The following is a 115,343-nucleotide window of genomic DNA, read 5'->3' on the forward strand; positions in this document are numbered from 1 at the left end:
TCGTGGACCAGGTCCTCCTTCAGCTTCCCCACCTCGCTCCGGAGGGCACCTCATGAGCGGCACCCGCACCGGCGTCCCCAATCCGCCGGCCCCGCCGCACCCCTGATCTGAACGGTTGATTTCAACGTGACTGAACTTCGCCCTCTCGGCTCGTCCGACCTCCTTGTTTCCCCCCTCTGCCTGGGTGGCAACGTCTTCGGCTGGACCGCCGACAAAACCCAGTCGTTCGCGGTCCTCGACGCCTACGTCGCCGCCGGCGGCAACTTCGTCGACACCGCCGACTCATACATGAATTATTTTCCCGGAAACGAGCCGGGACAGTCGGAGAGCATCATCGGCGAGTGGCTCGCTACCCGCCGCAACCGCGACGACGTGGTCGTCGCAACCAAGGTCGGCGATCACCCGGAGTTCATGGGCCTTGCGCCCGCCAACATCAAGGCCGCTGCCGACGAGTCCCTTCGGCGACTGCGTACCGACCACATAGATCTTTACTACATCCATTTCGACCGGGACGAGTCCATCCCCGTAGACGAGATCATCACCGCTCTCGACGATCTCGTGAAGGCCGGCAAGGTGCGTGCCGTCGCGGCTTCCAACATCAGCCCGGAACGGCTCTCTGCATCAATAGCCTTCTCCGATCGCGCAGGCCTCGCCCGCTACGTGGCCTTGCAGCCGCAGTACAACCTCGTCTCGCGCGACACCTACGAGGGTGCGCGGCGGGACGTCGTGCAGGACGAAGGCCTGGCCTGCGTTCCGTACTTCGCGCTCGCCTCCGGCTTCCTCACCGGCAAGTACCGTCCCGGGAAGAGCATCGAGAGCGTGCGCAACGTGCCCGGACTGGCCGGTGGCTACGCGGACACTGAACGCGGCGTGGGGGTGCTTGACGCGTTGGACCAGATCGCGTCGGCGCGGGGGGTGGAGGTGGCGACTGTGGCGTTGGCCTGGCTCGCGCAGCAGCCGACCGTGACCTCGCTGATCGCCTCCGCACGCACCGTCGAGCAGTTGCCGGCGCTCTTCGCGGCGCAGGACCTGCATCTGTCGGACACCGAGCTGCAGACCTTGACGACAGTCTCGTCCTGACGGCGACCCGGTTCCGGTCTCGGTCGACGAGAACAGCACCCCTGTCCGGGTATCGCCGGCTGCTGAGCCACCGGGTAGGTCGGTGCCGACCGGTGCCGGCCCCGCCCTACCCCTGATCTGAACGAGGACGATGCAGCTCACCCTTGCCCTGCCCTGGTGGGCCCGGCTCCTGCGCCGCGCCCGGACCACCTCGTCCCCGGGGCCCGGCGCACCGCACACCGGCCGGCGATTCGGGCGCCCGCGTCCGGTGGCCGGCCGGGATGACGAGGAAGATGCCCCCACACTCGCCGACCTGTACCGCACGCGCCGGCTCGACATGGTCCGCCTGGCGGTCTTCCTGGTGGACGACCTGCACACCGCCGAGGACGTAGTCCAGGACGCCTTCGCCGCCGTCTGCCGTCGGCACGGCGAACGCCTGGACGACCTCCAGGACGCGCACGCATACCTCCACACTGCGGTGGTCAACGCCGCCCGCTCGGTGTTGCGCCGCCGGCGCACCGCACGCGCGTACACCCCACCCCACCAGGGTCCGGGGGCACCGGTCGACGAAATGCTCCTGCTGGCCGAGGAACACCAGCAGGTCTTCGGAGCGCTGGCCCAGCTCACCGCCCGCCAGCGCGAGGTCCTGATCCTGCGCTACTGGTCCGACCTCAGCGAGGCGCAGATCGCCGAGACCCTCGGCATCTCCCGCGGCACCGTCAAGTCCACCGCAAGCCGTGCGCTCACCACCCTGGAAAGACTCTTGGAGGTGGACCGATGAACACTCCGGCACCGATGGAGGAACGGCTGCGCGCCGCGTTCGAAGCGCGCGGGGAGCTCATCAGCGCCCACGACCTCTCACCCGCCCGCCCGCCTGCCGGAAGGAGCTGGGGCATCCGCCGGATCCGCCGGATGCTGACCATCGCCACCGCCATCACGGCCACCGCCGCGGCCGCGGCCGCCCTCGCCCTCCTGCTGTCCTCCACCACTCCGCACCGCCCCCACCCGGCACCACCCGCACAGCACTCCAGCACCACCCCCTCTCCCCCCACTACGATCCCGCCCCCGGTGCCCTCTGCGGTCCCGTCGGGGTCCGAGGTCCGTTGACCTGAGAGGTGAATGTTCTCGCATCAGTCACGCTGCGTAGCGACTCTTGTGTGGGCAACCACGGCTACCAGCCCATAGCGTTCTTGATCTTCCTGCCATTGGGCTCCTCATGGCCATCGACGCAGCCGTTCGTAACGGCGGTACTCGTGCCAGAGGTCGCCCGGAGCATGGCTGGGTCCAGGCTGGGTCCAGGAGCTGTACCCAGGATCACGAAGTCTCCCGGGTTCGCCCGTTCGCGCAACCGATCGCTGATGACGGCCTCCGCTTCCGCAGGCAGAGAGCGTGAGCGCACGAAGTCGCGGGCCCATTCCTTCGGACCCGCGCTGCGCTGTCCGCTGTTCAGCCGATGCCCGTCATCCGGCGTCCGGCCACTCCTCGGGAGGGCGGGGTGGCTCGGGCGCATTCAGCCGCTCGGCTTGCCGCGCGTTCTCCCCTCGCAGACTCGTCAACCACGGCCACAGGTCCGGCAGGGCTTGCTCGGGACAGGCCAGACGATGTTCGATGCGGCACCGCTGGAACGGATCGGGAGGGCAGACGCCGTACACCGCCACCCGTCCGTCGGACGTCTCGATCCACCGGTACTCCGCCGGCACCACGTGGGCGAGCGGAGTCATGTCCGGCTCCAACAGCACCCAGTCGTGTTCGATCGTCGCCACCCGTTCCTGTGGCAGACCGCAATACGGGCACAGCAGCCGTGCCCCGCCCAGCCTGCGCGTCGACTTCTTCGCAGCCCCCATACAGCGAGTGTCAGCACTCTGCCCGTCCATGCGTAGAGGGCGAACCGGACGGAACTCCCGGGGCGCCCGTGCATCAGCGAGACAGAAATCGACGCGACAGGTGCATCCAGCAACCAGCGGCTTAACAAGTGCGGCCAGTACACGACGAAGCCCGCAACCCGTAAAGGCTGGGGGCCGTTCGCCGAGCGGTGCGACTCATTCGTACTCGCTCAAGAGGTCTTCGATCGTCCGGTCGGCGATCTCTTGGTGCCCGAACGCCCGTCAGGACCGGCCCCCGCCCGGTCGATCACCGGGCCGCCGCCCAGCCGGTCAGCCGGCGACTGCCGTTCGCTGTTCTTCCCTGTACGCGCGGGCCGCGGCCATCAGTCCGTCGAGCGCGTCCCTGGTGCGCACGAGGTCGGCGATGCGCTCGGAGAGCCGTTCGCGCTCCTGCGCCATCCTCTCCAGCGCGGCGTCGGAATGGTCCTCGTTGGGGGCGTCGACGCAGGGCAGTAGTTCGGCGATGGTGCGGCTGGACAGGCCGGCGGCGTAGAGCCGCTGGATGAACGCGACCCGCTCGATCTCGGTGTCCGTGTAATGCCGCTGCCCACTGGTGCTTCGACTGCTGCTGAGCAGCCCCTGTTGCTCGTAGTACCGCAGGGAACGGACGCTGACTCCGGCCCGTATCGCGAGCTCTCCGATGCGCACGCCGCCTCCAGGGTGTGACCTGTGCCATACGACTTGCCTCTGACATCAATGTCAGGTTTTAGCGTAGCCGGTGTCCCCGAGATACGGGCGACGGGCGAAGGAGGCCCCACGTGACAACGCTTTTCGGCACCTACCGGCTCGGTGATCTGACGCTGCCCAACCGGGTGGTGATGGCCCCGATGACCCGTGTACGGGCCGCGGCCGGGGGCCTGGCGACGCCGTCCATGGCGACGTATTACGCCCAGCGCGCGACGGCCGGGCTGATCGTGACCGAGGGAGTGCAGCCGAGCCTGCTCGGGCAGTCCAACCCCGGTACCCCGGGACTGCACACGGACGAGCAGGTGGCCGCGTGGCGCCCCGTGACGGCCGCCGTGCACACCAATGGCGGCCGGATCTTCGCGCAGCTCATGCACGGCGGACGGGTCTCGCACCCCGAGACCACCGGTACGCAGCCCGTCGGGCCCTCGGCCCTGGCCGCCACCGGCGATGTGTTCACCCCCACAGGTCCCCAGCCCGCGCCGGTGCCGCGTGCCCTGGACACCGGCGAAGTGGCCGGGCAGGCCCAGTCGTACGCCCAGGCCGCCCGCCGCGCCGTCGACGCCGGTTTCGACGGCGTGGAACTGCACGGCGCCAACGGCTACTTGATCTCGCAGTTCCTCTCGTCCAACGCCAACCGGCGCACCGACCGCTACGGGGGTTCCGTGGCCAATCGGATCCGGTTCGCCGTCGAGGCGGTGTCCGCGACCGTCGACGCCATCGGCGGTGCCAGGACCGGCATCCGCCTCTCCCCGGGCGGGACGTTCTGGGGGGTCGAGGAGACCGATGTCGCCGAGCTCTACGCCGCGTTGCTGGCCGAGCTGTCCCGCCTCGACCTCGGCTACATCCACCTCGAAGCCACCACCGACACAGAGGTGCTCGTCGGCCTGCGCCGTGCGTGGCCGGGCGCCCTCATCATGAATCCGGTGCTTCCCATGGGGGCGAAGCAGACCGGCCGCGACGACGCCGACCGCTGGCTCGGGCTCGGCGCCGATCTCATCAGCTTCGGCCGTGCCTTCATCGCCAACCCCGATCTGGTCGAGCGACTGCGCAACGGACTCCCGATCGCTCCCGTCGACGACGCCACGTACTACCAGGGCGGTGACCAGGGCTATCTGACCTACCCGGCCTATCAGTACGCGGCCTGACGCCGAGCCGTCGCGGCCCGGCTGACGCCCATCCGTCGTGCCCGGCGTTGTGACCCGGAAGGGAATTGCACCGCACGCCCGCTGCGCCGTTGCGGCCTCTCGTGTGGATTTCGCTGGGCTCGCGTGCGCCGACGGCCAGATCCACCCGCAAGGCCCTATGGGCTGTTCCCCGCTGCCAAGCGGTGCTGGTGGACACGTAGATGCATGGTCGCGAGATCCATGAGTGGAGTGTCGACGGACAATGCGGCGGCCCGCCGGATCAGATCGCCGAAGACATGCTCGACCTCTGTCGAACGGCCCACCGCCACGTCCCGGTAGAAGGACGGCGCGAAGGGCGAACCGGGCTGTGTGACGGTGTTCTGGATGACGGCGTGCTGTTTCTCGGCGAGCGGGAATCCCGCGGCGGCGGCCACGGCGCCCGTCTCGGCGAGAACGGCCCGCGCGAAATCCGTACCACCGGGTACGGAGACGATGTCCCCGACGGTGCCGCGCATGAGGCAGGTGATCGCACCCGCGGTCGCGATGAAAACCCACTTGCCCCACATCTCGGCGAGAATGTTGTTGACGGCCGTGACCTCGAAGCCCGCGCCACTGAGCAGTTCCAGAGCCCGGTCCGCGCGCAATTCGCCGCCGCCGCTCAGCTCGCCGATTGTCAGCGTCGCGCCGGGAGCGAGTACGGCGATGTCGCCCTGGGCGTCCACGGACGTGGCCAGCAGGGCGACCCCGCCCAGCACCGACTCCTCGCCGAATCGGGCGCTGAGCTGATCAAGGTGCCCGATGCCATTCAGGACCGGCAGTACCGAAGTGGACGCGCCCACGGCCGGGGCGATGTCGTCCATGGCCCGGGCCAGTGCCGTCGCCTTCACGGACAGCAGGATCACATCGTAGGAATCGCGGAGTTCGCCCGCCGTGACCAGCCGCGGAGTGATGCGGTCGTCCTCTCCTGAGCCTTTGATCCGCAGCCCTCGTTCCCGGAGGACGGCGGCCCGCCCGGGACGCACCAGGAAGGTGACGTCCCTGCCCGCGCGGACCAGCCTGGCGCCGAAGTACCCACCCGTGGCGCCGGCACCCACCACCAGAAGTCTCATCGGGGCCTCCCGTCGCGTCTGCCGGTCGCGTCCGCCCACCCCGCGATACGCCGCGCTCCGGCCTCACGGCATTGAGCGGTTTGGCCGCGGTCCGTCGTGTTTTACGAACCGGGACGGTGTTTCCCGGAGCCGTGCCGGCGCTGTACCCAAAAGTACGCTCTCCGCCTTTCGCCGCAAACGCGGCGCCGGAGCGGGCGTTCACCGAGCGCGCTACCGGATTTCCGTGGCGGCGGCCGTCCGAGCCCTGGCTTGCGGATTGAAAGTCACGGTTCTAGCGTGGACAGCGAGAAGGGCACCTATCGGAAAGCGAACAATGAACCTCCGGCGGCGACTGCCCGTCCGGACGACTGATGGAGCGCCGCCCGGAGGATGTCCTGGAAAGGGATGAGCGCTATGACGGTGACACCGTCGACCGCTGTTCAGGCTACCGATCACGCCATGACCCGGCTGAGGATTGTCATCGACTCTCCTTTTGAAGAGTTCCGTTCCCGCTTCGAGCGCGCCGTGCCGCCACTCGACATCAAGCGCGTCACCGGACTGGTCGAGCGCCGGGCGACCTGGGAGGAGATGAAATCGGCGATCGCGGCGAACGCGCCACACACGTTTATGATCTACGCCGCCGTCGATGTGAAACCGTTGATGGCGCCGGCCGGTCATGAGCGGCCCTATGTGGAATACCTCATGGGCAACCATGTGATAGCGGAACGGATGTTCCGCCACGACCCCGCCGTCCTGCTCTACGCGCCCCTGCGAGTCGCGCTGTACGAGGACGCCGACGCGCACACGGTCTTCGCCCTTGACCAGCCGAGCACGGTATTCGCCGGATTCGGCGACCCGGCCGTCCTGGACGTCGGACTGGAACTCGACAGGGAACTCGACGCGTTGATGGTCCATCTCGGCGTCGGCCCGGTGACGCGGCGATAGGGCGTCCCGCACCGATTCGGCAAGGCGCCGGGCGCCGCCCGGATCCCCCTGCCGCGGAGAGTGGGTCGGGGCGCGAGGACGGACGCGGCGCGCGGCGGCCGGCCGTACACCCGGGCCCGCGGTCCCCGCCGGACGGGCCGGTCCGTCCGGCGGGGCGTTGCTCGCCCGCCCAGAAAACGGACGTTGCGGCAGGTCTTGACAGAACCGGTGACGGATTAAAGCCTATGGCAACGTTGTCAGACACGCTGTGTCGGGCCGCCTGCCCCCTGGGCTCACCACTGGGCTCACCCTGGAATGGACTAGCTGCACATGCCGAATCAGTCGCCTCACCTCTCCCGCCGATCGGTTGTCGGGACCGGCTCAACCCTGCTCGCGGGCTTCGGTCTCGGGGTCGTGCTTCCCGCGAACAGCTATGCGACGGAGCAGGCCGCCCCGGGAGGCACCGCCTCGCGCGGCGAACTCGCCGCCTACCGCCCGGTCTCGGTGTCCTCCACCGACTACGCGCCCACGCCGGGTGAGTTCGTGGTCGACAAGGTCAACTCCGTCGGAGTGCGGGGGACCGGATGGCGCGCCGCCGACGGCGACCCGCAGTGGATATCCGTCGACCTCCAGGCGGACTGCGACGTGGACTCCGTCCGGCTGACCTTCGAGGCCACCGCCGACGACCCGGTGTTCGTGCCCTCCACCGGCGGCAATCCGCGTGACAGCACGACCGGCCAGGAGGTCCTGTCGAGCTGCGCGGTGGACTTCGTCATCGAGACGTCCCGGGACCACCGCTCGTGGACGGCCGTCTACCGGACCACCTCCGGCACCGGCGGCGTGATGGAGATCAAGCTCGCCAAGCCCGTGGTCGCGCGCTGGGTGCGGATGACGGTGCGCAAGCGCTCCAACGCCAACCCGCTGGGTCTGAACGGCTTCGAGGTGTACGGCAAGGACAGGGGCCACCGGCCCGCGGCCACCGGCTGGACCGACTGGGGGACCCACCAGCACAAGGCCCCCGAACTCAAGGTCGCGGCCGACGGCACGGTGCCGCTGGAGTCGGGCTGGACCCTGACCATGGACGACTGGGCCGGCGGTGAGGGCGCGGAGCTGTCCCGGCCGGCGGTGGACGACAGCCGCTGGCTGCCCGCGACCGTCCCCGGCACGGTCCTGACCTCGCTGGTCGACCAGGGCCATCTGCCCGATCCGGTGGCCGGTTTCAACAATCTCCACATCCCCGAGGCGCTGTCCCGCCACTCCTGGTGGTACCGGCGCGGCTTCCGGCTGCCGCGCGGGCTGCGCACCGGCTCCGGGCGCCATGTCTGGCTGGAGTTCGACGGTGTCAACCACAAGGCCGACATCTGGCTCAACGGCCACCAGGTGGGTGGCCTGACCTACCCCTTCGCCCGCTCCGCCCACGATGTGACGGAGCTGCTGACGGCCGGCGGCGAGCAGGCGCTGGCGGTCCGGATCACGCCCATGCCCCTGCCGGGCAGCCCCGGTGACAAGGGGCCGGCCGGTCTGGCCTTCGTGGACGCCGGCGCCACCATGATGAACCGCAACTCGCCGACGTATCTGGCCTCTTCCGGCTGGGACTGGATGCCCGCCGTGCGCGACCGGGTCTCCGGGATCTGGAACCATGTACGGCTGCGCTCGACCGGGCACGCCGTGATCGGCGACCCCCGGGTGGACACCAAGCTCCCCGGCCTGCCCGACACGAGCAGCGCCGAGGTGACGATCGTGGTCCCGGTGCGCAACGCCGACTCCGCGAGCAGGCGGGTGACCGTCTCCGCCGCGTTCGACGACGTCAAGGTCTCTCAGACCGTCACGGTGCCCGCCGGTGAGACCGTCGACGTGACCTTCGCGCCCGCCTCCTACGGACGGCTGCGGCTGCGCAACCCGAAGCTGTGGTGGCCCAACGGCTACGGCAAGCCGGAGCTGCACGATCTGACCCTGACCGCCTCGGTCGGCGGCGAGGAGAGCGACCGGCGCACCACCCGCTTCGGGATCCGCCAGTTCGGTTACGAATACGAGGTGAAGCTGCCCTTCGGCGCGGGCACGGACGCGTACACGCAGTCGGTGCCGCTGGGCGCCCAGAAGGCGCGGTACGTACGGGTCAACTGCCTCACCCGCGCCACGAGCTGGGGTTCCTCGCTCTGGAGCCTCTCGGTCTTCGACAGCGCCGCGCCGGACACCGACCTGGCCCTGCACAGGACGGCGACCGCGCGGTCCGTGGACGACCCGGCGAACCCGGCCTCCCATGTCACCGACGGCGACGCGAACACCCGCTGGTCCTCGGCCTTCGAGGACGACCAGTGGATCCAGGTCGACCTGGGCTCCGCCGTCTCGTTCGACCGCGTCGACCTGACGTGGGAGCAGGCGTACGCGAAGACCTATGTCGTGCAGGTCTCCGCCGACGGTGACACCTGGACCGATGTGAAGTCGGTGGACAACTCGGCGGTGCCGCTGCCCTTCCAGGGCGGCGACGCGAGCCTGCAGAACGTGGACTTCACCGCCACGAGCGGCCGCTATGTCCGGATCAACGGCGGTGCGCGGGCGACGAGCTGGGGTACCTCGCTCTGGAGCCTCTCGGTGATCGACAGCGCCTCGCCCGGCACCGACCTGGCCCTGCGCAAGACGGTCAGGGCCTCGTCCGACGACGGTTCGAACCCGGCCGCCAACGCCACCGATGGCAACCCCGGCACCCGCTGGTCCTCCGCCTACGAGGACAACCAGTGGATCCAGGTCGATCTGGGCGCCTCGGTCTCCTTCGACCGGGTCGTCATCGTGTGGGAGCAGGCCTACCCGAAGACCTATGTGATCCAGGTCTCCGACGACGGCGACACCTGGACCGATGTGACATCGGTGGACAACACCTCGGATCCGCTGAAGATCGTGGTCAATGGCGTCCGGGTGTTCTGCCGCGGCGGCAACTGGGGCTGGGACGAGCTGCTGCGCCGGATGCCCGCCGCCCGGATGGACGCGGCCGTGCGGATGCACCGCGACATGAACTTCACGATGATCCGGAACTGGGTCGGCTCCGTCAACCGCGAGGAGTTCTACGCCAGTTGTGACGAACACGGCCTGCTGGTGTGGAACGACTTCCCCAACGCGTGGGCGATGGACCCGCCGGACCACCAGGCGTTTGTCGACCTGGCGCGGGACACCGTCCGGCGTTATCGCATCCACCCCAGTGTGGTCGTCTGGTGCGGCGCCAACGAGGGCAATCCGCCCGAGCCGATCAACAGCGGTATGCGGGACGCGGTCCAGGCGGAGGCGCCGGGGCTGTTCTACCAGAACAACTCCGCGGGCGGCATTGTCACCGGCGGCGGCCCGTACGGCTGGGTGGAGCCGGAGCGTTACTTCTCGCCGTCCACCTACGGCAGCGGCAGCTTCGGCTTCCACACCGAGATCGGTATGCCCGTGGTGTCCACGGCGGAAAGCGTGCGCAATCTCGTCGGTGACGAGCCGGAGTGGCCGATCGGCGGCGCGTGGTACTACCACGACTGGAGCACCCGGGGGAATCAGGCGCCGCAGAACTACCAGGCCGCCATCGAGACCCGCCTCGGCACGGCCGAGGACCTGGACGACTTCGCGCGCAAGGCGCAGCTCGTGAACTACGAGAACACGCGGGCGATGTTCGAGGCGTGGAACGCCCATCTGTGGAAGGACGCCAGCGGCCTGATGCTGTGGATGTCCCACCCGGCGTGGCACAGCACGGTGTGGCAGACCTACGACTACGACTTCGACGTCAACGGCACCTACTACGGCGCGCGCAAGGCGTGCGAGCCCTTCCATGTCCAGGCGGATCCGGAGAGCTGGCAGGTCGTCGCGGTCAATCACACGCCGCAGGGCCTGAAGGACGCCACCGTCACGGCGCGCCTCCTCGATCTGAACGGACGGCAGCTCGGCGCCGCCCGCCACACGAAGGTGGACGTGGCGTCGTCCACCACCGCGCGGGCTTTCGACGTCGGCTGGACCGACGGCCTGCCGGACTTCCATCTGCTGCGGCTGAGTCTGGAGGACGGCCGGGGCGAGGTCCTGTCGGAGAACACGTACTGGCGCTACCGCGACCCGGCCGACATGAAGGCGCTCAACAAGGTCAAGTCGGTGAAGGTCTCCGCCGACATCGGCCGGGTCACCCGGTCGGGCGAGCGTCGCGGGATGACGGCGACGGTCCACAACCGCGGCTCGGCGGTCGCCGCGATGGTGCGGCTGTCGCTGCTGGACGCGAAGGACGGCCGGCGGGTGCTGCCCACGCTGTACGGCGACAACTACCTGTGGCTGCTGCCCGGTGAGTCGCGGACCGTCACCCTCTCCTGGCCCGCCGAGGCGCTTGCCTCGGGCCGGCCCGCGCTGAGGGTGGAGGGCTACAACGCCGCACGGACGGTGACCAAGGCGTAGGTACGCTCCGGACGCGGCGCCGGGCGTCTCCCGGACCACTGGCCCAGTGGTCCGGGAGACACCCGGCGGGCGTTTCCGGCCGGCCCCGGCGGGCCCCTTCAGGGGGTGGCCGCCACCTGCCAGGCGTCGCCGCCGATCGGATAGTCGTACGCGGGCCGGCCCGTGTCGGCGCTCGTACGGAACGGGCTGCCGTGGTCGTCGACGCGTACGGTGCCGTGGCGCGAGCCGCTCGACCAGTCCAGCTCCAGATACCAGCGCACGTCCTGGGTGCTGGTGACGGCCTTGATGTAGAAGACCTCGGGATCCGACTCGCTCACCTTGTACGGGAAGTCCCGCTGGCCCGCCTTGGGGTCCGCGGTGGGCCGGCCGGCGTCGAGGTCGATGCCGAAGGACTTCGTGCCGACGCCGCCGCCGCAGCCGACACCCATGGCGTAGTCGTTCCAGGCGAGCGGCGCACCGGTGCTCCGTACCCGTACGTGCAGCGCTTCGAGGACGACGGTGTCCTCGGCCGTGCCCTGGACGGTCAGCGCGAGCAGTTGCGCTCCGGAGGCGACCGCGCCCATCGCGCTCGCCCAGCCCGTGGCGTCCTGCGCGAGCGGTGGCGGTGGCACCTCTGCCGGTTCCTTGTTCACCAGATAATGCTGGCTGCAGGGGCCTTCCCAGGCGTTGGCGCGGGCGTTGACGGTCAGCAGCGGCCCGGTGGCACGGCCGGTGTCACCGGCCGTGCCGGCGCCGGACGCGGCGGCCCCGGGTCCGCCGGTCGGGGAGGGCGAGTGGGTCGGACGGGGGCTGCTCGTCCGGGAGGCGGTGGCGGACGGTGACGGGCCGGCGGAGCCGGAGGCGGCCGGGGGCCGCTCCCGCGGTGACTCCATCGCCCGGTCCCCGGCGGACAGTTCCCTGCCCGCGCCGGTCTTCTGCCCGGAGGCGATGTTCGCGACGACCGTCCCGCCGATGACCACCAGGGCGACGGCGGCGGCGGTGAGCAGAACGCGCCGCCGAGAGGTGCGTGCCGGTCCCCGTACGGCCCCGGCGGCCTCCCCGTCCCGGGCGGGGCCGGGAGCCGGGGGCGGGACGGGAGCGGTGTCATGCGCCGGGTGCGGGACGGGGGCGGCGTTGTGCGCCGGGTCCGGTTCCGCTCCGTCCCCGGCGGCGGACTCGGGGCCGTCCGGGGGGCCGGGCTCCCCGGCGGCCTCGGGGACCGGCTTGGACGGCTCCGTCTTCCGTGCGGCCACCCGTACCGCGTCGGCCAGCACCCACTGCCCGTGCAGCTCGACCAGCTCGGAGGGTGTCGCCCGGCAGAGCCGGGCCAGCCGCTCCACCGGGGCGTAGTCCACCGGCACCGCGTCCCCGTTGCAGTACCGGTGAAGGGTCGAGGTGCTCATGTGCAGCCGCTTCGCGAGCACTCCGTAGCTGAGTCCGGAGCGCTCCTTCAGCTCGCGCAGCGACTCCGCGAACGCCGCCGTCTCCTTGGCTCCGGACATCGCCGCGCCACCCCCGCATCACTTCCGACCCTTCAGAAGAAGGGCTCTTTCCACACGTCAGAGCCGGTGCGATGGTGCCGGCGGCCCGTGCGGGCCGACAGCGCCGGCGCCCGGGACGGAGCACCGCACAAGCTGTGGTCATCCAAGCATGATGCCCCCGGCGGGCGCTCAAGAGGCCCGCTCCCGCGAGCCGTTCCGGCCCCGCACGGACGGGGGCCGGGAGCCGGTTCGGCCGGCCCCGGCCCCCTGACGCCCCTCCGGCCGTGCGGTCAGCCGACGGTGTTGGTCGCCCAGACCGGCCTGCCGTCCTTGTTGTACAGGACGAGATTCCCGTCGTCCTGGACGGTGACATAGACGGCCTTGAGCCAGTTTCCGGTGGCCCACAGCGGCTCGTGCTTCGCGTTGTAGAGGACGAAGTTCCCGTCCGGCTGGAGATAGAGGCAGTGCCCGCCACGGCCGAGCGCGCCCGGAGCGGCCCAGGTGGCCTTGCCGTCCCGGTAGAGGACGAGATTGCCGTCGTACTGGACACGCAGCGCGGTCCGGTCGTTGTGCGAGGTCCACGCCTGGCCCTGGCAGAGTTTCGCGCCCGTCTCGAAGGCGGCGTCCTTGGTGTAGCGCGAGGCGATGGACTCCGCCTTGGCCGGCTTCTTCTTCGGGGCCTTGGCCTTGGGCTTCGGCTCCGACTTCGACGGCTTCGGGGACGGGGAGACCGGCGGCGGAACGTTCACGGCCGCCTTGCGCACCGTGTCGGCCGACTTCGAGGGCGGGGGCGAGGACTTGGAGGGCGAGGGGCTCTGCGGGACATAGGCACCGGGCGCGTTCGGCACGTCGTCGCCGAGCACGGTGTCGGCGGCCGGACCGACCCCGGCGGCGGACTTGGGCTGATCCGGTCCCGATCCCATCAACAGGAGCGGTACGGCGACGAGTACGGCGCCTGCCATGGCGGCGCCCGCGAGCAGCGGCCGGTTCGGCCGGCCGGGCTGCGCGAGGGCGTCCGCCTCCGGCGGGACACCTCCGGAGGCGGCTGCCGCGTTGCCGCTCGGGGTGGCCGGTGTGGCGCCGGTGGTCGCCGGAGTGGCCGCCTCCGCGCTCCGGTCGGCCCCCTGGGCCGCGCCGGACCGGGCGGGCGTGGCGGCGGCCCGGTCCGGGGTGCTGGTGGTGTGTGCGGTGGACGGGGCGGGCGCGGCGGAGGCGGTGGAGGCTGCGGTGGGCGCCGTGGCCGCCGCGCCGGTGGCCGGGCCCGGCTCGGACGGCCGCGTTCCGCCGCCGGTCCCGCTCCGGGCGGCGGCCTCGCCGGCCGCGGTCCCGCCGGGCGTCCGGCGTGCGCCGGACGGCTCTGAGGCGCCGGCCGCGGCTGTCCCCTCCTGCCGTGAGATCTCGCCGGGCCCTTGCTGCTCGGTCATTGAACTTCTCCTTCGGACAGCCGATTTACCGGAACGCGGGGCACCGGTCTGGCCTTTGTGACGCCGAGTCAATCACTGATGTTCCGCGAGGAACACTCCCCTCCGGACAGCGCCCCCGGTCCACGGGCCCGGCGGTGTCAGCCGATGGCCGGATGATGACCAAGAGGCAACTTCTGTACGAATCATGGCGCCTGGTGTTCGTTTGGTTCCCGGCTGTCACGACCGTCTCACTAGGTTGCACCTGCTGCTCTGCGGGCCGTACCTGCGGCCCTACCGGGACGAGTGGCAGGGGTGGAGACCGTGGTTTCGGGTGAGGAGAGCGGGAGATTACGGAGCGCCGGAGGCGTCCGTTGTCAGACCGGCATCGACGCCGACGGCCGTTACGGCTGGCGCATCGTCGCACAGAACGGACGGGTGGTCGCCGTGTCGGCCGTGACGTTCGGCTCGTACGAACAGTGCCGCGGGGCCTTCGCCGAACTGTGCCGCCGCCACGCCGTCCTGAGCGGTGGTGTGCAGCACGCGGTGGAGGGCAATGGATGGATGTGGGCCGTCCGGGACGAGGACGGCCGCCGCATGATCGTGTCCGCCCGTTCGTACGAGCGTTACTCGACGTGCCGCGCGTCCTATGTCCGGTTCTGCGAGTTGCTGCGCGGCTTCGGTGAGAGCGGAGAGGTGCCGTGGAGCGGGGGCTGAGGCGCCGGAGCCCGCCGCGCGGCGGTGATGTCTCGGCAGGATTCCCACGACACGCACACACCTTCGTCACCGGAAGTTGCCCCTAGGGGGGCCCTCGTTCAGACAGCGGTGCGCGCATGTCAACCGGCGCCACCGAGCGTCGAGTTGTGCTGAGACGAACCAGGGAACCAGCGGCGCCGGGCGCGGCCTCCGGCGGATTCGCCGCCGACGGCCCGCCGACCGGGGACACGCCGCGCGGGCTGTACGCCGACCCCGGGCTGCCCGACCGGGTCTTCCGCTCGGTCGCCCGCGGCGGCGGCGGGCTGGTGCTCGCGGTGATGCTGCTGGTCGGCGGCTTCCTGCTGTACCGGGCATGGCCCGCGCTCGACCGGGCCGGCTGGTCCTTCCTGACCACCGAGACCTGGGAGCCGGACGCCGGACGCTTCGGCATCGCGGCGGTGCTCGTCGGTACGGTGCTGATCGCGCTGGTGGCCATCGTGGTGGCGGTGCCGCTCGCGGTCGGCGGTGCGCTCTACATCTCCGAGTACGCGCGGCCGGGCCTCCGGGGCACACTGATCGGCGTCGTCGACCTGATGGCGGCCGTGCCGAGCGTGGTCTACGGACTGTGGGGACTGTTCTTCTTCGAGGGCGCGGTACTGCCCACCGCCCGCTGGATCTCCACCTATCTGGGCTGGTTCCCGCCCTTCGGGGTGGTCGGCGCCGACCCGCGTGACCCGCTGGCCACCGAGACCGTCTACACCTCCTCGACCTTTATCGCGGGTGTGGTGGTGGCCCTGATGGTCGCGCCGATCATCTGCTCGGTGATGCGCGAGGTCTTCACCCAGGCACCGGCGGGCGAGCGCGAGGGTGCCTACGCGCTCGGCGCCACCCGCTGGGGCATGATCCGCAGCGTCGTCCTGCCGTTCGGCAAGGGCGGCATGATCGGCGGCACCATGCTCGGCCTCGGCCGCGCCCTGGGGGAGACCATCGCGGTCTACCTGATCATCTCGCCGGTCTTCCAGATCCAGTGGCACGTGCTGCAGAGCGGCACCAGCTCCGTCTCGTCCCTGATCGCGCTGCGGTACGGCGAGGCCAGCCCGTTCGGCATGTCCGCGCTGATGGCCGCCGGTCTCGCGCTCTTTGTGATGACCCTGATCGTCAACTTCGCCGCCTCGTCGATCGTCGCGCGCAGCCGTTCCGGCGCCGCCTCGGAGACCTAGCCGCCCCGGAGACCTAGCCGCCCCGGAGCCACAGCCGCCCCGGAGCCACAGCAGCCCGAAGAGACAGCCGCCCCGAAGACACCGCCGCCGCCAGGACCCCACGCCTCCTCCGGGGCGCGACCGCCGAGCGTGAGCCGCGCGGCCGTCAGTGCCGCGCCCGCCGAACACCCGCCGTACGCAGTGAACCGTAAGGGGACCCGCCCGCATGACCCTCGCACCCGGGACGCCACCGCCCGTCACGACGTCTCCGCGCACCGTGCTGCCCGGGGCCCTGCCGCGGTCACCGGAGCCCGTGGCGGAGCGGCGGCGTGCCCTGGCGCGCGGCCGTGCCTCGGACACCTTCGCACTGCTGGGCGCCGGGGCCTCGGCGGTCGGCGTGGCCGCGCTGCTCTTCGGCCGGCTGCTGCCGTGGAACGGCGTGATCGGCTTTCTGCTGGTCGCCTACACGCTTTTCCTCGGGCTGTACGCCCTCCTGGTCTCCTTCGACGAGGACGGTCCGACCGTACGGGACCGGCTCGCCGGGGTCGTGGTGCGCAGCCTGGGCCTGGTCATGGTCGTCGCGCTGGCCTTCGTGATCGTCTACACGCTGTGGGAGGGCCGCGCGGCGCTGCCCCATCTGAACTTCTTCACCGAGGACATGACGCTCGCCGGCCCGCTCGACCCGCTGAGCGCCGGCGGCATCCTGCACGCCGTCGTCGGCACGCTGGAGCAGATCGCCATCGCGCTCGCCCTGACCGTGCCCGCCGGGCTGGTCTGCGCGGTCTTCCTCAATGAGGTGCCGGGCCGGTTCGCGCGCTTCGTCCGCACCGTCGTCGAGGCGATGACGGCCCTGCCGTCCATCGTGGCGGGGCTGTTCATCTACGCGACGGCGATCCTCGCGCTGGGCACCGGCAAGTCGGGCTTCGCGGCCTCGCTCGCGCTGGCCGTGATGATGCTGCCCATCATCATCAGGGCGTCCGACGTGGTGATCCGGCTGGTGCCCGGCTCCCTGCGCGAGGCGTCGTACGCGCTCGGCACCTCGCGCTGGCGCACCGCCTGGCATGTCGTCCTGCCCACCGCGCGCTCCGGTCTGACCACCTCGGTGATCCTCGGCACCGCCCGGGGCGTCGGCGAGACCTCGCCGGTGCTGCTCACCGCGGGATTCAGCGCGGAGATGAACGCCGATCCGTTCAGCGGCGCGCAGGTGTCCCTGCCGCTCGCCGCCTTCGAGTTCGTCAAGTCGCCCGAGCCCGCCATGATCGCCCGCGGTTTCGGTACGGCGGCGGCGCTGATGGCCCTGGTGCTGATGCTGTTCGTCCTCGCCCGTGTCATCGGCGGCCGGGCGCCGGGCCGGCTGACGCGGCGCCAGACCCACCGGCGTGTGCTCGCCTCGCGCCGGGACGCGGAGCGCTTCGCCGCCCGTGCCCGCACCTCCTCCGTACCGTCCGCCACGTCCCTCAGGAGTTCCCCGTGAGACCCGCGACCATCTCCCGTCCGGCCCTGGGGCTGGCCGCGCTGTTGTGCGCGCTGCTGGCCATCGGACCGCTGCCGGCCTGGGCGGCGACCTATCCCAAGATCAACGGAGCGGGCTCCACCTGGAGTTCCAACGCACTGGACCAGTGGCGCCGCAATGTCGCGTCCAACTTCGGTATGACGGTCAACTTCGCGGCGACCGGATCGTCCAACGGCCGTGAGCAGTTCAGGAACGGTTCGGTCGACTTCGGCGTCTCGGAGATCCCGTACGGCCTCAAGGAGGGCGGCGTCACCGACGCCCCGCCGAAGCGCGGCTTCGCCTATATGCCGATCGTGGCCGGCGGCACGGCCTTCATGTACAACCTGAAGATCGGTGGCAAGAAGGTCACCAACCTCCGGCTGTCCGGTGATGTGCTCGCCAAGATCTTCACTTCGAAGATCACCATGTGGAACGCCCCGGAGATCAGGGCGGACAACCCCGGTCTGACCCTGCCCGCCCGCCGGGTCGTGCCGGTCGTACGCTCCGACGGCTCCGGTACGACGGCGCAGTTCACCACGTGGATGGCCAAGGAGCACGCGGCCACCTGGAACGCCTACTGCGCCCGCGCCGGGCGCACCACGCCGTGCGGCCTCACCTCGTACTTTCCGGTGGTGCCCGGCACCTCGACGATCGCCAAGTCCGGTTCGCTCGGTGTCTCGGGCTATGTGAAGCAGAGCCAGGCCGAGGGCGCCATCACCTATGTCGAGTACTCGTACGCCATCTCGACGGGATTTCCCGTCGCCAAGATGCTGAACAGCCAGGGCTATTACGTGGAGCCCACCGCCTCCAGCGTCGCCGTGGGGCTGCTCGAAGCCCGGATCAACCCGGACAAGGGCTCGGCCAACTATCTGACGCAGATCCTGGACAACGTCTACCGCTCCCGCGACAGCAGGTCCTATCCGCTGTCCAGCTACAGCTACATGATCCTGCCCACCTCGCTGGACGGCGAGCAGAACCCGATGACCGAGGCCAAGGGCCTCTCGCTGGGCACCTTCGCCAACTACTTCCTCTGCGACGGCCAGCAGATCGCCGAGGAACTGGGCTACTCACCGCTGCCGAAGAACCTCGTCCAGGCCGGCTTCGAGCAGGTCCGCCGTATCCCGGGCGCGCCCACGGACAAGATCAACATCAATAGCTGCCGCAACCCCACCTTCTCGTCGGACGGGGCCAACACCCTCGCCAAAAACGCGCCGTTCCCCAAGGCGTGCGACAAGAAGGGCGCGTCGCAGTGCTCGGACGGCACGGCGGGTGCGAAGAGCCAGCAGACCCCGGTGAAGCCGGGTGCGCGGGGCGGCGATGGCTCCGGCAGCGGCGGTACGGGCCCGGGTCGCTCCGGCTCCGGCGGGGCCACCGGCGGTACGCCCGGCGCCACGGGGGGCAACGGCGGCGCCACGGGAGGTGCGGACGGCACCCCGGCGCCTGCTTCCGGCGGGGCCCAGGGCGGGGTGACCGACCCGGACACCGGTGAGCTGATCAGCGCGGACTCCGGTGGCGGCGACTCCTCCGTCGTCGCCAATCCGGTGACGCTCGCCTCCCGGGAGGCGACGGGTCTGCGCGGTGTGCTGATGGCGCTGTCCGCGCTGCTGCTGCTCGGCGTGGTCGTCGGCCCGCCGCTCGCCGCTCGCGGTCTGGCCGCGCGGGACCGCCGCAACGGAGGCTCGGCATGAACAGCCGCGGACGAGCCGTCCTGCCCCACCCCTCGCGGCGCACCAGGGCCGGTCTCGGTGCACTCCTCGCCGCGCTGCTGCTGGCGCTCGTACCGCTGCCCTCCGGCGCGGACCGGGCGCAGGCGGCGCAGGCGGAGGACTCCGCGCTGACGCTGAGCGGCACGAAGGGCCCGTACGACGACTTCTCGGACCTCCGGGTGACCGTCCATCAGACGAAGAACCTGCGGGCCCAGGGTGTCGCGCTGACCTGGACCGGACGGGAGAGCGACCCGAACGGCCCCAAGTACCAGAACTCCGTCCAGATCATGCAGTGCTGGGGGGACGACCCGGCGGGACCCGACCGGGAACAGTGCGAGTTCGGCGGGAACAACGCGGGCAGCCACTGGCTCAGCAAGCGTTCGCTGCCGGCCGGCACGGACCCGCTGGAGACGGAGTACGCGGGCGGCGACGGCACCCCGTTCGTGCCCTTCCGGCCGGTGGAGGGCGAACCGACGGACTCGTCGACCGACTCGACCTACTTCAGCACCAACGACACCAATGCCCAGCCGTGGCTGCGCACCGGGGCCGACGGCTCCGGTGAGGCGGTCTTCGAGGTGAAGAGCGCGATCGAGGCGCCCTATCTGGGCTGCGGCGCCCTGGACGCGGCGAGCGGTCAGCAGCCCCGGCGCTGCTGGCTGGTCGTCGTCCCGCGCGGCACACACGACCCGGACGGCACGGTCAACCCGAGCGACGGCCTGATCACGTCCCCGCTGAGCCAGTCCAACTGGAACCAGCGGCTGGTCTTCCCGCTGGACTTCGGCCCGGTGGGCAACACCTGTCCGGCGGACAAGGCCGAGCGCCGTGTCATCGGCTCCGAGCTGCTGACCGAGGCCATCACCTCCTGGCAGGCGAGTCTGTGCGCCGGGGCCGACGCCCGGTTCACCTTCAGCCAGGCCGCCGAGGACTACGCCCGCAGGCTGGTCGGGAACCCGACGGCGACCTCGCCGGGGCTGGGCATCACCGTCGCGCCGGCGGAGGGCGCCACGCCGGTGGTGCACGCCCCGGTGGCCGTCAGCGGACTGGCGGTCGGCTTCTTCTGGGAGGACGAGGACGCCGGGCAGGTGCGCGACCTCAAGCTCAGTCCGCGCCTGCTCGCCAAACTGCTCACCGGGTCGTACCCCTACGACGTGCGGCACATCAGCTTTCAGAATCCTGTCCCGGACCATCTCAAGGACAATGCGCGATCCATTGTCGTCGACCCGGAATTCCGGCAGCTCAATCCCTTCTTCGAACGCCCTGCGCAGCCCCAGCTCTATCCGGGCGGAATTCTTGTGCAGGCCGGGAATTCGGATGCCAACGCCATGGTCTGGCGCTATCTCCAGTCGGATCCCGAGGCTCTTGAATTCCTCCGGGGAAAGCCGGACCCCTGGGGCATGAAAGTCAATCCCTTCTACCAGGGTCTGGGTCTTGACACGGACAGCCCGCTCGATTTCCCCAAGGCCGACACCACGGAGACCGAGCTGGCGCTGAACGACAACGGGACCGTACGGAAGATCCCCTACGGCCAACTGGAGAAGTCCCCGTACTCGAACGACATGCACGACGCCGCGCGGCGGGTCAGGCGCGGCTCCACCGGCGCGACGTTCCAGGCGGCGCTCGACAGCTCTCCGCAGGGCATCAAACTCGTGGCCGAGGAGAACATCCCGGGCTCCCGCCGGGCGTATGGCATCGTCGACGCGGCCTCCGCCGCCCGCTACCGGCTCGACCTCGCCGCGCTGCCCAACGCCGACGGCGAGTACGTCGAGCCGACCGCCGACGCCATGCTCAAGGCCGTCGCGCGGATGCCCGACTCCACCGTGGCCGGTGTGAAGACGCCGGATCCGCGCACGGCGAAGAACGGCGCGTACCCGCTGACGGCGGTCGCCTACGCCGTCGCACCGCTGGATCAGCCGACCGCGGCCCGTGAGGACTACGCGCGGCTGATCCGGTACGCCGCCGGGGCCGGCCAGACCCAGGGCCTGGCGCCCGGGGAGCTGCCGCCGGGCTACGCGCCCATGCCCAAGGACCTGCGGGACCGGGCGCTCATCGCCGCGGACCGGCTGGTGCGCGGCCCGGCCGGCGATGCCGCCGGGACGCCGCCGGCGGGGGCCGCGCCGGGGGGCGCCGGCGGACCGGCAGGGGGTCCCGGCGCGGGTGACGGCGCGGCCGGCGGGCCGGGCGGGGCCGGGGCCGGGGGGGCGTCGGCGGACGCCGGCCCCGGAGCCCCGGACGCCGCCGCCACGCCGTCCCCGGGCGCGGGCGGCCCCGGCGCGGAGCGGAGCGGTCTCGCCTCCGGCGGACTGACCCCGCGCGAAGCGCTGGGCATCGTCCGCTGGGTGCTGCTCGGTGTGCTGATCGCCGGCGCGGCGGCGGCGCTGGCCGGGCCCGTACTGCTGCGGCTCTCCGCGCGCAGGGCGACGGCGGGCGGTTCCCCGTGAGCTGAGAGGGCGCGCCGGCTGATTCCCGGAAGGCCGGCATCCTTCCGGGAATCAGGCACAGCCATATGTGAATTCTCTAGGTGTGACCTAGGAAATGACCTCGTAACCTTTTCATCCGGCGGAGTTGGTGGTCGCGGACGGGGGATGTGCGGAAATGTTCGAGGTGTCGGCCGACGGGTCGGCAGAACGAAATCCGGATTCTTCTTGACCGTCCATTCCTCGAAATCCGTATTCACGGAGGAGAACAGAAGTGAACGTCAAGTCCCGTGTTCGCCTGGGCGCCGTCGCCGGTGTCGCCGCTCTCGGTGTGGGCCTCCTGGCCCCCGTGGCCTCCGCCGACCCGGCGACCGGCGAGTACCGCCAGCTCGCCGGCGTGGGTTCCGACACCACGCAGGACGTCGGCAACGGTCTCGGCTCGGCCATCACCGACCCCGACGGCACCCCGGACAACCAGCTCATCGCCTCGTACAACGCGACGGGCACCGCCACCATCAAGACCCGCGCCGCCGGCTGCACGATCAACCGTCCCAACGGCTCCTCGGCCGGAATCGACGCCCTGCGCGCGGACATCCCGAACGCGGTCAGGTGTCTCGACTTCGCCCGCTCCTCCCGGGGCCCGGCGGACACCACGACCAACAAGCTCACCTGGATTCCGTTCGCCAAGGACGCGGTGAGCGTCGCCGTCCGTTCGGACAGCGGCCTCAACAACAACCTCAACCTCACCACGGCGGAGCTCCACGACATCTACACCTGCGTCAAGACCACGCACAACAGCGTCGCCCTGACCCCGCTGCTGCCCCAGTCGGGCTCCGGCACCCGGACCTTCTTCCTGGAGAAGATCGGTGTCACCGAGGCCCAGGTCGGCGCCTGCGTCGACGGCACCGTCCAGGAGCACGACGGCACCGCGCTGAACAGCGCCGGTGACATCGCGCCGTACTCCGTCGCCCAGTACATCGCCCAGACCGGCCGCGTGGTGCCGGACCGGCACGGCGTGACGGTGCTCGGCCGGGTGAACGGCGTGGCGCCGCGCAACGCCAACGGCTCGCTCAACACCGCCTTCCCGTACGCCCGTGACGTCTACCACGTCGTGGAGACGGCCAGGCTGTCGGACGCCACCATCCGGTCCGCGTTCGTCAACGTGACCACGGGCGGCACCACCACGGTCTCCCAGGTCTGCGCCCAGACCGCCGTGATCTCCGCCTACGGCTTCGGCACCCTCGGCGCCGCCTGCGGCACCACCGCCCTGACCGGCGAGCGCTGATCAGCACCCTTTCCGCCACCGCGTCACGGCCGGGCACCCACCAGGTGCCCGGCCCCCGGCGCTTCCCGCCGACGTGTATCCGTCCAGCACGTCCAGCACCACACGACCGACAGCCACGCCAAGACCGGTACCCGTACCGGGCACCGACACCCATACCCATACCGACACCGACACCGACACCGATACCGACCCCGGCACGCCGCGTCCGACACCGGCGCCCCGTGCCCGACACCCCGTGGGGGAACCGACCATGAAACGCCTCGCGCGAGCGAGAACACTCCCGGCGCTGCTGATGTGCTGCGCCCTGCTCATGACCGCCGCCGCAGCCGTGCTCGGCGTCGCGGCCACCGCGAGCGCGGCCGGCCGGCTCGGCGATCTGACGCTCAGTCAGACCTCCGGCAGCATCCATGACAACCCGCTGGTCCCGCATCTCTCCACGGACGCGGCCTGTCCCGAGGGCCAGGGCGAACAGGTCAGCCTCACGGTGCTGAAGCCGGACGACGGCACTCCCGCAAAGCTCGGCGACGCGTCCGAGGGCGGATACGACACCGGGCCCGTCGAGGCCGACATGGCCGAGACCATCTTCCTCTTCACCTTCGCCACCGCGCTGTCCAACTGGTACGGCGAAGGCCCCTACGACGGTACGTACGAGCTGCGGCTGGAGTGCGTGAGCATTCTCGACCCGAACAAGCCCGAGGCGTTCTTCGGTACGAACATCGAGGTCACCGGCGACACCTGGGCGCTCGCCGAGGCGCAGAGCACCAGTGTGGAGCTGACGGCCTCCCCGGAGGACCACCCGGTCCGGGGCAGCGAGGTGACCTTCACGGCGCGGGTGAGCCCCGCCACCGCGGCCGGTGAGATCACGCTGACCTCGGAGCGCGTCAGCGGTGAGCCGGTCGCGCTCGGCACCAAGGCGGCCGAGGACGGCACCGCGGTGTTCACGACGACGGAGCTGCCCGCGGGCGTGCAGAACATCACCGCCCAGTTCACCCCCGCCGACCCGGACGCCTACGCCGCCTCGGTCGCCGCGCTCAACGGCTACACCGTCGACGACGACGCCGGGAGCCCGCCGCCCACCTCCCCGCCGCCCTCCGGGTCCGAGCCGCCCACCGAGCCCGCCGACCTCGATGTCGCCGACGCCGAGGGCAACCCGCTGGGCGCCAACCCGGACCTGGCGGCGGGCCAGCGGGTGACGATCACCGCCCGTGGCTTCGGCGCGGACGCGGCGGTGAAGGTCTCCCTCTCCGACAGCGAGGCCGCGCTCCCGGACGCCGCGGCGAACGCGGACGGAACCGTCGAGGGCTACGCCTTCACCGTCCCGGACACGCTCGCGGACGGCGACCATGTGCTGACGCTCACCGAGGACACCGAGAACGGGCACAGCGTCGCCTTCGCCTTCACCACGGGCGGCGCGGCGGACCCGGGCCCGGACCCGAGCGAGACCGCGGGCACGGACGGCGGTACGTCGGCCGACGGCGGTACGACGGCCGGGAGCACGGGCGGCGAGGGCGGCGCGGGCACCTCCGGCGGCGCCGGCAGCGGCGGCGGCGGTTCGCTCGCCTCGACCGGCACGGGGGTCGCCGCGATCGGTCTCGGCTCCCTCGCGCTGACCCTCGTGGGAGCCGCCTTGGTGATCAGCGCCCGCCGCGGGGGACTGCTGACGTTCACGGCGCCGGGCACCGCCGGTCCCGCCGGTCCGGCCGGTGACTGACACCGGCGCAGCCGCCTGAGGCTCCCGGGGGCGGGCGTGACGCCGCCCCCGGGCCGCCGCGTTCCGTACGCCCGTGCCCGTGCCCGTACCACCGGCCCCGTGCCCGTACCACCGCCAGGACCTGTCCGTCCGTACCTTCGCAGCGAGGAGCGCAGTCACCGTGACCGTTATGACCCCGCCGCCCGCGGTTCCCGCACCGCCGGCCGCGTACGGCGGGCGCGCCGGGGACTCCGGCCCCGCCCGGCCGCCCGCCGGCCGGGGCGGGCCGGCGCTGACGGGCGCGGCACTGTGTGTGCTCGCCGCCGTCCTGCTCGGCTTCGCCGTGAGCCTCACCGTCGTCGGGCATCTCCAGCACGCGCGAGACCAGCAGGTCGGATACGACGACCTGCGTGGGCAACTGGCCGAGGGCACCGCTCCGGTGGGCCAGCGCGGCAACGACGGAAAGCCGCTGCCGCTGGGCGCGCCCGTCGCGCTGCTCGACATCCCGGCCCTCGGGGTGCACGAGGTCGTCGGTGAGGGCACCACCTCGGGCGTCCTGATGTCGGGCCCCGGCCACCGCCGGGACACGCCGCTGCCGGGGCAGGCCGGAACGGCCGTGATCATGGGCAGGCAGTGGGGGTACGGAGGTCCCTTCGGCCGGCTGGACACCCTGGCCCGGGGCGCCACGATCGAGGTGATGACCGGGCAGGGCAGGGCCCGCTACCGGGTCAGCGGCGTCCGCAGGGCGGGCGACGCGCTGCCCGCGCCCAGCGGTGGCTCCGGCGGGGGCCGGCTCACCCTGATCACCGCCACCGGCGCCCCGTACACACCCGCCGGGGTGCTGCGCGTCGACGCCGAACTGACCTCGCCCGTGCAGCCCGGCCCGCCGCGCGAACGGCGCAACGGCTGGATCGGCCCGGCCGAGGAAGCGCTCCACGGCGACAGCGGCGCCTGGCCGGCCGTCTTCCTGTGGACCCTCGGCCTGTTCCTCGCCGCCCTGGCCGCCGCCTGGACCCAGCGCGTCTGGGGCCGCTGGCAGACCTGGCTCTGTGCCGTGCCCGTCCTGACGGCGCTGGGCCTGGCCGTCTCCGGGGCCGTCACCCGTCTCCTGCCCAACCTGCTCTGAGAGAAAGGCAGTCGCCCCGTCATGACCGTCACACCGACCGACCCCGCGGACACCCTGGTGCGGCCCGCGGTGAGCCGCGCCACCGCCGCCACGCTGGAGGCCGACCGGATCTCCGCGTGGTTCGGCGATCACAAGGTGCTCGACCAGGTCTCGCTGACCATGCCCGCGCGCGAGGTCACCGCGCTCATCGGCCCCTCGGGCTGCGGCAAGTCGACCTTTCTGCGGATCCTCAACCGCATGCACGAACTGATTCCGTCCGCCGCGCTCGCCGGACGCGTCGTGCTCGACGGAGGAGACATCTACGACCGGGGGCGGCGCATCACGCACGCCCGCCGGCAGATCGGCATGGTCTTCCAGAAGCCCAACCCGTTCCCCGCCATGTCCCTGTACGACAACGTCCTGGCGGGCCTGAAGCTCAACGGCATCAAGGCGGGCCGGGACGGCAAGGACCAGCTCGTCGAGGAGTGCCTCACCAAGGCCGGGCTGTGGCGCGAGGTCAAGGACCGGCTGCGGCAGCCGGGCGGCGCGCTCTCCGGCGGCCAGCAGCAGCGGCTGTGCATCGCGCGGTCACTGGCCGTACGGCCCCGGGTGCTGCTGATGGACGAGCCGTGTTCGGCGCTCGACCCGACGTCGACGCGGCGCATCGAGGAGACCATCGCCGAACTCAAGTCGGAGATCACGATCGTCATCGTCACGCACAACATGCAGCAGGCCGCCCGGGTCTCCGACTCCTGTGCCTTCTTCCTGGCGGAGCAGGGCACACCGGGCGTGATCGTCGAACACGGTGACACGCACGCGATGTTCAACTCGCCGCAGGACGCGAGGACCTCCGACTACGTCAACGGCCGCTTCGGCTGAGCCCGCGCGCCCCGGATCGCACGGCGGACCCGGGGCCGGTCCGCCCGCCGCACGGCCACCAGAGGCTCGATCATGGCGCCTCGATTATGGTGCAAAGAGGTCATGGTGGACAATTCCCCAGACCCTTGTGATTGCCCAGCTCCTCGCGACGGGAGAGGTGAGGCCGGTGGCGGTGTCATGGGACGGGACCGGGCTGCCGCCGGCCGCGCGGCAGCGCGTCGCCGAGGCACGGCGCAGCGGGACCTGGTCGTCCGCGCTGTCGACCGGGGCGTTCGCCTCGATCCGCTCGGTGGGCTTCGAACCGGTCGGCCAGGCCATGGGCTCGGCCGTCTATCACGTGGGGCGCGCCGGCCGGAACTGGGGTTATTACGACTGCCTCTACCTCGGCGCCGGATTCGCGCTGGCGGGCGCTCCAGGACCGGTCGCGCTCTCCGGGGCGGACGCGCCGTCCAAGGCCCTCGTCGAGGTGCTCGACGAGGCCCGTGGCGCCGCTCTCGGCCGGCTGGCGGCGGAGTGCGCCGCCCTGGGCGGCGACGGAGTGGTGGCGGCGGAGCTCACCATGGCGCCGTTTCCCTCCCAGCCCAATTGCCTGGAGTTCAAGGTCATCGGTACGGCGGTGCGGGCGCACGGAGACGTCCGGTCACCGCACCCCTTCACCTGCCATCTGGACGGCCAGGGCTTCGCCAAGCTGGTGTCGGCGGGCTGGGTGCCGGTGGAGCTGCTGGTCGGTATGTCGATCGGGGTCCGCCATGACGACTTCGGGACCCGTTCGCAGGCGCTCACCTGGTACAACACGGAGGTCGGCGCATGGAGCGAGCTGGTCGGCCAGGTACGGGCCGACGCCCGTCATCAGATGGAGCTCCAGGCGCTGCGCCGGGGCGGCGACGGCATCATCCTGGCCAGTGGTGATCTGCGGATCGTGCGGCAGTCCTGCGTCCGGGCCTCCCGGATGGGCTCGGAGGCCGAGGACCACCTGGCCGAGGCGACGATGGTCGGCACCACCGTGGCCCGCTTCCAGGCAGGGGCCGGGCGCCCACCGACGCTCGCCGTGCTGCCGCTGGGCCGTCGCGGTGAGCGGCTGAGCCGTCGGCTCGCGGCGATGGAGTCCAGTCCGTACGGGGACCCGGCGGAGCGCCGCAGGCTCGCCGGGGAGCTGGCCGAACTGGGCGATCAGGGGTGAGCCGCCCCGGCGGTACGGGATCCCGGGGCCGCTCCGACGTCAACGCACGCGGTACCGACAGTGAGGACAAGCAGATGCGCGGGAGCGGAGAGGACGAGGCGACCGGCGCCCCGGTCGGCGGCGGCTTGGCCGGCGGCGGTCCGGCCGGCGGCCCGAGCGGCCGGGGAGTGCCCGCCGACGCCATGCGGCGGCTGGCGGAGCTGGAGCCGGGCAGAGCCGGTTCGATCTTCACCAGCGATCTGTCGGTGAATGAGTTCCTGCTGGTCAGGGAGGCGGGCTTCCGGCCCATCGGCCTGGTGCTGGGCAGCTCGATCTACCACGTCGGCATCCAGCTCGGCCGCTGGAACAAGAATCAGGAGCTGGAGACGCTCAGCCAGGCCATGTACCACGCCCGTGAGCTGGCGATGACCCGTATGGAGGCCGAGGCGGCACAGCTCGGCGCGGACGGCATCGTGGGGGTCCGGCTGAGCGTGGAGGCGCGCGAGTTCGGCAATGACATCGCCGAGTTCATCGCCATCGGCACGGCGGTGAAGGGCGACCGTCCGGCACCCGCCGGGACGGCCTGGCGCAACAACAAGGGGCAGCCCTTCACCTCGGACCTGTCGGGCCAGGACTTCTGGACGCTGATCCGGGCCGGTTACGCGCCGCTCGGCATGGTCATGGGCACCTGCGTCTACCACATCGCGCACCAGCGGATGGGGGCCGCGTTCTCGAACTTCGGCAAGAACGTCGAGATCGAACAGTTCACCCAGGCCCTCTACGACGCCCGGGAGCTGGCCATGGCCCGGATGCAGGCCGAGGCCGAGGAACTGGAGGCCGAGGGGGTCGTCGGCGTCCAGCTCAACGCGCACAACCACCGCTGGGGCGGCCACACCACGGAGTTCTTCTCGATCGGCACGGCGGTCCGCCCGCTGCGCCAGGACCACGAGATCGAACGTCCGACGATGGTGCTCAGCCTCGACGGCTGACGGCTGACGGCTGGAGCGGCGCCCGGGACAGACGGTGTACGGAGAGGTCAGGAGGCCCGATGAGCGACCGTGGTGAGGCGCCGTCCGGCGACGGGCCGGGGCGGGACGGCGAGACCGGGTCGATCGACGAACTGGCGGCGGCGCTGCGCAGGGACGCGGCGGACCTGGAGGTGTACGCCCAGGTGCTGACCGGTTCGCTGGCCGAAGCGCTGCCGCCCGGCTCGGTCGTACTGGAGCGCAGGCGCGGTATGGCCGACCGGCTCGCGGGCCGTGGCGGCCGGGTGGAGCGGGTCGAGATCACGCTGGACGACCAGCGGCTGATCCTTGTCCTGGCGCACGGGCATCCGGCGGGCGAGATCGCCAAGGTGGTGCGCGGTGTCGTGCTGTCCAGCACACCGGTCCCGCTGGACGAGTGGACACGCAGACTGGCGGCGGCGGTGGCGCTCAGGGCGCGCTCGGACGCGCGGGCGCGGGCGGCCCTGGAGCGGCTGATCCTGGGCGGCTGACGGCTGACGGCGGGCGGCGTACGCCGCGGCCGGGCCCCGGGCGGGACCCGGCCGTGACGGTGTGTCCGGCGTGCGCCAGGGGGCGCGGTGGGCGGCGCGGACGCCCCGTCCGGCCTCCTTCCCCGCACGCCCTACGCGGGCGGGGCCATGAAGTCCCTGGGCTGGAGCGCCCGGTCGACAATGCGGGTGTCGCCGATCGACCCGTAGAAGCTCTGGCCGAACTGCTCGGCGAACTGCGTACCGCCGATGACGAACGGCTTGCCCAGCGTGGCGATGCCGGTCGCCCGCTGCGAGGGGTTACGGGCGATCTTCGACCCGTCGACATACATGATCGTGCGGCGGCCGTCGTTGACCACGGCTATGTGGGTCCAGCGGCCCACCGGCAGCGCGTGGCTCCAGGACGTCGGGTCGGCGTCCTGGACGTGCGGGTAGAGCACGAACTGGAGGAAGCGCTCGGGGGTGACATTGAGGCTGCAGGTGGGTTCCTCCGTCGACCAGCCGGTGGTCTTGCCCGCGTCGCCGTTCTGGCCCTCCCAGCTCAGGATGCCCATCCAGTCGTGGTTGCCCTCGAACGGCTCGGGGAGCCTGATGAACGTCTCGATGGTGAAGCCCGAGGTGAACTTCATGCTGTTGAGCGGCGCGCGGTCACCGGTGGTGAGGATCGCGCCGCGGTCCGGCTCCTTGCCGCCGCCGAAGCGCAGGCTGGCGTGCGCCGGCTGCCCGGTGTGGTGATCGTCCGACCAGGTCAGCGCCTCGGCCGAACTGTCGTGCAGGAGCTGCACCCTGAGGTCGTTGCCGTGCCCGGACAGGTCCCGCGCCACGGTCCCCGCCGCCACGGCGGAACCGGGCTTCCCGGCGCTTTTCAGACCGGAGGAGTCGAAGCGCCAGTAGGCGACCGTGCCGCGCGGCATGACCCGGGAGGCCGGACGCGGCTTCGGCGGGACGACCGGAGCGAAGCCGTCGAAACGCTCGGCGAAGTCGATGTCCAGGCTGAACCGGTCCACCGGGCCGGTCAGTTCGATGGTCTCCGCCTCCAGCGGCGTCCGCTTCTCCGGGTCGCGGGCGAGGAACCACGGCGAGAATGTCTCGACGTCGACGGTGTCACGGGCCAGGTCGAAGGAGTACAGCCGGACCATGCCGGCCCCGCCGTAGTAGCGGTCCTGGTAGTTGGTGATGTGCACATGCACGTCGTGACCGGCGTCGTTGGTGAGCACGGTGCGGCCGGGCGGCCAGTAGTGCCCGCCCAGCGCCAGGAAGATCTGGTCGTTGCCCCGGATGAGGCGGTCCCAGAGCACCTGCCCGTTGCCGGAGAGCTGCGCCCTGCCGTCGCCGCTGTCCGCCGAGGCGATGTCGTGGGTGGTGAGAACGGCCGGGAGGGTGCGGTGGGCGTCGAGCACGCCCTGGGCCCAGGTGAGCCCCTTCTCGGAGGCCCGCCAGTCCAGTGCGAGTACCAGCCACTCGCGTCCGGCCGCGCGCAGCACGTGGTAGCTGTTGTAGCCGTCGGGGGAGGAGCCGCCGAAGGTCGGCATGGAGGCGAAGCGCCGGGGGCCGAACTCCCTGAGATAGGCGGAGTCCCCGCGCTGGTCGTCGGCGCCCGCGATGTCGTGATTGCCCGCGAGGACGCTGTAGGGCACCTTGCCGTGGATGGTGCGGAAGGTGTCCGCCGCCAGGGCGATCTCCTCCTCCGTGCCGTGCTCGGTGACATCGCCCAGGTGCGTCATGAAGGCGATGTTCGCCTTCTCCCGCTCGGAGACCAGATAGGTGAAGGTCTCCTTCAGTGGCGCCGGGTCCGCGCTGTCCGCGTCGAAGAGGTACTGGGTGTCGGGAAGCACCGCGAGCGCGAAGCGCGGGCTCTCCTCGTCGAACCTGTGGCTGCCCGATCCCGGCTTCGACGCCGTCGAGGCCCATGCCCGCTGACCGCTCAGCCCCGTGACGGCCGCCCCCGCCACGGGTGCGGCGATGGCCGCCTGCAACAACGCGCGCCTGCCCGGACCGGGATTACTGGTCTCGCTCATACGATCTCCATGCAAATGGCCACTTGTGTGACGGTGTGGATCATCCGGGGCATGGACAACCGGCACGCGACGCGCGCCTTAACGACGAGCGCCGGGTGCCGGGCGAGTGCGGAACGCCGAGGGAGCGGGCCGGACGGACGCGACGGACACCCTGGACGGGGGACCGGGGGCGGCGGGCGTCAACGGCCCCCGCCGCGAGGGCCGTTGAGGAGATCACCCGGCCGTGAGGGGCCGTCCGGGCGGCTACGCGGCGGGATCCGGGCGGGACATGCGCAGGGCGAGTTCCCGCAGCAGGTCCGCCGAGGAGATGTCGGTACGCCCCGCGTCATGGACATCGGCCAGTTCGGCGAAGACAAAGCTGAAGGCGCCGATCAACTGCATGATCGCGGGCAGCGCGGCCTCCGTCACCGAGTGCGCCGCTTCGAGCGGAGTCGCGTCCCCCGCCACCTGGAACGACGGGAAGACCTCGGCCAGCAGCGATCCGATCTGGCCCTCGCCCAGCCCGCTCCCGGCGTCCAGGTCCTGTCCCGCGGTGCGGATCCGCTCCGCCGAGTGCGTGAGAATTCCGATGGCCCTGAGGACGACTTCGCTCTGTTCCATGCCGAGAGCGTAGGTGCTCCGCCCACGGCGATCGCCGGCACGGACGAGCCGCGGGAGGGTCCCCGTTATGTTTTTCGCGGTCCTGCGATGGGGCCGCCGGCCTTCGGGCCCGGTATGACTGTGTCCCCCTGTCGAGGGCATGACCTGGGGGGTGGTGTCACCGGGCCCGGGAGGTGCCGTCGGAGACGCTGATGAGAGGTCCGGCCACCGTCCGGTCCGGCGCAATGCCGGACAGCTCGCGGGCGGCAGGTCTGCATAACGTGGATGCGCGCGACACCACTGCCGAGGCCGGCACGTTCAACTCCCCTGGGAAGGGCGCGATGTTCGACACCGAAGACATGGGCGTTTTCCTCGGCCTGGACGTCGGCAAGAGTGCTCATCACGGGCACGGGCTGACTCCGGCCGGGAAGAAGGTCTTCGACAAGCGGCTGCCCAACAGCGAGCCGAAACTGCGGGCCGTGTTCGACAAACTGGCCGCGAAGTTCGGTACGGTCCTGGTGATCGTGGACCAGCCCGCTCACATCGATCCACGGCGAACACGCCCCACGGGGCGGAAACCGGCAGCTCAAACGCGCCATGCCTCTCCGCCTTCGCCTGCATGAACGCCGACCCCGCCTCCCGCACCTATTACGACCGCCGGCGAGGCCGCGGAAAGACCCCCACCCAAGCCCTCCTCCGCCTCGCCCGCCAGCGCATCAGCGTCCTGTTCGCGATGCTCCGTGACGGAACCTTCTACGAACCCCGCATCCCCGAAGCAGCCGCCGCATGACCCTCGGCCTTACCTGTGGTCGCGGTGGGAAGCCCACTCCTCCGAAGGACAACCCCCCATGAGTTCGCCGCAGGGTATCGAAGTCCCTGACGCCCTGGTCGCGTCGTACACGAGGAACGGTCGTCAAGAGGGACGGACCTGGATCGCCCGGCTGCCCGCGCTGGTGGCGGAGCTGCTCGACCGATGGGAACTGGAGCGCGACGGCGGCATCGGGTCCGGCGAGGCCTCACTGGTGGTGCCGGTGCGCCGCACGGACGACACCCGCGCCGCGCTCAAACTCCAGATGCCCCGGGAGGAGACAACCGCCGCGCTGATCGGGCTGCGGGCGTGGAACGGCGACGGCATCGTGCGGCTGCTCGACCACGACCCGGAGAGCGGCGCCGTGCTGCTGGAACGCCTGGACGGCTCACGCACCCTGGCTTTCGTCGAGGACGACGACGTGGCCATGAGCACCTTGGCCGGACTTATGGCCCGGCTGCACTCCGTCCCGGCGCCCGAGGGCCTGCGCGGCCTCGGTGACGTCGCGCGCGACATGCTGGCGTCCGTGCCTGCGGCGGTCGCCGCCCTGCCGGACCCCGAGGACCAGCGGCGGCTGCACGGCTGGGCGTCGGCAGTCACCGAGCTGGTCGGCGAGCCCGGCGACCGGATGCTGCACTGGGACCTGCACTACGACAACGTGCTCGCCGCCGAGCGCGAGCCGTGGCTGGCCATCGACCCCGAACCTCTCGTCGGCGATCCGGGCTTCGACCTGTGGCCGGCGTTGGACACAGGCTGGGAGAAGCTCCACGCCACCGGGGACGCTCCCCGGGTGGTGCGGCGCCGCTTCGACCTGCTGACCGAGGCGCTCGGACTGGACCGCCGGCGCGCGGCCGGCTGGACCCTGGCCCGGCTGCTGCAGAACACGCTGTGGGACATCGAGGACGGACGGACCACCGTCGACCCCTTCCAGACCGCCGTGGCCGAAGCGCTGCCCCGCCACTGAACACTTCACCACCGAGCGCGACAGGCCCCCACATCGCCCCAAACCCAACATAGGCGCCTTGACGAAGACATAGAGGCACCCCCCGGTCAGGCTGAGCCGGGACGTACTGGACCGGATCGACAAGATCGTCCCGCCGGGCGCCAATCTGTCGGGCCGGGACGCCGGACACACCCCGCCGTCCCTCACCGATCCGGCACCGCGCCGCCGCCCGTACTGCATCGGCAGGCCCGAGACCGGCAGGCCCGAGACCTGCCGAGGGCGCCCGCCGGTACGGGCCGCCCCGGGCTCCGTGCCCGGGGCCGCCCACGCCGCCGGAAGTCGTCAAAACCCGGACGCGGCGGCGGGATCCGACCTACTCTCAAGGGGTGCCGGGCGCGTCCGGCCGGGTGCTCGTTGTAGATGACAACAGAGTGATCCGGCAGCTGATCAGGGTCAATCTCGAACTGGAGGGTTTCGAGGTCGTGACCGCGGCCGATGGTGCCGAATGCCTGGACGTGGTGCACGAGGTCCGGCCCGATGTGGTCACCCTCGACGTGGTGATGCCCCGGCTGGACGGGCCGCGCACCGCCGAGCGGCTGCGCGCCGACCCCAGGACCAGCCGGCTGCCGATCGCGATCATCAGCGCCTGTACCCAGTACGAGGCCGAGTCCGGCCTCGCCCCCGCCGTGGACGCCTTTCTCGCCAAGCCCTTCGAGCCCTCGGAGCTGGTCCGGCTGGTCCGGAGGCTGGCGCACCGGGACGGCCCGCCCCCGGTGGACGGCAGGAGCGGTGCCGGACGAGCCGGCCGCGCCTGGGGCTGACCGCATCGCGAAACCGGTTCGCGGAGAGCCCCCCTTCCTCCCCTACGCTTGCCCCGTGACCCCCGCGGAGCTGTCCCGTACCGTGCTGCACGCCGTGTGCCGCGCGGTCGACGACGCTGCCCTGCCGGGCCCGGTGCCCGAGCGCGTCGTCGTCGAGCGGCCCCGCCCCGGCGGCCTCGGCGACTACGCCACCAATGTCGCGCTGCGGCTGGCCGGTCCCGCCGGACGCCCGCCGCGCGAGGTCGCGGAGATCCTGCGCGTCCGCATCCCGCTCGCTCCGGCCGCCGCGACGGGCGGTATCACCGGTGTCGACATCACCGGACCCGGCTTCCTGAATTTCACCCTGGCGCGGGACAGCCGCGCCGAACTGGTCCGCGCGGTCCTCCTGGCCGGTACGCGCCACGGCCACGGCGACGCGCTCGCCGGTACGGCGGCGGCCTTCGCGCCCGCCGCCGAGACCCGGGCCGCCGTCTGGACCGAGACCGTCGTCCGGCTGCTGCGCACCCAGGGCGCCGAGGCGGCCGTCGTCCCGGGCGCCCCCGAGGTCCTCCGGGTCGTCCCCGCGCCGGCCGGTGACGGCATCTTCACCGCGCTCGGCCCCGACGCCGCCCGCTGGGCACTGCTGCGGCCCGCCGCACACGACCGGCCGGCCGCCGGCGCCGGCCTGCTCGTCCAGCGCGAGAGCAACCCTCTCTTCCGGGTGCGGTACGCGTACGCCAGGACCCGTGCCCTGGCCCGCAACGCGGCCCGGCTCGGGATCGTCCCCGCGTACAGTGGTCCGTCCGGTGAGCCGGACCCCCTGTCCGGCGATGAGGTCTCCGTCCTGCTGACCGCGCTCGGTGACCACCCCGCCGTCCTGGAGGCGGCCGCCCGGCTGCGCGCGCCCGACCGGCTCGCCCGCCACCTCGAACACACCGCGGAGGCGTTCCTGCGCCTCCAGCGGGCCGGCAGCCCGCTGCCGCTCGGCGACGAGAAACCCTCGGCCGCCCACAGCTCCCGGCTGGCGCTCGCCGAAGCCGCCGGGGCCGTGCTGGCCGGTGGCCTGTCCCTGCTCGGCATCGATGCCCCCGAACACCTCTGAAAGAGCCACGAGATGAGCCGTTCCGCCCACCCCGCAGGCCCCCGCCACGCGGATGTCCTCCCCGAAGGCCACTACACGGCCCCCGCCGCGGACCTCAACGCGCTGGACGAGAAGGTCTGGTCCCGCACGGTCCGCCGGAACGAGGACGGGGTCGCGACCGTCGCGGGGATCGAGGTGACCCGGCTGGCCGAGGAGTTCGGCACACCGGCGTACTTCCTCGACGAGGCCGACTTCCGCGCCCGCTGCCGCGCCTGGGCCGACGCCTTCGGCGACAACGCGGACGTGTTCTACGCGGGCAAGGCGTTCCTCTCCCGGGCCGTCGTCCGCTGGCTGCGGGAGGAGGGGCTCAACCTGGACGTGTGTTCCGGCGGCGAGCTCGCCACCGCGCTGGCCGGGGGGATGCCGGCGGAGCGCATCGCCTTCCACGGGAACAACAAGTCCACCGAGGAGATCGAACGGGCGGTCTCCGCCGGTGTCGGACGTATCGTCCTCGACTCCTTCCAGGAGATCGTGCGGGTCGCGCACATCGCGGAGCGCCTCGGCAGGCGCCAGCCCGTGCAGATCAGGGTCACCGTCGGCGTCGAGGCCCACACCCACGAGTTCATCGCCACGGCGCACGAGGACCAGAAGTTCGGTATCGCGCTCGCCGGCGGGCAGGCCGCCGAGGCCGTGCGCAGGGCCCTCACGCTCGACGGGATCGAGCTGATCGGAATCCACTCGCACATCGGCTCGCAGATCTTCGACATGGCCGGTTTCGAGGTCTCGGCCCGCCGTGTCGTGGGGCTGCTCGCGGAGGTCCGCGACGAACACGGCGTGGAGCTGCCGGAGATCGACCTCGGCGGTGGCCTGGGGATCGCGTACACCTCGGAGGACGACCCGAGCGAACCGCACGACATCGCCAAGGCCCTCACCGACATCGTCACTCGTGAGTGTGAGTCGGCGGGCCTCCGCACCCCCCGTATCTCCGTCGAGCCCGGGCGCGCCATCGTGGGGCCCACGGCCTTCACGCTGTACGAGGTCGGCACCATCAAGCCGCTCGACGGGCTGCGCACCTATGTCAGTGTGGACGGTGGCATGTCCGACAACATCCGTACGGCCCTGTACGACGCCGAGTACAGCGTGGCGCTCGTCTCGCGCCGCTCCGACGCCGAGCCGATGCTGACGCGCGTCGTCGGCAAGCACTGCGAGAGCGGCGACATCGTCGTGCGCGACGCGTTCCTGCCCGCCGACCTGGCGCCCGGCGATCTGATCGCCGTACCCGCCACCGGCGCGTACTGCCGCTCGATGGCGAGCAACTACAACCACGCGCTCCGTCCGCCCGTCGTCGCGGTGAAGGACGGCGGGGCGCGGGTCATCGTCCGGCGCGAGACGGAGGAAGATCTGCTGCGTCTGGACATCGGCTGACGACATCGGCTGGTCAATACCGGCTGATGAAATAAATGTCTCGCAATCTGGACGGTGGGCCGAAACTCCCGTCCAGTGAGTGAGACTGGTTCGCATTCATGCTTTAACGGCTGTGTGGGATGAAAGGCGTGGGTCGGATGATGCGTACGCGTCCGCTCAAGGTGGCGCTGCTGGGCTGTGGCGTGGTGGGCTCAGAGGTGGCGCGCATCATGACGACGCACGCCGACGACCTCGCCGCGCGGATCGGCGCCCCGGTGGAGCTCGCCGGAGTCGCCGTCCGGCGCCCCTCCAAGGTGCGCGCGGGCATAGACCCCGCCCTGATCACCACCGACGCCACCGCCCTGGTCAAACGCGGTGACATAGACGTGGTCGTCGAGGTCATCGGCGGTATCGAGCCCGCCCGTACCCTCATCACCACCGCCTTCGAGCACGGCGCCTCCGTTGTCTCCGCCAACAAGGCGCTGCTCGCCGAGGACGGCGCGACCCTCTACGAGGCCGCCGCCCAGCACGGCAGGGACCTCTACTTCGAGGCCGCCGTCGCCGGCGCGATCCCGCTGATCCGCCCGCTGCGCGAGTCGCTGGCCGGTGACACCGTCAACCGGGTCCTCGGCATCGTCAACGGCACGACCAACTTCATCCTCGACCGGATGGACAGCGCCGGATCGGGCTACTCGGAGGCGCTCGACGAGGCCACCGCCCTCGGCTACGCGGAAGCGGACCCGACCGCGGACGTCGAGGGATTCGACGCCGCCGCCAAGGCCGCGATCCTCGCCGGGATCGCCTTCCACACCCGGGTACGCCTGGACGACGTGCACCGTGAGGGCATCACGGAGGTCACCAGCGCCGATCTCGCCTCCGCCAGGGGCATGGGCTGTACGGTCAAACTGCTGGCCATCTGCGAGCGCGCCGCCGACGGCAGGTCCGTCACCGCGCGCGTCCACCCGGCGATGATCCCGCTCAGCCATCCGCTGGCCTCCGTGCGCGGCGCGTACAACGCGGTCTTCGTGGAGGCCGAGGCGGCCGGCGAGCTGATGTTCTACGGCCCCGGGGCGGGCGGGGCGCCCACCGCCTCCGCCGTCCTCGGTGACCTGGTCGCCGTCTGCCGCAACAAGCTCAACGAGGCGACGGGCCCGGGTGAGTCCGCGTACACCCAGCTTCCCGTGAGCCCGATGGGCGACGTGGTGACGCGCTATCACATCAGCCTCGACGTCGCCGACAAACCGGGCGTGCTCGCCCAGGTCGCGACCGTCTTCGCCGAACACGGCGTATCCATCGACACGGTCCGCCAGAAGGGCAAGGACGGCGAGGCGTCCCTCGTTGTCGTCACCCACCGCGCGCCCGACGCCGCCCTCTCCGGGACCGTCGAGGCGCTGCGCAAGCTCGACACCGTGCGCGGTGTCGCCAGCATCATGCGTGTTGAAGGGGAGTAAGGGCCCATGACCAGCAATGGCACCCACCAGTGGCGCGGCATCATCGAGGAGTACCGGGACCGCCTCCCGGTGACGGACACCACGGAGGTTGTCACGCTCCGTGAGGGCGGTACGCCGCTCGTGCCCGCGCAGGTGCTGTCCGAGCGCACCGGGTGTGAGGTACATCTCAAGGTCGAGGGCGCCAACCCGACCGGCTCGTTCAAGGACCGCGGGATGACCATGGCCATCACCCGGGCCAAGGCGGAGGGCGCCCAGGCGGTCATCTGCGCCTCCACCGGCAACACCTCGGCCTCGGCGGCCGCCTACGCGGTACGGGCCGGGATGGTCTGCGCCGTACTGGTGCCGCAGGGCAAGATCGCTCTCGGCAAGATGGGCCAGGCCCTGGTCCACGGCGCGCGCATCCTCCAGGTCGACGGCAACTTCGACGACTGCCTGACACTGGCCCGCTCGCTGTCCGACAACTACCCGGTGGCCCTGGTCAATTCGGTCAATCCGGTCAGGATCGAGGGCCAGAAGACCGCCGCCTTCGAAATCGTGGACGCCCTGGGCGACGCACCGGACATTCATGTGCTGCCCGTGGGAAACGCCGGCAACATCACGGCCTACTGGAAGGGCTACACCCAGTACGCCGCCGACGGACCGGCCGGCCGCACCCCGCGCATGTGGGGCTTCCAGGCGTCCGGCTCCGCGCCCATCGTGCGCGGTGAGGTCGTCAAGGACCCGCACACCGTCGCCTCCGCGATCCGGATCGGCAACCCGGCGTCGTGGCAGTACGCGCTGGCCGCCCGGGACGAGTCCGGCGGCTTCATCGACGAGGTGACGGACCGGCAGATCCTGTCCGCCTACCGCCTGTTGGCGTCGCAGGAGGGCGTTTTCGTCGAGCCCGCCTCGGCGGCCTCCGTCGCCGGCCTGCTCAAGGCCGCCGAGGAGGGCAAGGTCGATCCCGGCCAGCGCATCGTGTGCACGGTCACCGGGAACGGCCTCAAGGACCCGGACTGGGCCGTCGCCGGAGCGCCTCAGCCCGTCACCGTCCCCGTCGACGCGGTCGTGGCCGCGCAGCGGCTCGGCCTGGCCTGACGCGTCCCGCCCCTCCCGGGCCCGGAGACGGGTCCGGAAGGGGCGGCCGGGCCCGCTCGCGCGCGGATGTCCGGGCCCGCTCACACGCGGATAAAGGACGCCAAGACCGACATGGCGCACAGTGGCCTCGCGACACGCATCGTGCGCCTCCTGTGCGCCCTATGTCGCCACAGAACCTTCCTTCGATAGGCTGTAGCCAACCCGCCCCGCCGCACCCGTCGCGGTGTTGCCGCCCTCGTGGCCCCCGGGTGTTCCGCACGTCCTCGAACATCTCGCATTCATCACATCTCGCAGGCACAAGGAGAGTCGTCAGAGCGATGGCCGGTCCCGCGTTCCGCGCCGCCGCCGTACGGGTGCGCACCCCCGCCACCAGCGCCAATCTCGGTCCTGGCTTCGACGCCTTCGGCCTGTCGCTGGGGCTCTACGACGACGTGGTCGTCCGCGTCGCCGACTCCGGCCTGCACGTCGACATCGCGGGTGAGGGCGCGGAGTCGCTTCCCCGTGACGAAAGTCATCTGCTCGTACGTTCCCTGCGCACGGCGTTCGACCTGCTCGGCGGCCAGCCGCGCGGCCTTGAGGTCGTCTGCGCCAACCGCATTCCGCACGGCCGCGGTCTCGGCTCCTCCTCGGCGGCCATCTGCGCCGGAATCGTCGCCGCGCGCGCCGTGACCATAGGCGGAGACGCCAGGCTCGACGACGCGGCCATGCTGGAGCTGGCCACCGAGATCGAGGGCCACCCGGACAATGTCGCCGCCTGCCTGCTCGGCGGCTTCACACTGGCCTGGCTGGACGGCGGAGCGGCGCGCGCCATCAGGATGGAGCCGGCCGAGTCCGTCGTTCCGGTGGTTTTCGTCCCCGGCAGCCCCGTGCTCACGGAGACCGCCCGCGGACTGCTGCCGCGTACCGTCCCCCATGTGGACGCGGCCGTCAACGCCGGCCGTGCCGCCCTGCTCGTGGAGGCGCTGACCAGGCGCCCCGAGCTGCTGCTCGCGGCCACCGAGGACCGGCTCCACCAGGACTACCGGACCCCGGCGATGCCGCAGAGCATCGCCCTGGTCAACCGACTGCGCGCGGACGGCGTCCCCGCGGTCATCTCCGGTGCGGGGCCCACGGTGCTCGCACTGGCCGAGGACGGTGCGGCCGACAAGGTCGCACGACTGGCGGGCGAGGGATGGGCGGCCAACAGGCTCGCCCTCGACGCCGCGGGTGCGAGTGTTCTGCCGCTCGGCTCGTAGTGACAGGAGATTGCCGGTGCGTGAGAGGGGGAATGTTTGTTGGAGCCGGTAGTGTTAACCTCAAGTCTGCAACCGACGTCTTTGTGGCGCGGTGCTTCGTGTCCCGATTCGGGGCCAACTTCTTCCGGGAGCCTCCCCAACTGCCTGAGCAGCCTGCCTGAGCAGTTTTGAGCACGCACCGGAACCGGCACGACACCCCCCGTTTTTCCCAGCGGTGGGCCGAGCAGGGGGATCTCGGGCCGGACCCATTGCACGTATGCATGTTTCTCCGCCATATCCGGCGGGACCACCGCCCCGGCACGGTCCACAAGATGGGACCGCCGTCGGACAGCACAACCGGTCGCCGAGCCAGAAGGCCGACGTCCGCTCCAGGGAAGGACCCTTCGTGAGCGACACCACCGATCTGATGGGCGTGACTGCCGACAACAGTGTCGACGCCACCGCGCCCGCCGCAGGTGCTGCCACCGGCACCACCGCACGGCGCCGCCGCTCCGGCACCGGCCTTGACGGCATGGTCCTGGCCGAGCTCCAGCAGGTCGCGTCCGGCCTCGGCATCAGGGGCACCGCACGGATGCGCAAGAGCCAGTTGATCGAGGTCATCAAGGAGACGCAGGCAGGGGCCTCGTCCGCGCCCAAGGGCGCCGCGGCCGACGGCGTCGAGACCAAGCCGAAGCGCCGCGCGACCTCCAAGGCCCGTACGGGTGACACGGTCGCCGCCGCGGAGAAGGCCGACAGGGCCGAGCAGGCCGTGGCCTCGCAGCAGATCGAGATCCCCGGCCAGCCGGCCAGCGACGACCAGCCGGTGGGCGAGCGCCGCCGTCGCAGGGCCACCGCGCAGGCGGGCAGCCCGGAGACCCAGACGGACACCAGGACCGAGGCCCCGGCCGACGTCAAGGTCGAGGCCCAGCCCGACAGCAGGGCCGAGGCCGCCGTCTCCGCGTCCGGCGCGGGCTCCGCCCAGACCGACACCGACGGACGGCGCGGCGAGCGCCAGGACCGCGGCCAGCGCGGTGACCGTGACCGCGGTGACCGCCGCGACCGGCAGCGCGACCGCCGCGGCAAGAGCGACGAGCAGCAGGGCGGCCAGGGCGGCCAGCCGCAGGGCGGCGGCCAGCGCCAGCAGCGTGACAACCGCGGTGGCGGCGCCCAGAGCGCCCCCCAGAACACCGGCCCCCAGGACGACTTCGACGACGAGGCGGGCGGCCGGCGCGGCCGTCGCGGACGCTACCGCGACCGCCGCGGGCGCCGTGGCCGCGACGAGTTCGGTCCCGGCGAGCCGCAGGTCGCCGACGACGATGTGCTGATCCCCGTCGCGGGCATCCTCGACATCCTCGACAACTACGCGTTCATCAGGACCTCCGGCTACCTGCCGGGCCCGAACGACGTGTACGTCTCGCTCGCCCAGGTCCGCAAGAACGGCCTGCGCAAGGGCGACCACGTCACCGGCGCCGTGCGCCAGCCCAAGGAGGGCGAGCGCCGCGAGAAGTTCAACGCGCTGGTCCGCCTCGACTCCGTCAACGGCATGGCGCCCGAAACGGGCCGCGGCCGCCCGGAGTTCCAGAAGCTGACCCCGCTGTACCCGCAGGACCGGCTCCGGCTGGAGACCGACCCGGGTGTGCTGACGACGCGGATCATCGACCTCGTCGCACCGATCGGCAAGGGCCAGCGCGGTCTGATCGTGGCCCCGCCGAAGACCGGTAAGACCATGATCCTCCAGGCCATCGCCAACGCGATCACGGTCAACAGCCCCGAGTGCCACCTGATGGTCGTCCTCGTCGACGAGCGGCCCGAAGAGGTCACCGACATGCAGCGCTCGGTCAAGGGCGAGGTCATCTCCTCGACCTTCGACCGTCCCGCCGAGGACCACACCACCGTCGCCGAACTGGCCATCGAGCGCGCCAAGCGCCTGGTCGAGCTGGGTCACGACGTGGTCGTCCTGCTGGACTCCATCACCCGTCTGGGCCGCGCGTACAACCTCGCGGCGCCCGCCTCGGGACGCATCCTGTCCGGTGGTGTCGACTCGACCGCGCTCTACCCGCCGAAGCGCTTCTTCGGTGCCGCGCGCAACATCGAGGACGGCGGTTCGCTGACCATCCTGGCCACCGCGCTGGTCGAGACCGGCTCGCGCATGGACGAGGTGATCTTCGAGGAGTTCAAGGGCACCGGCAACATGGAGCTCAAGCTCGACCGGAAGCTCTCGGACAAGCGCATCTTCCCGGCGGTGGACGTGGACGCGTCCAGCACCCGTAAGGAAGAGATCCTGCTCGGCAGCGACGAGCTCGCCGTCGTCTGGAAGCTGCGCCGGGTGCTGCACGCGCTCGACCAGCAGCAGGCGATCGAGCTGCTGCTGGACAAGATGAAGCAGACGAAGTCGAACGCCGAGTTCCTGCTGCAGATCCAGAAGACCACCCCCGGCCCCGGCAACGGCAACGACTGACCCGGGCCGCCGTCTTCCGGGATCCGCCCCGTCGCTCCGGCGACGGGGCGGATTTCTGTGTCCGGCCGGGCTCCCCGGGCGCCCGCGCCGCCCGCTCCCAGCGCGGAACGCGGCGCTCTGTGAAACGCTTCTTGGGTCTTTACCGCCGATGCCGGCGTGCGTCACACCGACACCGGCGGCCGGGCGGAACGGCCTGATCGCCACGGAAGGAGGCAGTGGGACCGGTACCACGGACAGAGGGAGACCATGTCGGACCGGAGCAGCAGCCGAATACCCGGCCGGGGCGGACGCCCCGAGGCGCCCCGCAAGCGCCGTCGCGCGATGAGCGTGGCCGCCTGGTCCACCGCCGCCGTGATCCTCGTCGGCGGATCCGGACTCGGGTATGTGTACGCGAGGCTCAACGGCAACATCATGGGCATCGACATCAACGGGCGGCTCGGCGGCGACCGCCCCGCCGACATCGACAACGGCTCCGAGGACATCCTGGTCCTCGGCTCGGACTCCCGGGCCGGAGCGAACCGCGAGTACGGCCGCGCCAGCGGTGCCCGCTCGGACACGGCCATGATCATCCATGTCTACAAGGGCCACAAAAAGGCCAGTATCGTCTCGATACCGCGCGACACCCTGATCGACCGCCCCGCCTGCACCGACCGCAAGGGCAGGCCCGTCCCCGCCGAGCCGTTCGCGATGTTCAACTCGGCGTACGAGGTCGGCGGCCCCGTCTGCGCGGTGAAGACCGTCGAGAAGATGTCCGGCGTGCGCATGGACCACTATCTGGAGGTCGACTTCACCGGCTTCAAGAAACTGGTCGACGAACTCGGCGGCGTCAAGATCACCACCACCCGGCCCATCGACGACAGCAAGAGCCATCTGCGGCTGCCCGCCGGCACCCACACCCTCGACGGGGAGCAGGCCCTCGGCCTGGTCAGGACCCGCAAGAGCCTCGGCGACGGCAGCGACCTGGGCCGTATCGAACTCCAGCAGGCCTTTGTCAAAGCGCTGATCACGCAGGTCAGGAGCGTCGACCTGTACACCAGTCCCAAGAAGCTGTACGACCTCGCCGACACCGCCACCCGCGCGATCACCACGGACTCCGAGCTGGACTCCGTCAACAAACTGGTCGGATTCGCCGACGGCCTCAAGCACCTCACCGGCCGCGACGTCACGATGATCACGCTCCCGGTGCGCTACGACCCCGCCGACCCGAACAGGGTGCTGCCCATCCCGTCCGGCACCCGGCAGGTCTGGACGGCCCTGCGCCAGGACAGGCCGATACCCCCCTCCGCCACCAAGGACTCCGCGGCCGGCAAGGAGGACACCCATATCGTCAAGGGCGGCTGAGGGGCGCACGGAATACTTCCGCCCGCACCCCGGTTTTGGGAGATACGGCCGGTCCTGGCAGACTGGTACGTCGGCCCCGGTTCACGTACGAGCAATCCGCGCGTACGACCCGGCGCCCTCCCGAAACTAGGAGCCACCTTGAAGCGCGACATCCACCCCGCGTACGTCGAGACCCAGGTCAGCTGCACCTGCGGTGCGTCGTTCACCACCCGGAGCACCATCGAGAGCGGCACCATCCGTGCCGACCTCTGCTCCGAGTGCCACCCGTTCTACACGGGCAAGCAGAAGATCCTCGACACCGGTGGCCGTGTGGCCCGCTTCGAGGCCCGCTTCGGCAAGGGCGCCGCCTCCGCCAAGAAGTAGCGAGCAGTCCGCGCCGGTCCTCGGTGCCCCTCCCCGGGGCGTCGAGACCGGCGCTTTGGCGTCCCGAAGCACCTTCGCAACAACCCAGGAGCCACCGATGTTCGAGGCGGTCGAGGAACTGATCGGCGAGCATGCCGATCTGGAGAAGAAGCTCGCCGACCCGTCGGTCCACGCGGACCAGGCGAACGCGCGCAAGCTCAACAAGCGATACGCCGAGCTGACCCCGATCGTCGGCACGTACCGCTCCTGGAAGCAGACCGGCGACGACATCGGGACCGCGCGCGAGTTCGCCGCCGACGACCCGGACTTCGCCGCCGAGGTCAAGGTGCTGGAGAAGCAGCGCGAGGACCTCACCGAGAAGCTGCGCCTGCTGCTCGTACCGCGCGACCCCAGCGACGACAAGGACGTCATCCTGGAGGTCAAGGCGGGCGCGGGCGGCGACGAGTCCGCGCTGTTCGCCGGGGACCTGCTGCGCATGTATCTGCGCTACGCGGAGCGCGTCGGCTGGAAGACCGAGATCATCGACGCCACCGAGTCCGAGCTGGGCGGCTACAAGGACGTCCAGGTCGCGGTGAAGACCAAGGGCGGCAACGGCGCCACGGAGCCGGGACAGGGCGTCTGGGCGCGGCTCAAGTACGAGGGCGGAGTGCACCGCGTGCAGCGGGTGCCCGCCACCGAGTCGCAGGGCCGTATCCACACCTCCGCCGCCGGAGTCCTGGTGACGCCCGAGGCGGAGGAGATCGAGGTCGAGATCAACCCCAACGACCTGCGCATCGACGTCTACCGCTCCTCGGGACCCGGTGGCCAGTCCGTCAACACGACCGACTCCGCCGTCCGCATCACCCACCTGCCGACCGGTGTCGTCGCCTCCTGCCAGAACGAGAAGAGCCAGCTCCAGAACAAGGAGCAGGCCATGCGTATCCTGCGCTCGCGGCTGCTCGCGGCAGCCCAGGAGGAGGCGGAGCGGGAAGCCGCCGACGCCCGGCGCAGCCAGGTCCGCACCGTCGACAGGTCCGAGAAGATCCGGACGTACAACTTCCCGGAAAACCGGATCTCGGACCACCGCGTCGGTTTCAAGGCGTACAACTTGGACCAGGTCCTCGACGGCGATCTGGACGCCGTCATCCAGGCCTGCGTCGACGCCGATTCCGCGGCGAAGCTCGCCGCCGCCCAGTAACCACTCTCGCAGTCCGGAGGAACCAGCGTGCAGCCACTTTCTGGGGGCCACAGCGACCCTCAGCGGCTCCGCCGCGGGCCCGTCCCCCGCAGCCTGCTGCTCGCCGAGGTGGCCCAGGCCACCCAGCGGCTCGCCGACGCGGGCGTGCCCTCACCGCGCTTCGACGCGGAGGAGCTCGCCGCCTATGTGCACGGCGTCAAGCGGGGAGAGCTGCACAACGTCAAGGACGCCGACTTCGACGCCCGCTACTGGGAGGCCGTGGCCCGGCGCGAGGCCCGCGAGCCGCTCCAGCACATCACCGGACGTGCCTTCTTCCGCTATCTGGAACTCCAGGTCGGCCCGGGAGTCTTCGTACCGCGTCCGGAGACCGAGTCGGTCGTCGGCTGGGCCATAGACGCCGTGCGCGCCATGGACGTCGTCGAACCGCTCATCGTGGACCTGTGCTCCGGCTCCGGCGCCATCGCCCTCGCCATGGCCCAGGAGGTGCCGCGCTCCCGCGTGCACGCCGTGGAGCTGTCCGAGGACGCCCTCACCTGGACGCGGAAGAACGCCGACGGGTCCCGGGTCACCGTGCACCGCGGCGACGCCCTGACGGCCCTTCCCGAGCTCAACGGCCAGGCCGACCTGGTCATCTCCAACCCGCCGTACATCCCGCTGACCGAATGGGAGTACGTCGCCCCCGAGGCCCGTGACCACGATCCGGAGATGGCTCTCTTCTCCGGCGAGGACGGCCTCGACACCATCCGCGGCATCGAACGCACAGCGCACCGGCTGCTGCGCCCCGGCGGCCTGGTCGTCGTCGAGCACGCGGACACCCAGGGCGGGCAGGTGCCCTGGATCTTCAGCGAGGAGTCCGGCTGGGTGGACGCCGCCGACCACCCCGACCTCAACAAGCGCCCGCGCTTCGCGACGGCCCGCAAGGCCACCCTGTGACCGCCCCCGCCGTCCCCTCCGCCCCGGCAGCCCGCACCGCCGCCGAGGCGACCACCGCCCCGGCGGCGAACCACGTACAAGAAATCTGGAGGGCCGGCTGATGGCACGGCGATACGACTGCAACGACGCGACCGATCGTTCGACGGGTCTGCGTGAGGCCGCGTCGGCCGTACGCCGTGGTGAGCTGGTCGTGCTGCCCACCGACACCGTCTACGGGATCGGCGCCGACGCCTTCACCTCCGAGGCCGTCGCCGACCTGCTGGAGGCCAAGGGCCGCGGACGCAATATGCCCACCCCTGTCCTGATCGGCTCCCCGAACACCCTGCACGGCCTTGTCACCGACTTCTCCGAGCAGGCCTGGGAACTCGTCGACGCCTTCTGGCCCGGCGCCCTCACCCTGGTCGCCAGGCACCAGCCGTCCCTCCAGTGGGACCTCGGCGACACCCGGGGCACCGTCGCCATCCGTATGCCGCTGCACCCCGTCGCCATCGAGCTGCTCACCGAGGTCGGCCCGATGGCCGTCTCCAGCGCCAACCTCACGGGACACCCGGCCCCCGAGGACTGCGACGCCGCCCAGGAAATGCTCGGGGACTCCGTCTCCGTCTACCTCGACGGCGGGCCCACGCCCGGCATCGTGCCCTCCTCGATCGTCGACGTCACCGGCAAGGTCCCGGTACTGCTGCGGGCCGGCGCCCTCGACGCGGAGGAGCTCCGCAAGGTCGTACCCGACCTCGAGGTGGCCAATTGACCGCCCCTGAGGGGCGTGGCATAGCGGAGACCGCACACACCGGCCAAACGTTCCGCATCCTCCACGTCAGTACCGGCAATGTCTGCCGCTCGCCCATCACCGAGCGGCTCACCCGGCATGCCCTGACCGTCCGCCTCGGCGAGCGGCTCACCGACGGCCTGATCGTGGAGAGCGCGGGCACCTGGGGCCACGAAGGCGCGGCCATGGAGGCGAACGCGGCAGCCGTACTCGCCGACTTCGGCGCCGACGCGTCCGGCTTCGTCGGCCGCGAACTGCTCGACGAACACGTCATCCGCGCCGACCTGGTGCTCACCGCGACCCGCGACCACCGTGCCCAGGTGATCTCCATGGGCCACTCGGCGGGCCTGCGCACCTTCACCCTCAAGGAGTTCACCCGGCTGGTACGGGCCATAGACCCGGCGACCCTGCCGGACCCGCTGGACGAGGGCGTGGTCGAACGCGCCCGCGCCCTGGTCCGGGCCGCCGCGGCACTGCGCGGCTGGCTGCTGGCCCCGACCGCCGAGGCGGACGAGGTCTACGACCCGTACGGCGCCCCCATCACGTTCTTCCGCTCGGTGGGCGACGAGATCCACCAGGCGCTGGACCCGGTGGTGACGGCCCTCACCGGCGTAAGCACATAATTTTTTGGGGTTTGGTATTACCCCTTTTTTTTGGGCTCGGTTCGCCTCCGGGCGCTTTGTGCCACGGTCGACCGTGCTCGATTCGCTCGTTCCTCGCGAACCTCCGCGCGCTCTCCCTTACGACAGCGGCGCGCCCTTCGGCTCACGCACCCCTTTTTTCGGGGGCTCGGTTCGCCTCCGGGCGCTTTGTGCCACTGTCGACGGTCGACCGTGCTCGATTCGCTCGTTCCTCGCGAACCTCCGCGCGCTCTCCCTTACGACAGCGGCGCGCCCTTCGGCTCACTCGCCGGCGGTCGGCAGGGGCCGGAGGTCACCGTCAGGGGGGGCGGCGGGGGCGTCTGGCACTCGACCGCGCCCCCGCGCGCTCCGCGCGCCGCTTGGCTCTCCGACCTACATTGGATGACAAGACACCCGCTTCCCAGGCCCGGAGACAGCGATGCCGGTCGTCACCGAAACCTCAGCCGCGCCCTACGCACTGGAGCCCGACGCCCTGCTCCGGCAGGATCCCGAGATGGCCGAGGTCATCCTCGGTGAGGTGCGCCGGCAGTCCGACAGCCTTCAGCTCATCGCCGCGGAGAACTTCAACTCGCCCGCCGTCCTCGCCGCCCTCGGCTCCCCCCTGGCCAACAAGTACGCCGAGGGCTACCCCGGCGGCCGTCACCACGGCGGCTGCGAGCTGGTCGACGCCGCCGAGCGGATCGCCGTCGACCGGGCGAAGGCTCTGTTCGGCGCCGAGCACGCCAATGTGCAGCCGCACTCCGGCTCCTCCGCCGTGCTCGCCGCGTACGCCGCGCTGCTGCGGCCCGGTGACACGGTGCTCGCCATGGGCCTGCCGTACGGCGGCCATCTCACCCATGGCGCGCGGGTCAACTTCTCCGGGCGCTGGTTCGACTTCGTCGGCTACGGCGTCGACGAGGCGACCGGCCTGATCGACTACGCGCAGGTGCGGAGCCTGGCCCGCACGCACCGGCCCAAGGCCATCGTCTGCGGCTCGATCTCGTATCCCCGGCACATCGACTACGGCGCGTTCCGGGAGATCGCCGACGAGACCGGCGCCTATCTGATCGCCGACGCCGCCCACCCGATCGGCCTGGTCGCCGGGGGAGCGGCGCCCAATCCGGTGCCGTACGCGGACGTGGTGTGTGCGACAACACACAAGGTGCTGCGCGGGCCCCGCGGCGGGATGATCCTCTGCGGCGCCGAGTACGCCGAGCGCGTCGACCGCGCGGTGTTCCCGTTCACCCAGGGCGGCGCGCAGATGAACGCCGTCGCCGCCAAGGCCGTGGCCTTCGGCGAGGCGGCCGGGCCGGACTTCACCGCGTACGCGCACCAGGTCGTCTCCAACGCGCGGATGCTCGCCGAGGCGCTGGCCGCGGAGGGCTGTCTGATCACCACGGACGGTACGGACACCCATCTGATCACCGCCGATCCCTCGCCGCTCGGTGTGGACGCCAGGACGGCTCGTGGCCGGCTCGCGGCGGCGGGCATCGTGCTGGACACCTGTGGGCTGCCGTACGCCGGCGCGCGGGGAGTGCGTCTCGGCACGGCCGCCGTGACCACTCAGGGCATGGGAGAGGCGCAAATGGCGAGGATCGCGACGCTGATGACCTCGGCGCTGCACGAGGGCGGCAGAAAGGCTCCTGCGGTCCGCGGCGAGGTGCGGGAGCTGGTGGAGCGTTTTCCGCCGTATGGGACGCTTTCCTGACTGAGACGCACGGCGGCGGGAATCCGTGCAACCATCTCGCTCGTCCCTCTGTCCTGGCTCATATGGCGACTCGGTATCCAACGGTGGGTCCGGCGCGGGCTAGTGTGTGGGGCTGAGATGGCCAGCGATTCCTGTGGGGCAGCCCGTGCGTGATTACCTGCTGACGCTCTGTGTGACGGCGGCGGTGACCTATCTGCTGACCGGCCCGGTGCGGAAGTTCGCCATCGCGACCGGAGCGATGCCGGAGATCCGTGCTCGCGATGTTCACCGCGAGCCCACGCCGAGGCTCGGCGGCATCGCCATGTTCTTCGGGCTGTGCGCGGGACTGCTCGTCGCCGACAACCTCCAGAACCTCAACGGGGTCTTCGAGCTGTCGAACGAGCCGCGCGCGCTGCTCTCCGGCGCCGCCCTGATCTGGCTGATCGGTGTGCTGGACGACAAGTTCGAGATCGACGCGCTGATCAAGCTCGGCGCCCAGATGATCGCCGCCGGTGTGATGGTGATGCAGGGTCTGACGATCCTGTGGATCCCGGTCCCCGGTGTCGGTACGGTCTCACTGACCTCCTGGCAGGGCACCCTGCTCACGGTCGCGCTGGTGGTGATCACCATCAACGCGGTCAACTTCGTGGACGGTCTGGACGGCCTCGCGGCCGGCATGGTCTGCATCGCCGCCGCGGCGTTCTTCCTCTACACGTACCGGATCTGGTACGGGTACGGCATCGAGGCCGCCGCCCCGGCCACGCTCTTCGCCGCGATCCTGATGGGTATGTGCGTGGGTTTCCTGCCGCACAACATGCACCCCGCGCGGATCTTCATGGGCGACTCGGGATCGATGCTGATCGGCCTGGTGCTCGCCACGGCCGCGATCTCGGTGACGGGCCAGGTCGACCCCGACGCCCTGAAGATCTTCGAGGGCTCCACCCGCAAGGCCACGCACGCGGCGCTGCCCGTGTTCATCCCGCTGCTGCTGCCGCTGACGATCATCGCGATCCCGGTGGCGGACCTGGTGCTCGCGATCGTGCGCAGGACCTGGAACGGCCAGTCGCCGTTCGCCGCCGACCGCGGCCATCTCCACCACCGCTTGATGGAGATCGGGCATTCGCACAGCAGGTCCGTCCTGATCATGTATTTCTGGTCGGCGCTGATCGCGTTCGGTGTGGTCGCGTACTCGGTGCACTCGGCGTCGATGTGGATCGTGCTGATCGTCGTCGGACTCAGCGCCGTCGGGCTGGTGCTTCTGCTGCTGCCGCGCTTCACCCCGCGGATTCCGCGCTGGGCCGAGTCGTTCGTGCCGCCGCGCTACCGGCGTCGCAGGCAGTCGCGGGGCGCTTACGGAGAGGCCGCGTCCGCACAGACCGATGAGTCACACGAGCCCCAGCAGCCCCAGGGGGTTCCCGTTGAGCGCACGCCTGTTCCCGCCGGCGTCAACGGGGCGACGGCGCTCGGCGCTCGTTCGCGTTTTCCCGACCGCCGGAAGGCCGGTTCGAGGAACTGATTGTCAGAGCAATCCACTCATTGAGGCCCAATACCAGACACGAGTTAGTGTTGTCTTGCACACGCGCGCGGGGTAACCCTCACGTGTGACAGTCAGCACACCCCCATGGTAAAGACCTCATCAAATAGTTTGTGATACTGTTCACGAGACCCGGCGACAGAGCCGAAGGACCGTAGTGCGACGGTTCGTTGGCCCGAGAAACCTTCTCTCGGACCGGGCCTACGCTCGTCCATGACGACACCATCTGCCCCACCCAGTCAGCGGAGCTGCCGCCATGCCGTCCAACGACGTCCGGAACCTCCTTCACGCCGCCGTGCCCACTGCTGCCGCCGGCGCGATCGCCGCCGTGGTCAGCGGTGTGGTCGCGGGCGGCAAGGGAGCTCTGGGAGCCGCCGTCGGTGCGCTGGTGGTCATGCTCTTCATGGGCATCGGGTTCGTGGTGCTCCAGCGAACGGCGCGATCGCTCCCGCAGTTGTTCCAGGCGATGGGGCTGATGCTCTACACCGCCCAGCTGTTGCTGCTCTTCATTTTCGTGGCCCTGTTCAAGGACACCACGCTGTTCCATCCGAAAGCCTTCGCCATCACGCTCGTTGCGGCGACCCTCGTCTGGATCGCCGCTCAGACGCGCGCTCATATGAAGGCCAAGATCCTCTACGTCGAACCCGAGTCCTCGAAGGCCGGTACGGCCGAGAAGACGGGGTCTTCGACGTGAGGAGTAGGGCCGGGATAAGTAGGCGTTCGAGATCCTGCTATCGTCCGGTGCCAACTGCGGCATTGCGGACGCGGGCATCCGAGCTGACGCCTGTCCTCACGCGAGGCTCAACGCCCGGCCGCCGTCCCCACATCCGTCACACCAGTCCAGTGCCGAACCGCGGCCGTGCGCCGCGCCGACACAACGAGGTTGCCGTACCTATGCGCCATGCTGAAGGAGCCCGCGGTGAGTGCTGACCCGACGCAGGTGCTCGCCTTCGAGACCGACTGTCACATCTTCGACGGGTGTGGCTTCCCGGCACCCGGCCTGCACTCGTTCCTGTTCGAGCCGTTGTTGGGCAATCCGGACAGCAACGTGTATTTCAACAAGCCGATGCTGCTGGCCCTGCTTGGCTCGATCATCGTCGTGGGCTTCTTCTGGGCCGCTTTCCGGAAGCCGAAGGTGGTCCCGGGCAAGCTCCAGACGGTCGCCGAGTTCGGCTACGACTTCGTCCGGCGCGGCATCGTCTACGAGACGATCGGCAAGCGCGAGGGCGAGAAGTATGTCCCGCTGGTGGTCTCGCTGTTCTTCTTCGTCTGGATGATGAACCTCTGGTCGATCGTCCCGGTCGCCCAGTTCCCGGTGACGTCGATCATCGCGTACCCGGCGGTACTGGCGGCGATCGTCTATGTGCTCTGGGTCAGCCTGACCTTCAAGCGGCACGGCTTCGTCGGTGCCTTCAAGAACTTCACCGGTTACGACAAGACGCTGGGCCCCGTCCTGCCGCTGGCCATGACGATCGAGTTCTTCTCGAACCTCGTCGTCCGGCCCTTCACCCACGCGGTGCGACTCTTCGCGAACATGTTCGCGGGCCACACACTGCTGCTGCTGTTCACGCTGGCGAGCTGGTACCTGCTGAACGGCATCGGAATCGCGTACGCCGGTGTTTCGTTTGTGATGGTCATCGTGATGACCGCCTTCGAGCTCTTCATCCAGGCCCTTCAGGCGTATGTGTTCGTACTCCTGACCTGCACCTTCATCCAGGGCGCGCTCGCCGAGCACCACTGATCGCTCCCCGCTCCAGACCCCCAAGTCGTCCGGTGGCCAACCCCCACCGGTCCGTGAAAGAGAAGGAAGTTCCGGCATGTCCGCTGTCTCGAACCTCGCCGCTGTCACCGGTGACCTCAAGGCTCTCGGCTCCATCGGCTACGGTCTCGCCGCGATCGGTCCCGGCGTCGGCGTCGGCATCATCTTCGGTAACGGCACCCAGGCCCTGGCCCGGCAGCCCGAGGCCGCCGGTCTGATCCGCGCCAACCAGATCCTCGGTTTCGCCTTCTGTGAGGCGCTCGCCCTCATCGGTCTGGTCATGCCGTTCGTCTACGGCTCGTGATCACACGCCCAGCTCACTAGACGAAAGGCACTGATGTGAACCCCATGGTTCAGCTCGCGGCGGAGGCGGAGTTGGAAAACCCGCTCATCCCGCCGATCCCCGAGCTTGTCATCGGCCTGCTCGCCTTCGTCATCGTCTTCGGCTTCCTTGCCAAGAAGCTCCTCCCGAACATCAACAAGGTTCTGGACGAGCGTCGCGAGGCCATCGAGGGCGGTATCGAGAAGGCCGACGCCGCCAAGACCGAGGCCGAGAGCGTCCTTGAGCAGTACAAGGCCCAGCTCGCCGAGGCCCGTCACGAGGCCGCCCGGCTCCGCCAGGAGGCGACCGAGCAGGGCACCGCGATCATCCAGGAGATGAAGGCGGAAGGCCAGCGGCAGCGCGAAGAGATCATCGCCGCCGGTCACGCGCAGATCGAGGCGGACCGCAAGGCCGCGGCGAGCGCGCTGCGCAGGGACGTGGGCAAGCTCGCCACCGACCTGGCCGGCAAGCTGGTCGGTGAGTCCCTTGAGGACCACGCCCGCCAGAGCCGCACCGTCGACCGCTTCCTCGACGAGCTTGAGGACGGCGCTTCGAAGGCCGAGGCCACGCGATGAACGGTGCGAGCCGCGAGGCACTGGCCGCCGCGCGTGAGCGTCTCGACGCGCTGACCGACAGTCCCTCGGTCGACGCGGCGAAGCTCGCCGACGAGCTGGCCGCCGTGACCGCGCTGCTCCACCGTGAGGTGTCGTTGCGCCGGGTCCTGACCGACCCGGCGCAGCCCGGCGAGGCCAAGGCCGGCCTGGCCCGGCGGCTGCTGAGCGGCCAGGTGGGCGAGGCTGCCGCGGACCTGGTGTCCGGCATGGTGCGGTCCCGCTGGTCCCAGCCGCGCGACCTGGTCGACTCGGTGGAGGAGCTGTCCGCCCTCGCCGAGCTGACCGCCGCGCAGCAGTCCGGCGCGCTCGACAACGTCGAGGACGAGCTGTTCCGGTTCGGCCGGATCGTCGAGTCCAGCACCGAGCTGCGGGCCGCGCTGACGGACCGGTCGGCTACGGTCACCGCCAAGACGGCCCTGGTGCAGAGCCTGCTCGGCGGCCGGGCCAATCCGGCCACGGAACGCCTTGTAGCACGTCTTGTGACACAGCCCCGGGGACGTAGCCTGGAAGCGGGTCTGGGGACCCTGTCCCGGCTCGCCGCGGCGCGCAGGGACCGCATGGTCGCCGTCGTGACCTCGGCGGTGCCGCTCACCGACGGACAGAAGCAGCGCCTCGGCGCCGCGCTGGCGAAGCTGTACGGCCGCCCCATGCATCTGAACCTGGACGTGGACCCCGAGGTCCTCGGCGGGATCTCGGTGCGGGTCGGCGACGAGGTCATCAACGGCACGGTCGCGGCCCGCCTCGAAGAGGCGGAACGGCGGCTCGCCGGCTGACGGCCGGCGACAGAACAGAGCAAGAACAGCGGCCCGGTTGGGCCGTGCAGAAACTGCAGAAGATTCCTGGGGTCGCCCCCAGACCCCCAAAGAAACTTCGGGCCCAACAAGGAGAGCAGGGAACCCAGATGGCGGAGCTCACGATCCGGCCGGAGGAGATCCGGGACGCGCTGGAGAACTTTGTCCAGTCGTACAAGCCGGACGCGGCCTCGCGCGAGGAGGTCGGTACGGTCAGCGTGGCCGGCGACGGTATCGCCAAGATCGAGGGTCTGCCCTCGGCCATGGCGAACGAGCTGCTGAAGTTCGAGGACGGCACCCTCGGTCTCGCCCTCAACCTCGAGGAGCGCGAGATCGGTTCGATCATCCTCGGCGAGTTCAGCGGTATCGAGGAGGGGCAGTCGGTCACCCGTACCGGCGAGGTCCTCTCCGTCGCGGTTGGCGAGGGCTACCTGGGTCGCGTGGTCGACCCGCTCGGCAACCCGATCGACGGCCTCGGTGAGATCGAGACCGAAGGACGCCGTGCCCTGGAACTCCAGGCCCCCGGTGTCATGATCCGTAAGTCGGTCCACGAGCCGATGCAGACCGGCTACAAGGCTGTCGACGCCATGGTGCCGATCGGCCGCGGCCAGCGTCAGCTGATCATCGGCGACCGTCAGACCGGCAAGACCGCTCTGGCCGTCGACACGATCATCAACCAGCGTGACAACTGGCGCACGGGCGACACCAACAAGCAGGTCCGCTGCATCTACGTCGCCATCGGTCAGAAGGGCTCCACCATCGCGTCCGTGCGCGGTGCGCTGGAGGAGGCGGGTGCGCTCGAGTACACGACGATCGTCGCCGCTCCCGCGTCCGACCCGGCCGGCTTCAAGTACCTGGCGCCGTACACCGGCTCGGCCATCGGCCAGCACTGGATGTACCAGGGCAAGCACGTCCTGATCATCTTCGACGACCTCTCGAAGCAGGCCGACGCCTACCGCGCCGTGTCCCTGCTGCTGCGCCGTCCGCCGGGCCGTGAGGCCTACCCGGGCGACGTCTTCTACCTGCACTCGCGTCTCCTGGAGCGCTGCGCCAAGCTCTCCGACGACCTGGGCGCCGGTTCGATGACGGGTCTCCCGATCGTCGAGACGAAGGCCAACGACGTGTCGGCGTTCATCCCGACCAACGTCATCTCCATCACCGACGGCCAGTGCTTCCTGGAGTCCGACCTGTTCAACGCCGGCCAGCGTCCGGCTCTGAACGTCGGTATCTCGGTCTCCCGAGTCGGTGGCTCCGCCCAGCACAAGGCCATGCGGCAGGTCTCGGGCCGGCTCCGGGTGGACCTCGCCCAGTACCGCGAGCTGGAGGCGTTCGCCTCCTTCGGCTCCGACCTGGACGCGGCCTCCAAGGCATCCCTGGAGCGCGGCAAGCGCATGGTCGAGCTGCTGAAGCAGCCGCAGTACTCGCCGTACCCGGTGGAGGAGCAGGTCGTCTCCATCTGGGCCGGCACCACCGGCAAGATGGACGACGTCCCGGTCGCCGACATCCGCCGCTTCGAGACCGAGCTGCTGGAGTACCTGCGCCGCGAGCGCAAGGAACTCCTCACCAGCATCGCCGAGGGCGGCAAGATGTCCGACGACACGGTGCAGGCCATCGGTGATTCCATCGCGGCCTTCAAGCAGCAGTTCGAGACCTCGGACGGCAAGCTCCTGGGCGACGACACGCCGGCCGCCAACGTCTCCAAGTGACGACGGAAGGGACCTGACTCATGGGAGCCCAGCTCCGGGTCTACAAGCGTCGCATCCGATCCGTCACCGCGACCAAGAAGATCACCAAGGCGATGGAGATGATCGCCGCCTCGCGCATCGTCAAGGCGCAGCGCCAGGTGGCGGCCTCCACGCCGTACGCGACCGAGCTGACCCGCGCGGTCACCGCGGTGGCGACGGGATCGACGACCAAGCACCCGCTGACCACCGAGGCGGAGTCCCCGGTCCGCGCCGCGGTTCTGCTCATCACGAGCGACCGCGGTCTGGCCGGCGGCTACTCCTCCAACGCCATCAAGGCGGCGGACCAGCTCACCGAGCGGCTCCGCGGTGAGGGCAAGGAGGTCGACTCGTACATCGTCGGCCGCAAGGGTGTCTCCTACTACGGCTTCCGCGAGCGCAAGATCGCGGAGTCGTGGACCGGCTTCACCGACAACCCGACGTACGCGGACGCCAAGAAGGTCGCGGCGCCGCTGATCGAGGCCGTCCAGCAGGACACGGCCGAGGGCGGCGTGGACGAGCTCCACATCGTCTTCACCGAGTTCGTCTCGATGCTGACGCAGACGCCGGTCCAGAACCGGCTGCTGCCGCTCAGCCTTGAGCAGGCGGCCGAGGAGTCCGGCACGAAGGGCGAGATCCTTCCGCTGTTCGACTTCGAGCCGTCGGCGGAGGACGTCCTCGACGCCCTGCTGCCGCGGTACGTCGAGAGCCGTATCTACAACGCGCTGTTGCAGGCCGCCGCCTCCAAGCACGCCGCCACCAGGCGCGCGATGAAGTCGGCGACCGACAACGCCGGGGAGCTCATCAAGAGCCTCTCCCGGCTTGCCAACGCGGCCCGCCAGGCCGAAATTACCCAGGAAATCAGCGAGATCGTCGGAGGCGCCAGCGCCCTGGCCGACGCGACCGCGGGGAGTGAAAAATAATGACGACCACAGTTGAGGCGGCCACCCCGGGAAGCACGGCCACGGGCCGTGTCGCCCGGGTCATCGGCCCGGTCGTCGACGTGGAGTTCCCCGTCGACGCGATGCCGGACATCTACAACGCGCTGCACGTCGAGGTCTCCGACCCGGCCGAGGCGGGCAAGAAGAAGACGCTGACCCTGGAGGTCGCCCAGCACCTGGGTGACGGTGTGGTCCGCGCGATCTCGATGCAGCCCACCGACGGTCTGGTCCGCCAGGCCCCGGTGACCAACACGGGCAACGGAATCACCGTTCCCGTCGGCGACGTCACCAAGGGCAAGGTCTTCAACACGCTCGGTCAGATCCTGAACGAGCCGGAGGCCGAGTCGCAGATCACTGAGCGCTGGCCGATCCACCGCAAGGCTCCGGCCTTCGACCAGCTCGAGTCCAAGACCGAGATGTTCGAGACCGGCCTGAAGGTCGTCGACCTGCTGACCCCGTACGTCAAGGGCGGCAAGATCGGTCTGTTCGGTGGTGCGGGCGTCGGCAAGACCGTCCTCATCCAGGAAATGATCATGCGTGTGGCGAACCTGCACGATGGTGTTTCCGTGTTCGCCGGTGTCGGTGAGCGCACCCGTGAGGGCAACGACCTCATCGACGAGATGACCGAGTCGGGCGTCCTGGACAAGACCGCGCTGGTCTTCGGTCAGATGGACGAGCCGCCGGGCACCCGTCTGCGGGTCGCGCTGTCGGCCCTGACCATGGCGGAGTACTTCCGCGATGTGCAGAAGCAGGACGTGCTGCTCTTCATCGACAACATCTTCCGCTTCACCCAGGCCGGTTCCGAGGTCTCCACGCTGCTCGGCCGTATGCCGTCCGCGGTGGGTTACCAGCCGACCCTGGCGGACGAGATGGGTGTGCTCCAGGAGCGCATCACCTCGACCCGCGGTCACTCGATCACCTCGATGCAGGCGATCTACGTGCCGGCCGACGACCTGACCGACCCGGCCCCGGCCACGACCTTCGCGCACCTCGACGCGACGACCGTGCTGTCGCGTCCGATCTCGGAGAAGGGCATCTACCCGGCGGTGGACCCGCTGGACTCGACGTCCCGCATCCTGGACCCGCGGTACATCTCGCAGGACCACTACGACGCGGCCAGCCGCGTCAAGGGAATCCTCCAGAAGTACAAGGACCTCCAGGACATCATCGCGATCCTCGGTATCGACGAGCTGGGCGAGGAGGACAAGCTCGTTGTCCACCGTGCCCGTCGTGTCGAGCGCTTCCTGTCGCAGAACACCCACGCCGCCAAGCAGTTCACCGGTGTGGACGGTTCGGACGTGCCGCTCGACGAGTCGATCACCGCGTTCAACGCGATCTGTGACGGGGAGTACGACCACTTCCCGGAGCAGGCGTTCTTCATGTGCGGTGGCATTGAGGACCTCAAGGCCAACGCCAAGGAGCTCGGCGTCTCCTGAACCGGTCCGGTTCATGGAGGGGGGCGGGTTTGTCCCGCCCCCCTCCGACGCTCTCATCGACACCCCATAGAATTAAGCCCAACACCCGGCTGAACGGCCGGGTGGTGACCCGAGGAGCCACCCTTGGCTGCTGAGCTGCATGTCGAGCTGGTCGCCGCCGACCGTAGTGTCTGGTCCGGCGAGGCCACCCTGGTCGTCGCGCGCACCGCGTCCGGCGACATCGGCGTCATGCCCGGTCACCAGCCGCTGCTCGGTGTGCTGGAGTCGGGCCCGGTGACCATTCGTACGAGTGATGGTGAAACGGTCGTGGCCGCTGTGCACGGCGGTTTCATCTCGTTCGCCGACAACAAGCTTTCGCTGCTGGCGGAGATCGCCGAGCTGGCGGATGAGATCGACGCCCAGCGCGCGGAGCGTGCGCTGGAACGTGCGCGGTCGGGTGACGACGCCGCCGCCGAGCGGCGCGCCGACGTCCGTATGCGTGCGGTGGCGGTGCGCTAGCGCATCGCCCAAAGGTGTGATGGCTGTGTGCCCGGCTTGACGGCCGGGGCCCGGGGTTTGTCCCCCGGGAAGGGCACAGCACCCTCAGCCGCGGCCCTGGCTGGACTCTCCAGACCGGGTCGCGGCTGAGGCAATGCGGGTGCGGTTCCTGTTCCGGTACTGGATGAGGCGAGGAGGTCGGTGTTGATGATCCTCGCTCTGCTCGTGTGCGGACTGGTCGTCGTACTGGTTGCGGTGGGGCTCTTCGTCTTCGGTCTGCGCCGGCGGCTGATCCAGCGTTCCGGCGGGACGTTCGACTGCAGTCTGCGCTGGAACGTGCCGGAGGAGACCGATCTCTCGGGCAAGGGCTGGGTGTACGGCGTCGCCCGCTACAACAGCGACCGGATCAACTGGTTCCGGGTCTTCTCCTACGCCCCGCGCCCGCGCCGCACCCTGGAGCGATCCGCCATCGAGGTGTTGTCGCGTCGCGCGCCCCAGGGCGAGGAGGAGCTGGCGCTGCTCTCCGACGCGGTCATTCTCGGCTGCGCGCACCGCGGCATCCGCCTTGAGCTGGCGATGAGCGACGACGCGCTGACCGGCTTTCTCGCCTGGCTGGAGGCGGCCCCGCCCGGACAGCGCGTCAATGTGGCCTGAGCGGCGGGCAGGACGGCCCGCGCGGTAAACATGATGAAGGGGGCGGCGCTCGGGCGCCGCCCCCTTCACCTGTCTCTTCACCTGTCTCTCCGGCCGGTTCCCGACCGGGTCTCCCGGCCGGCCGTGCCGGTGCCTACGCGCGCCTGACGGTTACGCGAGCCCGCTGTTGATCGCGGTCACCAGTTCGCCGTTGGCGGTGTCACCGGTGAAGTCCCAGAAGAAGGCGCCTCCCAGGCCCTGCTGCTTCGCCCAGCTCATCTTGCCCGCGATGGTGGCCGGGGTGTCGTAGCTCCACCAGTTGGTGCCGCAGTGGGCGTACGCCGTACCGGCGACCGTGCCGGTGGCCGGGCAGGTGTTCTTGAGGACCTTGTAGTCCTCGATGCCCGCCTCGTAGGTGCCGGGAGCGGCGCCGGTCGCGGTGCCGCCCGGCGCGGACTGTGTCACACCGGTCCAGCCGCGGCCGTAGAAGCCGATGCCGAGCAGCAGCTTGTTCGCCGGTACGCCCTGCGCCTTGAACTTGGCTATCGCCTCGGCGGAGTTGAAGCCCGCCTGCGGGATGCCCGGGTACGAGGTGAGCGGGGAGTGCGGGGCCGTCGGGCCCTGCGCGGCGAAGGCGCCGAAGAAGTCGTACGTCATGACGTTGAACCAGTTCATGTACTGGGCGGCGCCCGCGTAGTCGACCGCGTCGATCTTGCCGCCGGCCGAGGCGTCCGCCGTGACGGCGGCCGTGACCAGGTTGTTGGCGCCGAACTTCGCCCGCATGGCCTGCATCATGTTCTTGAACGAAGCGGCGCCGCTGGTGTCACAGGACAGACCACACGCGTTCGGGTACTCCCAGTCCAGGTCGATGCCGTCGAAGACGTCGGCCCAGCGGGGGTCCTCCACCAGGTCGTAACAGGACTGGGCGAAGGCCGTCGGGTTCTTCACGGCGTCGGGGAAGCCGCCGGACCAGGTCCAGCCGCCGAAGGACCAGAGGACCTTGATGTTCGGGTACTGGGCCTTGAGCTTGCGGAGCTGGTTGAAGTTTCCGCGCAGCGGCTGGTCCCAGGTGTCGGCGACGCCGTCGACGGCCTGGTCGGCGGTGTACGCCTTGTCGGTCGCCGCGTAGGCGTCACCCATGGCGCACTTGCCGCCGGTGACATTGCCGAACGAGTAGTTGATGTGTGTGATCTTGGCCGCGGAACCGGAGGTCACCAGGTTCTTGACGTGGTAGTTCCGGTCGTAGACGCCCCACTCGGTGAAGTAGCCGAGCTTGACCTTGCTGCTGGGGCCGGGGTCGGTGCCGCCGCCGCCCGTGGTGCGGACCGCGCGGGCGCCGCTGACCGGGCCGGTCTGGTCGGCCGTGTCCCGCGCCTGGATCGTGTACGAGTAGTCGGTGCCCGCGGTGAGACCGGTGTTGGTGTACGTCGTACCGGTGACCGTGGCGATCTTCGAGCCGCCGCGCAGGACGTCGTAGTTCTTGATGCCCTTGTCGTCCGTCGCCGCGGACCAGCTCAGCCTGACCGAGGTGTTGGTGATGTCGCTGGCGGTCGGAGTGCCGGGAGCGGACGGCGGGTTGTCGCCGGGGACGCTGGGGCCGCCGTCGCACGAGGCGCCGTTGAGCTTGCAGCCGGAGGGGGCTCCGCCGCCGGCGCCGTTGAAGCCGAAGCTCACCGAGGCGCCCGGAGCGAGCGTCCCGTTCCACGACTTGTTCTTGGCGGTCCAGTGGTTGGCGGAGCCGGTGATGTCGGCGTCCCAGCCCGAGGTGACGGAGGTACCGGAGGGGAAGTCCCACTCCACGGTCCAGGAGCTGAGGCTGGTGGTGCCGGTGTTCTTCACCGTCCACTTGCCCTCGAAGCCCGAGCCCCAGTCGGACGTCTTGGCGTAGGTGGCCGTGGCCGAGGTCGCGGCCTCGGCGGGGGAGGCCAGCCCGACCATGGCGGCCAGCGGCAGCAGCAGCGCGGTGAGGCCCGCGACGGTTCTGGATCTGAAGCGGAATCTGTGGATGGCGGATTGCGTGTTCAAGCGTGCTCCTCAGGTGAGTACCGGACAATTCGGGGGTGGTCCGTGACTGCTCACCCTGCGACGGCTCACCGCAGTGTGTGCGGTGAGAGTAGGAAGGTCTGGACCACTCGTCAATAGGTCCAGACCAAAGGTGGCCGTCCGGATCGGACGGCCAACTCCCGCGCGGGAAACACGGCTTGCGCCCCGGTGGTACCCGGGCCCCGGGGTCAGCGCTCGCCGCCCGGCACCCACAGCACGTCTCCGAGCTCCTTGTTGGCCGTACGCGCCAGGATGAACAGGAGGTCGGAAAGCCGGTTCAGATAAGTCGCCGTCAGCGCGTTCATCACCGCGCCGTGCGCGTCGAGCGCCGCCCAGGTCGAGCGCTCCGCGCGCCGTACGACGGTGCACGCCTGGTGCAGCAGCGCCGCTCCCGGGGTGCCGCCGGGCAGGATGAAGCTGCGCAGCTTCTCCAGGCCCTCCAGAAAGCGGTCGCAGTCCGCCTCCAGCTTGTCGACGTACGGCTGCTCGACCCGCAGCGGCGGGAACTCGGGCTGCTCCACCACCGGGGTGGCCAGGTCCGCGCCGACGTCGAAGAGGTCGTTCTGGACGCGGACGAGGACCTTGACGACATCCTCGGGGAGCTGCCCCAGGGCGATGGCCGTACCGATGACGGCGTTGGCCTCGTTGACATCGGCGTACGCGGCGATCCGCAGGTCGGTCTTGGCGGTCCGGCTCATGTCCCCGAGCGCCGTCGTGCCCTTGTCGCCGGTGCGGGTGTAGATGCGCGTCAGATTGACCATACGGCCAGCCTAAGGGCTGTCCGGCGAGGACCCCGTAGGGCGCCGCCGGACCGGCGCGGTCACCCGGCCGGCGGCCCCGGGCCGCGTCCCCCCGCGGCGGACCGCGAGGGGGTGCCGAGGGGGAGCCGACACGGCGGCCGGGGACCGGCGCGCGGGCCGGCCGCCGCTCAAGTACGCGGTGCGCGGAGCCTGATGGCGCACCCGGGTGTGATGTCCGTCATCTGAGACGTGACGCGCATCTCTTCGCCGCCCCACGGCCGTCCGTGAACGCTAACCTCCGGCAGAGCAGGCAAATGTAAACCCGGCGTTAAGGCCGGAGAGGGATCAAGGGGTGCGTCGTGGCCAGGAAGATCGCCGTCATCGGGGCCGGACTCATGGGATCCGGGATCGCGCAGGTCTCGGCCCAGGCGGGCTGGGACGTGGTGCTGCGTGATGTCACCGACGCGGCGCTGGCCCGGGGGATCGACGGCATCAGGGCCTCGTACGGCAGGTTCGTCGCCAAGGGCAAGCTCGAAGAGGCCGACGCGGACGCCGCGCTCGCCCGTATCACCACGACCACCGACCTCGACGCCGTGGCCGACGCGGACATCGTGGTCGAGGCCGTCTTCGAGAAGCTCGACGTCAAGCACGAGATCTTCCGGGCGCTCGACAAGCTGGTACGGGACGACGCCGTCCTCGCCTCCAACACCTCCGCCATCCCGATCACCAAGATCGCGGCCGTGACCGGACGCCCGGAGCGTGTCGTCGGGACGCACTTCTTCTCGCCCGTCCCGATGATGCGGCTCTGCGAGCTGGTCCGCGGCTACAAGACGAGCGACGAAACCCTCGCCGCCGCCCGTGAGTTCGCGGAGTCGGTGGGCAAGACCTGCATCGTCGTCAACCGCGACGTGGCCGGCTTTGTCACCACCCGGCTGATCTCCGCCCTGGTCGTCGAGGCCGCCAAGCTCTACGAGTCCGGCGTGGCCTCCGCCGAGGACATCGACACGGCCTGCAAGCTGGGGTTCGGACACGCCATGGGTCCGCTCGCCACCGCCGACCTGACCGGGGTCGACATCCTGCTCCACGCGACCGGCAACATCTACACCGAGTCCCAGGACGAGAAGTTCGCACCGCCGGAGCTGATGCGCCGGATGGTGGACGCGGGTGACATCGGCCGCAAGAGCGGGCAGGGCTTCTACAAGCACTGAAGCCGCCTCGGCCGTACCGGTGTCACGTCACAGGGTGATTTCGGTATCGGTTCGCTTACGGACGGCAACTTCTCCGGCTGATCGGCCGTCAGTTGTTGAAAGAACCAAGACAGAACAGACACGGAGCACGAAAGCACTCTCGGGGAGCGCATATGCACATCAGGGGCGACCACGCCGAGCTGGTCGTCGAGGGCCGCCTCGACGTGCGCAGCGCGGCGGACGCCCGTACGGTCCTGCACTCGGCCGTCGACGACGGAGTCGGCGATCTCGTGCTCGACCTGACCGATCTGGACTCCTGGGACGCCACCGGGCTCGGTGTCATCATGGGGGTCCACCGGCGTGCGGGGCGGTGTGGCCGCAGACTTGTGCTCCGCGGCGTCCCGCCGCAGATGCAGCGTCTGCTGGTCGCCACCCGATTGCACCGCATTCTCGCCATCGAGGGCGGAATCGCCGCAGAGTCCCTTCCCCGGGTCTGACCCGGCCCACACCGCCCAATCCTCACAAGACTGTGACGTCTTGGACGGGGTGGCACCCCGGCTGTTCCCGGACACGGTGCGGAGGTCTAGGGTTCGGCCCGTCTGCCGATTGACGGACCCACGGAGCAGGCACCGGACCAGAAGCGACAGATGGGCGTGCGAGGCCGGGGGGCAACGGCACGCCACGATCTGGGGGACTTTCACCATGGACCCGATGAGCCGGGGACCGGAAGAGCACGGCCGCGACGACGAACGCCTCGGCGAGGAGCGTCCCGGTGGCGAACGCGCCGACGAGAGCGGCGGGCCGCGGCGTCCGCCGCGCGTCATGATCACACCGGCGATCACGGCCGCGCTCTCACCCGCGCCCGCACCCGCCGCCACACCCGCCCTGGGGCATCTCAAGGGCGCCGGTGCCAGCACACCACCGCCCGCCCGCACGGTCGAGCTGATCTCGGGCGACTTCCTGCTGACCGTCAACCCGGTCGACGGCAGCGAGATCGAGCTCTGCCCGCCGGGCCGGGTGCCCGCCGCGCCCGCCCGGCGCGACGCCCGGGAACGCGCCGATCTCCAGCGCGCGGGACGGCCGCCGGTACCGCCGGGACCCGCCGCGCCGCCGCTCCCGCTGCTGGAGCGTCAGGAGGAGCGCGCCCGGCTGACGGAACTGCTGGGACGGGGCCGCTCCGTACGGCTCACCGGCGCCGCCGGTTCCGGACGTACCGCGCTGCTCGAAGCCGTGGCCGCGGACTGCGCGGACCTCGCACCCGACGGGGTCGTACGCCTCTCCGGCCATCACCGCACCACCACCGAGCTGCTGTACGAGCTGAACGCGGCGGTCCACAAGTCCCCGCTCCAGCGGCCCGACCGCGCCGCGCTGCTCGAACTGGTCCATGACATCGGCGCTGTCGTCGTCCTGGACGACCTGGAGCTGGGCGGGGAGGCGCTGGACGAACTGCTGCGCGCGACCCCCGAATGCGCCTATCTGCTCGCCGCCGGCCCCGACACCGACCAGCCCTCCGCGGACGCGAACCTGGAGGAGGTCGCCCTCGGCGGACTGGGCCGGAACGCCTCGCTGGAGCTGCTGGAGCGTGCCGTCGAACGGCCGCTCACCGACGAGGAGGCGAACTGGGCGGGCGACCTCTGGTTCGAGTCCGAGGGACTGCCGCTGCGTTTCGTCCAGGCGGGCGCCCTGCTGCGGCAGCGCGACCGGCTGCGCGGCCGGGCCGAGGCGTTCGACGAGTTCGAGCCCTTCGAGCGGCCCACCGGCGAGGCGCAGTTCGACGTGCCCGGCGTGCCCGACGGATACGACATACCTCTGCCCTCGCTCGGCGAGGGCGCGGCCCCGGCCCCTCTGCTCGCCTCGCGGCTGAGCGAGGCCGCTCGCGCCACCCTGCGGTTCGCCGTCGCGCTCGGCGGCGAGGTCCCGCACCAGGCGCATCTGCCCGCGCTGGTGGGGGACACGCACGCGGACGCCGCGCTCGGCGAACTGATGAACTGCGCGCTGCTGACCCCGGTGGGCCCGCGCTACCGGCTCGCCCCCGGCGTCGCCGCGCAGCTTGAGGAGAAGGGGTACGGCGACGACGCCGTGGCCCACGCGCACACCGCCGCCCAGCACTACGCCTGGTGGACCGGGCACCCCTCGGTCACACCCGAGCGCGTCACCGCGGAGGCGGACGCCATCCTCGCCGCGATGGCGCCGCTGGTGCCGGGCCAGGAGTCAGGACACCCCAGCGCGGCCGTGCTGCTGGCCCGCAGCGCCGCCCCCGCCTTCCTGGCGGGGCTGCACTGGGGCGCCTGGGAGCGGGCCCTGCGGGTCGGCTCCGAGGCCGCCAGGCTTGCCGGGGAGGTCGCCGAAGAGGCGTACTTCCACCATGAGTTGGGCGTGCTCGCGCTCTGTGTCGGCAATCTGGACCGGGCCCGCGCCGAGCTGGAGGCGTCGATCGGCATGCGCGGGGCCGTCGCCGACAAGAGCGGCACGGTCGCCGGACGCCGGGCGCTCGCCCTGGTCGCGGACCGCGAGGCGGCGCAGCCCGGCGGCCGGCCGGCCGCCGCCGAGGAGAGCGCGGGACGGTTCGACACACCCGTGTCGCCCTACAGCGGCACACCGGCGACGGTCGGCGGCAACCTGCCCGCGCTGCCCGCCCTGTCCGGCACCGGCGAGGGCGCGGCGCTGGTCACCCGGCGCGAGGTGCCCGCCCTCGGCGCCGCCCTCAACGCCACCACGGGCCCCAGGCCGGCCGTCACACCACCGGCGCCGGCCCGCCGTACCGCGCTCGGCGGTGCCCGCCGCAACCTGGTCGCGGCCGGCGCGGGCGCGGTACTCGCGGTCGTGCTCGGCACGGTGGTGACGCTCGGCGCGACCTCGGGCAATGACAGCGCGCAGCCGGACAAGATCAGGACGGACCAGTCCGCGGACCCGGAGGAGGCCGACGGCGGCGACGGCGGACTGCCGGCGGACCAGCCCGCCGACAGCTCCACCCGGCGCCCCGGCGGCAGCCAGTCCGAACAGGGCCTGCCGGGCACCCAGGGACCGACGGGCAGTGGCAGTCCTTCGGGTACGGCCTCCGCGCCCGGCGGTCCGTCCGACGACGACTCGTCGCCCGGCGACAGCGCGTCGTCGCCCGGCAAGCCGGCCAACCCGTCGACAGGGCCGGGCAAGCCGTCGACGACGCCCTCGGGCACGCCGTCCTCGACTCCCTCCACCGGGGAGTCGCCCACCGAGGAGCCCTCCGACACACCGTCGGGAACCCCGGGGTCCCCGTCGTCGCCCCAGACGACGGCGAGCGGCCCGGCCCCGAGCCTCAGCGCGGGCGCGCCCGAGTCCACCGGCGCGACGGTCTCCACGGCACCGACGTCGTCCGGGAGCGTATCGGCGTAGCGGCGCCGGCTCGGGACACAGGAACGGGACACCGCCGTGGGGCGGTGTCCCGTCGCTGTACGCGGTCCTGACGGTGCGCCGGCACGTGGCCTTGTCCGGTCGCGCCCGCGGTCAGAACAGCCGGAGCTTGTCGTCCTCGATGCCGCGCAGTCCGTCGTAGTCCAGGACGACACAGCCGATCCCGCGGTCCGTCGCCAGGACCCGCGCCTGCGGCTTGATCTCCTGGGCCGCGAACAGGCCCCGCACCGGAGCGAGATGGGGATCGCGGTTCAGCAGCTCCAGATAGCGCGTGAGCTGCTCCACGCCGTCGATCTCGCCGCGCCGCTTGATCTCCACGGCCACGGTCACCCCGTCGGCGTTCCGGCACAGGATGTCCACCGGGCCGATGGCCGTGGGGTATTCGCGGCGGATCAGGCTGTAGCCCTCGCCGAGTGTCTCGATACGGTCCGCGAGGAGCTCCTGGAGGTGCGCTTCCACGCCGTCCTTGATGAGGCCCGGGTCGACGCCCAGCTCATGGGAGGAATCGTGGAGGACTTCCTCCATGGTGATGATCAGTTTCTCGCCCGCTTTGTTCACGACCGTCCAGACGCCGGCGTCCTCGCCCGCGCCCTCCTTCAGGGTGCATGGCGGCGACATCCAGTTGAGCGGTTTGTACGCCCGGTCGTCGGCGTGGATCGACACGCTGCCGTCGGCCTTGACCAGGATGAGACGGGGAGCGGAGGGCAAATGGGCGGTGAGCCGGCCCGCGTAGTCGACGGAGCAGCGGGCGATGACGAGACGCATGGTCCGCAACGCTACTCGACTGGCACTGCCGCGCGCGATTCGCCCCGGAAGCCCCCTTCGTTTCTGGCCGGTTGTGTTCCCATTCTCCTGGTGCGGTCCGGACAGCGCGCCTAACGTGGATGCAGGAGGTCGCCGGTCGTGCACGCTGCGTCGCCGGTGCCTTCTTCCCTGCCCGTAAGGCCCCGCTTTCCGGGGTCGCGAGAGGAGAACCCATGTCGCTCGACGTCTCACCGGCGCTGTTGGACCAGGCCGAGCGAGGCGAGGTTGACGAAGCGGCTTTCGTCGACTGCGTCCGGACCTCCCTGCCCTTCGCATGGGAGATGATCAGTTCTCTGGTGGCACAGCTGAAGGTGGACGGTGGACAGTTCGCCGACAACCAGACGCCTCCGCCGGACGAGCACGCACGTGGACAACTGCTGCGCGCGCTGGCGAGTGATGCCATTCGCGGTGCGCTCCAGCGGCACTTCGGAGTGCGTCTCGCATTCCAGAACTGCCACCGCGTCGCGGTGTTTCCGCTGGACTCCTCGGTTGATGAGCGGCTCGCCCGCTTCACGTCGGTGAGGGCTCAGCTTCTCAACCAGTCTCCAGAACTGCGGGACTGCTGACGTCGCTTGCTGCCGCTCCGCACCGCGAGAGCACCCCTGGGGTGCCGGAGCGGCAGCAACCCGTATCCGTACGAGCGCCCTGTGCCCGATCGGCGGGCGCACGGCTCCTGTCCGCACGACCACGGCCGGACCGGTCAGGTCAGCAGCGGCAGGACCTCGGTCCCCAGCCGCCGTACGTTCTCCTCCGTCGACGCGAGATCGCCGGAGCCCTCCACGAGCAGCGCGAACCGGCTGATGCCGGTCCGTTCCGCGGTGGCCGCGAGCCGGTCCGCGGCCAGCCGGGGCGGTCCGACGGGATGCAGACCGCACAGCAGGTCCGTGTACTCCACCGGGTCCCGCATCGACCTGGGCCGGCCGTCGACCGTCACATGAGCGCCGAGTCCCTGCCGCAGCCAGCCGGGCATCGCCTTGGCGAGGGACTCCGTCGCCTCGTCCCGGCGGTCCGCGATCTGCGCCACTCCGGCGGAGACATGCGCGGCGTCCGCGATCTCCGGAGCCGGGCGCCCCGCCGCGCGGGCGTGCGCGCGCCACAGGGCGACCATCTCCGCCTTCTCGTCGTCGCCGCAGTGCATCCCCAGCAGCATCGGCAGGCCGAGTTCGGCGGCGAGCTTCACACTCTTCGGCGAGGTGCAGGCCACGATCACCTCGGGACCGCGGCGGTCGCCGGCCCCGTCCTCGCCCGCGTCCGCGCGCGTGTCTATCAATTCGTCCGGGCGCGGTACGACGGCGACCTCACGGAAACGGAAGCACTCGCCGGAGGCCGACACCCGGCGCTCGCGCAGCCAGCGCAGCAGCAGCTCCAGCGACTCGGGGAAATGCCGCTCGTAGGCGTCCAGGCCGGTGCCGAAGACCTCCAGGTCGACCCAGGGGCCGCCCCGGCCCACGCCGAGCGAGAACCGCCCGCCGGAGAGGAGATGGAGCAGTGCGGCCTGCTCGCCCAGCGCCACCGGATGGACGTTCGGCAACACGCTGACCGCCGTACCCACCCGGATGTGTCGGGTACGTCCGAGGAGAACCCCGGCCAGTGTCACGGCCGAGGGACACACGCCGTACGGTACGAAATGGTGCTCGGCGACCCAGACCGAGTCGAGCCCGGATTCCTCGCCGAGCTCGGCGGTGCGTACCGCCCGGTGCAGCGCCTCGCCCTGTCCCTGGCCCGGGAACTGCGCCGCCAGTACAAAAGCTCCAACACGCATCGCCTGCTGCCTCCTCGCGGCTCACGCGACTCCCCCTACCGGCAACAACGCCTGACACGTGCCAAGGGCACGGGCGGAGCGTGAAGTTCTTGCGATTGTCCGGTAAGTGCCTTCTGTGGGTCGCGCTGTCTTGTGCCGAGCGGGGCAGGTACGCACAGCCACGGGCCGTAGGCTGGACACGAATCGTGCTGTCTGCCCCGTGAGGTGTCCTGTGTCCCCGCGCCGCAACCGCCCCCGTGGCGGCGAGAAACCGATGGAGCGAGCCGGTGACGCGGGGGACCGGTACGGAGGCTTCCAGCGGTCGGAGTCCTGGCAGGGCGAGGAGTGGTCGGTCCGCCATGTCGCGGGAGCGAGCGCCGCGGGCAAGCGGTACCGCTGCCCCGGCTGCGACCAGGAGATCCCGTCCGGGGTGGCGCATGTGGTGGCGTGGCCCGAGTACGGCGGTGTGGAGGACCGGCGCCACTGGCACCAGGCGTGCTGGAACGCGAAGGACCGCCGCACCTCACGGGTGCAGCGGTCCAGGAACGCGCCGAGGTATTAGGGCCAGGCGCTACTTTCGCAACACGCCCTGGTCAGGCCCTGCCCGGCGCTCAGACGTCGCGCTTGTCGACCACCAGGAAGGCGCACACCATCGTGACGGCCGTCACCCCGAGCAGAATCCACAGCGGGGACCAGCCGGACGGCCCGGCGGACGGGCCGACGGTGTTGTCGTAGAACACGGCGAGCTGGTTCGGGATCGAGTACTCGAACAGCGCGTCCCGCAGTCCGGCGAGTGAGTCGGAGTACATGAACAGCGCCAGCACCAGCGGCAGCAGCACCACACCGATCATGATCGTGATCGCGCCCGCCGAGTGCCGGACCAGCGCGCCGACCGCCAGCGACAGCAGCCCGAGCGTCGCCACATAGAGTCCGACGCCGAAGGTCGCCCGGAACCAGTCCGCCCCATCGGGCGCGGCGGCGTCCAGGATCGCGGTCTGCAGCGCGGCGGTGACGGTGGTGGTCACCGTCGTGATCACCAGGACCAGCAGAAAGAAGACCAGCGACTTGGCGCCCAGCACCCGGGCCCTGCTGGGGCAGGCGGTCAGGGTCGTGCGCATCATGCCCGTGCCGTACTCCGAGGCGATGGTCAGCACCCCCAGCGTGATCACACAGATCGAGCCGAGCAGCACGCCGAAGAAGCCGAGCGCGAGCACGGAGTCGCCGCCGATGCCCGCCTCGGAGGCGGAGACGGCCACGGCGGCGAGCAGCCCGATGCCCAGCACCAGCACGATCATGACGCCCAGGGTCCACATCGTGGACCGTACGGAACGCAGCTTGGTCCACTCGGACGCCAGGGCGTCCCCGAGATGGGCCCGGCGGACCGGGATCGGTGAGGTGTAGCCGCCGGCCGGGCCGCCGGTCCACGGCGCCGGCTGCCGCGGGGCCTGCGGGTGCGGGGCCTGCTGCTGGTACGGGGTCGTCATCGGGCGTCCTCGTTGCTGTCGCGCGTGGTCATGTCCCCGGCGGGCGCCGGTACCGGTGCGGGCGCCGGTACCGGTGCGGGGGGCGCGGCGGGCGGGGCCGGCGGCACGGTGGCCGGGGCCGCGCTCGCGTACGGGTTCTCCCCGGGCGGCGGCGGGGCGTACCAGCCACGCTGGGGCTCCTCGGGAGCGGCGGGCGGCGGGTACGCGGCCGGTGCCGGCCCGTATCCCGGTGGTGGCCCGTATCCCGGTGGCGGCTGGAAGCCGGCCAGCGCGTCGGCCGTCGAGCGGTAGTCCACGGCGCCCTGGGTCATCCGCATGTACGCCTCCTCCAGCGAGGCCTGGTGCGGTGAGAGCTCCCAGAGCCGCACATCCGCCTCGTGCGCCACATCGCTGATCCGCGCCAGCGGCAGCCCCGTGATCCGCAGGGCGCCGTCCGGTTCCGACAGCACCCGGCCACCCGCCTCGGTGAGCGCCGCCATCAGTTTCTCGCGCTGTGCGGGCTCCGTCTTCGGCGTGCGCACCCGGGCGAAGTCGGCGGAGTTGGCGGAGATGAAGTCCTTGACACTCATGTCGGAGAGAAGCCGGCCGCGTCCGATCACGATGAGGTGGTCGGCGGTGAGCGCCATCTCACTCATCAGGTGCGAGGAGACGAAGACCGTACGGCCCTCGCTCGCGAGCTGCTTCATCAGATTGCGGACCCAGAGGATGCCCTCCGGGTCCAGACCGTTGACCGGCTCGTCGAAGAGCAGCACCTGTGGGTCACCGAGGAGCGCCGCCGCGATACCGAGGCGCTGGCCCATACCGAGCGAGAAGCCGCTGGAGCGCCGCCGGGCGACGTCCTGGAGGCCGACGACCCCGAGCACCTCGTCGACCCGGGTGGCCGGGATGCCGGAGAGCTGGGCCAGCGAGAGCAGATGGTTGCGCGCGCTGCGTCCGCCGTGCACCGCCTTGGCGTCAAGGAGCGCGCCGACCTGACGCGGGGCGTTCGGCAGCAGCCGGAAGGGATGGCCGCCGACCGTCACCCGGCCCTCGGTCGGCCGGTCGAGGCCGAGGATCATCCGCATCGTCGTCGACTTGCCCGAACCGTTGGGGCCGAGGAAGCCGGTGACAAGTCCCGGCCGCACCTGGAAGGAAAGGTTGTACACGGCCGTCTTGGCGCCGTAGCGCTTCGTCAGGCCGACTGCCTCGATCATTCTCCAGCCCCATCGACAGGTGAGGTCGTCGGGGCAGTGACCGCTGCCGGCCCAAGGCCCCCGTAAGAGTTAGGAGGATATCCATGCCTTGACGGTTCCGGCCAAGACGTTCCGGCGGAGCGTCGGCCCGGAATGGACCGGGCGGGCCGGGCGGCAGCCGCCGGACGCGGCGGTCAGGCGTCGCGCTTCTTCAGCACGACGTACCCGCCGGCCAGCGCCGCCACCACCCACAGGACCAGGATCCCCAGCCCGCCCCAGGGGCCGTACGGCGCCTCGCCCGAGTCCATGGCGTTCGGGACCACCTGAAGGATCTTCGAACCGGCCTGGTCCGGGAAGTAGCGCGCGACGTCCTTGGCGACCGGGACGGCCGCCAGGATCTGGGAGACCAGGAAGAAGAACGGCATCAGGATGCCGAGCGACAGCATCGAGCTGCGCAGCATCGCCGTGACGCCCATCGAGAAGAGGGCGATCAGCGTCATGTACAGACCGCTGCCGATCACCGCGCGCAGCACATTCGGCTCGCCGATGGTCGTGCCGTGGTCACCGAGCAGCGCCTGGCCGAGGAAGAACGCCAGAAACCCCGTGACCATCCCGACCACCAGCGCCAGCACCCCGGCCACCAGGATCTTGCTGAACAGGAAGGTGGCGCGCTGCGGCACGGCGGCCAGCGAGGTGCGGATCATGCCGGAGCTGTACTCCGAGCCCACCACCAGCACACCGAAGACCACCATCGCGAGCTGGCCCAGGACCATCCCGGAGAAACTGGTGAACGTCGGGTCGAAGGTGGCCTGCTGGGCCCGTTCAAGATCGTCGAACGTGGAGTTCAGCAGCGCGGAGAGCGCCGCGCCCAGGGCCACGGTCACGACCAGTGCGCTGATCAGCGTCCAGGTGGTGGACGAGACCGTACGGATCTTGGTCCACTCCGAGCGGAGGACCGCTGGTACCGATGCCATCGTGTGTCAGGCTCCCTTGCCCTGGCGGTCCTGGCCCGTGCCGGGCCCCGGGGACCGTTCCCCGCCGGCGCCCGAATGCGCGTGGTACTCCACCGACTCCAGCGTCATCTGCATGAACGCCTCTTCGAGCGAGGCACGCTGGGAGCTCAGCTCGTGCAGCACGATCTGATGGTCCGCCGCGAGCTGGCCCAGCTCCTCGGTGGACGCCCCGTCGATCTCGATGACGCCCTCGTCCGTCTCGGTCGTGGTGAAGCCGGCCTCGTGCAGGACGTCCTTCAGCCGCTCCCGCTGCGGTGAGCGCAGGCGCGCGTAACTCCGGGAGTTCTCCTGGATGAACTCGGCCATCGAGGTGTTCGCCAGGAGTTTTCCCTGGCCAATGACGATCAAGTGATCCGCCGTGAGAGCCATTTCACTCATGAGATGGCTGGAGACGAAGATCGTCCGCCCCTCTTGGGCGAGATGCTTCATCAGATTCCGGATCCAGTGAATTCCCTCCGGGTCCAGACCATTGACCGGCTCGTCGAACATCAGGATCTCTGGATCACCGAGCAGGGCCGACGCGATTCCGAGCCGCTGGCCCATACCGAGCGAGTAACCCTTCGACTTCTTGTGGGCCACCGCGGACAGCCCGACCATGTCGAGGACTTCGGAGACACGGCTCGCCGGGATGCGATTGCTCTGGGCCAGACAGAGGAGATTGTTGTACGCGCTGCGGCCGCCGTGCATGGCCTTGGCCTCCAGCAGCGCCCCGATGTGCTTGAGGGGCTCCGCGAGCTGGCGGTAGTGCTTGCCGTCGATCCGTACCGAGCCGCTGGTCGGATTGTCGAGATCGAGCATCATCCGCATGGTGGTCGACTTGCCCGCCCCGTTGGGGCCGAGAAAGCCCGTCACCACCCCCGGCCGCACCTGGAAGGAGAGCTGATCGACAGCGACCTTGCGGCCGAAGCGTTTGGTGAGACCCTCGACCTCGATCATGCCCGACAACCTAGGGGCGCGCGAAGCCCCCCGCCACCGAAGTGGCGAGGGGCTTGCCCGATCGTTATATACGGGGCCGGTCCCGTCGTATCACCTGCCCTGCGGCGGGCCGGATCCGGCGGGACCGGACCGGCTCAGCGGGACTGCTGGGCCGGCACACCGCGGGAGATCGGCTCGTCGTCGGACGGGCTGGTGGCGGCGGCCACCGCGGCACCGGTCAGCGTCGCCAGCATCTCGCGGACGTTGGTGAGCTGAGCGTTGATCGAGTCGCGGCGGTTGGTGAGCGCCGCCAGCTCGCGCTCCGACTCGCTGCGGATCCGGTCGGCCTTGGCGTTCGCGTCGGCCACGATGTCCTCGGACTGGCGCTGGGCCGTCTCGACCGTCTGACGGGCACGGCGCTCCGCGTCCGTACGCAGCTTCTCGGCCTCGAGACGGAGCTGCTCGGCGCGGTGCTCGATCTCCGCCAGGCGCTTCTCGGCCTTCGCCTGACGCGACGCCAGGTCGCGCTCGGACTGCTCACGCCGCTTGGCGAGGTTCGTCTCGAAGTCCGCGGCGGCCTGGGCGGCCTTGGCGCGGGTCTCCTCGAAGAGCGCGTCGGCCTCCTCGCGCTTGGACTGCGCGTCCTTCTGCGCCTCCGAGCGCAGCGTAGCCGCGTCCCCCTTCGCCTTCTCGACGATGCGGACGCCCTCGTCCTCGGCCTTGGACTTGCGCTCCGAGGCGAACGACTCGGCGTCGTTGCGCACCTGCTGGGCGGCGGACTCGGCGAGCTCGCGGTGCTGCTCGGCCGCGCGACGCGCCTCCTCGCGCAGGTCCTTCGCCTCCTCCTCGGCGAGGCGGAGGATCTTCTCGACGCGGGCGCCGAGCCCGGCGTACGACGGCTCCGCGTCGCTGACCTGGGCCTGGGCGTTCTGCGTCTCGAGGTGGAGTTCCTCGATGCGCTTTTCCAGAGAGGTGATGCGGGCCAGAGCACTGTCACGGTCGGCGACGAGTTTGGTAATGCGGTCGTCCACCTGACCGCGGTCGTAACCACGCCGCACGAGCTCGAAGCCGAATGGGGAGGAAGTGTCGCTCATGGGGTTCCTGTCGAATGAGACCGGTGAGGTGATAGGGGGAATCCTAGGGGCCTAAGCGGCGTGTCATCGAGCGGATGCCGGTTTGGTCTGAAGAATGTCCAGCCTTTTGAGTGGCTAGCTCTCCGAGGACTTGCCACTCGAACGGGTGGTCCCCGCCGCGGCGCCGGCTTTGACGGGGCTGTCCTTCGCGGGTGCGGAGGGTGCCTCAAATGACTCCAATGCTTCGAGTACGTCCTGCACACGGGAGATCTCGGCCTGGATGTCCTCACGTCTGCGGACCAGGACATCCAGCTCGCGTTTGCCCTCCTCGACCGTCCGCTTCGCCTCCTGGACGGCCTCGGCACGCAGGTTCTCGGCCTCCTTGATCAATTCGGCCTTCTTCTGCGCGGCTTCCTTGAGGAGTGTCTCGGCCTTCCGCACCGCGGCGATCCGGACCTTGCTCGCCTCCGAGCCGGCGTCGGCGACCAGTTCCTTGGCCTTCGCCTCGGCCTCGGCCCGCTGCTCGTCGGCGGCCTTCATCAGCTTGTCGACCCGCTCGCCGGCGGTCTTCATCTGCTCGGAGGTCTCCCGGCGGGCCCGCTCATGGAGCTGCTCGACCTCGCTCTCGGCGCGCTCGCGCAGCTCCTCGGCCCGGTCGCGGATGGCCGCCGCGTCACGGCGTGCGCCGACGAGCAGCTCGTCCGCGTCCGTACGGGCCTTCTCCACCAGGGAGTTGCCCTCGATGGTGGCGTCCGAGGTGATGCGCTCGGCCGCCGAGCGGGCCGCGCCCACCATCGTGTCGGCCTGCTTCTCGGCCTCGGTGGCGGCGCGCAGCGCCTCCTCCCTGGCCTTGTTGATGAGCTGGTCCGCCTGGCCCGCGGCGTCGGCGCGGCGCTTCGCCGCGTCCTTGCGCGCCTCGTCCAGGAGCCAGTCCGTCTCCTCCTGGGCCTCGGTGCGCAGCCGCTCCGCGGCGGCCTCGGTGTCGGCCTTGAGCTGTGCGGCCTCGGCACGCAGCCGCTCGGCGGCCTGCTGCGCGGCGCCCACCGTCTCGGCGGCCTCCGCGCGCATCCGCTCGGACTCGCTCGTGGCCTCCCCGATGAGCCGGTCGGCCTGCGCGGCGGCGTCACCGCGGATCCGGTTGGCGTCCTCGCGGGCCTCCGCGCGGGCGCGGGCCGCGTCGTGCTCGGCGGCGGCGAGGGAGTCCGACGCCTCGGTGCGGAGCCGCTGCGCGTACTCCGCGCTGTCGGCGCGCATCCGCTCCGCCTCGGCGACGGCCTCGCCGACCGTGCGCTCGGCGAGCGCCTGGGCCGCCTCGGACTCCTCCTGGGCCCTGGCACGGGTCCGGTTGGAGTCCTCGGTGGCACGCTCCCGCTCGGCGTACGCGTCGGCGCGGACCCGGTCCGCCTCCTCCTGCGCCTCGGTCCTGGTCCGGCCCGCGGCGTGCTCGGCGGCCGACCGCAGCCCGGCGATCTCCTGCTCGGCCTGGTCCTGGAGACCGGCGACGGAATCCCGTACCTGCTGGGCGGTCTGCTCGGCGGCGGCCACCATCTCCGTGGCACGGCGGTCGGCCTCCTCGACCAGCCGCTGTGCCTCGGCCCCGGCCTCCTCGACCCGCTTGCGGGCCGAGGCGAGCAGCTCCTCGCTCTGCTCGCGGGCCCGCTCGCGCTCCTGGTCCGCCTCCGTACGGGCGCTCGCGAGGGTCTCCTCGGCCTCCCGGCGGCGGCGGCTCGCCTCCTCCTGCGCGGCGTCCAGCGCCTCCGCGGCCTCCGCGCCGACCCGCTCGGCGGCGGCGGCCGCCTCCGACCTGATCCGGTCGGCGCTCTCCTGCGCCTCGGTCTTGAGCCGCTCCGCCTCGGTGGCCGCCTCCGTGCGCAGCCGCACCGCCGCGTTCTCCGCCTCGGCGCGGGACTCCGACGCGTCGGCCGCGGCCTCGGTGCGCAGCCGCTCGGCCTCCCGCTCGGCCTGCGCCTGGAGCGTACGAACGCGCTCGGCGGCCTCGGCGCGCAGCCGCTCGGTCTCCTCGGCGGCCTCGCGCCGGATCCGCTCGCTCTCGGAGCGCGCGTCGGTGAGCGCCTCCTCGGCGGAGGCGAGACGCTGCTCGGCCTCCGTGTGCAGCCGGGTCAGCTCACCGGCGGCCTCGGACTTGCGGGCCTCGACACCGCGCTCGGTCTCCTCGCGCAGCTCGCCCGCCGCCTGCTCGGCGGCCGTCCTGGTCGCCTCGGCCTGCTCCTCGCCCTCGGCCCGGAGCCGCTCGGCCTCGGCGCGGGCGCGCTCCAGCGTCTCCTCGGCCTGCCGGCGCAGGGTCGTGGCGCGCTCTATGGCCTCGGTGCGGACCCGCTCGCTCTCGGCGGTCGCGCCGGAGCGCAGCTCGTCCGCGTCGGCCTTGGCCTTGGTCAGCAGTTCCTCGGCGGTCCTGGCCGCCTCCTCGATCTGCTGGACGGCCTCGCGCCTGGCCTCACCACGGATCCGCTCGCCCTCGGCGACCGCGTCGGCCCTGAGCTGCTCGGCCTCGCCGCGCAGCCTGCGCGCCTCCTCCTGGAGCTCGACCGTCTTGGCGCGGTACTCCTTGGTGTCGTCCTTGGCCGCGCCCTTGAGCTGGTCGGCCTGCTCGGCCGCCTCGCCGCGCAGCCGGTCCGCCTCGGCCTCCGCCTCCCGGCGGATCCGTTCGGCCTCCTCGCCGGCGGCCCTGGTGGTGGCCCGGGCGTCGTCGGACGCCTTGGTCAGCACCTCCTCGGCCGTCCTGGCCGCCTTGGCGAGCTGGGCGGCGGCATCCTCGGCGGCGGCGGCGCGGGCCTTCTCGGCGGCCTCCGCGACCAGCTTCTCGGCCTCGCCGCGGGCGTCGATGAGCGCCTGCTCGGCCTCGGCCTTGGTGGCCTCGGCCTCCTTCGTCGCCTCGCCCACCAGCCGGGCGATCTCCGACTTGGCCGTACGGGTGCGCTGCTCGTTCTGCGACTCGGCACCGGCCAGCCGCTTGACCGCGGCCTCCTTGGCCTCCGTGACGACCTTCTCGGCCTCGGCGCGGGCCGCGCGCAGCCGCTCCTCCGCCTCCTGCATCCGCTGCTCGGCGGCCCGGCTCAGCTCGGCGGCCTGCTGGCGCGCCTGGTCGGCCTCGGCGGTCGTGGACGCCCGGAGCTGCTCGGCGTGGCCGGCGGCCTCCCGCGCCTGCGCGGACGCGGCGTTGAGCATCCGCTCGGCGTCCCTGCGGGCTCGCAGCAGAAGCGCTTCCGCCTCCGCGCGGGCCGCCTCGGCCTCGGAGCCCAGCCGGCGGCGGGCCTCCTCGGTGACCCGGGCCGCCTCCGCGCGGGCGGCGGCGAGCGACTGCTCGGCCTCGGCACGGGACTCGTCGAGCAGCCTGCGGGCCTGGGACTCGGTACGGGCGCGGAGCTGCTCCGCCCAGGCGACGTTCTCGTTGACATGCGATTCGACGGTCTGGCGGCGCTCCGCCAGCTCCTGGTCGAGCCGCTGCCGGCGCTGGACGGCCTCGGTGTGCAGCTCGGCCTGGAGCCTCGCCTGGTGCTCGGCGTGCTCCTGGAGGATGCGCTGGGTCTGGGCGCGTGCCTCGCGCAGCTCGCGTTCGGCGTCCGAGCGCATCTGCTCGGCCTGCATCTGGGCGTTACGGAGGTGCTGTTCGGCCTGGTAGCCGAGATCGGCGCTGTCATACGAGGGACGGGTGGCCAGGCTGCGGCGTGCCTCGTGGAGCTTGGCGCGCAATACCTCGACCTGGTAACCGAGGTCCTCGGCGTGCTGGACGGCCTTCTCTCGCGCGGTCTTCAGCCGGTCCATCTCGGCTTCGAACCGCGAGAGGTGGTCGTCGTCAGCTCGGTGGCTCTCCTGGCGTTCGTAGCCCCGCACTGCGCGGTCCCATCCGTCCCCTGGTCGCAACTGCCCGATCGAGCACCGTTCGCGGCGAACGGCCCCCCGGGGAATGGTGTCAGATCAACTGCGGGCACACGGCCCCGACCCGGCCCCGGCCCGGAGCGGTCCACTGTACCGGGCCGGGAATCCTTAAGGTCAGTGCTCCCGGGCGGAGGTGACCAGTTCTGTGAGGACTCCGTGACAGTCCTTGGGATGCAGGAAGGTGATGCGGGAGCCCATGGAACCGGTGCGCGGCTCGTCGTACAGCACCCGTACGCCCTTGTCACGGACCGACTGGGCGTCCCCGTCCACGTCCGCCGTACCGAACGCGATGTGATGCACCCCCTCGCCGTTCTTGGCGAGCCATTTCCCAACGGCGGAATCCTCCCTGACCGGTTCCAGGAGCTGAAGATACGAAGCTCCGCCGTCGGACGTCTCGTTGATCTTGAGCATGGCCTCACGCACGCCCTGCTCCTCGTTGACCTCGGTGTGGAACACCTCGAAGCCGTAGGTGGCCCGGTAGAACTCGACAGTCGCGTCGAGGTCGAAGCAGGCGATCCCGATGTGATCGATTCGCGTCAGCATGGATCCAGTGCAGCGGTACGGCGGTGATTACGCAACGTGCGCGCGATCACACGCGCCGCCCGGTGACCGGGAGGCGTACCGCTCAGTACATTTGAAGTGAACCCTCGTTCACTCCTCAAGCCGCACGTCAAGCCGCACGTAAAGGGGATCGCGTCTCATGTCGGATACGAACACCACCACTTCCGTGATCGTCGCGGGCGCCCGTACCCCGATGGGGCGGCTCCTCGGCTCGCTGAAGTCCTTCTCCGGCGCCGAGCTGGGCGGCTTCGCCATCAAGGCGGCGCTGGACCGGGCCGGCGTCCGCGGTGACCAGGTGCAGTACGTGATCATGGGCCAGGTGCTCCAGGCCGGGACGGGGCAGATTCCGGCGCGCCAGGCCGCGGTCAGGGCCGGCATTCCGATGAATGTCCCGGCGCTGACCGTCAACAAGGTCTGTCTCTCCGGGCTCGACGCCATCGCGCTGGCCGACCAGCTCATCCGGGCCGGCGAGTTCGACGTGGTGGTCGCGGGCGGCCAGGAGTCCATGACCAACGCTCCGCACCTGCTCCCCAAGTCCCGTGAGGGCTACAAGTACGGCGCGGTCGAGATGCTCGACGCGATGGCGTACGACGGCCTCACCGACTCCTTCGAGAACATCGCCATGGGCGCCTCGACGGAGAAGCACAACACCCGGCTGAACATCGCCAGGCCCGAGCAGGACGAGTTCGGCGCCCTCTCCCACCAGCGGGCCGCCGCCGCCCAGAAGAACGGCGTCTTCGAGGCCGAGATCGTCCCGGTGGAGATCCCGCAGCGCAAGGGCGACCCGCTGCTCTTCTCGCAGGACGAGGGCATCCGCGCCGAGACCACGGTGGAGTCCCTGGGCCGGCTGCGGCCCGCGTTCGCGAAGGACGGCACCATCACGGCCGGCACCTCCTCCCAGATCTCCGACGGCGCGGCGGCGGTCGTGGTGATGAGCAAGGCCAAGGCGCTGGAGCTGGGCCTCGACTGGATCGCGGAGATCGGCGCGCACGGCAATGTGGCGGGCCCGGACAACTCCCTCCAGTCCCAGCCGTCCAACGCGATCCAGCACGCCCTGAAGAAGGAGGGCCTCGGGGTGGACGATCTCGATCTCATCGAGATCAATGAGGCGTTCGCCGCCGTCGCGGTGCAGTCGATGAAGGATCTCGGCGTCTCGCCGGACAAGGTCAATGTGAACGGCGGCGCCATCGCGCTCGGCCATCCGATCGGGATGTCCGGCGCGCGGCTGGTGCTCCATCTGGCGCTGGAGCTGAAGCGGCGCGGTGGCGGGGTCGGCGCGGCGGCGCTGTGCGGTGGCGGTGGCCAGGGCGACGCGCTGATCGTGCGCGTGGCCGGCTGACCGTCGTACGTTTCCGAGGAACGGAGCCGCAGATGCAGGACGTCCCCGAGCTGGTGGCTCAGGCACGGGAGGGCAGGCCGCGGGCCGTGGCCCGGCTGATCTCGCTGGTCGAGGGGGCGTCGCCGCAGCTCCGGGAGGTGATGGCGGCGCTGGCGCCGCTCGCGGGCAACGCATATGTCGTCGGTCTCACCGGCCCGCCCGGTGTCGGCAAGTCGACCTCGACGTCCGCGCTGGTCTCCGCCTACCGGCGGGCGGGCAGGCGGGTCGCGGTGCTGGCCGTGGACCCCTCGTCCCCTTTCTCCGGAGGAGCGCTGCTCGGCGACCGCGTCCGGATGTCCGAGCACGCCTCCGACCCCGGTGTCTATATCCGCTCGATGGCGACCCGCGGCCATCTCGGCGGGCTGGCCTGGGCGGCGCCGCAGGCGATCCGGGTCCTGGACGCGGCGGGCTGCGACGTGATCGTGGTGGAGACCGTCGGGGTCGGCCAGTCGGAGGTCGAGATCGCCTCCCAGGCCGACACCTCGGTGGTGCTGCTGGCGCCGGGCATGGGCGACGGGATCCAGGCGGCCAAGGCCGGGATCCTGGAGATCGGTGACATCTATGTGGTCAACAAGGCGGACCGGGACGGCGCCGACGCGACGGTCCGCGAGCTGAACCACATGCTCGGCCTCGGCGAGAGCCGGGGCCCCGGCGACTGGCGGCCGCCGATCGTCAAGACGATCGCGGCGCGCGGCGAGGGGATCGACGAGGTGGTGGAGGCCCTGGAGAAGCACCGGGCCTGGATGGAGGAGCACGACGTGCTGGCGCGGCGCCGGGCCGGGCGCGCGGCCCGCGAGGTGGAGACCATCGCGGTCACCGCGCTCCGCGAGCGCATCGGCGATCTGCACGGCGACCGCAGGCTGGACGCGCTGGCCGAGCGGATCGTCGCGGGCGAACTCGACCCGTACTCGGCGGCGGACGAACTGGTCGCGGGGATCACGGGCCGGGGCTGAGGCCGTACGGCGGAGGCGCGGGGCGGAGCGCCGGCCGCCCGGCCGGGTGCGGCCGGGCGGGGCAGGGGCGGGGTACGGGCGCGCTCGCCGGTCAGTCGTCCCGGCCGTCGTCGCCGCGGCGGTCGTCCCGGTCGTCGCGGTCGTCGGCGTGGTCGTCCCGGTCGTCGGCGCGCACGGCTCCCGTGACGGCGTCGACCTTCAGCTCGTGCCGGCGGTTGTCCTTGCCGAGGACCTCGACCTCCCAGTGGGTGCTCCGGCCCGCCGCGTCGTCGTCGAGTTCGGCGGAGACCACGGAGCCGGGATGCTTCTTGAGGGCCGCCGCGGCGGCCTCGCCCACGGTGAGGTCCGTACCGCGCGGGACCGCCCGTTCCCGGGAGTCGTCCGTCCCGTCGCGGGAGCCGTCCGTCCGGGGCCCGGAGTCCTCCGGCCCGTCCCCCGAGGCCGTCGGCCCCGGTACGGGCGCGGAGGCCGTCGCGGTCGCCGTACCGCTCCGGTCGTCGTCGCCGATGGCGACCGCCGTGACGGTGCCGCCGCCGATCAGTGCCGCCGCCGTGATGGCCGCGATGACGAGATTGCGCTTCATGAGAGGTCCTCCCCAGTCGGTCGTCTGCGAACAAATTCAATGTCGCCCAGGGAAGCTGAAGGCAGCCTGAAGCCACCTGAAGGGATCTTCAGGTTCCCTCTGGGAGGGTGGGGCCATGCGCTTGTTGATCGTGGAGGACGAGAAACGGCTCGCGGTCTCCCTGGCGAAGGGGCTGACGGCCGAGGGCTTCGCCGTGGATGTCGTCCACGACGGCCGCGAGGGGCTCCACCGGGCCGGCGAGGGCGTCTACGACCTGGTCGTGCTCGACATCATGCTGCCCGGTCTGAACGGCTACCGGGTCTGTGCCGCGCTGCGTGCCGCCGGCAACGACGTGCCGATCCTGATGCTCACCGCCAAGGACGGCGAGTACGACGAGGCCGAGGGGCTGGACACCGGCGCCGACGACTATCTGACCAAGCCGTTCTCGTACGTCGTGCTGGTCGCGCGGGTCAAGGCGCTGCTGCGCCGCCGGGGCTCGGCGGGTGCCTCGCCAATCCTGCGCGTCGGCGGTCTCACCGTCGACACCGCGGCCCGCCGTGTCTTCCGGGACGGGACCGAAGTGGCGCTCACCGCCAAGGAGTTCGCCGTGCTGGAGCAACTGGCGACCCGCGCGGGCGAGGTGGTCGGGAAGCCCGAGATCCTGGAGCACGTCTGGGACTTCGCCTATGACGGCGACCCGAACATCATCGAGGTCTACATCAGCGCTCTGCGGCGCAAGATGGGCGCTGCCCGCATCCAGACGGTGCGCGGTGCCGGTTACCGGCTGGTCGCCGTATGAGGCGCCGTTTCGCGTCCGTACGGGCCAAGGCGTCGCTCGGCGCGACGGCCGTGGTGGCGGTGGCGCTGCTCGCCGCCGGGATCGCGGTCCTCCTGTCGCTGCGTTCGAACCTCACCGACCGGGCCGGGCGGGAGGCGGACGCCGCGGCGCGCGAGGTCGCCCTGGCCATCGCCTCCCGGGTGCCGGGCAGGACCGGCTATGCCGGTCTGGCACTGCCGGACGAGGAGGACCATCCGGTGCAGGTGGTCGACGAGAGCGGCCGGGTGCTGGCGGCCGGCAAGGACCTGGAGCGGATCAGCGGCACCGGACAGGCCGCCGTCACCCCCGTGCGGAGCCCCGCCGCCCGTGGGAGCGCGGAGCCCGGCGCGAGCGGTGACGGCGTCGACGGCGTCGACGACAGTAACGCCAGCGATTCTGACGACGACAGCAACGACAGCAACGACAGCAACGACAGCGACCACACCGGCGACACCGGCGGCCGGGGCCGGGGCGGTGATGACGACGCCCCCGCCGTCGGTGAGATCGGCCGCACCTCGTACGCGACGGGAAGCGCGACGGTGGACGGTACGACGGAGGACTACCGGTTCGCCACGGTCGAGGTGACCGACGGCACGGGCGCGAGGGTCCTCGTCCACGCGGGCGCGTCCCTGGCCGCCCGGCAGAGCGCGGTCGGCACGGCCGCCGTGGCGATGCTGGTGGGTCTGCCGGTGCTGCTGCTGGTCGTCGGGGGAGTCACCTGGCTGGTGACCCGGCGGGCGCTCAGGCCCGTGGAGGGCATCCGGCGCGAGATGGCGGCCATCACCCGCTCCGAGGATCTCTCCCGCCGGGTGCCCGAGCCCGGCACGCACGACGAGGTCGCCCGGCTGGCCCGTACGACCAACGAGACGCTCACCGCGCTGGAGGCCGCCGTCGAACGGCAGCGCCGCTTTGTCGCGGACGCCTCGCACGAACTGCGCAGCCCGATCGCCTCACTGCGTACGCAGCTCGAAGTGGGCGAGGCGCACCCGGAGCTGCTGGATGTGCCGGGCGCGGTCGCGGACACCGTACGGCTTCAGCGGCTCGCCGCCGATCTGCTGCTGCTGGCCCGGCTGGACGCGGGAGAGACACCGGGACGGGCCCGGTTCGATCTGGGCGCGCTGGTCCGCGAGGAGGTCTCGCAGCGGACCACGGACCGGATCCCGGTTTCGCTCGATCTGTCGGCCGGGCTCGAAGTGACGGGTTCACGCGGCCAGGTGGCCCGGGTGCTGGGCAATCTGCTGGACAACGCGCAGCGCCACGCGGCGGCGTCGGTCACCGTGTCCGTGCGCCGGGAGGACGGCTGGACGGTGCTCGCGGTCGGCGACGACGGGGCGGGGGTGCCGGAGGCGGAGCGTGAGCGGGTCTTCGAGCGGTTCGTACGGCTCGACGACGCCCGCAGCCGGGACGACGGCGGCGCGGGACTGGGGCTGGCCATCGCCCGAGATGTGGCCCGGCGCCACGGCGGGGCGCTCACCGCCGGCCGGTCGCCGGCCGGTGGCGCGCTCTTCGTACTGCGGCTGCCACCGGCGGACGGCGGCGCCTGCTGACCACGGCGCGACCCGGCCGGGACCCGGCGCGGCCCCGGTCGGCCGCGCCCGTCCCGTCCTCGCCCGGCGAAGAGCCGCTCACCGGAGGGCGCCGGGCGCCATGGCGCCCGGTCGAGCAGCGCTCAGATCTTGCCGCGCTGCCCGCGCAGGTGCTCCGCCACCGGCGTCAGCGACTGACGCAGATCGGCGAGCGCCTCCGGCGAGAGCAGATCGATGAAGTGCTTCCGCACGGATGCGACATGCAGCGGCGCGGCCTTCTGCATCGTCTCCATGCCCTGGTCGGTGAGGACCGCGAAGAGTCCGCGCCGGTCCGACTCGCAGTGCTCCCTGCGGACCAGGCCCGCGGCTTCCATCCGGGTGATCTGGTGGGAGAGCCGGCTCTTCGACTGGAGCGTCGCGCCCGCGAGGTCACTCATCCGCATGCGCCGCTCCGCCGACTCCGAGAGATTCACCAGGATCTCGTAGTCGTTTATCGTCAGGCCGAACGGCTGCAGGTCTTTTTCCAGCTGGTATGTCAACAGGCTCTTGACATCCACATAGGTGCGCCACGCGCACTGCTCTGCATCGCTCAGCCAGCGGGTGGCTGTCTCGGTCTCCATAGAGGGATTCTACCTAAGAAGTTGAATTTTGGACGAAGTCTCTGGCTGTGACGGCGGGCACCCGGCGCCGGGCACCCGTTCGGCGGAAGTGCGCAGGCGTTCGACGTCACCCTCCGCAGAGTACCGTTCACAGTCCGAATCGCCGCTGGAGGTCCCCGAGCTGGCCGGGCAGCCTCGGCGCGGCGCCCGGCTGACCGCCGTGCCCGGCCTGACCGGTGCCGGGCATACCGCCCCCGGGCACCCCGTCCTGCTGGGGCACCGCGCCCGTCGCCTGCTCCGGCATCAGCGTCTCCGTGGACTGGAGCAGCACCGTCCCGGCGCCGACGAACTCGAACTGGTGCTCCTCGCCGGAGGTCCCGCCGATCCCCGTCAGTGCCCGCAGGCCGCCCATCACTCCCGTCATATACCCGTGGTCGTAGTGGTGGCAGGGGGAGGGGCAGTCCGCCCAGCCCACCAGCGCCTGCGGATCCACCCGGATCGGCGGCTCCATGAAGACCACGGGCCCGTTCGAGGCGGCGACGAATGTGCCCGTGCCGATCAGCGTCAGAAAACCCGGCACGATCGACTGCTTCAGCGCCAGGCTCGGCTGGTACGCCAGCAGGTTCCCGGAGCGGATCGTCAGATTCCCGTCCTCCAGGTCGAAGGAGTTGACGTCGAAGGCCCGGTCGGCCAGCAGCATCTTGCCGCTGCCCTCGGCCACCACCCAGTCACCGGCGTGCAGCGGTGAGTGGAAGCTGGTGCGCAGCAGCCGGTCGAAGCGGCCGAGGCCCACGCCGTTGAAGTCGATCCGCCCGTAGTAGGCGATCATCTTCCCCTTCTGCAACAGCCACTGGCTGCCCTTGAGCTCCACGCAGAAGGTGTACGGATTGACGTTGTCGTCGCTCGGCAGCGTCATCGGGTCGAACACCACGGGCGCGCTCACAGCTTCTCCTCCGACGCCTGGACATACACCGCACCACTGCCGCTGAGTTCGAGCTGGAACGCCTCGCCCGAGCCGCGCCCCACCATGTCGCGCCAGCCGAGCGCGGTGGAGAGCTTGTTCCGTACGTCGCCGTGGTGCGCGACATACGCCTGCGGGTCCACATGGACGGCCCGGCCCGGCGTGATGGGGACCTCGATCACACCGCCGTGCGCCATCACCGCGACCGCGCCATGGCCCCTGAGGGTCGTGGTGAACAGGCCCTGGCCCGTCACCTGGCCGCGCACCATGCCCATCACCCCGCCCTGCGAGCCCAGGAACATCGTGCCCTGCTCCAGGGTCCCGTCGAAGGCGAGCAGCCGGTCGGCCTCGACATACAGCGTGTCGCCGGTGAGGCCGACGACCTGGATGTGATGGCCGCCGTGGCCGAACATCACCGTGCCGCTGCCCTCGACCGTCATCAGCGGAGTCGCCTCGTTGGCGACGCGCCGGCCGATCATCGACATCAGGCCGCCCTGCCCGCCCGCCGTGTTGGGCGTGAAGCTGATCTCGCCGCGGTACGCGAGCATCGCGCCCCGCTGGCTGTACATCTTCTGGCCGGGGACCACCGTCGCCTCGACCATCTTCGAGTTGATCTCGCGGAACGGCATCAGACGTCACCGCCGACGGTGTTCCGCTCGCTCGGCTGCACGTACACGAGTCCGTCACCCTCGAAGCGGATCTGGAAGGCTTCGCCGGAGCCCTCGCCGATAAGTGTCCGGACGTTCACCCCGGACTGGAAGTGCTGCTGGAGACCGCCCTGGTGGGCGACATAGGCGCCGGGATCGACCGTCAGCGGGTACTGCGGGGTCACCCGCAGGATCACCGCCGGGCCGTCCGACATGATCGCGGCCTGGCCGGTGCCCTCGACGGTGGTGGTGAACAGGCCGTTGCCCGTCGCGCCGCCACGCAGCCCGGTGAAGGACGTGCCGGTCCTGAGCCCCGCGTCGGCGCAGAGCAGATTGCTCGCCTCGACGAAGAGCTTGTCGCCGTGCAGCGAGACGAGGTTGATCTCGCTCGCCCGGTCGGCGAAGTAGCAGGTGCCCCGGCCTGTCACCTCCATCACGGTCATCTGTTCGCCGGTGAGCCGGCGGGTGACCATGCCCCGCAGGCCCTCACCGCCGCCGGACATCTTCTTGAAGGCCATCTGGCCGTCGTACGCGACCATCGAGCCGTTCTTCGCTTTGACGGCATCGCCGGTCATGTCGACGGCGAGCACCTTGCTGCCTTGGAGTCGGAACTGAGCCACAGATCGAAGGTAACTGGCGGCGGCGGGCGGGAACAGGGGCATCCGTCCGGGATCGTCCCTGAGCCGACCCTGATAACGGTCGGGCAAAGCCGGGCTGCCACAATGAACCGACGCTTGTGCACGCGTTCACAAGATCGCGTCGCAGGAGCCGCGTCCGCGAGTCCGCATGCGTGAGATCCGCGTTCGCACGATCACCTCGCCCCCGATGACGAAAGTGCCTCCTCGTGGACATCAAGACCGCCTCCTCCCTCCACCGCCTCCGTCTGGTCTCCGCGCCGGAGGCCGTGTCCTTCCTGTTGCTGCTGGTCTGCTCGGTGCTCAAGCGCACGACGGAGTTCAACGCGGTCCCCGTGATGGGCGCGATCCACGGCCTGCTCTTCGTCCTGTATGTGATCTTCTGGCTGGACGCCTGGAACCGCACCAAGTGGTCCTTCGGCACCGCCGCCCTCTACTTCGTCCTCTCCGTCCTGCCGACCGGCGGTTTCTTCGCCGAGCGCAAGCTCAAGCGGGCCGCCGACGACGAGGTCGTCGCCGCCCGCGCCCGCCGCGAGGGTACGGTGAACGCATGATCGTCGCTTTCTCCGTGAGCCCGCTGGGCGTGGGCGAGGACGTCGGTGAGTATGTCGCCGACGCCGTCCGCGTCGTCCGGGAATCCGGGCTGCCGAACCGCACCGACGCCATGTTCACCTCGATCGAGGGGGAGTGGGACGAGGTGATGGACGTGGTCAAGCGGGCCGTCGCCGCCGTCGAGGCCCGCGCCCCGCGTGTCTCGCTCGTCCTCAAGGCCGACATCCGGCCCGGCGTCACGGACGGTCTCACCTCCAAGGTCGAGACGGTGGAGCGTCACCTCTCCGGCTGAGCGTCCCGATACCGCCGGCCGAGCGCGCCCGCCGTGCGCGCCCGGACCGGCCCGCGCCACAACTCCCGGGCCCGGCACCGGTGTCGGGCCCGAGCCCGGCCCCCGTCCGCCCTCCGGCGCCGCTCCGTCCGCGCCCGCCGGCGCCGCTCCAACGGCCTACACGAGGGCCCCCGACGGCAAAACCGCTCGCACGGGCGCATCCAGTCGACATGCAGGTGAATCTCCCTTTCTGTGGTGATATCGACCTCGCTAGTGAGCTGGAGGCACCGTGCGGCCGGAAGGGTACGACTACGACACCTACAGCTGTCTGGCCGGTCCGCTCACCCAGCCGGACCGCACCACCACCCCCTACCAGGTGCAGTACCGGAGCCTGCTCTCGCGGGAGCCGCACCGAATACGGGCGGTACTGCTGATGGCCCTGGCCCCGGTCCTCTCCGCGGGCCTGCTGGTCTACCTGGTCTGGCCCACCCACCGCACCACCCGGGAGGGCGCCGACCGGCGGCTGGTCGTCTTCGACCAGGTGATGCTCGCGTCGATCGGTCTCATCGCCTTCTTCATGCTGGTCAACGTGGCCTCGGTGGCCCATGCCACGCTGGTCGCCCGAGACCCGGTACCCGTCCCGGCCGAGCTGGGCACCCGGGTCGCGTTCCTCACCACATACGTGCCCGGCAAGGAGCCCCTCGCCATGGCGCGGGCCACACTCGAAGGCGCCGTACGACTGCGCCACGACGGCCCGTTCGACGTCTGGCTGCTCGACGAGGGCGACGACGCCGAGGCCAGAGCCCTCTGCGCGGAACTGGGCGTCCGCCACTTCACCCGCCACGGCGTCCCGGAGTGGAACCGCGACAAGGGCGTACACAAGGCACGGACGAAGCACGGCAACTACAACGCCTGGCTCGCCGCGCACGGCGCCGACTACGACTTCTTCGCCTCCGTCGACACCGACCATGTGCCGCTCCCGAACTACCTCGAACGGATGCTGGGCTACTTCCGCGACCCGGACATCGCCTTCGTCGTGGGCCCGCAGGTGTACGGCAACTACACCTCGCCGGTCACCAAGGCCGCCGAGTCCCAGCAGTTCCTGTTCCACGCGCTGATCCAGCGGGCCGGCAACCGCTACCACGCCCCGATGTTCGTCGGCACCAACAACGCCGTCCGGATCAGCGCGCTCCTCCAGATCGGCGGTCTGTACGACTCGATCACCGAGGACATGGCCACCGGCTTCGAGCTGCACCGCAGAAGGAACCCGGACACCGGGCGGTACTGGCGCTCCGTCTACACCCCGGACGTCCTGGCCGTCGGGGAGGGACCCGCGTCCTGGACGGACTTCTTCACCCAGCAGCTCCGCTGGTCCCGGGGGACGTACGAGACGCTGTTCAAGCAGTACTGGAAGGCGCCCTTCCGGGTGCCGCCGGGCCGGCTGCTCAGCTACACGCTGATGCTCGTCTACTACCCGATGACCGCGGTCAACTGGTTCCTCGGGATCCTGAGCTGCGCCCTCTTCCTCTGGCTGGGCGCCTCCGGCACACAGGTCTCGTCCTCGGTCCTGCTGATGCTCTACAGCGACGCCGCCGCCCTCCAGATCGGCCTCTACCTCTGGAACCGCCGGCACAATGTCTCGCCCCACGAGCCCGAGGGTTCGGGCGGTCTGGCCGGGATGGCGATGTCCGCGCTCTGCGCGCCCGTCTACCTGAAGTCGCTGGCATCGGCGGTGCTGCGCACCAACGGCCGCTTCGTGGTCACTCCGAAGGGCCGGGAGGCCAGCCCCGACCGGCTGATGACCTTCCGCCTCCATCTCTACTGGGCCGCCGTGCTCGTCAGCTCCCTCGTCGCCTCCTCGTTCCTCGGCCACACCCACGCGGCGATGCGCACCTGGGCCGTGCTGGCACTGGCCATCGCGCTCTCCCCGGTCGCCGTCTGGACCTGGACCTCGCTGCGGGAGCGCGGCGGGACGAGGGCCGCCACCGCCGCCGCCGAGACAGGTGAGGAGCCGGAGCCCGCGTTCGCCACGACGACAGGAGGGAACTGAGCCATGTCCCACCCCCACACGCCGTCGAAGAAGTTCAGGAAGACGCTGCTGGGTGGCGGAGCGCTGGTGGTGCTCGCGGCCCTCAACGCCCCGGCGGCGTTCTCCTTCGCGGAGGAGACGTACCACGCGTACAAGATCGCGCAGCCCGGTTACAAACGGCAGTACGGCTCCTGGGCGCTGCTCGACGTCCCGAGCCAGTACCGTACGAACGCGATCCACGCGGCCCTGCTGCACACCGGCAAGGTGCTGATCATCGCCGGTTCCGGCAACAACCAGAAGAAGTTCGACGAGGGATCGTTCGACACGATCCTCTGGAATCCGGCGGACAACACCTTCAAGAAGATCCCCACCCCGGAGGACTTCTTCTGCTCAGGCCACGCCCAACTGCCGGACGGACGGCTGCTGGTGGCCGGTGGCACGGCGCGGTACGAGGTGCTCGACGGCGAGGTCGGACGGGCGGCCGGCCGGATGCGGGTCAAGAACGAGAACCCGGACCGGGGTTACACGTTCAAGAAGGGCACGCGCTTCCGTTCGCCGTCGGGCATGGAGTACGTCAGCAAGTTCGATGTCACCGTGCCCAAGGCGCGGCGGCAGGTGAAGGTCGGATACGGCAAGGGCGGCCGGGTGCTGCCCTGGAAGACCAGGATGACGGCCGGTGAGGCGCGGGTGTTCGTCGAGGCAGTCAAGGAGGGGCCCGGGTCGCTGACGACCCAGGCCGCGCAGTACGAGATCGTCGGTCTCCGGGGCCGGGAGGCGGACAACGTCTACGGCATCGCGCAGAAGATCACCACCGAGAAGCAGGACTTCCAGGGCATCAAGTCCGCCTACGAGTTCGACCCGAGGGCCGAGAAGTACATCCCGGTGGACCCGATGAAGGAGGCCCGCTGGTATCCGACGCTGGTGACGCTGGACGACGGCAAGGTGCTCGCCGTCTCCGGGCTGGACGACATCGGCGCCGTGCTCACCGGGGACAACGAGCTGTACGACCCGAGGACCAGGAAGTGGTCCAAGGGGCCCACCCGCTACTTCCCCACGTATCCCGCGCTCTTCCTCACCAAGGGCGGGACGCTCTTCTACTCCGGCTCCAACGCCGGCTACGGGCCCGCGCTGAAGGGCCGGCAGCCGGGGCTGTGGGATCCCCGGACGAACACCTTCACCGAGGTCGGCGGGCTCACCGACGCCGACCAGACCGAGACCTCGGCCTCCCTGATGCTGCCGCCCGCGCAGGACCAGCGGGTGATGCTCCTCGGCGGCGGCGGGGTCGGTGAGTCGTCCAGGGCCACCGCCCGCACGGCGATCGTCGACCTCAAGGAGGACAACCCGGCCTTCCGGGAGGGGCCCAGGCTGCCCCGGGGCACCCGCTATCTGAGCAGTGTGCTGCTGCCGGACGACACCGTCTTCACCAGCGGCGGCTCCTCGGACTACCGGGGCCGCGGCGCCAGCGACATCCTGAAGGCGCAGTTCTACGACCCCAGGACCAACAGTTTCCGGCCCGCCGCCGACCCCACGGTGGGACGCAACTACCACTCCGAGGCGCTGCTGCTGCCGGACGGCCGGGTGGTCACCTTCGGCTCCGACCCGCTCTTCGGTGACGCCGACAACACCAGGCTGGGGACGTTCGAGCAGCGCGTGGAGATCTACACGCCGCCGTACCTCCAGGGCTCGGGCACCGGCGACGTGGACCGTCCCGTGCTGGGACCGGGGCCCGGCGAGATCGTCAGGGGCGGCCGGGTGACCTTCAGGACGCCGCATCCCGGGCGGATCGTCAAGGCGCGGCTGATGCGGCCGAGCGCCGTCACCCACACCACCGATGTCGAGCAGCGCTCGATCGAACTCTCCCTCAGCGGCGACCGGGACTCGGTGACGATGGAGGTCCCGGAGGACCGGACCCTGGTGCCCGGGGGCTGGTACATGCTGTTCGTCACCGACGCCCACGGGGTGCCGTCCGTGGCGAAGTGGCTGCTGGTGAAATAGGCGCGCGGGCCCGGGGACGGGCCCGGACCGCGCGCTTCACGGTCCCGGCCGGGGGCGCCGGTGGTCTCAGAGGTGGTCTCAGAGCCTCGCTCTGCGGGCGAGCCCCAGGGCGTAGTCGGGCCACCAGGTGCCCGCCGCCGGGCCGCCCCGGCAGGGGCCGTCCGATTCGCCGGGCCGCTTGATCCACAGATAGGCGTCCAGGAGTTCGTTGCCCGTGTGGGTGGTCGGCGGTGTGCCCAGCGCCCGTCCCGGCGGGTTGCACCAGGGCTGATTCCGGTCCTTGGGCAGCGGTCCCGCGCCGTTTCTGCTGGTGTCGACGGTGAAGTGGGCGCCGTCCAGCATCCCGGACAGCCGCGTCCCGAACGTCTTGACCGCCTCGTTGGTCTGGAAGTTGGACACATTGAGCGAGAAGCCGTCGGCCGTCTTGACCCCGGCCCGCCGCAGCGGCTCGGTCAGCTTGGCCGGGTTGGAGATCCACTCCGGGTTGCCGGCGTCCAGATAGACCCGGGTGTGCGGCAGCCGCTTCAGCCTGACGATCGCCTGCGAGAGCAGCTCGTACCGCTCGGCGTGGTGCTGCGCGGGCGTACAGCCGTCGACGAGGTGCGGGACGGCGTCCGGCTCCAGGATGACAATGGCCCGCGCGTCCCCGATGGCGTCGGCGAAGGAGCCGAGCCAGTCGCGGTAGGACTGGGCGTCGCGGGCGCCGCCCGCCGAGTACAGACCGCAGTCGCGGTGCGGGATGTTGTACGCGACGAGGACCACCGTGCGCCCGGCGGGCGCCGCGCGCTGTACGGCCCTTCTGATCTCCGGTACGGGGTCCTCGTCGGCCGGCCAGTGGGCCACCGCGCGTTCGGAGATCCGCCGGAGCGCCCGCGCGTCGGCCGGGCGTCCCTGCTTCTCCCACAGCTCGACCTGCCGGGCCGCGTCACTGTCCGGGTCGACCCAGAAGGGCGACGCGGTGTCGCGCTCCGGGTCGGCCGCGCCCGCCGGGGGACTGGCCTGACCGGCCTCGCTCCCGCCGCTCTGGCGCGAGGAGGCGCAGCCGGCGGCCAGGAGCGCGAGAACGGCCGCGACGGTGGCGGCGGCGACGGTGCGCGGCAGCCGGCGCGCGCGACACGTACGGAACGGACGGTGCGCTCTGCGGCCGGACATCCAGCCCCCTCGGACGACTGCTGGTGAATCGATGGATGGGGCATATCGTTACATGACGGAAAGACGGCCAGGAGGTACGACACCGGGCGGGCGTCCCCGGCGGCCCCCGTTCCGCACCGGCCGGACCGAAAGGCGAGACGGAGCTGACCGTCATTTGACCAGTGGGTAAGGTCGGTGCCGTGCCGAAGCCGCTCAGCCTTCCCTTCGACCCCATCGCACGCGCAGACGAGCTCTGGCAGCAGCGCTGGGGTCCGGTGCCCTCGATGGGCGCGATCACCTCGATCATGCGCGCGCACCAGATCCTGCTCGCCGAGGTCGACGCGGCGGTCAAACCGTACGGGCTGACCTTCGCCCGGTACGAGGCGCTGGTGCTGCTCACCTTCTCCAAGGCGGGCGAGCTGCCGATGTCCAAGATCGGCGAGCGGCTGATGGTCCACCCGACCTCGGTGACCAACACCGTCGACCGGCTGGCGAAGTCCGGACTGGTCGACAAGCGTCCCAACCCCAAGGACGGCCGCGGCACGCTCGCCTCCATCACGGAGAAGGGCCGCAAGGTGGTGGACGCCGCCACCCGCGATCTGATGGACATGGACTTCGGCCTCGGGACGTACGACGCGGAGGGGTGCGCGGAGATCGTCGCGATGCTGCGCCCGCTGCGGATCGCGGCCCGGGACTTCGAGGTGTGAGCGGGGCAACCCCCGCGGAGATCGCCCGGAACGTGCCGGTTACGCTCGACGGCATGAAGAAGAGCGTGCTGACCCGATACCGGGTGATGGCATACGTCACCGCCGTCATGCTGCTGCTGCTGTGCACCTGCATGGTGTTCAAGTACGGCTTCGACAAGGGCGAGGGCCTCACGCTCGTGGTCTCGCAGATCCACGGCGTGCTCTACATCATCTATCTGATCTTCGCCTTCGACCTGGGCTCCAAGGCCCGGTGGCCGTTCGGCAAGCTGGTCTGGGTGCTGCTGTCCGGCACCATTCCGACCGCCGCCTTCTTCGTGGAGCGCAAGGTCGTCCGCGAGGTCGAGCCGCTGATCACGGATCCGCCGCCGACCGCCGTCAAGGTCTGATCCCACCGCTCCGGGGCCCTCTCCAGGCCCCCGGATGAGCCGCCCGCGAGAGCTGTGGCGGCTCACCGGTCGACATTTACTTGGACGTCCTAGTAAATTCGAGGTATGGACGGTGTAGGCAGGGACGCTATGGACTCGGACGCCATCGAAGAGGGCCGCCTGCGCTGGCAGGCCCGGTTCGACAAGGCACGCAAGCGCGACGCGGACTTCACGACGCTCTCCGGCGACCCGGTGGAGCCCGTCTACGGGCCCCGGCCCGGCGACACCTACGCGGGCTTCGAGCGGATCGGCTGGCCGGGGGAGTACCCCTTCACCCGGGGGCTGCATCCGACCGGCTACCGCGGCCGGACCTGGACCATCCGGCAGTTCGCCGGATTCGGCAACGCCCAGCAGACCAACGAGCGCTACAAGATGATCCTGGCCGCGGGCGGCGGCGGGCTCTCCGTGGCGTTCGACATGCCCACGCTCATGGGCCGGGACTCCGACGACCCGCGCTCGCTCGGCGAGGTCGGACACTGCGGTGTCGCCATCGACTCGGCCGCCGACATGGAGATCCTCTTCGGTGACATCCCGCTCGGCGATGTCACCACCTCGATGACGATCAGCGGCCCGGCGGTCCCGGTCTTCTGCATGTACCTCGTCGCGGCGGAGCGCCAGGGCGTCGACCCGGCCGTCCTCAACGGCACGCTCCAGACCGACATCTTCAAGGAGTACATCGCGCAGAAGGAGTGGCTCTTCCAGCCGGAGCCGCATCTGCGGCTGATCGGCGACCTGATGGAGCACTGCGCGCGCGACATCCCCGCGTACAAGCCCCTCTCCGTCTCCGGCTACCACATCCGCGAGGCGGGCGCGACGGCCGCGCAGGAGCTGGCGTACACCCTCGCGGACGGCTTCGGCTATGTGGAGCTGGGCCTCAGCCGGGGCCTGGACGTGGACACCTTCGCGCCCGGTCTCTCCTTCTTCTTCGACGCGCACCTCGACTTCTTCGAGGAGATCGCCAAGTTCCGCGCGGCCCGGCGGATCTGGGCGCGCTGGATGAAGGAGGTGTACGGCGCGCGCACCGACAAGGCGCAGTGGCTGCGCTTCCACACCCAGACGGCCGGGGTCTCGCTGACCGCGCAGCAGCCGTACAACAATGTCGTACGGACCGCCGTGGAGGCCCTCTCGGCCGTCCTCGGCGGCACGAACTCGCTGCACACCAACGCCCTCGACGAGACGCTCGCGCTGCCGAGCGAGCAGGCCGCCGAGATCGCGCTGCGCACCCAGCAGGTGCTGATGGAGGAGACGGGCGTCGCCAATGTGGCCGACCCGCTCGGCGGCTCCTGGTACGTCGAGCAGCTCACCGACCGGATCGAGGCCGAGGCCGAGAAGATCTTCGACCAGATCAAGGAACGGGGTCTGCGGGCCCACCCGGGCGGCCGGCACCCGATCGGGCCGGTCACCTCGGGCATTCTGCGCGGCATCGAGGACGGCTGGTTCACCGGCGAGATCGCCGAGTCCGCCTTCCAGTACCAGCGCTCCCTGGAGAAGGGCGACAAGCGGGTCGTCGGCGTCAACGTCCACCACGGCTCGGTCACCGGCGACCTGGAGATCCTGCGGGTCAGCCACGAGGTCGAGCGCGATCAGGTGCGGGTCCTCGGCGACCGGAGGGCCGCGCGCGACGACGCGCGGGTGTGTACGGCCCTGGAGGCCATGCTGGCCGCCGCCCGCGACGGCTCCAACATGATCGCGCCGATGCTGGAGGCGGTCAGGGCGGAGGCGACGCTCGGCGAGATCTGCGGCGTCCTGCGGGACGAGTGGGGCATCTACACGGAGCCGCCCGGCTTCTAGTGTTCTGACAACACGCCCCCGGGCCGTGTCCGACAGGGCCCGGGGGCGCGACTGGCGCGGCGGTAAACCAGTGGCCGGAGGGGCGGCGGTCCGATAGGAAGACTGCCATGACTGCCGCCTCCGCACCTCCGCCCGCCGCTCAGAGCCCCGTCGACCGGCAGGCGTTTGTCCGCACCACGCTCGATCTGGGTGATGTGCTGCTGCGCCCCTGGGGTCCCTGGGCCGCCGAGCCGCAGTCGGAGGTGCTGGACGGTCTGGTCGCCGCCGCTGCGGATCCGCTGATAGCACTCTGGAACCCCCTCGCGACCGTCGACCGCACCGCCGCCACGGCCTGGCTGGACGCCCGCGACCAGGGCTGGGAGCGCGGTGCCGGTGCCGCCTTCGCCGTGCTCGCCGCCGACGGAGCCCTGCTGGGCGGTGTCAGCGTGCGCTGGGTCGACCGCGCGGACGGGCTGGCGATGACCGCCTACTGGACCCTGCCCGGGGCTCGCGGCCGGGGGGTGGCGGCCAGGGCGACCGCGGCGGTGACGGACTGGGCCTTCGCGACGGCCGGCGCCCGCCGGATCGAGATCGCCCACGCGGTGGGCAACGAGCCCTCCTGCCGGCTGGCCCTCCGCTGCGGCTACCCGGCGGAAGGCACGCTGCGCGACTCGCACCTCTTCGGTGACGGCGCCTACCACGACGAGCATCTGCACGCCCGGCTCGCCGGCGACCCGGCACCGGCCGGTCTCGCCCCGGAGGCGACCGCGTACACCACCGTGACCAGCGGCTGACCGCCGCGCGCCGACAGTTTCCGGCCCGCCGCCGCACACCGGGCGGCGGCTCCGGGCAGGCGTTTCTGGCTCATACCTCTGAGTGAGAGCTAAAATGCTTGTATGCCCACGGAGGAGTTCCATGACGCGCTCGCCGGGGTGCTGGCCGGTGTCCAGCGGACGATCCGGCGGCGGCTGCGCGACGGTCTGACCACCCCGCCGCTGCGTGGCGCCCAGGTCGAACTCCTGAGACTGGTCACGGCCCAGCCCGGCATACGGGTCTCGGCGGCGGCCAAGGAGCTGTATCTCGCGGGCAATTCGGTCTCCACGCTGGTCAACCAGCTCAGCCGGGCCGGCTATCTGCGCCGCGAGACCGATCCCGAAGACCGCCGCTCCGCGCTGCTGCTGCCCACCCCCGCGGCCGAGGCCCGGCTGCGCGCCTGGGAGACGCGCCGCAGCGCGCTCATGCGTGAGCAGGTGGAACGTCTGACGGACGAGGAACGGGCGGCCCTCGCCGCTGCCCTCCCCGCACTGCGCAGGCTCGCCCAGAACGTGCACCAGGAAGTGGAGGGCATATGAGCGAGGACGTGCCCAGGGACCCCGAGCGCTCCGACGCGCCCGACGCCGTCACCTGTACCGGCCTGAACTACCGGTTCGGCGAGACAGTGGCCGTCGACGACCTCGACCTCTCGGTGGGCGCGGGCGAGGTCTTCGGCCTCCTCGGCCCGAACGGCGCGGGCAAGACCACCGCGATCCGCTGTATCACCACCCTGCTGCCCGTCCCGGCGGGCATGGTGCGGGTGTTCGGACACGACGCCGCGAAGGAGAAGATGGCGGTGCGCCGCCTGCTCGGCTACGTACCGCAGCAGCTCTCCGCCGACTCCGCGCTGACCGGCCGCGAGAATGTGACGCTGTTCGCGCGGGTCTTCGACGTCTCCCGCCGCGAGCGTGCCGAGCGCGTCGCGCAGGCGCTGGAGGCGGTCGGTCTGACCGGCGCCGCCGACCGGATGGCCAAGACCTACTCCGGCGGCATGATCCGCCGGCTCGAACTCGCCCAGGCGCTGGTCAGCGCGCCCAGACTGCTGATGCTGGACGAGCCGACCATCGGCCTCGACCCGATCGCCCGTACCAGCGTCTGGGAGCACATCAACGCCGTACGGAACGCCACGGGCATGACCGTCCTGGTCACCACGCACTACATGGACGAGGCCGACCAGTACTGCGACCGCGTCGCGCTGATGCACCACGGACGGATCCGGGCCCTCGGCACCCCGGAGGAGCTCCGGGCCGACCTGCGCGAACGCCGCCGGGCCTCGGGCGCCAAGGACGCCGCGCCGACGCTGGAGGACGTCTTCCGCGATGTGGCCGGCAGCGGTCTCGACGAGGAGGGAGGCGACTTCCGCGATGTCCGAAGCACCCGCCGCACGGCGTCCCGCGTCGGCTGAGCCCCCGGAGCCGGGCCGGCTGGATCTGCTGCTCGTCCCGCCGCGTGCGCGGACGGGCTGGCGCGTCCTGCCCGCCAGGGTCGTCGCGATGTGCGTCGTCGAGCTGCAGAAGCTGCGCCACGACCGGACCGAGCTGTACACCCGGGCGGTCCAGCCGGCCCTGTGGCTGCTGATCTTCGGTGAGACCTTCACCCGGATCAAGGCCATCCCGACCGGCGGCATCCCGTACATCGACTACCTCGCGCCCGGCATTATCGCCCAGTCCGCGATGTTCATCGCGATCTTCTACGGGATCATGATCATCTGGGAGCGGGACGCGGGCATCCTCACCAAGCTGCTGGTGACGCCCACCCCCAGAGCCGCGCTGATCAGTGGCAAGGCGTTCGCCTCCGGCGTCAAGGCGCTGATCCAGGCGGTGGTGGTGATCGTCATCGCCGCGGCCCTCGGCGTGGGGCTGACCTGGAATCCGCTGAAGCTGCTGGGGGTCGCCGTCGCGGTGATCCTCGGGTCCGCCTTCTTCTCCTGTCTGTCCATGACCATCGCGGGCATCGTGCTGACGCGCGACCGGCTGATGGGCATCGGGCAGGCCATCACCATGCCGCTCTTCTTCGCCTCCAACGCCCTCTACCCGGTGGCGATCATGCCCGGATGGCTCCAGGTGGTGAGCCGGATAAACCCCCTGAGCTATCAGGTCGACGCCCTGCGGGGGCTGTTGCTCGGGACGTCCTCGCACCTGCTGCTCGACTACGGCGTGCTGCTGGCCGCCGCAGCGGCCGGGATCGCGGCGGCCTCGTCACTGCTGGGACGCCTGGCGAGATGAGGCGGGGCGGGCCGCCGCCCCCGCGTTGTCAGGGCGGCGACGCGGCGGCGGCCAGCCCGCCGAGCAGCATGGCCGTGAAACCGCGCGCCCACCGCCGGTCCACCGGTTCCGCGCTGACCAGCGAGCGGTGCACCACCGCTCCGGCGATCACATCGAAGATCAGGTCCGCGGTGCGGGCCGCGGTCGCCTCGTCCGGCTCGGGCGGCAGCTCACCCCGGAGCTGGGCGCGCTCCCGTCCGAGCAGCACCAGCCGCTTCTGGCGGTGCACGATCGAGTCCCGGATCCGCCGCCGCAGTGCCTCGTCGCGGGTCGACTCCGCGACCACCGCCATCAGCGCGGTCTTGGTCTCCGGCAGCTCCAGCAGCGCTCCGAACTGGAGCACCACCCCTTCCACATCGGCGGCCAGGCTGCCGCTGTCGGGGAGCTCCAGCTCGTCGAAGAGCACCGCCACCGCGTCGACCACCAGCTCGCTCTTGCCGGCCCAGCGCCGGTAGAGGGTGGTCTTGGCGACGCCCGCGCGGGTCGCCACATAGCCCATCGTCAGCCTGGACCAGCCCAGTTCCACCAGCGCGGCCCGGGTCGCCTCCAGGATCGCGGAGTCGGCGGCGGCGCTGCGCGGACGGCCCGTACGGCTCACGTCGGGCACAGGGCCGCCGTCGGGGCGGGTGCGGCTACACATGGACGCGACCATACCGGCCGGTAGGCAATCCGCTGTGATCCAGTTCACCGGGAGAATCCCAGGCGGGTTTCGGACGGTGAAGTTACGCTACGACCCGTAGCGAAAGCCGGGACCGGCTCACAGCGACGACCACTGACGTCCGGGTGGGGACCCGGAGTCGACCTTCGGACCGCGTCTGTCCGTACACCCCGCACACCGGCGGGGACGGCCGGACAGACCGCTTTCCGTACGGCGCGGGCGCATCGCTTTCCTGAAGTGTGCGCCGAAGGGGGAGGATGTAGTCATGCAGCCTAGGAACATGTCCATGAGCGGTGTCGTCGACCTCGCCGCGGTGAAGGCGGCCAGTGAGGCCAAGGCCAAGGCCGAGCAGGCCCGCGCGGAGGCGGCCCGTCACGGGGGCACCGGTGCCGTCGCTCCCTCCAGCCTGGTGATCGATGTCGACGAGGCCGGCTTCGAGCGCGATGTCCTCCAGCGTTCCACCGAGGTCCCGGTCGTCATCGACTTCTGGGCCGAGTGGTGCGAGCCGTGCAAGCAGCTCAGTCCGGTACTGGAGCGGCTGGCGCGGGAGTACAACGGCCGGTTCGTCCTCGCCAAGATCGATGTCGACGCCAATCAGATGCTGATGCAGCAGTTCGGGATCCAGGGCATCCCCGCCGTCTTCGCGGTGGTGGCCGGCCAGGCGCTGCCGCTCTTCCAGGGCGCGGCCCCGGAGACCCAGATCCGCCAGACCCTCGACCAGTTGATCCAGGTGGGCGAGGAGCGCTTCGGCCTCACCGGCATCGCCGTCGACGCGGGCGCGGCGGCGGACGCGGACGGGGAGCAGGAGACGGCCGTCCCCGAGGGACCGTACGACGCCCTGCTGGAGGCCGCCGTACAGGCCCTGGACGCCAATGACTTCGCCGGTGCCTCGCGGGCCTACCAGAACGTGCTCGCGGACGACCCCGGCAACACCGAGGCCAAGCTGGGGCTCGCCCAGGCGGAACTGCTCGGGCGGGTCCAGGGCATGGACCCGCAGCAGGTGCGCAAGGACGCGGCGGAGAGGCCGGAGGACGTCCGGGCGCAGATCGCCGCGGCGGATCTCGATCTGGTCGGCGGGCATGTGGAGGACGCCTTCGGCCGGCTGGTGGAGGCCGTGCGCCGGACGTTCGGCGAGGACCGCGACGCGGCGCGGGTGCGGCTGCTGGAGCTGTTCGAGGTCATCGGCGGCGACGACCCCAGGGTGACGGCGGCGCGGTCGGCCCTGGCGCGGGTGCTCTTCTGATCCGTCGGCGCGTCGGCCTTCGCGGCGCGCCGGGGGATGTGGCGGGGGAGTGCGACAGTGGCCGTACTTTGCCAAAACTTGGCAATCGCGGCCGCTGTTACTCGCAGTAAATCAACCCGGCCGGTCTGCCCCTCTATGGCGGGCAACCGCCGTGAATGTCGCATGAGTTGGGGGCACCCTGTGTGGCCGCCCGGTACCGGCGCGTCGACGGCTGGTTATCGGGCCGTTACTAGCCAGTAACGAACCCCCTTGTGTCAAGGGCGTGAATGCACCACGATCGTCGACGCTCGGTCCAATACCGCACCAGCACGGCAGCCAGTCGCGTCGTCGGTCCTGGGTCCCCACCGAGCGGACCGGCGGCAGCGCCGCCGGCCCGGACAGGGGGGTTCCTGCCTACCCGGCAGGGCCTGTCCAGAGGTTGCGCGAAGGCGTGGCCAGTGGTTGTCGCTCGGGGGTGATCGCCGGTGGTTCCGGGCGCGCCTCGCGCCTCCGGAACAGGCGCTCTCCTTCCCGAGGACGTAGCACTTCTCCCATCCCAGGGCGGGCTCCGGCCCGGTCCGGAGATGTACGTCCGAGAAGGAGGAAATTCATGGAGTCCCAAGTCCGTGGCGGAACCAGATGGAAGCGGTTCGCTGTCGTCATGGTGCCCAGCGTGGCCGCGACGGCAGCGATAGGTGTCGCCCTCGCACAGGGGGCGCTCGCCGCGTCGTTCAGCGTGTCGGGCCAGAGCTTCAAGGTGAGGGCCGACAGGCTGGTCGGTCACGACTTCGTGCAGTACGGCGGAGTCGCCAAGGGGACCGACCTGCAAGGCAAGGAGGCCATCCATCCGGTGGCCGTCTCCGGCTTCAAGCGGGCCGAGATCACGAACATGTGCCAGTCCGTGGTCACCCCGCTGCCGCTGCTCAACACGAGCGTGACGCTGGTCCTGAGGGCCGGTGACAAGGGCACCGAGATCAAGGCGCAGAATCTCTATCTCGATGTCGAGTCGCTCGACGCGGACGCCGTGTTCAAGAACATCGACATCGGTGTCGCGGCCGGCCAGAACAAGTCCCCTGGCATCCAGAAGGGGACGGAGGCAAACCCGTACGGCTTCGCCCAGCAGGCCGAGACGGCCACGCTGACCGATGTGAAGCAGACGGCCTGGGCGACCACCGCGGGCACCTTCAGGCTTCCTGACCTGAACCTGAGGCTCAACGTCGGTGATCCCAAGAAGTACGAGTGCTACTAGGGTCTTTCGTCTGGATCTGGCCGGGGCGCGTGAGCCCGGCGAGATCCGTACGAGAGGCCCCCGGGTCTTTCGTCTGGATCTGGCTGGGGCAGGGAGCGGGGTCTGGTGCTGTGGATCGTGAGGCGGAGGAGGGAGTCGACGCGGAGCGTCGGCGACCGACGACAACGCTGCGAGACGCGGTACCGGGGCACGCGAGCCCGGCGAGATCCGTACGAGAGGCCCTGAGCACGACCTTCGGGCGGGCCGGACGTGTTCGCAGGACCGTCCGGGCCGCCCGGCCCCCTGTTCTCTTTTCGCGACACCGCTTTCCAGGGAGCTGTTTTCCATGAGCGCCGAGTCCACAGGTTCCCGCGGATTCACCTACTGGTGGCTTCGGTTCCGTGCCTGGCGAGGCGCCCGGCCGTTCTGGGCGGGCCTGTTCACTCTTTTCGGCGGGCTGCCGATCGCCTACTTCCCTTACGCGCAGCTCCACCTCGGCAATCTCACACTGGCCATGTCCACCACGGCCGGCGCGGGTTCGCTGATCATCGGCGTTCTGCTGGTGACCCTCGGACTGACGATGTGGTTCCAGAGCGTCGTCCGGGTCTTCGCCGGTGTCGCGGCCATCCTGCTGGCCCTGGTCTCGATCCCGGTCTCCAATATCGGCGGCTTCCTCGTGGGCTTCCTGTTCGCTCTGCTCGGTGGCGCGCTCTCCATCTCGTGGGCGCCGGGCAGACCCGTGGAACCGGCCGCCGAGAACAACACCCCCCACCGGGCACCCGAGCCCGACAGCGACGGTGACCCCTTCCTTCCCGGACCGCGCGACGGGGAGGACCCGAACGTGACGGACATGACTGCCCACGCCAATGGCGGGAGGAACAGTGCGGGGTGACGGAACGCAGCGGATCGCGGCCGGACGAGAGGATTCCCGGGTGAGAAGAGGGCCGCGCCACGCGGCCCCCAGGAAGTCGCTGCTGACCAAGTTGCAGATACCCGCCGGAAAGGCGATGGCGCTGGCCGCGATGCCGACGGCGGTCTTCGTGGGCATGGGGCTCAGCCCCCGGCTCGCGCTGGCCGACGACAGCAGGGACATCCCGTACGCGCCGGGCCCGTGCGTGACCCGCTCGGACGATCCCGACGCCTCCGCCTCGCCGTCCGCGTCGGAGTCACCGGAGCCCGGCGAGTCGCCCTCGGCGACACCGGCGCCCACCGCGAGCGGGACGGCCGGACCCGGCGGAGACGGTACCCAGCCGCACCCGCCGGGCAGTTCGGCCCCGGAGCCGCCCGGCTCCACGCCACCGGACGCGCCCGCCGTTCCCGGACCGACGCCCACACCCACGCCCACGCCGACGAAGACCAGGAACCCGCTGGACCCGCTGGGGCTGGGAGACGCGCTGGGGGACCTCCTCGGGCTTCCCGGCGAGAAGCCGACGAGCACCCCGTCCGGCGCGCCCGCCGACGGGACGCCGGCGGAGAAGCCCGCAGGCGGGAAGCCGGCCGGGCAGCAGCCGGACCGCCCGGCGGGCGGCGCGGTCGGCGGGGCCGTCGACGGGGCGGCCGACGCGACCAGGGACGCCATCGAGGACGCGGCACAGAAGGCCGGCGCCACGGTCGAGGAGCTGGACGAGGACGCCAAGGGGCTCGACGCCCACCCGGACGACGACCTGCCGGAGGGCGCGGACGGCAAGGAACCCTTCCCCTGCCCCACCGCCGACCCGGACGCGCTCGCCGCGGCCCGACTGGAGCCGTCCATCCCGCTGTTGCCGGACGACCCGTGGACGCTGCGGAGCTCGCTGCTGACGCTGAACGGCCTGGACTACCACGGCATCGTCGAGGTGAAGACCGGCAGTGGCAAGGTCAAGAAGGCGCTGAAGTTCACGGCCGCCACACTGGACATCAAGGACCTGCACCAGACCGTCGTCTATCCGGCGGGCAGGACGGCGCATGTGAAGGCGCGCGCGGGCTCCACGTCCACCATCCGCGACGGCGAAGTGACGATGTACACCGAGGAGTTGAAGGGCAACCTCTTCGGCCTGATCCCGATCACCTTCAGCCCGGAGACCCCGCCCCCGGTGAATGTCCCGTTCGCCTTCTTCACCGATGTCCAGGTCACCCAGGCGGGCCAGTTCGGCGGCACTCTCACCGTGCCCGGCCTCCAGAACTACCTCACGGACTGAACAGACTCCCGGGAGCCGCGGGAAAGTGTGGCCCGCACCGGCGCGTTCGACGCGTCCGGTGCGGGCCACGGCCTTGTCCCGGTCCAGGACGCCGCACCCGCCTACGACGCGGCCCGGATGCCGTCCGGATCGATGGCGCGGGCCCGGGCCACGAGCGGCCGGGAGGCCACGGTGACGATGACGGAGACGGTGGCCACGACCGTCATCGCGGCGCCGGGAGCGAGGTGCTGGGCGAGGCCCCCGGCGATCGCGGCGCCGATGCCCTGCCAGGTCATCCGGCCGGCCGACTCGACGCCCTGGACCTGGCCGCGTACCGGATCGGGGGTCAGTTCGAGAAGCCGCTCCTGGAGCGGCAGGGTGGCGGCGAAGCCGGCACTGGCGGCGAACACCGCGACCGCCGCGAGCAGGACCGGCGGGTGGACGGCGAACAGCAGGTACGGCACGGCGAGCAGCAGCCGCAGGGCGAAGGCGCAGCGGCGCCGCCGCTCCGCGCTGAGCAGCCGGCCGACGGTCAGGTCCCCGAGGAGCATGCCCGCCGATCCGGCGGCCAGGAAGGCGCCGGCGTGGTCCGGGTCGTAGGAGATGAACAGCGCCTCGCAGCCGACGATCAGACCGTTGGGCACCCACAGGTTCAGCAGCAGCGCCCGCTGGCCCGGGTGGGAGAAGAGCGCGGCGTTCGTCTGCCAGGTCCGGCGCAGTCCGGGGCGGCGGGTGAGCCGGATCGAGTGGTCCCGGACGGTGCCCGCCAGCACGGCCAGCCCGAGCCCGGTCAGGACGGCGGCGACGACGAAGACCTGGCCCGGGCTCAGATGGCGCAGCAGCACGGCGCCGATCGCGTAGCCGAGTATCGCCGTGCCGCCCGAGGTGATGTTCATCAGGGAACGCGCCGGCGCGTAGGCGGAGTGCGGTACGACCTCGGCGAGCAGCCCCAACCGTGTGCCGGTGTCCAGCGACTGGAAGAACCCCAGCACCAGCAGCAGGACGAACCGCGCCGCCAGCGGCAGTCCCGGGATCGCCTGCGCGGCGACTCCCGCCAGCGAGACGCACTGGAGCGCGACGACGGTCCGGCGCGGCCGGCGTCCGTCCGCGACCGACATCAGCGTCAGGGCGCCGAGCACGGCGGCGAAGGTGGCGCCGTACATGCTCACGGCCGTCAGGAACGGCGAGCCGGTCTGGTGGTTGACCAGGGTGCCGAGCGCGAAGCCCGACAGGGTGGTGGCGGCGACCGTCAGCGTGAAGCTGACGTACAGGCCGGTGAACTCGCTGATCCGGAGCAGATCGCGATAGGTGGTGGTGGCGCGCTCGGTGGGCGCGGGGGTGTCGGAAGGCATGAAAAAAGCCTCCGGACGCTCCCGCCGGGAGCCGCCGAAGGCCAGCCGGAACATTCTAGCAGCGGGTCCCGGCCGGGCCCCCGCCGGGCCCTTCCGATCGCGGCTCAGACCGGTTCGGCGCGGATCTTCAACGAGCTGTCGGTGCTCGACAGGGATCTTCGACGTTGGCGTACCGTTCCCGAGGTGATCGAATTCCGTGAAGCCCTCGACGGCATCGTGGCCCAGCAGGTCTGACCGCATCTCACGAAGGAACGGGTTATTCAGCATGGCCGAGCGCCCGCACGTTCTGCTCAGCGTCGCCACGTCCCTCGACGGCCACATCGACGACACGTCCGCCGACCGGCTGCTGCTGTCCAACGACGAGGACTTCGACCGAGTCGATCAGGTACGCGCCGAGTCCGACGCCATCCTTGTCGGCGGGAACACTCTGCGCAGGGACAACCCGCGCCTTCTGGTGAACAGCCCTGACCGCCGCGCCGCACGGGTGGCCGAGGGGAAGCCCGAGTATCCGCTGAAGGTCACCATCACCGCGGGCGGCGGCCTCGACGCCGGGCTGAAGTTCTGGCACCACGGGGGCGAAAAGGTCGTGTACACCACGGACGCCGCCGCTCCGAAGCTCCGGGAGACCCTGGACGGCCTGGCCGACGTCGTCAGCACCGGGCCGGCCGTGGACTTCGCCGCCATGCTCGACGACCTGGCCGCACGCGGTGTCCAGCGGCTGATGGTCGAGGGCGGCGGGACCATCCACACGCAATTCCTTGCCCAGGGCCTGGCCGACGAGATCCATCTGGCCATAGCGCCTCTGCTGGTAGGGCAGTCCGACGCGCCCCGGTTTCTGCATCCCGCAGACTATCCGGGCGGCTCGACCCGCCGTATGACCCTTCTGGAGACGCGCGCCATCGGCGATGTCGTGCTCCTTCGTTACGCGCCCAAGGAGTCCACCCGGTGACCGAAGACCACGACCACGCGACCGGCCCCGGCCCGGACGACCACGGCCCGGACGACCACGCGTGGCTGGCTCTCGCCGTCGAGTTGGCCAAGCTCTGTCCGCCGTCCGAAGCCGCGTTCAACGTCGGAGCAGTCATCGTCGGAGCCGACGGCAGCGAGATCAGCCGGGGTTACAGCCGTGAGAACGATCCGCACGTGCACGCCGAGGAATCCGCACTTGGCAAACTCGCGCCCGGCGACCCGCGCCTCGCGGACGCCACCATCTACAGCTCTCTGGAGCCCTGCTCCGAACGCCGGTCCCGGCCCCGTACCTGCACTCGGCTGATCCTTGACGCGGGCATCGCCCGCGTCGTGCTCGCCTGGCGCGAACCCGATCTCTTTGTCACCGGCTGCCAGGGCGTCGAACTGCTGACGGAGGCCGGAGTCGAGGTCGTGGAGATCCCCGCGCTGGCGGAGGCCGCGCGAGCGGTCAACGCGCATCTGGCGCTCTGAAGCTCCCGAAAGCCGGCCCCGGAAGACCACCGGACCGCGTCGCCGGACGCCCCCGTACGCCTCTGGGCCGCGTCCCGCACGGGACGCGGCCCAGAGGCATACGGGCGTACAGGCGTACGCGTCAGTCGTGTTCGCCGCCCAGGTGGTGCACCCGGACCATGTTCGTCGTGCCGGAGACGCCGGGAGGGGAGCCCGCCGTGATGACCATCACGTCGCCCTCGCTGTAGCGCTGGAGCTTCAGCACCTCGGCGTCGACGATGTCGACCATCGCGTCCGTGTTGTCCACGTGCGGGGCCACGAAGGACTCGACGCCCCAGCTCAGGGCGAGCTGGTTGCGGACCGACTCGTCCGTGGTGAAGGCCAGGATCGGCTGGACCGCGCGGTAGCGGGAGAGACGGCGGGCCGTGTCACCGGACTTGGTGAAGGCGACCAGCGCCTTGCCGTCCAGGAAGTCCGCGATCTCGCAGGCCGCGCGGGCCACCGAACCGCCCTGGGTACGCGGCTTCTTGCCCGGGACGAGCGGCTGGAGGCCCTTGGACAGCAGCTCCTCCTCGGCCGCGACCACGATCTTCGACATCGTCTTGACCGTCTCGATCGGGTACGCGCCCACCGAGGACTCGGCGGAGAGCATGACCGCGTCCGCGCCGTCCAGGATCGCGTTCGCGACGTCGGACGCCTCGGCGCGGGTGGGACGGGAGTTAGTGATCATCGACTCCATCATCTGGGTCGCCACGATCACCGGCTTGGCGTTGCGGCGGCACAGCTCGATCAGCCGCTTCTGCACCATCGGGACCTTTTCGAGCGGATACTCGACGGCCAGGTCACCACGGGCGACCATGACGCTGTCGAAGGCCGCGACGACCGCCTCCATGTTGGCGACCGCCTGCGGCTTCTCCACCTTGGCGATGACGGGGACCCGGCGGCCCTCCTCGTCCATGATCTTGTGCACGTCGAGCACGTCGTGCGCGTCCCTGACGAACGAGAGCGCGACCATGTCGCAGCCCATCCGCAGGCCGAAGCGCAGATCCTCGATGTCCTTCTCCGACAGGGCCGGGACATTCACCGCCGTGCCGGGCAGGTTGATGCCCTTGTGGTCGGAGATCACACCGCCCTCGATGACGATGGACTTGACCCGGGGACCGTCGACCTCGACCACACGCAGCTCGACATTGCCGTCGTTGATCAGGATCTGGTCGCCCTTGGACACATCGCCGGGCAGGCCCTTGTACGTGGTGCCGCAGATCGACTTGTCACCGGCGACGTCCTCGGTGGTGATGGTGAACTCGTCACCGCGCACCAGCTCGACCGGGCCCTCGGCGAAGGTCTCCAGGCGGATCTTGGGACCCTGGAGGTCGACGAGGACACCCACGGCGCGGCCGGTGTCGCTCGCCGCCGCGCGGACGCGGTGATACCGCTCCTCGTGCTCCGGGTGGCTCCCGTGGCTCATATTCAGACGGGCCACGTTCATACCGGCCTCGATGAGCGATTTGAGCTGCTCGTAGGAGTCGACGGCGGGGCCCAGTGTGCAGACGATTTTGGAACGGCGCATGAGGCGGATCCTATCGGTTTGTTTCGACGCGGAATATTCCGACTGGTGGAAAGTACAAATGGGCGGGCATGCGCTCAGGCGTCGACCGTTCGAGCCCCGCCGACCAGTGCGAAGGTCTGCTGCGCGATTTCCAGCTCCTCGTCCGTCGGCACCACGGCCACCACGACCCGGGCGTCGTCCGGCGAGATGATCCGCGCCTCGCCGGAACGTACGCTATTGCGCTCGGCGTCCACCGCCAGACCCAGGGGCTCCAGACCTGCGATGGCGGCTTCCCGTACCTCGGCCGCGTTCTCACCGACACCCGCCGTGAAGACCACCGCGTCCACCCGGCCCAGGACCGCGCTGTAGGCGCCGATGTACTTCTTCAGCCGGTGGATGTAGATGTCGAAGGCGAGCCGTGCCCGCTTGTCGCCCTCGTCGATCCTGCGGCGGATCTCACGCATGTCGTTGTCCCCGCAGAGGCCGACGAGACCGCTTTTCTTGTTGAGAAGTTCATCGATCTCGTCCACGGACATTCCGGCCACCCGCTTCAGATGGAATGTCACGGCCGGATCGATGTCTCCGGAACGCGTACCCATCACCAGCCCCTCCAAGGGGGTCAGTCCCATCGAGGTGTCCACGCACCGGCCGTCCGCGACGGCCGACGCCGAGGCGCCGTTGCCGAGATGCAGGACGATGACGTTCACCTCGGCCGGATCCCGGCCCAGCAGCTCGGCGGCCCTGCGCGAGACATACGCGTGCGAGGTGCCGTGAAAGCCGTAGCGGCGGATGCGGTGGGCGTCCGCCGTCTCCGTGTCGATGGCGTAGCGGTACGCGTACTCCGGCATCGTCGTGTGGAAGGCGGTGTCGAAGACGGCCACCTGCGGGAGGTCCGGGCGCAGTTCCCGGGCGGTACGGATACCGGCGATGTTCGCCGGCATGTGCAGCGGTCCGAGCGGACGCAGCCGCTCCAGCGTCGCCATGACCTCGTCGGTCACCACGGTGGGATCGGTCAGGTCTGTGCCGCCGTGCAGCACCCGGTGGCCGACCGCCAGCAGCTCCGGCGAGTCCAGCCCGAGCCCGTCCCGCCGCAGCTCCTCGGAGACCGCCTTGAGAGCCTCCGTGTGGTCGGCGACCGGACCCGTGTGCTCCCGCTTCTCGGCGCCCTCCGGCGTCACGGTGGTGTGCGTCACCCGGGAGTCCCGCTCACCGATGCGCTCGACCAGGCCGAGCGCGAGCCGGGAGCTGTCCCGCATGTCCAGGAGCTGGTATTTCACCGATGAGGAACCGGAGTTGAGGACAAGGACACGGGTGGCGTGCGCGGTCACGGATCGAGTGCCTTCTGTTGTTGTCACGGTGGTCGTGGCGGTGAAAACGGTGGGGGAGACGTCGGTGGCGGCGGCGGTCACTCGGTCTCGTCCTGCGCCTGGATCGCCGTGATCGCGACCGTGTTGACGATGTCCTGGACGAGCGCCCCGCGCGAGAGGTCGTTGACCGGCTTGCGCAGCCCCTGGAGCACCGGGCCCACGGCCACCGCGCCGGCCGAGCGCTGGACCGCCTTGTAGGTGTTGTTGCCGGTGTTCAGGTCCGGGAAGATCAGCACCGTCGCCCGGCCCGCCACCTCGGAGCCGGGCAGCTTGGTCGCGGCGACGGACGGCTCCACCGCCGCGTCGTACTGGATCGGCCCCTCGACCCGCAGATCGGGCCGGGCGCCGCGCACCAGCTTGGTGGCCTCGCGCACCTTGTCGACATCAGCACCCGAGCCGGACGTACCGGTCGAGTACGAGAGCATCGCGATCCGCGGGTCCACTCCGAACCGGGCGGCGGTGGCGGCCGACTGGACGGCGATGTCCGCGAGCTGCTCCGCGTCCGGATCCGGGTTCACCGCGCAGTCGCCGTACACCAGGACCTCCTCGGCGAGACACATGAAGAAGACCGAGGAGACGATTGAGGCGGACCCCTTCGTCTTGATGATCTCGAAGGCCGGGCGGATGGTCGCCGCCGTCGAGTGCACCGCGCCCGACACCATGCCGTCGGCCAGGCCCTCCTGGACCATCAGCGTGCCGAAGTAGTTCGCGTCCGCCACCACGTCGTACGCCAGCTCCACCGTGACGCCCTTGTGCGCCCGCAGCTCCGCGTACCGCTCCGCGAAGCCGCGGCGCAGCTCGGAGACGGCCGGGTCGATCAGCCGCGCCGCGCTCAGGTCGATCCCGAGGTCGGCCGCCTTCTTCCGGATGGCCTCGGTGTCCCCGAGCAGGGTCAGATCGCACACGTCACGGCGCAGGAGTACGTCGGCGGCTCGCAGCACGCGTTCCTCCGCGCCCTCGGGCAGGACGACCCGGCGGCGGTCCGCGCGGGCCTGCTCCAGCAGCGCGTGCTCGAACATCATCGGGGTCACCCGGCCGCTGCGGGCCACCGACATCCGGGCCAGCAGGTCGGCGGTGTCCACATGCCGCTCGAACAGGCCCAGCGCGGTCTCCGCCTTGCGCGGCGTGGACGCGTTCAACTTCCCCTCCAGGCCGAAGAGTTCGGTGGCGGTGGGAAAGGAGCGGCCCGGCACCGAGACCACCGGCGTGCCGGGCGCGAGCCGGGCGGCGAGGGTCAGGATGGATTCGCCGGGCCGTTCGTCGAGTGTGAGCAGCACACCCGCGATGGGCGGAGTGCCCGCCGAGTGGGCGGCGAGCGCGCCGACCACCAGATCGGCCCGGTCGCCGGGTGTCACGACCATGCAGCCGGGCGTCAGTGCGCCCAGGAAGTTCGGCAGCATCGCGCCGCCGAAGACAAAGTCCAGCGCGTCCCTGGCGAGCCCGGAATCGTCGCCGAGCAGCACCGTGCCGCCGAGGGCCTGGGTGATCTGGGCGACGGTCGGCGCGGCGAGCGCCGGTTCGTCCGGCAGTACGTAGCAGGGCACCGGCAGCCCGGCCGTCAGCCGCTCGGCGATGGCCTCGCGATCCTCGGCGGCGACCCGGTTGACGACCATGGCCAGCACATCGCATCCCAGGACCTCATAGGCCCGGTGGGCGTTGCGCGCCTCGGCCCGCACCGACTCGGCGGGCTGCCCCTTGCCGCCCACCACGGCTATCACGGAGGCGCCGAACTCGTTGGCGAGCCGGGCGTTCAGGGACAGCTCGTCGGGAAGCTGGGTGGCGGCGAAGTCGGTACCGAGGACAAGGACGACCTCGTACTCCCGGGCCACCCGGTGGAACCGGTCCACCAGCCGGGAGACCAGCTCGTCGGTGCCCTGCTCGGCCTGGAGCGCGGACGCCTCGTGGTAGTCGAGGCCGTAGACCGTGGCCGGGTCCTGGGACAGCCGGTAGCGGGTCCGCAGCAGCTCGAAGAGGCGGTCCGGGCCGTCGTGCACCAGCGGGCGGAAGACCCCCACCCGGTCCACCTGGCGGGTCAGCAGCTCCATCACCCCCAGCTCGACGACCTGCCGTCCGTCCCCGCGGTCGATCCCGGTCACGTACACGCTGCGCGTCACGCGTGCTCTCCCGTCCATGCTTGTTGGGGTTTATTGGGGCTTGTTGGGGCTTGATGGAGCTTCTTGGGCTCGTTGCGCCCGTGGGGCCTGCTGGGCCCGTGGGGCTCCCGCGCCGACGGTGTGCCCGCGCGCCCGTGGGATGCCCCGGCTCGGGTGAACACATTCCCGTTAGGGTGGCAAATGCCCCCTTGACAATACCTCCGTGGGTGGCTAGGGCCCCGCCCGGCCGGTGGTCGGGGATTCCGCGACCACCGACCGGACCGGACCCGGGCCCTCCGCGGTGAGAACGTCAGGAACGGCCAGCCCGGACGATCCGGATCGTCCGTGGGAGGATCGGACTGGCTCATGCTTCGGGGCCGAGGCCCGGCCCCCAGAAAAGCACAGCACTAGCGAGCAGGAGACACAGCACGATGCGTATCGGAGTTCTCACCGCAGGCGGCGACTGTCCCGGCCTGAACGCAGTGATCCGTTCGGTCGTGCACCGCGCCATGACCGGGTACGGAGACGAAGTCATCGGCTTCGAGGACGGGTTCAAGGGACTGCTCGACGGCCACGTCCGCCCTCTCGACCTCAACGCCGTCAGCGGCATCCTGGCGCGCGGCGGCACCATCCTGGGCTCCGCCCGGCTGGAGCGCGGCCGGCTGCGCGAAGCCGCAGAGAACTGCGCCGAGTTGGCCCGCCGCTACGGGATCGACGCGCTCATCCCGATCGGCGGCGAAGGCACGCTCACCGCGGCCCGGCTGCTCTCCGACGCGGGGATGCCGGTCGTCGGCGTACCGAAGACCATTGACAACGACATCTACTCGACCGACCGCACCTTCGGTTTCGACACCGCCGTCATGGTCGCCACCGAGGCCATCGACCGGCTCAAGACCACCGCCGAATCGCACCAGCGGGTAATGGTGGTCGAGGTCATGGGACGGCACGCGGGCTGGATCGCGCTGGAGTCCGGCATGGCGGGCGGCGCGCACGGCATCTGCCTGCCCGAGCGGCCGTTCGAGGTCGACAGCCTGGTGAAGATGGTCGAGGCGCGCTTCTCGCGCGGCAAGAAGTTCGCGGTGATCTGCGTCGCCGAGGGCGCGCACCCGGCGCAGGGCACGATGGAGTACGGCAAGGGTGAGATCGACCAGTTCGGCCACGAACGCTTCCAGGGCATCGGCAACCGTCTCGCGGCGGAGCTGGAGCGGCGCCTCGGCAAGGAGGCCAGGCCGGTCATCCTCGGCCATGTGCAGCGCGGTGGCACACCGACGGCGTACGACAGGGTGCTCGCGACCCGCTTCGGCTGGCACGCGGTGGAGGCGGCGCACCGCGGCGAGTTCGGCCGGATGACGGCCCTGCGCGGCACGGCGGTCGAGATGGTCCCGCTCGCGGAGGCCGTCACCCAGCTCAAGAGGGTGCCGGAGGACAGGATGTTCGAAGCGGAATCAGTCTTCTGACGGTGCGCCTCCGGCGGGGGCGCACCTCCGGAACGACACGCCCCCGCCGGACGGCCCCCCGCCCCCCTACCGCGCCCCCGTCACCCACCGGTACTGCAACTCCGGCCGCCCCACCTGCCCGTACTGCGGGCTCCGCTCCGCGCACCCGTTGCCCACCAGGTGTTCCAGATAGCGGCGCGCGGTGATCCGCGAGATCCCTAGCTCCGCCCCGGCCTCCGCCGCGGTGAGTCCCGTCGCGGACGCGCGCAGCGTCCGGGTCACCGCCTCCAGCGTTGGCGCGCTCAGCCCCTTCGGCAGCGAGGCCGGCTGCGGCGACCGGAGTGCGCCGAGCGCCCGGTCCACCTCGTCCTGGCCGCTCGCCTCCCCGGCCGCCGCGCGGAAATCGGCGTACCGCGTGAGCCGGTCACGCAGGGTGGCGAAGGTGAAGGGCTTGAGGACGTACTGGACGACGCCCAGCGAGACGCCCTCCCGCACCACCGCGAGATCGCGCGCCGAGGTCACGGCGATGACGTCCGCCTGGTGTCCGCCCGCGCGCAGGCTGCGCAGAAGCTGGAGGCCGTGTCCGTCCGGGAGGTACAGGTCGAGCAGGATGAGATCGATGTCCGTGCGCTCCAGCAGCCGGCTCGCCTCGGCCCGGGAGCGCGCGACGGCCGCGACGGTGAAGCCGGGCACGCGGTCCACATAGAGCTGGTG

Annotated in this window: 101 protein-coding genes and 2 pseudogenes (1 of these 103 only partly in view); 73 read left to right on the forward strand and 30 right to left on the reverse strand. The window is 70.8% G+C overall.

Going from position 1 to position 115,343, the window contains the following annotated elements; all coding sequences use genetic code 11:
• The first annotated feature begins 126 nt into the window (after positions 1-126).
• The 3 genes from ABZ707_RS14750 (at position 127) to ABZ707_RS14760 (ending at position 2,166) form a co-directional block, all read left to right on the forward strand.
• The gene (locus ABZ707_RS14750; RefSeq protein ID WP_360173330.1) at positions 127-1,080 is read left to right on the forward strand and encodes an aldo/keto reductase; all 954 of its coding nucleotides are present in this window, start codon (positions 127-129) and stop codon (positions 1,078-1,080) included.
• Between the two features lie 130 nt (positions 1,081-1,210).
• Positions 1,211-1,840: a SigE family RNA polymerase sigma factor gene (locus ABZ707_RS14755; RefSeq protein WP_360173333.1), complete on the forward strand. Its 630-nt coding sequence runs from the start codon at positions 1,211-1,213 to the stop codon at positions 1,838-1,840.
• A complete protein-coding gene (locus tag ABZ707_RS14760) occupies positions 1,837-2,166 on the forward strand; it encodes a hypothetical protein (RefSeq protein WP_360173336.1) in 330 nt (109 codons plus the stop codon). Before ABZ707_RS14755 ends, ABZ707_RS14760 begins: the two co-directional genes overlap by 4 nt.
• Positions 2,167-2,519: 353 nt before the next feature.
• Here the strand turns inward: ABZ707_RS14760 and ABZ707_RS14765 are convergent, their stop codons facing one another.
• Both ABZ707_RS14765 and ABZ707_RS14770 read right to left on the reverse strand, forming a co-directional pair.
• Positions 2,520-2,903: a DUF6083 domain-containing protein gene (locus tag ABZ707_RS14765; protein WP_360173339.1), complete on the reverse strand. Its 384-nt coding sequence runs from the start codon at positions 2,901-2,903 to the stop codon at positions 2,520-2,522.
• 309 nt (positions 2,904-3,212) lie between these two features.
• Complete coding sequence (locus ABZ707_RS14770; RefSeq protein ID WP_360173342.1) at positions 3,213-3,590, reverse strand: MerR family transcriptional regulator; 378 nt, start codon at positions 3,588-3,590, stop codon at positions 3,213-3,215.
• Positions 3,591-3,700: 110 nt separating this feature from the next.
• Between ABZ707_RS14770 and ABZ707_RS14775 the strand changes: the two genes are divergently transcribed.
• Entirely contained in the window at positions 3,701-4,774 is a 1,074-nt protein-coding gene (locus tag ABZ707_RS14775; protein ID WP_360173345.1) for an alkene reductase, read from the forward strand.
• Between the two features lie 155 nt (positions 4,775-4,929).
• Here the strand turns inward: ABZ707_RS14775 and ABZ707_RS14780 are convergent, their stop codons facing one another.
• A complete protein-coding gene (locus ABZ707_RS14780) occupies positions 4,930-5,862 on the reverse strand; it encodes a ketopantoate reductase family protein (protein WP_360173348.1) in 933 nt (310 codons plus the stop codon).
• Positions 5,863-6,300: 438 nt separating this feature from the next.
• On the opposite strand from ABZ707_RS14780, the gene ABZ707_RS14785 reads away from it, so the two are divergent.
• Positions 6,301-6,786: a DUF302 domain-containing protein gene (locus tag ABZ707_RS14785; RefSeq protein WP_360173351.1), complete on the forward strand. Its 486-nt coding sequence runs from the start codon at positions 6,301-6,303 to the stop codon at positions 6,784-6,786.
• A 309-nt stretch (positions 6,787-7,095) separates the two neighbouring features.
• The gene (locus ABZ707_RS14790) at positions 7,096-11,169 is read left to right on the forward strand and encodes a discoidin domain-containing protein (RefSeq protein WP_360173354.1); all 4,074 of its coding nucleotides are present in this window, start codon (positions 7,096-7,098) and stop codon (positions 11,167-11,169) included.
• A gap of 98 nt (positions 11,170-11,267) precedes the next feature.
• Here the strand turns inward: ABZ707_RS14790 and ABZ707_RS14795 are convergent, their stop codons facing one another.
• Both ABZ707_RS14795 and ABZ707_RS14800 read right to left on the reverse strand, forming a co-directional pair.
• The gene (locus tag ABZ707_RS14795; protein ID WP_360173357.1) at positions 11,268-12,650 is read right to left on the reverse strand and encodes a helix-turn-helix domain-containing protein; all 1,383 of its coding nucleotides are present in this window, start codon (positions 12,648-12,650) and stop codon (positions 11,268-11,270) included.
• A gap of 269 nt (positions 12,651-12,919) precedes the next feature.
• Entirely contained in the window at positions 12,920-14,053 is a 1,134-nt protein-coding gene (locus ABZ707_RS14800; protein ID WP_360173360.1) for a hypothetical protein, read from the reverse strand.
• A gap of 300 nt (positions 14,054-14,353) precedes the next feature.
• Here ABZ707_RS14800 and ABZ707_RS14805 point away from each other — a divergent pair, with 300 nt between their 5' ends.
• From ABZ707_RS14805 to ABZ707_RS14860, 12 genes are all read left to right on the forward strand, one after another.
• Complete coding sequence (locus tag ABZ707_RS14805; protein WP_360173363.1) at positions 14,354-14,746, forward strand: hypothetical protein; 393 nt, start codon at positions 14,354-14,356, stop codon at positions 14,744-14,746.
• Between the two features lie 146 nt (positions 14,747-14,892).
• Positions 14,893-15,945, forward strand: a complete 1,053-nt coding sequence (gene pstC / locus ABZ707_RS14810) for a phosphate ABC transporter permease subunit PstC (protein ID WP_360173366.1) — start codon at positions 14,893-14,895, stop codon at positions 15,943-15,945.
• Positions 15,946-16,150: 205 nt separating this feature from the next.
• Positions 16,151-17,398, forward strand: coding sequence for a phosphate ABC transporter permease PstA (gene pstA / locus ABZ707_RS14815; RefSeq protein WP_360173368.1), 1,248 nt, complete (start codon positions 16,151-16,153; stop codon positions 17,396-17,398).
• Positions 17,395-19,104: a phosphate ABC transporter substrate-binding protein PstS gene (locus ABZ707_RS14820; RefSeq protein ID WP_360173371.1), complete on the forward strand. Its 1,710-nt coding sequence runs from the start codon at positions 17,395-17,397 to the stop codon at positions 19,102-19,104. The genes pstA and ABZ707_RS14820 overlap by 4 nt, the downstream gene beginning before the upstream one ends.
• On the forward strand, positions 19,101-21,560 hold the full coding sequence (locus tag ABZ707_RS14825; protein WP_360173374.1) for a hypothetical protein: 2,460 nt from the start codon (positions 19,101-19,103) through the stop codon (positions 21,558-21,560). Before ABZ707_RS14820 ends, ABZ707_RS14825 begins: the two co-directional genes overlap by 4 nt.
• A gap of 250 nt (positions 21,561-21,810) precedes the next feature.
• Positions 21,811-22,821, forward strand: coding sequence for a hypothetical protein (locus ABZ707_RS14830; protein WP_360173377.1), 1,011 nt, complete (start codon positions 21,811-21,813; stop codon positions 22,819-22,821).
• Positions 22,822-23,071: 250 nt separating this feature from the next.
• Positions 23,072-24,532: an Ig-like domain-containing protein gene (locus ABZ707_RS14835; RefSeq protein ID WP_360173380.1), complete on the forward strand. Its 1,461-nt coding sequence runs from the start codon at positions 23,072-23,074 to the stop codon at positions 24,530-24,532.
• A gap of 169 nt (positions 24,533-24,701) precedes the next feature.
• Positions 24,702-25,637: a sortase gene (locus ABZ707_RS14840; RefSeq protein ID WP_360173872.1), complete on the forward strand. Its 936-nt coding sequence runs from the start codon at positions 24,702-24,704 to the stop codon at positions 25,635-25,637.
• A gap of 21 nt (positions 25,638-25,658) precedes the next feature.
• Positions 25,659-26,495 carry a phosphate ABC transporter ATP-binding protein PstB gene (gene pstB, locus ABZ707_RS14845; protein WP_360173383.1) on the forward strand — a complete coding sequence of 279 codons (837 nt, stop codon included), beginning with the start codon at positions 25,659-25,661 and terminating at the stop codon, positions 26,493-26,495.
• Positions 26,496-26,661: 166 nt separating this feature from the next.
• Entirely contained in the window at positions 26,662-27,675 is a 1,014-nt protein-coding gene (locus ABZ707_RS14850; protein ID WP_360173386.1) for a heavy metal-binding domain-containing protein, read from the forward strand.
• A 74-nt stretch (positions 27,676-27,749) separates the two neighbouring features.
• Positions 27,750-28,643: a heavy metal-binding domain-containing protein gene (locus tag ABZ707_RS14855; RefSeq protein WP_360173389.1), complete on the forward strand. Its 894-nt coding sequence runs from the start codon at positions 27,750-27,752 to the stop codon at positions 28,641-28,643.
• Between the two features lie 59 nt (positions 28,644-28,702).
• Positions 28,703-29,149 (forward strand): hypothetical protein, encoded by a 447-nt coding sequence (locus ABZ707_RS14860; RefSeq protein WP_360173392.1) that lies wholly within the window; start codon positions 28,703-28,705, stop codon positions 29,147-29,149.
• A gap of 131 nt (positions 29,150-29,280) precedes the next feature.
• Here the strand turns inward: ABZ707_RS14860 and ABZ707_RS14865 are convergent, their stop codons facing one another.
• Both ABZ707_RS14865 and ABZ707_RS14870 read right to left on the reverse strand, forming a co-directional pair.
• Positions 29,281-31,164, reverse strand: coding sequence for a LamG-like jellyroll fold domain-containing protein (locus ABZ707_RS14865; RefSeq protein WP_360173395.1), 1,884 nt, complete (start codon positions 31,162-31,164; stop codon positions 29,281-29,283).
• 243 nt (positions 31,165-31,407) lie between these two features.
• Positions 31,408-31,764 carry a hypothetical protein gene (locus ABZ707_RS14870; protein ID WP_360173398.1) on the reverse strand — a complete coding sequence of 119 codons (357 nt, stop codon included), beginning with the start codon at positions 31,762-31,764 and terminating at the stop codon, positions 31,408-31,410.
• Between the two features lie 320 nt (positions 31,765-32,084).
• On the opposite strand from ABZ707_RS14870, the pseudogene ABZ707_RS14875 reads away from it, so the two are divergent.
• From ABZ707_RS14875 to ABZ707_RS15010, 28 genes and pseudogenes are all read left to right on the forward strand, one after another.
• Positions 32,085-32,533 (forward strand): annotated as a pseudogene (locus tag ABZ707_RS14875) (transposase).
• A gap of 58 nt (positions 32,534-32,591) precedes the next feature.
• Entirely contained in the window at positions 32,592-33,515 is a 924-nt protein-coding gene (locus ABZ707_RS14880) for an aminoglycoside phosphotransferase family protein (RefSeq protein ID WP_360173401.1), read from the forward strand.
• Between the two features lie 85 nt (positions 33,516-33,600).
• Positions 33,601-33,723: pseudogene (locus ABZ707_RS14885) on the forward strand (aldo/keto reductase); the annotation flags it as partial.
• Positions 33,724-33,880: 157 nt separating this feature from the next.
• Positions 33,881-34,315 (forward strand): response regulator, encoded by a 435-nt coding sequence (locus ABZ707_RS14890; RefSeq protein WP_360173404.1) that lies wholly within the window; start codon positions 33,881-33,883, stop codon positions 34,313-34,315.
• Between the two features lie 55 nt (positions 34,316-34,370).
• Entirely contained in the window at positions 34,371-35,396 is a 1,026-nt protein-coding gene (nrtL, locus tag ABZ707_RS14895; protein ID WP_360173407.1) for an ArgS-related anticodon-binding protein NrtL, read from the forward strand.
• A gap of 12 nt (positions 35,397-35,408) precedes the next feature.
• A complete protein-coding gene (gene lysA, locus ABZ707_RS14900) occupies positions 35,409-36,800 on the forward strand; it encodes a diaminopimelate decarboxylase (RefSeq protein ID WP_360173410.1) in 1,392 nt (463 codons plus the stop codon).
• A gap of 137 nt (positions 36,801-36,937) precedes the next feature.
• Positions 36,938-38,230, forward strand: a complete 1,293-nt coding sequence (locus tag ABZ707_RS14905; RefSeq protein ID WP_360173413.1) for a homoserine dehydrogenase — start codon at positions 36,938-36,940, stop codon at positions 38,228-38,230.
• Between the two features lie 6 nt (positions 38,231-38,236).
• Complete coding sequence (thrC, locus tag ABZ707_RS14910; protein WP_360173416.1) at positions 38,237-39,307, forward strand: threonine synthase; 1,071 nt, start codon at positions 38,237-38,239, stop codon at positions 39,305-39,307.
• A gap of 317 nt (positions 39,308-39,624) precedes the next feature.
• Positions 39,625-40,542, forward strand: coding sequence for a homoserine kinase (gene thrB, locus ABZ707_RS14915; RefSeq protein ID WP_360173419.1), 918 nt, complete (start codon positions 39,625-39,627; stop codon positions 40,540-40,542).
• 385 nt (positions 40,543-40,927) lie between these two features.
• Positions 40,928-42,979 carry a transcription termination factor Rho gene (gene rho / locus ABZ707_RS14920; protein WP_360173422.1) on the forward strand — a complete coding sequence of 684 codons (2,052 nt, stop codon included), beginning with the start codon at positions 40,928-40,930 and terminating at the stop codon, positions 42,977-42,979.
• A gap of 246 nt (positions 42,980-43,225) precedes the next feature.
• On the forward strand, positions 43,226-44,320 hold the full coding sequence (locus tag ABZ707_RS14925) for an LCP family protein (RefSeq protein ID WP_360173425.1): 1,095 nt from the start codon (positions 43,226-43,228) through the stop codon (positions 44,318-44,320).
• A gap of 138 nt (positions 44,321-44,458) precedes the next feature.
• Complete coding sequence (gene rpmE / locus ABZ707_RS14930; RefSeq protein WP_129771286.1) at positions 44,459-44,683, forward strand: 50S ribosomal protein L31; 225 nt, start codon at positions 44,459-44,461, stop codon at positions 44,681-44,683.
• A gap of 97 nt (positions 44,684-44,780) precedes the next feature.
• Complete coding sequence (prfA, locus tag ABZ707_RS14935) at positions 44,781-45,860, forward strand: peptide chain release factor 1 (RefSeq protein ID WP_360173430.1); 1,080 nt, start codon at positions 44,781-44,783, stop codon at positions 45,858-45,860.
• Positions 45,861-45,953: 93 nt separating this feature from the next.
• Positions 45,954-46,793 carry a peptide chain release factor N(5)-glutamine methyltransferase gene (gene prmC / locus ABZ707_RS14940; RefSeq protein ID WP_360173874.1) on the forward strand — a complete coding sequence of 280 codons (840 nt, stop codon included), beginning with the start codon at positions 45,954-45,956 and terminating at the stop codon, positions 46,791-46,793.
• Positions 46,794-46,893: 100 nt separating this feature from the next.
• Positions 46,894-47,541 carry an L-threonylcarbamoyladenylate synthase gene (locus tag ABZ707_RS14945; protein ID WP_319680951.1) on the forward strand — a complete coding sequence of 216 codons (648 nt, stop codon included), beginning with the start codon at positions 46,894-46,896 and terminating at the stop codon, positions 47,539-47,541.
• Positions 47,538-48,182 carry a protein-tyrosine-phosphatase gene (locus ABZ707_RS14950; protein WP_360173433.1) on the forward strand — a complete coding sequence of 215 codons (645 nt, stop codon included), beginning with the start codon at positions 47,538-47,540 and terminating at the stop codon, positions 48,180-48,182. The genes ABZ707_RS14945 and ABZ707_RS14950 overlap by 4 nt, the downstream gene beginning before the upstream one ends.
• Before the next feature lie 436 nt (positions 48,183-48,618).
• The gene (glyA, locus tag ABZ707_RS14955) at positions 48,619-49,887 is read left to right on the forward strand and encodes a serine hydroxymethyltransferase (RefSeq protein WP_360173436.1); all 1,269 of its coding nucleotides are present in this window, start codon (positions 48,619-48,621) and stop codon (positions 49,885-49,887) included.
• A 145-nt stretch (positions 49,888-50,032) separates the two neighbouring features.
• Positions 50,033-51,382 carry an MraY family glycosyltransferase gene (locus ABZ707_RS14960; RefSeq protein ID WP_360173440.1) on the forward strand — a complete coding sequence of 450 codons (1,350 nt, stop codon included), beginning with the start codon at positions 50,033-50,035 and terminating at the stop codon, positions 51,380-51,382.
• Between the two features lie 274 nt (positions 51,383-51,656).
• Positions 51,657-52,094: a hypothetical protein gene (locus ABZ707_RS14965; protein ID WP_360173443.1), complete on the forward strand. Its 438-nt coding sequence runs from the start codon at positions 51,657-51,659 to the stop codon at positions 52,092-52,094.
• A gap of 210 nt (positions 52,095-52,304) precedes the next feature.
• On the forward strand, positions 52,305-53,141 hold the full coding sequence (atpB, locus tag ABZ707_RS14970) for a F0F1 ATP synthase subunit A (protein WP_360173877.1): 837 nt from the start codon (positions 52,305-52,307) through the stop codon (positions 53,139-53,141).
• Positions 53,142-53,217: 76 nt separating this feature from the next.
• Positions 53,218-53,463 carry a F0F1 ATP synthase subunit C gene (locus ABZ707_RS14975; RefSeq protein WP_319683520.1) on the forward strand — a complete coding sequence of 82 codons (246 nt, stop codon included), beginning with the start codon at positions 53,218-53,220 and terminating at the stop codon, positions 53,461-53,463.
• Positions 53,464-53,498: 35 nt separating this feature from the next.
• A complete protein-coding gene (locus ABZ707_RS14980) occupies positions 53,499-54,056 on the forward strand; it encodes a F0F1 ATP synthase subunit B (protein ID WP_360173446.1) in 558 nt (185 codons plus the stop codon).
• Positions 54,053-54,868: a F0F1 ATP synthase subunit delta gene (locus tag ABZ707_RS14985; RefSeq protein ID WP_360173449.1), complete on the forward strand. Its 816-nt coding sequence runs from the start codon at positions 54,053-54,055 to the stop codon at positions 54,866-54,868. The genes ABZ707_RS14980 and ABZ707_RS14985 overlap by 4 nt, the downstream gene beginning before the upstream one ends.
• A 128-nt stretch (positions 54,869-54,996) precedes the next feature.
• Positions 54,997-56,592, forward strand: a complete 1,596-nt coding sequence (gene atpA / locus ABZ707_RS14990) for a F0F1 ATP synthase subunit alpha (protein ID WP_360173452.1) — start codon at positions 54,997-54,999, stop codon at positions 56,590-56,592.
• 20 nt (positions 56,593-56,612) lie between these two features.
• The gene (locus ABZ707_RS14995) at positions 56,613-57,530 is read left to right on the forward strand and encodes a F0F1 ATP synthase subunit gamma (RefSeq protein WP_360173455.1); all 918 of its coding nucleotides are present in this window, start codon (positions 56,613-56,615) and stop codon (positions 57,528-57,530) included.
• Positions 57,530-58,984, forward strand: a complete 1,455-nt coding sequence (gene atpD / locus ABZ707_RS15000) for a F0F1 ATP synthase subunit beta (RefSeq protein WP_360173458.1) — start codon at positions 57,530-57,532, stop codon at positions 58,982-58,984. The genes ABZ707_RS14995 and atpD overlap by 1 nt, the downstream gene beginning before the upstream one ends.
• A gap of 123 nt (positions 58,985-59,107) precedes the next feature.
• On the forward strand, positions 59,108-59,482 hold the full coding sequence (locus ABZ707_RS15005) for a F0F1 ATP synthase subunit epsilon (RefSeq protein WP_319683527.1): 375 nt from the start codon (positions 59,108-59,110) through the stop codon (positions 59,480-59,482).
• Between the two features lie 186 nt (positions 59,483-59,668).
• Positions 59,669-60,115: a DUF2550 domain-containing protein gene (locus ABZ707_RS15010; protein WP_360173460.1), complete on the forward strand. Its 447-nt coding sequence runs from the start codon at positions 59,669-59,671 to the stop codon at positions 60,113-60,115.
• A 150-nt stretch (positions 60,116-60,265) separates the two neighbouring features.
• Here ABZ707_RS15010 and ABZ707_RS15015 read toward each other — a convergent pair whose 3' ends face one another.
• Together ABZ707_RS15015 and ABZ707_RS15020 are read right to left on the reverse strand one after the other, a co-directional pair.
• Entirely contained in the window at positions 60,266-62,032 is a 1,767-nt protein-coding gene (locus tag ABZ707_RS15015) for a glycoside hydrolase family 18 chitinase (protein WP_360173879.1), read from the reverse strand.
• A 293-nt stretch (positions 62,033-62,325) separates the two neighbouring features.
• Entirely contained in the window at positions 62,326-62,898 is a 573-nt protein-coding gene (locus ABZ707_RS15020; RefSeq protein WP_360173462.1) for a cob(I)yrinic acid a,c-diamide adenosyltransferase, read from the reverse strand.
• A 338-nt stretch (positions 62,899-63,236) separates the two neighbouring features.
• Between ABZ707_RS15020 and ABZ707_RS15025 the strand changes: the two genes are divergently transcribed.
• From ABZ707_RS15025 to ABZ707_RS15035, 3 genes are all read left to right on the forward strand, one after another.
• Entirely contained in the window at positions 63,237-64,085 is an 849-nt protein-coding gene (locus tag ABZ707_RS15025) for a 3-hydroxyacyl-CoA dehydrogenase family protein (RefSeq protein WP_360173465.1), read from the forward strand.
• 152 nt (positions 64,086-64,237) lie between these two features.
• Positions 64,238-64,561: an STAS domain-containing protein gene (locus tag ABZ707_RS15030; protein WP_319683533.1), complete on the forward strand. Its 324-nt coding sequence runs from the start codon at positions 64,238-64,240 to the stop codon at positions 64,559-64,561.
• 205 nt (positions 64,562-64,766) lie between these two features.
• Positions 64,767-67,436: an ATP-binding protein gene (locus ABZ707_RS15035; protein ID WP_360173469.1), complete on the forward strand. Its 2,670-nt coding sequence runs from the start codon at positions 64,767-64,769 to the stop codon at positions 67,434-67,436.
• Between the two features lie 111 nt (positions 67,437-67,547).
• Here ABZ707_RS15035 and nucS read toward each other — a convergent pair whose 3' ends face one another.
• Entirely contained in the window at positions 67,548-68,219 is a 672-nt protein-coding gene (gene nucS, locus ABZ707_RS15040; RefSeq protein ID WP_360173472.1) for an endonuclease NucS, read from the reverse strand.
• A 212-nt stretch (positions 68,220-68,431) separates the two neighbouring features.
• Here nucS and ABZ707_RS15045 point away from each other — a divergent pair, with 212 nt between their 5' ends.
• Entirely contained in the window at positions 68,432-68,824 is a 393-nt protein-coding gene (locus tag ABZ707_RS15045; RefSeq protein WP_319683537.1) for an SCO5389 family protein, read from the forward strand.
• A gap of 134 nt (positions 68,825-68,958) precedes the next feature.
• Here ABZ707_RS15045 and ABZ707_RS15050 read toward each other — a convergent pair whose 3' ends face one another.
• Complete coding sequence (locus tag ABZ707_RS15050) at positions 68,959-70,020, reverse strand: LLM class flavin-dependent oxidoreductase (RefSeq protein ID WP_360173476.1); 1,062 nt, start codon at positions 70,018-70,020, stop codon at positions 68,959-68,961.
• A 211-nt stretch (positions 70,021-70,231) separates the two neighbouring features.
• Here ABZ707_RS15050 and ABZ707_RS15055 point away from each other — a divergent pair, with 211 nt between their 5' ends.
• Positions 70,232-70,561, forward strand: coding sequence for an ATP/GTP-binding protein (locus ABZ707_RS15055; protein ID WP_360173479.1), 330 nt, complete (start codon positions 70,232-70,234; stop codon positions 70,559-70,561).
• A gap of 49 nt (positions 70,562-70,610) precedes the next feature.
• On the opposite strand, the gene ABZ707_RS15060 is transcribed toward ABZ707_RS15055, so the two are convergent.
• The 7 genes from ABZ707_RS15060 to mce form a co-directional block, all read right to left on the reverse strand.
• Entirely contained in the window at positions 70,611-71,483 is an 873-nt protein-coding gene (locus tag ABZ707_RS15060; RefSeq protein ID WP_360173481.1) for an ABC transporter permease subunit, read from the reverse strand.
• Complete coding sequence (locus ABZ707_RS15065) at positions 71,480-72,676, reverse strand: ATP-binding cassette domain-containing protein (protein WP_360173484.1); 1,197 nt, start codon at positions 72,674-72,676, stop codon at positions 71,480-71,482. Before ABZ707_RS15065 ends, ABZ707_RS15060 begins: the two co-directional genes overlap by 4 nt.
• A gap of 173 nt (positions 72,677-72,849) precedes the next feature.
• A complete protein-coding gene (locus ABZ707_RS15070; protein WP_360173487.1) occupies positions 72,850-73,629 on the reverse strand; it encodes an ABC transporter permease subunit in 780 nt (259 codons plus the stop codon).
• A 6-nt stretch (positions 73,630-73,635) separates the two neighbouring features.
• On the reverse strand, positions 73,636-74,604 hold the full coding sequence (locus tag ABZ707_RS15075) for an ATP-binding cassette domain-containing protein (protein ID WP_360173490.1): 969 nt from the start codon (positions 74,602-74,604) through the stop codon (positions 73,636-73,638).
• 134 nt (positions 74,605-74,738) lie between these two features.
• The gene (locus ABZ707_RS15080) at positions 74,739-75,677 is read right to left on the reverse strand and encodes a cellulose-binding protein (RefSeq protein ID WP_360173493.1); all 939 of its coding nucleotides are present in this window, start codon (positions 75,675-75,677) and stop codon (positions 74,739-74,741) included.
• A 114-nt stretch (positions 75,678-75,791) separates the two neighbouring features.
• The gene (gene scy, locus ABZ707_RS15085; protein WP_360173496.1) at positions 75,792-79,508 is read right to left on the reverse strand and encodes a polarized growth protein Scy; all 3,717 of its coding nucleotides are present in this window, start codon (positions 79,506-79,508) and stop codon (positions 75,792-75,794) included.
• A gap of 159 nt (positions 79,509-79,667) precedes the next feature.
• A complete protein-coding gene (gene mce, locus ABZ707_RS15090) occupies positions 79,668-80,096 on the reverse strand; it encodes a methylmalonyl-CoA epimerase (protein ID WP_360173499.1) in 429 nt (142 codons plus the stop codon).
• Between the two features lie 157 nt (positions 80,097-80,253).
• On the opposite strand from mce, the gene ABZ707_RS15095 reads away from it, so the two are divergent.
• Together ABZ707_RS15095 and meaB are read left to right on the forward strand one after the other, a co-directional pair.
• Positions 80,254-81,453, forward strand: a complete 1,200-nt coding sequence (locus ABZ707_RS15095; protein ID WP_360173502.1) for an acetyl-CoA C-acetyltransferase — start codon at positions 80,254-80,256, stop codon at positions 81,451-81,453.
• 32 nt (positions 81,454-81,485) lie between these two features.
• On the forward strand, positions 81,486-82,445 hold the full coding sequence (gene meaB, locus ABZ707_RS15100) for a methylmalonyl Co-A mutase-associated GTPase MeaB (protein ID WP_360173505.1): 960 nt from the start codon (positions 81,486-81,488) through the stop codon (positions 82,443-82,445).
• Between the two features lie 91 nt (positions 82,446-82,536).
• On the opposite strand, the gene ABZ707_RS15105 is transcribed toward meaB, so the two are convergent.
• Positions 82,537-83,028 (reverse strand): PepSY domain-containing protein, encoded by a 492-nt coding sequence (locus ABZ707_RS15105; RefSeq protein WP_360173508.1) that lies wholly within the window; start codon positions 83,026-83,028, stop codon positions 82,537-82,539.
• A gap of 115 nt (positions 83,029-83,143) precedes the next feature.
• Between ABZ707_RS15105 and ABZ707_RS15110 the strand changes: the two genes are divergently transcribed.
• The gene (locus ABZ707_RS15110; protein WP_360173511.1) at positions 83,144-83,806 is read left to right on the forward strand and encodes a response regulator transcription factor; all 663 of its coding nucleotides are present in this window, start codon (positions 83,144-83,146) and stop codon (positions 83,804-83,806) included.
• Positions 83,803-85,371 (forward strand): HAMP domain-containing sensor histidine kinase, encoded by a 1,569-nt coding sequence (locus ABZ707_RS15115; protein ID WP_360173514.1) that lies wholly within the window; start codon positions 83,803-83,805, stop codon positions 85,369-85,371. Before ABZ707_RS15110 ends, ABZ707_RS15115 begins: the two co-directional genes overlap by 4 nt.
• Before the next feature lie 122 nt (positions 85,372-85,493).
• Here the strand turns inward: ABZ707_RS15115 and ABZ707_RS15120 are convergent, their stop codons facing one another.
• The 4 genes from ABZ707_RS15120 to ABZ707_RS15135 all read right to left on the reverse strand — a co-directional run bounded on the left by ABZ707_RS15120 (position 85,494) and on the right by ABZ707_RS15135 (position 88,177).
• Positions 85,494-85,970 (reverse strand): MarR family transcriptional regulator, encoded by a 477-nt coding sequence (locus ABZ707_RS15120; RefSeq protein ID WP_360173517.1) that lies wholly within the window; start codon positions 85,968-85,970, stop codon positions 85,494-85,496.
• A gap of 127 nt (positions 85,971-86,097) precedes the next feature.
• The gene (locus tag ABZ707_RS15125; RefSeq protein ID WP_360173520.1) at positions 86,098-86,892 is read right to left on the reverse strand and encodes an AIM24 family protein; all 795 of its coding nucleotides are present in this window, start codon (positions 86,890-86,892) and stop codon (positions 86,098-86,100) included.
• On the reverse strand, positions 86,889-87,539 hold the full coding sequence (locus ABZ707_RS15130) for an AIM24 family protein (RefSeq protein WP_360173523.1): 651 nt from the start codon (positions 87,537-87,539) through the stop codon (positions 86,889-86,891). Before ABZ707_RS15130 ends, ABZ707_RS15125 begins: the two co-directional genes overlap by 4 nt.
• Complete coding sequence (locus ABZ707_RS15135) at positions 87,539-88,177, reverse strand: AIM24 family protein (RefSeq protein ID WP_360173526.1); 639 nt, start codon at positions 88,175-88,177, stop codon at positions 87,539-87,541. The genes ABZ707_RS15130 and ABZ707_RS15135 overlap by 1 nt, the downstream gene beginning before the upstream one ends.
• Before the next feature lie 224 nt (positions 88,178-88,401).
• Between ABZ707_RS15135 and ABZ707_RS15140 the strand changes: the two genes are divergently transcribed.
• The 4 genes from ABZ707_RS15140 to ABZ707_RS15155 all read left to right on the forward strand — a co-directional run bounded on the left by ABZ707_RS15140 (position 88,402) and on the right by ABZ707_RS15155 (position 93,039).
• The gene (locus ABZ707_RS15140) at positions 88,402-88,746 is read left to right on the forward strand and encodes a DUF3817 domain-containing protein (RefSeq protein WP_360173529.1); all 345 of its coding nucleotides are present in this window, start codon (positions 88,402-88,404) and stop codon (positions 88,744-88,746) included.
• Positions 88,743-89,036, forward strand: coding sequence for an MTH1187 family thiamine-binding protein (locus ABZ707_RS15145; protein ID WP_319683565.1), 294 nt, complete (start codon positions 88,743-88,745; stop codon positions 89,034-89,036). The genes ABZ707_RS15140 and ABZ707_RS15145 overlap by 4 nt, the downstream gene beginning before the upstream one ends.
• Before the next feature lie 268 nt (positions 89,037-89,304).
• Positions 89,305-91,065 (forward strand): cellulose synthase catalytic subunit, encoded by a 1,761-nt coding sequence (locus tag ABZ707_RS15150; protein ID WP_360173532.1) that lies wholly within the window; start codon positions 89,305-89,307, stop codon positions 91,063-91,065.
• A gap of 3 nt (positions 91,066-91,068) precedes the next feature.
• Positions 91,069-93,039, forward strand: coding sequence for a kelch motif-containing protein (locus tag ABZ707_RS15155; protein WP_360173535.1), 1,971 nt, complete (start codon positions 91,069-91,071; stop codon positions 93,037-93,039).
• Between the two features lie 78 nt (positions 93,040-93,117).
• Here ABZ707_RS15155 and ABZ707_RS15160 read toward each other — a convergent pair whose 3' ends face one another.
• Entirely contained in the window at positions 93,118-94,191 is a 1,074-nt protein-coding gene (locus tag ABZ707_RS15160) for a glycoside hydrolase family 6 protein (protein ID WP_360173538.1), read from the reverse strand.
• A 179-nt stretch (positions 94,192-94,370) separates the two neighbouring features.
• On the opposite strand from ABZ707_RS15160, the gene ABZ707_RS15165 reads away from it, so the two are divergent.
• The 7 genes from ABZ707_RS15165 to ABZ707_RS15195 all read left to right on the forward strand — a co-directional run bounded on the left by ABZ707_RS15165 (position 94,371) and on the right by ABZ707_RS15195 (position 100,110).
• Positions 94,371-94,877, forward strand: a complete 507-nt coding sequence (locus tag ABZ707_RS15165; RefSeq protein ID WP_360173541.1) for a MarR family transcriptional regulator — start codon at positions 94,371-94,373, stop codon at positions 94,875-94,877.
• Between the two features lie 53 nt (positions 94,878-94,930).
• On the forward strand, positions 94,931-95,263 hold the full coding sequence (locus ABZ707_RS15170; protein ID WP_360173544.1) for a DUF3817 domain-containing protein: 333 nt from the start codon (positions 94,931-94,933) through the stop codon (positions 95,261-95,263).
• A 129-nt stretch (positions 95,264-95,392) separates the two neighbouring features.
• Entirely contained in the window at positions 95,393-97,093 is a 1,701-nt protein-coding gene (locus ABZ707_RS15175) for a methylmalonyl-CoA mutase family protein (protein WP_360173547.1), read from the forward strand.
• A gap of 107 nt (positions 97,094-97,200) precedes the next feature.
• On the forward strand, positions 97,201-97,866 hold the full coding sequence (locus tag ABZ707_RS15180; protein ID WP_360173550.1) for a GNAT family protein: 666 nt from the start codon (positions 97,201-97,203) through the stop codon (positions 97,864-97,866).
• 102 nt (positions 97,867-97,968) lie between these two features.
• Positions 97,969-98,424 (forward strand): MarR family transcriptional regulator, encoded by a 456-nt coding sequence (locus ABZ707_RS15185; RefSeq protein ID WP_360173553.1) that lies wholly within the window; start codon positions 97,969-97,971, stop codon positions 98,422-98,424.
• Positions 98,421-99,290 carry an ATP-binding cassette domain-containing protein gene (locus tag ABZ707_RS15190; protein ID WP_360173556.1) on the forward strand — a complete coding sequence of 290 codons (870 nt, stop codon included), beginning with the start codon at positions 98,421-98,423 and terminating at the stop codon, positions 99,288-99,290. Before ABZ707_RS15185 ends, ABZ707_RS15190 begins: the two co-directional genes overlap by 4 nt.
• Positions 99,250-100,110 (forward strand): ABC transporter permease, encoded by an 861-nt coding sequence (locus tag ABZ707_RS15195; protein ID WP_360173559.1) that lies wholly within the window; start codon positions 99,250-99,252, stop codon positions 100,108-100,110. Before ABZ707_RS15190 ends, ABZ707_RS15195 begins: the two co-directional genes overlap by 41 nt.
• Before the next feature lie 28 nt (positions 100,111-100,138).
• Here ABZ707_RS15195 and ABZ707_RS15200 read toward each other — a convergent pair whose 3' ends face one another.
• Positions 100,139-100,789 (reverse strand): TetR/AcrR family transcriptional regulator, encoded by a 651-nt coding sequence (locus tag ABZ707_RS15200; protein WP_360173562.1) that lies wholly within the window; start codon positions 100,787-100,789, stop codon positions 100,139-100,141.
• Positions 100,790-101,072: 283 nt separating this feature from the next.
• Between ABZ707_RS15200 and ABZ707_RS15205 the strand changes: the two genes are divergently transcribed.
• From ABZ707_RS15205 to ABZ707_RS15220, 4 genes are all read left to right on the forward strand, one after another.
• Entirely contained in the window at positions 101,073-102,050 is a 978-nt protein-coding gene (locus ABZ707_RS15205; protein ID WP_360173565.1) for a tetratricopeptide repeat protein, read from the forward strand.
• A gap of 589 nt (positions 102,051-102,639) precedes the next feature.
• Entirely contained in the window at positions 102,640-103,278 is a 639-nt protein-coding gene (locus tag ABZ707_RS15210; protein ID WP_360173567.1) for a DUF6230 family protein, read from the forward strand.
• Between the two features lie 325 nt (positions 103,279-103,603).
• Positions 103,604-104,149, forward strand: coding sequence for a DUF6114 domain-containing protein (locus ABZ707_RS15215; RefSeq protein WP_360173570.1), 546 nt, complete (start codon positions 103,604-103,606; stop codon positions 104,147-104,149).
• Positions 104,139-105,434, forward strand: coding sequence for a hypothetical protein (locus ABZ707_RS15220; protein WP_360173573.1), 1,296 nt, complete (start codon positions 104,139-104,141; stop codon positions 105,432-105,434). Before ABZ707_RS15215 ends, ABZ707_RS15220 begins: the two co-directional genes overlap by 11 nt.
• A gap of 101 nt (positions 105,435-105,535) precedes the next feature.
• Here the strand turns inward: ABZ707_RS15220 and ABZ707_RS15225 are convergent, their stop codons facing one another.
• A complete protein-coding gene (locus ABZ707_RS15225; protein ID WP_360173576.1) occupies positions 105,536-106,765 on the reverse strand; it encodes an MFS transporter in 1,230 nt (409 codons plus the stop codon).
• A gap of 265 nt (positions 106,766-107,030) precedes the next feature.
• Between ABZ707_RS15225 and ABZ707_RS15230 the strand changes: the two genes are divergently transcribed.
• Together ABZ707_RS15230 and ABZ707_RS15235 are read left to right on the forward strand one after the other, a co-directional pair.
• Positions 107,031-107,714, forward strand: coding sequence for a dihydrofolate reductase family protein (locus tag ABZ707_RS15230; protein ID WP_360173579.1), 684 nt, complete (start codon positions 107,031-107,033; stop codon positions 107,712-107,714).
• Positions 107,711-108,205, forward strand: coding sequence for a deaminase (locus ABZ707_RS15235; RefSeq protein WP_360173581.1), 495 nt, complete (start codon positions 107,711-107,713; stop codon positions 108,203-108,205). Before ABZ707_RS15230 ends, ABZ707_RS15235 begins: the two co-directional genes overlap by 4 nt.
• Positions 108,206-108,326: 121 nt before the next feature.
• Here ABZ707_RS15235 and pyk read toward each other — a convergent pair whose 3' ends face one another.
• From pyk to pta, 3 genes are all read right to left on the reverse strand, one after another.
• The gene (gene pyk / locus ABZ707_RS15240; RefSeq protein WP_360173584.1) at positions 108,327-109,754 is read right to left on the reverse strand and encodes a pyruvate kinase; all 1,428 of its coding nucleotides are present in this window, start codon (positions 109,752-109,754) and stop codon (positions 108,327-108,329) included.
• 74 nt (positions 109,755-109,828) lie between these two features.
• On the reverse strand, positions 109,829-111,061 hold the full coding sequence (locus tag ABZ707_RS15245; protein ID WP_360173587.1) for an acetate kinase: 1,233 nt from the start codon (positions 111,059-111,061) through the stop codon (positions 109,829-109,831).
• Positions 111,062-111,138: 77 nt separating this feature from the next.
• Entirely contained in the window at positions 111,139-113,214 is a 2,076-nt protein-coding gene (gene pta / locus ABZ707_RS15250) for a phosphate acetyltransferase (RefSeq protein ID WP_360173590.1), read from the reverse strand.
• Between the two features lie 410 nt (positions 113,215-113,624).
• On the opposite strand from pta, the gene ABZ707_RS15255 reads away from it, so the two are divergent.
• Complete coding sequence (locus ABZ707_RS15255; RefSeq protein WP_360173593.1) at positions 113,625-114,650, forward strand: ATP-dependent 6-phosphofructokinase; 1,026 nt, start codon at positions 113,625-113,627, stop codon at positions 114,648-114,650.
• 66 nt (positions 114,651-114,716) lie between these two features.
• Here the strand turns inward: ABZ707_RS15255 and ABZ707_RS15260 are convergent, their stop codons facing one another.
• On the reverse strand, positions 114,717-115,343 hold the 3' portion of the coding sequence (locus ABZ707_RS15260) for a response regulator (RefSeq protein WP_360173596.1). Its footprint extends 66 nt past the window's final position; 627 of the gene's 693 nt are visible here — the last part of the coding sequence; its start codon lies beyond the right edge, outside the window; the stop codon is at positions 114,717-114,719.

Origin of the sequence: Streptomyces sp. NPDC006923, from assembly GCF_040635655.1 — a bacterium.
Lineage (GTDB): Bacteria > Actinomycetota > Actinomycetes > Streptomycetales > Streptomycetaceae > Streptomyces.

Coding starts and splice junctions, on each gene's coding strand:
- ABZ707_RS14755 (WP_360173333.1), top strand. CDS start 1,211: ATGCAGCTCACCCTTGCCCTGCCCTGGTGGGCCCGGCTCCTGCGCCGC.
- ABZ707_RS14760 (WP_360173336.1), top strand. CDS start 1,837: ATGAACACTCCGGCACCGATGGAGGAACGGCTGCGCGCCGCGTTCGAA.
- ABZ707_RS14765 (WP_360173339.1), bottom strand. CDS start 2,903: ATGGGGGCTGCGAAGAAGTCGACGCGCAGGCTGGGCGGGGCACGGCTG.
- ABZ707_RS14780 (WP_360173348.1), bottom strand. CDS start 5,862: ATGAGACTTCTGGTGGTGGGTGCCGGCGCCACGGGTGGGTACTTCGGC.
- ABZ707_RS14785 (WP_360173351.1), top strand. CDS start 6,301: ATGACCCGGCTGAGGATTGTCATCGACTCTCCTTTTGAAGAGTTCCGT.
- ABZ707_RS14790 (WP_360173354.1), top strand. CDS start 7,096: ATGCCGAATCAGTCGCCTCACCTCTCCCGCCGATCGGTTGTCGGGACC.
- ABZ707_RS14795 (WP_360173357.1), bottom strand. CDS start 12,650: ATGTCCGGAGCCAAGGAGACGGCGGCGTTCGCGGAGTCGCTGCGCGAG.
- ABZ707_RS14800 (WP_360173360.1), bottom strand. CDS start 14,053: ATGACCGAGCAGCAAGGGCCCGGCGAGATCTCACGGCAGGAGGGGACA.
- pstA (WP_360173368.1), top strand. CDS start 16,151: ATGACCCTCGCACCCGGGACGCCACCGCCCGTCACGACGTCTCCGCGC.
- ABZ707_RS14825 (WP_360173374.1), top strand. CDS start 19,101: ATGAACAGCCGCGGACGAGCCGTCCTGCCCCACCCCTCGCGGCGCACC.
- ABZ707_RS14835 (WP_360173380.1), top strand. CDS start 23,072: ATGAAACGCCTCGCGCGAGCGAGAACACTCCCGGCGCTGCTGATGTGC.
- ABZ707_RS14840 (WP_360173872.1), top strand. CDS start 24,702: ATGACCCCGCCGCCCGCGGTTCCCGCACCGCCGGCCGCGTACGGCGGG.
- pstB (WP_360173383.1), top strand. CDS start 25,659: ATGACCGTCACACCGACCGACCCCGCGGACACCCTGGTGCGGCCCGCG.
- ABZ707_RS14855 (WP_360173389.1), top strand. CDS start 27,750: ATGCGCGGGAGCGGAGAGGACGAGGCGACCGGCGCCCCGGTCGGCGGC.
- ABZ707_RS14860 (WP_360173392.1), top strand. CDS start 28,703: ATGAGCGACCGTGGTGAGGCGCCGTCCGGCGACGGGCCGGGGCGGGAC.
- ABZ707_RS14865 (WP_360173395.1), bottom strand. CDS start 31,164: ATGAGCGAGACCAGTAATCCCGGTCCGGGCAGGCGCGCGTTGTTGCAG.
- ABZ707_RS14870 (WP_360173398.1), bottom strand. CDS start 31,764: ATGGAACAGAGCGAAGTCGTCCTCAGGGCCATCGGAATTCTCACGCAC.
- ABZ707_RS14880 (WP_360173401.1), top strand. CDS start 32,592: ATGAGTTCGCCGCAGGGTATCGAAGTCCCTGACGCCCTGGTCGCGTCG.
- lysA (WP_360173410.1), top strand. CDS start 35,409: ATGAGCCGTTCCGCCCACCCCGCAGGCCCCCGCCACGCGGATGTCCTC.
- ABZ707_RS14905 (WP_360173413.1), top strand. CDS start 36,938: ATGATGCGTACGCGTCCGCTCAAGGTGGCGCTGCTGGGCTGTGGCGTG.
- thrC (WP_360173416.1), top strand. CDS start 38,237: ATGACCAGCAATGGCACCCACCAGTGGCGCGGCATCATCGAGGAGTAC.
- thrB (WP_360173419.1), top strand. CDS start 39,625: ATGGCCGGTCCCGCGTTCCGCGCCGCCGCCGTACGGGTGCGCACCCCC.
- ABZ707_RS14925 (WP_360173425.1), top strand. CDS start 43,226: ATGTCGGACCGGAGCAGCAGCCGAATACCCGGCCGGGGCGGACGCCCC.
- prfA (WP_360173430.1), top strand. CDS start 44,781: ATGTTCGAGGCGGTCGAGGAACTGATCGGCGAGCATGCCGATCTGGAG.
- ABZ707_RS14945 (WP_319680951.1), top strand. CDS start 46,894: ATGGCACGGCGATACGACTGCAACGACGCGACCGATCGTTCGACGGGT.
- glyA (WP_360173436.1), top strand. CDS start 48,619: ATGCCGGTCGTCACCGAAACCTCAGCCGCGCCCTACGCACTGGAGCCC.
- ABZ707_RS14965 (WP_360173443.1), top strand. CDS start 51,657: ATGCCGTCCAACGACGTCCGGAACCTCCTTCACGCCGCCGTGCCCACT.
- ABZ707_RS14975 (WP_319683520.1), top strand. CDS start 53,218: ATGTCCGCTGTCTCGAACCTCGCCGCTGTCACCGGTGACCTCAAGGCT.
- ABZ707_RS14985 (WP_360173449.1), top strand. CDS start 54,053: ATGAACGGTGCGAGCCGCGAGGCACTGGCCGCCGCGCGTGAGCGTCTC.
- atpA (WP_360173452.1), top strand. CDS start 54,997: ATGGCGGAGCTCACGATCCGGCCGGAGGAGATCCGGGACGCGCTGGAG.
- ABZ707_RS14995 (WP_360173455.1), top strand. CDS start 56,613: ATGGGAGCCCAGCTCCGGGTCTACAAGCGTCGCATCCGATCCGTCACC.
- atpD (WP_360173458.1), top strand. CDS start 57,530: ATGACGACCACAGTTGAGGCGGCCACCCCGGGAAGCACGGCCACGGGC.
- ABZ707_RS15010 (WP_360173460.1), top strand. CDS start 59,669: ATGATCCTCGCTCTGCTCGTGTGCGGACTGGTCGTCGTACTGGTTGCG.
- ABZ707_RS15015 (WP_360173879.1), bottom strand. CDS start 62,032: ATGGTCGGGCTGGCCTCCCCCGCCGAGGCCGCGACCTCGGCCACGGCC.
- ABZ707_RS15020 (WP_360173462.1), bottom strand. CDS start 62,898: ATGGTCAATCTGACGCGCATCTACACCCGCACCGGCGACAAGGGCACG.
- ABZ707_RS15030 (WP_319683533.1), top strand. CDS start 64,238: ATGCACATCAGGGGCGACCACGCCGAGCTGGTCGTCGAGGGCCGCCTC.
- ABZ707_RS15035 (WP_360173469.1), top strand. CDS start 64,767: ATGGACCCGATGAGCCGGGGACCGGAAGAGCACGGCCGCGACGACGAA.
- nucS (WP_360173472.1), bottom strand. CDS start 68,219: ATGCGTCTCGTCATCGCCCGCTGCTCCGTCGACTACGCGGGCCGGCTC.
- ABZ707_RS15045 (WP_319683537.1), top strand. CDS start 68,432: ATGTCGCTCGACGTCTCACCGGCGCTGTTGGACCAGGCCGAGCGAGGC.
- ABZ707_RS15050 (WP_360173476.1), bottom strand. CDS start 70,020: ATGCGTGTTGGAGCTTTTGTACTGGCGGCGCAGTTCCCGGGCCAGGGA.
- ABZ707_RS15060 (WP_360173481.1), bottom strand. CDS start 71,483: ATGACGACCCCGTACCAGCAGCAGGCCCCGCACCCGCAGGCCCCGCGG.
- ABZ707_RS15065 (WP_360173484.1), bottom strand. CDS start 72,676: ATGATCGAGGCAGTCGGCCTGACGAAGCGCTACGGCGCCAAGACGGCC.
- ABZ707_RS15070 (WP_360173487.1), bottom strand. CDS start 73,629: ATGGCATCGGTACCAGCGGTCCTCCGCTCGGAGTGGACCAAGATCCGT.
- ABZ707_RS15075 (WP_360173490.1), bottom strand. CDS start 74,604: ATGATCGAGGTCGAGGGTCTCACCAAACGCTTCGGCCGCAAGGTCGCT.
- ABZ707_RS15080 (WP_360173493.1), bottom strand. CDS start 75,677: ATGAGCGACACTTCCTCCCCATTCGGCTTCGAGCTCGTGCGGCGTGGT.
- mce (WP_360173499.1), bottom strand. CDS start 80,096: ATGCTGACGCGAATCGATCACATCGGGATCGCCTGCTTCGACCTCGAC.
- ABZ707_RS15095 (WP_360173502.1), top strand. CDS start 80,254: ATGTCGGATACGAACACCACCACTTCCGTGATCGTCGCGGGCGCCCGT.
- meaB (WP_360173505.1), top strand. CDS start 81,486: ATGCAGGACGTCCCCGAGCTGGTGGCTCAGGCACGGGAGGGCAGGCCG.
- ABZ707_RS15105 (WP_360173508.1), bottom strand. CDS start 83,028: ATGAAGCGCAATCTCGTCATCGCGGCCATCACGGCGGCGGCACTGATC.
- ABZ707_RS15110 (WP_360173511.1), top strand. CDS start 83,144: ATGCGCTTGTTGATCGTGGAGGACGAGAAACGGCTCGCGGTCTCCCTG.
- ABZ707_RS15115 (WP_360173514.1), top strand. CDS start 83,803: ATGAGGCGCCGTTTCGCGTCCGTACGGGCCAAGGCGTCGCTCGGCGCG.
- ABZ707_RS15120 (WP_360173517.1), bottom strand. CDS start 85,970: ATGGAGACCGAGACAGCCACCCGCTGGCTGAGCGATGCAGAGCAGTGC.
- ABZ707_RS15130 (WP_360173523.1), bottom strand. CDS start 87,539: ATGCCGTTCCGCGAGATCAACTCGAAGATGGTCGAGGCGACGGTGGTC.
- ABZ707_RS15145 (WP_319683565.1), top strand. CDS start 88,743: ATGATCGTCGCTTTCTCCGTGAGCCCGCTGGGCGTGGGCGAGGACGTC.
- ABZ707_RS15155 (WP_360173535.1), top strand. CDS start 91,069: ATGTCCCACCCCCACACGCCGTCGAAGAAGTTCAGGAAGACGCTGCTG.
- ABZ707_RS15160 (WP_360173538.1), bottom strand. CDS start 94,191: ATGTCCGGCCGCAGAGCGCACCGTCCGTTCCGTACGTGTCGCGCGCGC.
- ABZ707_RS15170 (WP_360173544.1), top strand. CDS start 94,931: ATGAAGAAGAGCGTGCTGACCCGATACCGGGTGATGGCATACGTCACC.
- ABZ707_RS15175 (WP_360173547.1), top strand. CDS start 95,393: ATGGACTCGGACGCCATCGAAGAGGGCCGCCTGCGCTGGCAGGCCCGG.
- ABZ707_RS15180 (WP_360173550.1), top strand. CDS start 97,201: ATGACTGCCGCCTCCGCACCTCCGCCCGCCGCTCAGAGCCCCGTCGAC.
- ABZ707_RS15185 (WP_360173553.1), top strand. CDS start 97,969: ATGCCCACGGAGGAGTTCCATGACGCGCTCGCCGGGGTGCTGGCCGGT.
- ABZ707_RS15190 (WP_360173556.1), top strand. CDS start 98,421: ATGAGCGAGGACGTGCCCAGGGACCCCGAGCGCTCCGACGCGCCCGAC.
- ABZ707_RS15195 (WP_360173559.1), top strand. CDS start 99,250: ATGTCCGAAGCACCCGCCGCACGGCGTCCCGCGTCGGCTGAGCCCCCG.
- ABZ707_RS15200 (WP_360173562.1), bottom strand. CDS start 100,789: ATGTGTAGCCGCACCCGCCCCGACGGCGGCCCTGTGCCCGACGTGAGC.
- ABZ707_RS15205 (WP_360173565.1), top strand. CDS start 101,073: ATGCAGCCTAGGAACATGTCCATGAGCGGTGTCGTCGACCTCGCCGCG.
- ABZ707_RS15210 (WP_360173567.1), top strand. CDS start 102,640: ATGGAGTCCCAAGTCCGTGGCGGAACCAGATGGAAGCGGTTCGCTGTC.
- ABZ707_RS15215 (WP_360173570.1), top strand. CDS start 103,604: ATGAGCGCCGAGTCCACAGGTTCCCGCGGATTCACCTACTGGTGGCTT.
- ABZ707_RS15225 (WP_360173576.1), bottom strand. CDS start 106,765: ATGCCTTCCGACACCCCCGCGCCCACCGAGCGCGCCACCACCACCTAT.
- ABZ707_RS15230 (WP_360173579.1), top strand. CDS start 107,031: ATGGCCGAGCGCCCGCACGTTCTGCTCAGCGTCGCCACGTCCCTCGAC.
- pyk (WP_360173584.1), bottom strand. CDS start 109,754: ATGCGCCGTTCCAAAATCGTCTGCACACTGGGCCCCGCCGTCGACTCC.
- ABZ707_RS15255 (WP_360173593.1), top strand. CDS start 113,625: ATGCGTATCGGAGTTCTCACCGCAGGCGGCGACTGTCCCGGCCTGAAC.